The organism is Fibrobacter sp. UWR2 (genome assembly GCF_002210285.1).
Taxonomy (GTDB): domain Bacteria; phylum Fibrobacterota; class Fibrobacteria; order Fibrobacterales; family Fibrobacteraceae; genus Fibrobacter.
On the sequence record NZ_MWQE01000004.1, the window covers coordinates 55392 to 169579 of the forward strand.

The following is a 114188-nucleotide window of genomic DNA, read 5'->3' on the forward strand; positions in this document are numbered from 1 at the left end:
CGGTGCTTGCCGAAAAGCAGGCCTGCGCCGCCGTGGGGCAGATCGACCTCATGTACGCCTACCGTGAAATGTTCCGCTGGGTACAGCTTTCGGTTGGCCAGATTCTCCTTTCTGCCGATGACTTCCGCGACCGCACCCGCTACAAGAATTTGCAGAACACCATTAAGGCGATGCTCGCCCGTAAGATTGTTCCGATTATCAACGAGAACGACTCTCTCGCCGTCGCCGAAATCAAGGTGGGCGACAACGACAAGCTTTCGAGCGACGTGGCTCTGTTCCTCGATGCAGACTTGCTTCTGATTTTCACGGACGAAGACGGCCTCTTCGACGACAACCCGAAGAAGAACCCGAATGCCCGACTGTTGCGCTTTGTGCCCGAGATTACGCCTGCCGTTCTGGCCCTTGCCGGCAAGCCCGGCGAGACGGGTTCTGCCGTGAGTACCGGCGGTATGCGCAGCAAGCTTGAAGCCATCCGCAACGTGACGAGGAGCGGCTGCAACGCTTTCCTCGCGAGCGGCATGAAGGTGCTGCCGCACCAGGTGCTTTTCGAAAATGCGCAGGGAACGCTCTTTGTGGGCTCCAAGAAAAAGCTCAACAGCCGCCAGCGCTGGCTCAGCTTTATCACGACTCCGCGCGGGGCTGTGGTGGTAGACGAAGGTGGTGTGAAGGCGTTGCGCGAAAAGCACTCGAGCCTGTTGCCCGTGGGCGTGTGCGCTGTGAAGAAGCATTTCGACAAGGGCGACCTGATTGAGGTCCTGAGCCCGTCGGGTGATGCGGTCGCACGTGGTGTTGCTGGCTTCGACAGCGAGACCCTGAAACTCGTTCTCCGCAAGAAAACGGCTCAGGTCCACGAGATCTTGGGCAAAGATGTGCCTGACGAACTTGTTCACAAGAACGACCTGGTTGTTTTTTAACTTGTCTTTTATATATTTAAAACTATGAAGTTCATCCGATTTCCAAAGACTGTTATTGCGACAATCGTACTTGCCGCGTCGACCGTTTTTGCCGACCCGGTCGATGTCGAAACAATCGCGCGTGGCGGCTTCTGGATGCGTGACAACCATCTCCGCGATGTCGGGGAAATGCTCCTTTATTCGAATGGCTCGTTTATCGATGCTGGGCTCAATTACACTCCGTTTTCGACGCAGCTTCCGCTGAGGAGCGAGTTCGGTGAGCACGAAGGCTTTGTTGCTCGCCAGCACCTGTCCGTGATGGCCTCGTACCTGCTTGAGAACCAGAGCATTTTGACCGCTTTGCTGTGGTTTGAGCGTTCCGGCTGGGATGGGGAGGACTTCCTGTTTGTTCCGCATTACAATGATTTCGGCCTTATCCGCTCCGTGACAACCTGGGGCTTTGCGTATACGAGCCCGTCGTCGCTCTTCTCTGCTGCCGCAGGTATGCAGCACCAGAATGTGGAATATGTCGGCGATGTTTACCCTGCTGAAAACGACTCGCTGCTGTACGCCTGGGCAAACGTTCGTGTCGGATGGTTCAGTGCGCAGACGAGTTTCCACCGTACGCATCTGAATATGCTTCGCTTGTCTGTAGACCTCGAGGACCGAGCCGTGTTGGGCGGGGCATCTTCTGGAATCAAGACGTATCTGCCGAATTTCGACCTGACGATGTACAAGCGTAAGCTTGATGGTTTTGATGAAGACTTTATCCGCCTTACGTGGGAACAGAACCTGTTCGCCCAGAGGCTTTACGGCGAGTTGACGTTTGATTTCCCCGACGACGGCTTCCATTCCGCCGCGATCAAGTACTATCCCGATCCTTCGCGTTTTGTCGGAATTGAAGCGACCTGCGTTCGTCGCCGTGCCGTGGCCGATAATTGGGACGACCTGATGTTTGGCTGGGCTCTTGAACTACCCATTCTCCGTATCGGTTACAACTCCTCTTACGAGTACGACCACCTTTTCCATGCGAAGGGAACGTGGATCCTGGAGTTCCACTTCAACTTGGGTGCAATCGATAATATGTTGTTTGCAAAGGGCGGCCGTCAGGCGGCACCGCTGGAAACCCAGCAGGTCAAGAAGAAGAACACCCCGAACAAGTCTGCGGAAACGGTTCCCCTTACTGGCGATACCGGTGCTTCTGAAGCGCCGACGAAGACAATTACGGCGAAGGGAGTCCGCTACGAGAAGGCGGCCCCGGCAAATGACTCGCAGGGAGGCAACTAATGAAAAAGTCTGTTAGAAGTTTGCTTGTCCTAGCTATGATGTTTGCCTGCTGTACGGTGCTTTCGGGCTGCCTTAGCCACTGGTTTCTTGATTCCGAAACACGCCTGCAGGTCCAAAACGTGACCGACGACTGCTCCATCATTCGAATTTCTGTGTCGAGTGAGGATTCGACTAAGTTTGTTCCTTGGATTTCCGAGACGCTTCTGCCTGGCGAACGCAGCCATGTGGTGCGCGAGGACTGGGTCGGAGAATTCCTTTTCCGTGTGGACTATACCAATAGCACGGATGCTGAAGGCGACACCTTGAGTGAATACCGGACGATCGAGATTGAAGGCGGTAGCGTCTACCTGAAAATCGGTGGCGATGCGGATTCCCTTGAAATTGTCGTGAAGTAGCGAAATTTCGCTGATTTCTACAAATTTCGTTCTATCTTCTTGCTATCTTTTTTCTTACAGTGCAGATAACAAAGCTTAAGATTTTTGGGTTCAAGTCCTTCGCTCAGAGGACTGAAATCAACTTCCCCACGAAGGGGCTTACGGCCGTCGTGGGTCCGAACGGATGCGGTAAGTCGAATATTACAGATGCCATCCGCTGGGTGCTCGGCGAACAGAGGGCGGCGCTCCTCCGCATGAGCAAGATGCAGGACGTAATCTTTAGCGGTACCGAGGAACGTGCCGCGATGAGCCTTGCCGAAGTATCCATTGTCATCGACAACAGTGACGGTACGCTCTCTTCTGAATATTCCGAGGTCGTAGTGACCCGCCGTGTGCACCGCGACGGTTCGGGCGAATACCTTATCAACAACCAGGAATGCCGCCTGCGCGATGTGCATGCGCTCCTGTTTGACTCGGGTCTCGGCTCCAGTACATACTCGCAGATGAACGCCGACATGATCAAGGCGGTTCTCTCCGACAAGGCGGACGACCGCCGTGTGCTTTTCGAAGAGGCCGCCGGCGTGAGTAAGTACCGCCAGCAGAGGAAGGAGGCCGTTCGCCAGCTGGAACGTGTCCAGACGGACATGACCCGCGTGGAAGACAACCTGAGGGCGACCCGCCGCTCGGTGCGCCAGTACGAGACGCAGGCTGAGAAGGTCGAGGAATACAAGAAACTTACCAAGCGCCTGCGTGAACTGGACCTTTCGGTCAGCCTCGATAAGTACGAGGATTTCGTCGAGGGGCTGAATACGCTCGATACATCGTCTCGCCGTATGGAACACGAGGTCGAGTCGTCAAAGACTAAGGCGACCGAGCTCCAGACGAAGATCGAGGAGAAAAAACTCGATATTAGCGAAGACGAAAATGCCTACCGCGACCTGGAACGCGAGGTTCAGGCTGCGACCATCGAACTCAATAACCTGAACAACGACATCGTGCGCTTGCGCGATTCGATTTCTTCTATGGAATCTTCTAATGCGAAGGCAGAAGAGGAGATTACCCGTAGTGAACAGAAGGTTGACGAACTTACCCAGGAACAGGGCCGCCTTGAAGAAGAAAATGCGGTTCTTGGTAACGATAGCGAAGTCGACAAGATGAATGCTCTCCTGGAGCGCGAGCGCGAGACCCTGCAGGTCATGCGCGACAAGCTCGATGACTTGCGCCAGAGGTCTAGGGATCTTTCTAACGAGCGCGTTGCCGCTATCAACAAGCTTAATGGCCTCAAGGGGCGCTTCGAACGCATGGATGCGGAAGTCGACATGCTGCAGAAGAACCTCGAAGGTTGGGATGGGGAACTTGGTGCCCTACGTTCCCAGAAGGACGATGCCGAACGTGCGGTTGCAGATATCCAGCAGGGCATGGACAATGCGCGCAACGAAATTACGAATCTGCAAGAACAGAAGTCTGTGCGCGAAGAACGTGTCGAGTCCCTCGGGGCGGAACTGCGTGAACTGCAGGCCAAGGCTGCCGCCTTGAAGAGCGAGGAAGCTGGTCTCCAGGCGCGCATTGAAGTGTTACAGAGTGTCGCAAACGAAGGCTCCGATGCCAGCCGCTGGCTTGCCGAAAACAAGGCGGGCCTTACGCAGGGACTTCTTTCTGAACGTATTACAGCGACTCCAGAATATGCTGGCCTTGTGGAAAATGCCCTGGGCGACGTTCTTGAGGCGACGGTTGTCGAAAATGCAGACAACATTGCAGAAATTGTTTCTGCCCTTAAGTCCGAAAATGTGGGCCAGGCGCTGATGGCGCTCCTGTCGAAACCGCGCCCCGCATTTACGGGAACCATAGAGGGTGCGGGCGTTATCGGCCCCATGCAGAATTTTGTCCAAGCGGACGATGTGACGAAGGCTTGGCTCGGCGGGCTCCTTTCCCGCTACATTCTTGTCGAATCCCTCGATGCGGCACTGGAACTTTCCGCCCGTTATGGAAACGAGGACCTGTGTTTTGTTGCTCCCGAAGCGACGGTACGTACCGCGGGGCTCGTGTCTACGGGTAGCCCGACTTCCGGTACGCTCAGCCGTAAGAACGAAATTGCCGAAGCAGAATCTTCGCTTGCCGATGTGCAGGGGAAGATTTCCCAAGCGGAATCCGATATTGCGAGGATTCAGGACAACGTTGCCGAAGAAACCCAGATGCTTGAATCCCTTGTGGATGATATCCGCGAGAAGGAAAATTCGCTACATGGTGGGGATGCGGCAATCGCTATCCAGAAAAATACCATATCCTCTTGCGAAAGCCGTATTGTACAGCTTGAGGAACAGCGTGGCCGTGCACGTGCACGAATCGAAGAGGCCGAAGGCACCAAGAATGCCGATGCAGAACTTGCCGAGGCCGAGGTGGACGCGAATCGTGCTGAAGACGAATATAGCCGCGTGAACGATGAACTCGCCGAACAGGAAACGATGTTCCGTGAGAAGGACGAAGAAGTTCGCGATCTGGAACGCAGTGCCCTTGACAAGAGTGCAAAACTCACGCAGAATACGAACCGCCTCAAGAATATTGCCGATCAGATGGAATTCCTGGGGAATACGGTCAGGTCGTATCGAGAAGGAATCGAGAAGAATAACGAGAGTATAGAGAAACTCCGCATAGACGTGGAAGCCATTGCCGGCCAGGTGCAGGAAAAGGATTCTGCGCTTCGTGAACTGGAAAACAGGCGTGATTTGGCCCGCGAAAAGTATGAACTCGTGTCTGGCGACCTTGAAGAATGGCGTAGCGAGGTGAACCGCCTGCGCGACGACATGATTGACAAGATGAAAGACTTGAACGAGATTGTCCGCCGTCGTGAGGCTCTGCAGGCGAATGTGGACCGCCTCAAGGAACGTATGCTTGCCGATTGGGAAGTGAACCTCGAGGAACCCGGCGATATCGAACGTGTTGAATATACGCAGCCTGAAGCCGACCGTGAAATTCGCGAGATTCGAGGGAAGGTGAAGGAACTCGGCCCCATCAACGTGAACGTGATGGAAGACTACGAGGACGAGAAGAAGCGCCTGGAAGAAGTCGAAAAACAGTTCGACGACCTGGATCGTGCTCGCGCCTCGCTCGACCGCACCATCACCAAGCTTGACGATATCGCCCGTACGCGCTATCTTGAAACGTTCGAACGTATCCAGAAGAATTTCCAGTTCGTGTTCAGCAAGTTGTTCCTGAACGGCGAAACCAAGATGAGCCTCGTGGAGAAACTCGACGAGAATGGCAAGCCGATGGATATCCTCGACGCAGACATTGAAATCAACGTGCGCCCCACTGGCAAGAAGATGCGTGGCATCAAGGCGCTCTCCGGCGGTGAACACGCCTTGACTGCGACGGCACTCCTGTTCGCCATCTACATGGAAAAGCCGTCTCCGTACTGTGTGCTGGACGAAGTCGACGGCCCGCTTGACGATGCCAACGTGGGCCGCTTCATGGCGCTCCTCCGCGAGTTCAGCAAGCAGACCTTGTTCATTGTGGTGACGCATAACAAGCGTACCATGGCCGAGGCCGACATGCTCTACGGTGTGACGCAGGAAATCAAGGGTATTTCCCGTATTGCCAGCGTGCAGCTTGCCGACGCTACCAAGTTTGCGATTTAGTAAGCAACTATGCAGGCGACCTGTTCAAAATGTGGTAAGGAATTCAACGACAAGGTGGGTATGACCCCCTTGCAGAGCAACATGGCTATCCGCGTGCGCAACAGGGTTGGCAATATCTGCCCCGATTGCCGTGCCGAAGCCTGCAAGACGCGTCGCGGATGGTGGAAGATGTTCTTCTACGATTTGAAGATAAGTTTCATCTGCTTCTGGTTCCTGGTGCCCGTGGCGCTCTTCTTTGCTGCTTTTACGGTCTTTTTGGCGCTCTACGTACTCTAACGAATTGTTCGCTGTTGTCCATGGACAACATGTATATGCTTTTTTAGGCCGCGCTCGCCTTTTTTAGGCCGAAAAAGGGTAGTTTTAGAGTAAAGCGCATGGTGGCGCAAGGAGTATGCGGGATGTTTGAACTTCCTTCCAGAATTTTGGCTGTCTTGTGTGGGCTCACGATTTGTGCGTCTGCGGCAGTGGACCAGTGCAAGCCCATCGGCTGGGCGACCCGTTCGGGCCGTACGTCGACCCCCTTCGAGGTGACAGGAGGCGGCAACGCAACACCCATTACGGTAACGACTTTCGCCGACCTGCAGAAGTATGCGAAGGATTCCTCGCCGCGGGTCATCTACATTGACGGCACGCTCGGCAGCGGCTGGAGCGGCACGACCGGCGACCGCCTGAACATTACGGCCTCGAACAAGACGATTATCGGGCTCAGGCCGGGAACCGTTCTCAAGGCTCCCATCCATATCAGCAAGGCATCGAACATCATCGTCCGCAACATCGTCATCCAGGGTCCGGGCAGCAATGCCGACCAGGCGTGGGACAACCTCACCATCGAAAACGACGGTTCCAAGAACATCTGGATTGACCACTGCGAATTTTGGGACGGCCAGGACGGCAACGCCGACGTGGTGAAGGGTGCAGACAACGTAACGTTTACGTGGTGCATCTTCGGCTACAAGAAAAAGAGTACGCACAACCTCTCGAACCTCATCGGCAGTTCCGACAACGAGCCCGTGAGCGAGGGCAAGCTGAACGTGACCTACATGTTCAACTGGTGGAAGGCCGCGAACCAGCGTAAGCCCCGTTGCCGCTACGGCAACGTGCACGTGGTGAACAACCTCCTCACCGGCGATGCGAGCATCACGAGCGGGACCGACGTGCTGGGCGTTTCGGCGGGCCACATGTGCCGCGTGCGCACCGAACGGAACGTGTTCATCAACGAGGCGAACCCGATTTACACCGGCAATGCGAACGGCACGGGCGTGAACGAAACCATCGACAACATCTTTACGAACTGCTCGGGCAACACGAAGGGCACGGGAACCTCCTTTACGCCGCCCTATGATTACACTGGCTTTATGCTCAAGGCGAGCGATGTGGAAGCTGCCGTGAAGGCGAATGCGGGGGCCACTCTCGCTAGCCCCACGGAATGCGATGCGAACTATGTGGAACCGCCTCCTCCGACACCGGACAAGCAGTACCAGGCCGAAAATGGAACCATTACGAGTGGGGTTTCCGAAAGCAGCAACTCGGGATTCCACGGCGATGGCTATGTGAACTTTGACAAGGGCGGTAATGTGGTCGTGCCCGTGAAGGTCGACGTGGCGGGAGAATACAAGTTCGAAATCGACTTCGCGAACGGTTCTAGCGAGGACCGTAGTTTGGTGATTTCTTCTGCTATCGACACGGCGACGAGCGTGTTCGAGAAGACGGGCGCCTGGAGTACCTGGAAAACGCAGGAAGTCTCGCTCAAGCTTACGGCGGGCGAGAACAGCGTGAAGTTTGCGACGCTTGATGGCAAGGACGGCCCGAACATCGACCAGTTCGACGTGGCGCTCGTGAAGGAGATTACCGCGCCGGATACCTCGAAGAAGGATTCGACTGTTCGCGACACGAGTTCGGGCGATACCACGAAGCCGGATGCGATTCCGCTGCTTTCGGGCTTGTCGCTCCAGCAGGGTGCATACAGCGTGAGTGTCTATGCGACTGACGGCAGGTTTATCCGCAAGGTGGAAAATGTTCCGCAGGCGATGCTTCGCGACACGCGTGAACTATCCAGGGGCCTCTGTGCCGGAATTTACCTGGTGCAGGCCTCCGCGCCGGGAATCAGCAAGAAGTTCTTCATCGCGGTGAAGTAAGCTGAGAAAAAATCGGAAGGACCTGTGAAGCACAGTTTTTTTCTAAATTGAGGCCCGTATGTTGAAACATCTTGTTTGGTTAATCTTTTTTCCTGTAATTGCGGTTGTCTTTTTTGCCTGCGGTGATGAAAGCTCCAGTACGGGGCCCGCTGTGGATCCTTGCCCTGAAAATGCCGTTTGCGATACGACCTACGTAGACAAGGAGGCCTACAGTTTTGTCTATTACTCGGGCAAGGGTCGCAAGGATCTCGACACGGTTACGGCCACGAAGGACGAAATGGAATGCGAAATCGGTGAAGACGACTTTAAATGCGTTTGGACATGGGTCGTTAAGACTTGCCGCGTCGAGTATTCATATTCCGGGCAGGAACCTCTTGGCGAAGTAGAAACAGAGGTCGAGGAATCGGAAGATGGTGAACAGCATTTTATTCATCACTATCACTGGACCGAAGTTCGCCTGGATACGACCTATATCAATTACACGAAGAAGCGCCTGATAGACTATATCCCGCCCTACATCGAGACTCCGAAACTGGATGTCGATGAACTGCGGGCGGAATTCGATACGCTGGTGATAGACTTGGACACGCTATACGACGACGGAACGAGATATTATGGACATGTAGAATATAGTACCCCGTACACCTTTGACGATGTTTATGAGTTGCCGGATGGGATCGGGGCCTACACATCGGGATTCAGCACCGTTGTAGATTCTGCTACGGGTTTAATGTCTTTTGAGATGGAGCCGATTTCGTTTTCTTCCTGTTATCAAACGTACGTCACGAAATATCCGCTGAAACAAAGGAATCGGGACTTCGTCCTTTATGCGTTTCTGGACGAGCCGCTCGAACGCGATACGACCATCACCTGGATGGCGCATTATTCCGATATATACGGCGTCGAGGATTCTCTCGAGATAACGACGCTCTTCACGATGAAAGAAGGCCTGTAGCCAAAAAAGACGGACTAAAGTCCGCCATCACGAAAAAAAGTCACGCCCGGCAAATGCCGGGCGCTTCTCGTATACTGGATGTCGCGCAGTTTAATGCGCGCAGCTTAACACTACACTTTAGCAGCTTTCTTCAAAGCCTCGGCCTTGTCCGTCTTTTCCCAGGTAAAGCGCTTGCCGGTGCGGCCAAAGTGTCCGAGCGCGGCGGTCGCTACGTAGCCCGGCTTCCTCAGGTCGAGCATCTTCTCGATGCCGGCCGGGGAGAGGTCGAAGTTCTTCGCGACGATTTCTTCAATCTTGCGGTCGTCGATCTTGCCGGTACCGAAGGTGTTCACGAGCACGGAAACGGGTTTGCTGTAGCCGATGGCGTAGGCGAGCTGGACTTCGCAGCGGTAGGCGAGGCCTGCTGCCACGATGTTCTTGGCTACGTAGCGGGCAGCGTATGCTGCACTGCGGTCCACCTTGGAGGGGTCCTTGCCGCTGAACGCGCCACCGCCATGGCGACCCATGCCGCCGTAGGTGTCGACGATAATCTTGCGTCCGGTGAGGCCGCAGTCGCCGTGCGGGCCGCCGACAACGAACTTGCCGGTCGGGTTCACGAGGTAACGGGTCTTCTTGTCGAGGAGCTTGGCCGGGATGACCTTCTTGATGAGCTTCTCGATGATTTCCTTTTCGATCACGGAGTGCTTGAGTTCCTTGCCGTTCACGAATTCGTCGTGCTGGGTAGAAATCACGACGGTATCGACGCGCACGGGCTTGTCATTCTCGTCGTATTCGACTGTCACCTGGGACTTGGCATCCGGGCGGAGCCACTTGATCTTGCCCTGTTCGCGGAGTTCCTGGATCTTTTCCATGAGCTTGTGGGCGAGGCTAATCGGGAGAGGCATCAGTTCCGGGGTCTCGTTCACGGCGTAGCCGAACATCATGCCCTGGTCGCCGGCACCCTGCTTGTCGTCTTCCTTGCCTTCGGCAGCCTTGGCATCAACGCCCTGGGCAATGTCCGGGGACTGCTTGTCCATCGCGACGAGCACGGCGCAGCCCTTGTAGTCGAACTGCAGTTCCGGATTCACGTAACCGATATTCTTGATGGTGTTGCGGGCGACTTCCTGGAAGTCAACAACGGCCTTGGTAGTAATTTCGCCGGAAATAACGACGAGGCCCGTGTTCACGAGCGTTTCACAAGCGACGCGGCTCTTCGGGTCCTGGGCGAGGCAGGCGTCGAGGATGGAATCGGAAATCTGGTCGGCGACCTTGTCCGGATGTCCCTTGGACACGGATTCGGAAGTAAAAAGATAATGTGCCATTATGTGGCTCCTTGAGGTTTTCAATATTTCTATGCATAAATCTACAAAAACGCATATATTCTGTCTACTCCATTTGGATATTTTTGCGCAAAAAAATATGGTCCGATTGGAATAAAGGAATCTATATTTATAGCACTAAGTTGAGGTGTTTATGCGAGTTTTCGTTACAGGTGGTACGGGGTTTATAGGGCATTACGTGGTTAAGGCCCTCCTCGAAAAGGGGCACGAAGTGGTTGTCGCAACGCGGCATCCGAATAAGGTGCCCTCCCTTTGCGTTAATCCTAACGTCAGCTTTGTTCAGGCGTCTCTTACGGATTTTGAAAAAATGGAAGAGGGGCTCAAGGGCTGTGATGCCTGTATCCACATTGCGCTCGGCTGGGGCGAGACTCCGAGTTCCATGCTTATGAATGACACCCGTGCGACCGTCATGCTCCTTGAAATGGCGGCCCGCGCCGGTTGCAAGAAGTTTATCATGACGAGCAGCACTGCGGCCATGGGCCGTATGCGTCCGTCCATGCGCGAAGTCACGAGCAACCTCCCGATGGACCTTTATGGTGCCACGAAGGCTGCCGGAGAAGCTTTTGTCCTCGGATTCCGTCACGGTTACGGCAAGAACTTCCCCGAAGTGACGATGCAGAGGAATATTATCCGTCCGGGCTATACCTTCGGTAACCCGGCGTTCCCCGACGGTTGCTCTCAGCCGGATCGCCGGTTCTTCGAGATGGCTCAGGCCGTGAAAGAAGACCGCGATATCCAGATTATCAAGAACGATGGTACGCAGTTCATCCATGCGAGCCAGCAGGCCGAACTCTACATGAAGGTCCTTGAATCCGACAAGAACGAAGAAATCTTCCTCGGGCTCGGCTCCGTGTGGATTAGCTGGAAAGAGATTGCCCAGATGATGCTTGCACTGCGTCCTGAGTCCAAGTCGAAAATTGTAGAAACCGACCTCGGCTGGGGCGACGAACCGATGCTGTTTGACGTGCAGAAAATCAAGGACCAGTTCGGCCTTGTCTTCGATGCGCATGACTTCATGGCAGGCCACGTGAAGTGGACGTTCGACCAGGTGATTTAAGGAAAATCTTTACGGAATAGGGAAGGCGGCCTTGATGCCGCCTTTTTTATTCTAATCCCTGCTGCTGTTAGTTTGTGTGTAGTTAAACGGCGGCGCAGACAATCAGCGCGATGAGTCCCAGGAGCATCCCGATTTTCACGGCGGATTGAGCCTTCCTGTATTTTGCCTTGTGTGCCTGCACGAGCACGTAGGCGAATATCGGCGTGAGCGCTATGCCCGTGATAATCAGGAACAGCGGCGGGTAGTTGTGCCCGAACACCTTGTCCATGTAGAACACCGGGAGCGGGAGCGAAATCCAGGTGAAGAGGATGATGCCGCCGGCGAGCCTCCTTGCGGTCGCCGAGCCCGCGATAAGCGGGAACGTCATGATGCCCGCTTTGAGGTCTCCTGTCTCGTCTTCCAGGTCCTTGTAGATTTCGCGTGCGGTCGTGAGAAAAAATGCGAACGGGATTGCGGGGATAATCGCCCAGATGTGTTCTTGTGCGTAGTCGTTTCCTGGTAGGATGAGATTGGATAGAATGAGATAATCCATCAGGGCGTAGAACAGGGGAGTCGTGCAGAGGAAGGCTACCGTCATGTTCTTTAACAGGGGAATATGCTTGAGCCACTTGTTGTAGGCTATCAGGAGCACCCCGAGTAAAAAGAAGAAGCCGAGCGGAAGGTATTCAAACGGAGAGGATGTGTTAGAATCTCCGAGTCCGCAGAGGAGCATCAGCACGAATAGGGCAATCCAGGTTATGCGTGCGACCTTTACCGAAACTTTCCCAGTCACGAGCGGCCTTTCGGGGCGGTTCAACTTGTCGCTTTCCAGGTCCAGGATGTCGTTCTGGATGTTAGCAAACCCGATGGCGAATGCGAACCCGAACGCTTCCACCATAACGGAAGACCAACCGATCCAATCAAAGTCGGAATTGCAGTCGTCGGGCAAGAAAAGCGAATAGGGAAACCCGAGCAGCATATACCCGACCACGAGCGTGATTATCGCAATCACGATGTTCTTGGGTCGGGTCATCTTGAGGAGTTCGACAAGCATCGTGCTCCAAATATAAAAAAGGGAATAAAAAAAATCCGGCTTTGAACCGGATCTTTTAGTAGCGGGGGCAGGACTTGAACGCTGCGACCTTCGGGTTATGAGCCCGACGAGCTACCAACTGCTCCACCCCGCGTCGAGGTTGGCTCCATATATAGAAATTTGAGCCTAAATTGTCAAGGGTGAAAACGCAAATTATGCGAAATTACGCTGAAAACAGCGGTTTTGTGAAGGATGCTCGCCTTCGCGAGCATGACGAATGTGCGCGTTAAACGAACTTCTTCAGGATGTGCTTGCTTGCGACGAAGTAGTCCACGCCGCTAATGAGCGTGATGGCGGTGATGACTCCCATGACGATAGTCGGGAATATGTGCCAGATGTCGCCCAGACCGGGCACGAGTGCGCGCACGGGTTCAATCGCTCCGAGGAGGATGGCGACGATGCCGATTCCCTGGAGGGCTGTTTTCCACTTGCCGCTACGGCGTGCAGGCATGATGAGGCCTTCGCTAGCGGCGAGCGTACGGAGCGTCTCTACGCTGGATTCGCGGAAGTAGATGAGTGCCACCATCCACACAGGGGCATACCCCGTAGCGATGAAGCACATGAAAATAGTCATGTTCGAAATCTTGTCGCTGAATGGGTCGAGGTACTTGCCCAGTGTGCTCACTTCGCCCATTTTGCGGGCGAGTTTTCCGTCGAGGAAGTCAGTGAGCATGAACCCGAGTACCATGATGAGCGCAAGGCTCTTGAATACGATGCTGTTGTTGCTGTAGTCCAGGTCGTTATCGTAGAAGAATACCCAGAGGAAGAACGGAGTGAGAACGATGCGGCTCATGGTGAGCTGCGATGCGAGGGAAAGCGGCTTGCGATGCGCCGGATCGCGATAGTACCAGTAGGCATAGGCGGCGGTGGAAGCGAGGATAAGCAGGATGGAGGAAACCATCGAAATCTGCTGGTAGTCCTCGAGGTTTAGCAGGTACACGCCCATCGTGATGGTAATCGAGATGTTGGCTAGCTTGCTCCAACGCCTCTTGCGCGGTAGGGACTTGCCTTCGCGCAGCACCCCGAGCGAGAACAGCGTGTGTGCAATCAGTCGAGCAAGTAGGAATACGCAGCCTACGGCGAGCAATTTTTCTACTTGTTCGTTCTGCAGAAGGTCGCGCACAAAGATGCTCGTCATGACCACGAAGGATAGTGCACCGTCGATTACGTTCAGCCATAGCCTGTAATAGGGCTTCTCGATTTCTTGGCTACGGAGCTGGTAGAGGTTCACCCAGCCCATTATGAGGGCAATTGCCACGAACGCACAGGCGGTTTTTGCCATGCCGTTCCATATGAAGATTATAACGCATACGAAAACGAGTGCCCTGAGGACGCTCCAAACGCGCGATCTGAATCGGACATCGGATGTGTTTTCGGTCATTGGTTTTTCTCCAAAAGTTGTTTGGCGTGCTCGCGCACGGTTGCTGAATTGTCTCCCAGCATGCGGACCAGTTCCTCAATGCGTCCGTCGTTGTCAAGTTCCTTGACGGATGTGTAGGTACGATCGTCTACGACCTGCTTGCTTACAGAAAGCTGGTTCTTCGCCCGGCTGGCGACCTGGTGCAGGTGGGTGATGGTGAGCACCTGGTGGTGCTTGCCCAGGTTCTTGAGCGCTTCGCCGATACTGTTGCCGACCTCGCCGCTGATGCCGGAGTCGACTTCGTCGAAAATGAGGAGCGGTACCTTGTCGAGTTCTGCCATGACGCTCTTGATGGCAAGGAGCACGCGGGAAAGTTCACCGCCAGAAACCGCCTTCTGCAGGCTCTTGGCGCCTTCACCAGGGTTCGGCGCCAGCGTAAATTCAATCTTGTCGGCGCCGTTGGCAGAATAGTTCGCCTTCTCGACACTCGTCTTGAAGATGGCTTTAGGCATCCCGAGGGTGCGTAACATCCCTTGCACGGCGGTATCGAACCGGAGGGCAGCCTCGGTGCGCTTTTCGGTAAGGCGTTTTGCGGCAAGTTCCATTGCGGCCCTGTGCTTTTCCATCTGGCGGGAAAGTTCCTCGATGTCGGCATCGAGGTTTTCGAGGCTTTCGAGTTCCTGCTTGCGCTGTTCCGTAAGGGCTATTAGGCCCGCGACATCGGTACGGTACTTGCGCTTGAGTTTCTGGATGAGCGCGATGCGTGCGTTGGCGCGGTCGATTTCGGCGGGCGAGAGCGACTTCGCGGGCGAAAGCCGGAGCAAGTCCTTGCAGATGCTTTCGAACGGGTCGGAAACCTCGGCGAGCGCGTTCTGGGTTTCTTCGTAGTGCGGTATGCGCGAGGCGAGCGTGCGCACCTTGGCCTGCAGTAACTGCATCTGGTCCAGGAGCCCGTTGTCGCCACCGAGCAGGGCCTGAATTTCGTCCAGGCAGTGGCGTTCCGTTTCGCCCTTGCTTGCGATGTTCACCTTGTCTTCGAGTTCTTCTTCTTCGCCTTCGCGCAAGTTCGCCTTCGAAAGCTCGTCGAACTGGAACTTGAGAAAGTCCTTCTGGGCGGCAAGTTCTGTCGCCTTGTTCTTGGTTCCCTCTATCTTGTCGAGAATGCTGTTCCAGGCGTTCCACGATGCGGTATATTCAGCGAGAAGGCTTCCGTTGCCCGCATAGTCGTCGAGCATCTGGGCGTGCGTACGCGTGTCGCGGAGCAGAATCTGCTCGCTTTGGCCGTGCATCTGTATCAGGTGCTCGCCCAGGTTCTGCAAGTCGGCGAGGTTCACGACGTTTCCGCCCACGCGGGTGCGTCCCTTGCCGTTTTCGAGGATTTCGCGACGGATTACGAGCTCATCGTCGCTGTCGATGCCCATGTCTTCGAGAATCTGCTTGACCTTCGGCTCGTTGCTGATGTCGAAAATACCCTCGATGACGGCCTTTTCTTCGCCGGTGCGGACCATCGAAGCTTGCGCCTTGTCGCCGCATACCATGCGGAGCGCCTTGAGGAGTACGGACTTGCCGGCGCCGGTTTCACCGGTAATGGCGGTAAAGCCCTCGTGGAAAGGGACATCTGCGTGCGAAATGAGCGCGAACGAATCTATGGAAAGTTGCTTTAGCATGGTAAAAAAATTAGCAAATCCCGAGTGTCAAAAATAGACACTTCATTTTTCGAATTCAATCACGCTCCTGTAAATCGGACGGCCTTCTTTCCTGTACTTGCGTTCAAAACCGGTGGTAATGCCCTCGGTGGGCTCGGCCGTATTGCGGACGATAACCTTGCAGGTGGGGAATGCGTCGAAGGTCTCAAGCGCAATCTCGTTGTATTCCTTGTGGTCGGTACCCCAGTAGAATATGCGCTTGCCGGGCTTGAGGCAGCGGGCGACTTCGGTGAGGAAGTCGGGGCGCAGGAGCCTGTTCTTGTGGTGGCGTTCCTTGGGCCACGGGTCCGGGAAGTACATATGGAAGGCGTCGACGGTATTGCTCTTTACGCAGTCGCGCAAGAAGTAGAATACATCGCCACGGAGCATGGCCGCATTGCCCTGCTCGATTACGCCGCGCTTGGTCATGCGCTCGACGGCAAATGCTGCCCAGGTGTAGTCCCATTCGCTACCCATGATGAAGTAGTCGGGGTGCCTTTCGGCGTAATCCGTCATGAAGTTGCCCTTGCCGCTGCCGATTTCCACTTCGACGTGGCCGTTTTCATTCGGGAACATGTCCTTCCAGTTGAAATCGAGTGTGTGCGGCTTGCCGTCTGCTGTCTTGATGGGCTTGCGGTCGCCGTTGGTACGGAACACGTAGTGCCAGAGCCCCTTCTGGTCAGGGTCGGCCTTCAAATCGCGGTAGAATTCCGGAATGACGACTTCCTTAGGCTCTTTTTTTTCGTTATCGTCTAAAAGTTCTTTTTTTTCTTCTGCCATAAATTTTACATCTCACACTTCACATTCCACATCTTATATAAACGCCACTACCTTCTCTTTAAATTTTTCGGGGATGGCCTTCTTGAGGGATTCCTGGATGTACTTCTCGGAGTACTTCATCGAGAAGTGATTCAGAATAATCTGTTCGCACTTGACTTCGTCCCCAAGTTCGTTCAGGGCGTGGACGATGTGGTCTAAATGCGTGTGCCCCTTCTTGCGGCTCATGGGTTCGTCTTCGGGGGCGATGAACGTGCATTCGGTGACGAGCACCTTTGACTTGAAAATGGAGGCGTTCTCGAGAAGGCTCTCGCCGAGGCAGTCTCCCGTGAAACTCAGTAGCGGCTCGTATACTTCGCGTGTAATTTCTATGCCGTCCTGGCGCAACTTGATAATTTCGTCGGCACTCTTGCCGAGAAATTCGTCCTTCAGCTTCTTCTTGTGCAGCAGGAGGGTCGCGCCCAATGCAGGGATGGAATGCTTCACGCTGAAGGGCTCGAGTACGAGATCCTTGCGGTAGCTGAGTGTAATCCGTTCTCCTGCTTTCACGGGGACAATTTCGGGGTACTGGAACTTGGCTTCGCTCACGCCTTCAAAAAGCGCTTCGGCCTTTATCCAGTTCCGGGCGCCATCGCAGATGGCCTCGGGAATATAGTAGATGCTGTCGCGTTCCACTCCCATCATCTTGCGCAGGCTGTGGTGCCTCATGAGGCAACGGGCATGGTCGCCGTGCGCGTGTGTGAGGAAAACATGGTCGAGAGGTGTTGCCGAAAGCGGACATTCGCCCATGTCGACGCAAAAATTCAGTTCGGGGAACTGCATGTAGGTCGCAAGCCCCGAAATGGCAAAGCCCTGCACGCTGGAACAGGCCGCCTTGAGGTGGACCTGCTTGAGTGCGTTGTGGATGTACTTGCTTTCGGTTGTCACAATAATTACCGTGACAAAATCTAGAAAAAAAAGAAGCCGCGAACGGGGCGGCTTCTTGTGCAATATGTGTTTGTGCTAAAGGCCCTTGGAAGCCTTGTCTGCAGCGATGATGGCTTCAAAATCTTCGCAGTTCATGCGCTCGATGTTGTTACCCATTGCCCTGTTGCGGGTTCTTGCGTTACCCTTCGCTTCGGGAATGCGGAAGCAGAATTCGTACGTACCGCCGAGGTCGGTCGGAATGCCCATTTTGAAGATGCGGGTCCTTTCCTTGGATTCCTTGTTGTAGATTTCGTGGTAGTCGTAGTTGTTCTTGATTTTTTCGAGTCGCTTTTCCTGGTTGAACAGGATTTCGTTCACGATAGGCCCGTCCAGGTATAGCGGAAGGGAGTTCTGGAAGCGGAGCTCGAGCTTGTTGCCTGTCTTGACAATGGATGTCTCGCTCGGCTTGATAAGGTAGCGTTGTTGCGGAATGTTCTTGTACGCCTTGTTGTGGGCCTTGCGGACGCCGCACATTTCGCGCATGTCCGGATTCGCGACAAAGTCGATATCGCGGCAAATGGGGGGGAGGTTCGTGGGGACCTCGAGATCGTCACCATTGGAGGAACCAGCACAGCCGGCAAACAGGGTCAATGAGGCGAGAAGGGTGGTCAACTTGATGGCGAAAAGTTTCGATTTCATATCTCAAATATAAATTATCTGCCCTGAAAAACTTTTTTTTTCTTTTTTTTCTGAAAAAAAATTGCCGGAAGGGGATGTTTTGTGCGCGTAACAAGAATTCGTGAAAAGAAAAAGTTACATAAAAGTTTACGGGAGGGGTATGTGTTTTTACTTTTTTTGCGCCACGGGCTTTATCGGGCAAAATAAATACTAACTTTTGTTCGGGAATAGATTGGGTAAAACGGTATACGATGAATATATACAGTTGGAACGTGAATGGAATCCGTTCGGCTCTCAAGAAGGGGTTCGGGGAATGGTTCGAGTCGACAGCTCCCGATATCCTCTGCCTGCAGGAGGTTCGCGCCGAACAGGATCAGGCCGATGGTCTGCTTGTTCCGGATGGCTACTACACGTACTGGAATTCATGCAAGCGCAAGAAGGGCTACAGCGGCGTCGCCGTGTTTTCGCGTATTGAGCCCGATGCGGTAAACTATGGCTTCGATATCGAGGAGTTCGACGAAGAGGGCCGTGTACTGCAGCTCGTGTTCCCCGACTGGGTCCTGAACTCCATCTACTTCCCGAACGGCGGCTCCGGAGACGACCGCCTGGACTACAAGTTGCGCTTTTACGATGCCTTCCTCGAGAATTCCCAGCGCTGGATCCGCGATGGCAAGCACGTGCTTACCGTGGGCGACTACAATACCTGCCACAAGGAAATCGATATCGCCCGTCCCAAGGAAAATGAGAACGTGAGCGGATTCTTGCCTATTGAACGCGCCTGGATGGACAAGTATGTGGAAAGCGGCTTCGTGGATACGTTCCGCAAGCTTCATCCCGATACGAGAGATGTCTATTCGTGGTGGTCGAACCGATTTGGTGCGCGTGCACGTAACGTTGGCTGGCGTCTGGATTACGCCTTTGTCGACGAGGCTCTTTTCCCGAACGTGATTAATTCCGAGATACACACCTCCGTACCCGGGTCGGATCACTGTCCGATTAGCATTGAACTGGAGCCGCCGTTTGCGCCGCTCCCGATTGTAAACGACTAGGCGTTGCGACTAGAAGTTTAATGCGAGGCCGAATCCGCCCTGCGGAGTGGGGCCGAACTGGATGTTGAAACTGGTCGTTTCTTCGGAGATTTCGTCGTCAGATTCGCTTGCCGGTTCCGGTTGGGCTGCGTTCTTGCCGCTCTGGCTATTGTAGAGTTCGATGGCGCCGTCCTTCTTGGCATCGCCGACCTTTTCCATGATAATTGCTGCAACAATGGCGATTGCGCCACCGATAATGATCGGTCCTCTTCCGTTCCCGAAAGTCCCGTATTCCATGTCGGCCTGCGCGTCTACGAGACCGTAGCCGACACAGAAGCCGCCGGCAAAGGCGATTCCCCACGAAGTGTAGCGAAGGATATTGCCCGTATTCCACTTATCATTTGCTTCGGGAACGTAAACGAGCAGGTTTTCGACTTCGTCGACATTCGATTCCCTGCCATCGACTGTATAGGTATTGAAGAAAAATCCGCGTTCGAATGTGATGGTGTGCTTGGCGTTGCCATCTATTACGCCTGAATTGTGCTGTGCAAAAGCGGTGGCTGCAGAACAGAGCGCAAAGAACAGGATGAGCAGGTTTTTCATGATTTCCCCTTTTTTGTGTGCGTCAAATATAGCAAACAAACGAATTACCTTATGGTAATTTTTCTTTACATGAGGCCTGGTGGGATTCGGACTAGAACTGGAAGTAGATGAACGGGCAGCTGTCTGCGCTCATGAACTGGTAGATGACGAAGATGATGAATGCCGTAGAAAGCACCATCAGGGGTATGGGCTGCGAAGCGAACATGATGCGGTAACGGCTCTTCCATTTCTTGGGAATCCAGTGGATGAGCATGCCCGCGATAAACACAAGGATAATATTGATGTGTTCCCAGGCGATGGTTCCGAGGGTATCCCATTTCCAGGCGGTGCCCATCTGCTGGACCATGTTCTTCGCGGTGTTCCAGGCAACCTCGTTTGCCTCGGCGGGATCGAGGTTAGAGCCTGCACGGAAGAAGAGTCGTGTAAATGTGATGAACACGAAGGTGAGCGTAACGTTCCATGCTACGTAGAGCCAGTGGTAGGTCTTGTCGCTGAAGAGGCGGAAAATCATCACGGAGAAGATCCCTGTGAAGAGCACTCCGAACCATACGGCGGTAATCGCGCAGATGGCGATGTGATAGTTCTTGTAGACGATGGCGCTCACGGCAAACAGGATGAGTGCCGCGGAGGCGCGGAAGGTAATGCTTCTCTTGACCCAGATCTTGTTGAATACCTGGCCGAAACCGTTGAGACCGCCCCAGATAATGAAGTTCCAGCTGGCACCGTGCCACCAGCCGCCCACGATCTGTGTGGCCATGGCGTTCATGTTCGTGGAGATGAACTTGCGGGAATCCGGCTTGAAGTAGGCGTAGATGGAAATGTAGAGAAATAGCGCGATGAGGGCGATGGCGACCCATACGCTACCTGAAAGCATGATGGCGACAAGGCTCAAGAAGCCCATCCAGAAGAAGGTACCGATGGAAGCCCCGCGGTTACCGCCCAGCGGGATATACAGGTAGTCGCGCCACCAGCTAGAAAGCGAGATGTGCCAACGGCGCCAGAATTCCGTGGGGGAGAGCGCCTTGTAGGGGCTGTTGAAGTTCTGCGGCAGGCGGAAGCCCATGAGGAGGGCAACGCCGATGGCGATGTCGGTATAGCCCGAGAAGTCGGCGTACACCTGCAGGGAGTAGGCGAAAAGCGCGATGAGGTTCTCGAGACCCGTATAGAGTAGCGGCTGGTCGAACACGCGGTCCACGAAGTTGGTCGCGAGATAGTCGCTCAGGATAATCTTCTTGCCGAGCCCGTTCAGAATCCAGAACACGGCCATGCCGAAGGCGCGTCGGGGCAAAAAGTACGGCTTGTAGAGCTGCGGGACGAACTTGTCGGCACGCACGATGGGGCCTGCCACGAGTTGCGGGAAGAACGATAGGTAGAAACCGAAGTTCAGGATGTTCGTCACGGGCTTGATCTTGCCGCGATAGATGTCAATGCAGTAGCTCATCGCCTGGAACGTGAAGAACGAGATGCCCACCGGCAAAATGATGGTATCGACGAGCGAGTGCGTGTTGAATATCTTGTTGCTTGCGGCTGCGAAGAAGTTGTACACGTGCAGTTCGATGCCGGTAAAGTCGTAAAGAGCGTCGAGGAAGAAGTAGGAATACTTGTAGTAGCAGAGGACGAGCAGGTCGATGATGACGACAATAATCATCAGGAACTTTTTCTTCCATTTCACCTGGGCCTTTTCAATCCACTTGCCGATAAAGAAGTTCGCGATAACGCAGAAGATGAGGATGCACACATAGCTGCCGCTCGTCTTGTAGTAGAAGAAGAGGCTGGTCGCAAAGAGGAACGCGTTACGGAGCAGGAGTTTCCGGTGTACAAGCGAGAAGATGGCGAAGACGACCGCAAAGAAGCCCCAGAAGTAGAACTGCGTAAATAGGAGCGGGCTGTTCGGGTCGAATGCAAACGTGCGGGTGAGGTAAGGTATTAAGTAGTCAAGCATTTCTTTAAAAGGTTGTTACTATTTCTTTGGCTTTTCTTCCACCTTCTTTGGTGTCGGCTCGAGTGCGGGGAGGTTCGCGATGTGTTCCTGGTAGGCATCGATAAGCGCCTTGTAGAACATGTCGCCGAGCAGGTGGTAGCCCGCCATATTGAAATGAATCTTGTCTTTTTTCGCGAGGCTTGCCTTTTCCCACTTGGCCATGGATCCGAGGCCACCCATCAGGGAGAACTTGTCCCACACGCCGGCCTTGTGCTTTTCGGCAAGCGAGAAGAACGCCTTGCGGGCCTGTTCACCTACGGGGTGCTGCACGTAGCGGCGCTTGCGCACCTTGCGGTACATGTCGTTGTTGGTCTCGAATATGAACGCGACATTCGGGTTCACGCGCCTGATGCGCTCGATAAGGATGTCATAGTTGTTGCGGAAGGTCTTGTCGTCGAACTTCTCGACGTTCGCGTCATTGATGCCGATTGCAAATATTACGAGGTCGGGCTTGAGGAAGGCGAGTTCCTTTTCGAACAGCGGGCAGACCTCCTCGAAGTAGTGCGCGATGCGGGCTCCGTTGATGCCCACGTTCGTGTAGACGATTCCCGGGTAGTTCGATTCGGAGATGACACCTGTCATGGTGAAGCGCGGACGTACAATCGAGAGCGTTTCGGAAAGGGCTATCAGCGAATCGCATATCGCTTTCTGCAAGGTATCTGCAACGACGGTGGAGTCGTTCTTGCGGGTGGAGTCTTTTGCCGTAGTGTCGGCCCGCTGCTTTGTGGAATCGAGGAAAACCCTGCATGCGGCGAGCAGGTCGTTCTTGGGTTCTTCCTTCTCGAGGCAGGTCGTATCCATAATGTCGCAGTTGCCCTGGAACATGGAGTCTGCGGAGGCCTCCTGGTTGTCGGGTAGGGCGTTCTTCTTCGCGGTACTGTCTGCGGTAGAATCCGCATTCAGCGTGTCGAGGTTTGCACGGTAGATGGAATCCTGAACAAGCGAATCGATGAGGTACTTCGTTACCTTTGCCTGGAGGGCGGTATCGGCCCAGCGGAAGGCAAAGTGTAGAGTGTCTATCGGGCGGGGGCTCTTGAACACGTAGCTCTGCGTGGCGGTGTCGCGTACTCCCTTGATATCTACCGAATCGACTACGAGTACGGGAACGACGTTATTGCTGTCGCTGTACCCGAATAGGCGGAACTTGGTTTCGGCGTAGATCGGGGAAGAATTGTACTTGTCGAGCAGAAGCGTGAATTCGGCGCGCGGGTCACTGGTACTGACGGCGATGCCCAGAAGGCCGAGAGGTTTCTTGACTTCGCGGAGCACGTTCTTGCTCATGTCCCACACGCCCTTGTACTGCGAACCATAGCTGGAAGGCGTGTTGGTGCGGGCGGCGGAATACGGGAAAACGAATCCGCGGCCAGCGGAGGAACCCGGGTATTCTTTCACGAGGTGCTCGCGGATACGGCCCGAGACGACGTCTGCCTGGATGTGCGAACCGCCGATATGGACGATGTTGACCTTGCCCTTGTTCTCGAACACGAGCGAGTCCATCTTTTGGAAGAAGGGCTCAAATGCAGCCTTGCCGCTCGGGAACTGGATGAGGTTTAGCGTGGAATCGATGAAGTCGTATTTGGAAAAATCGATGATGTAGCTTGCGGGTGTCGTGACCGGGGGCGCAGCGAACAGTGCGGTGGCGAGTATGCCCGTGATGAGGCAAAGGGTGCGAGAAAATCTTGTCATTGCTCCGCCTCCGCCTGTGGTGCCTTCTCTGCGGGCTTTGCGAACTTCTGAATATCCTTCAGCTTCGCGTCGTCAATCTTGTGCTTGTCGCGGAACTTGAAGTAGTCGTAGTGCATGCGCAGCGCATTGCAGAAGAGTTCACCCATGTAGGCGGCACCCCTGCGGCTGAAGTGGATGTAGTCGGCACCGGCGAGCGGCGGGGACTGCTTGACCCATTTGCGCATGGAACCTTCGCCACCCATCACGCGGTACATGTCCCAGTAGGCGGCTCCGTTCTCGAGAGCGACTTCGCGCAGGAACTCGATCGTGGGCAACAGGCCGGGATAGCTCTTCATCTTGCCGTCCATCTGGCGTGCCATGTCGGCGGGGCCGATGAACAGGATGTCCGCGTCGGGGTTCGCTGCCTGGATGGTCTGGATCTGCTTCGCGATGAGGTTCTTGTTGTACTCGATGTTGCTCTTGTTGATTCCCGGAACCAGATTTCCGCCATATTCCATGATGATAAGGCGTGCGTTCATTGCCTTGAACGATTCGGCGAGGAGTTCCTTGTCCATGCGGCTGAAAACCGTGCCCGAACTGCCGCGCATGGCGACGTTGTCGACAGCGACGCCGTAGGGACCGTCGACTGAGACGGAGTAGATTTCGGCATTGCCGGAGAGGTATACCTTTGCGTTAGACGTGGTGTCGGGGAGTTTCCATGTGAACACGCGGAGCTTGTTGAACTTTTCGTCCGTAGGGGCAGGGGCGTCCACGAACTTCTTCTTGCGCTTTTCCTTGTCGGTGCCTTCGTTCTCGATGACGGTTGCTTCGTAGGCGAGCCTTACCTTCAGGTTGCCACGCTTGCTGGCGAGAACCCTGATAGTGCCGTAGCCGCCGACGCGTGTGAACTTGCCGTCCTTGTCTTCGCGCTTCTTGATGCCGATGACGGCGCTACCCTGCAGCTTGCTCACCTGTGCGAGAGGGCCGTAACGGTTGTGGTCGGCGCGGTCTTCTTCGGTACCGAACATGATGAAGCGGGTGAGGTCGCCGTTGTTCCACACGCTTGTCGTCTGCGACGGGATGTTCAGTACGGCGGGGAGCATGCCCGGACCGCCACCGCCGAATTCCTTCTGCAGGTCTTCGCGGATTGTGGAGGAAATGCGGTCTTCCTCGAGTTGCGAGTCACCGTAGTGCATGATATGCACGATGTTCGAATCGATCTTGGCGAGTTCCAGATGCAGGAACAGACGGTCAAACCATGTAGGGTCGTTGTTCGGCAGGTCGAACCTGTTGCGCCCGTTCTTGAAGAAGTCCTCATAGAAGTTCAGCGAGTCGGAGAACTCGGCGAATTCCTTCGCCTGCGTGGCCGCCATCATTTCCTCGATTGCCTTTTGCGGGTCGGTCTCGGCGTTGTCGTCTTCGGCGACGGCATTGGGGTCCTGTTTCTCGAAGATATCGGTGAGGGCCGGGAACCTGAATGTAGTGTCTGCAATGGTGATGCCGCTTGCCGGGTAGAGCCATGCCATGAGGCCGAGTACGACGAACAGGCTTAAAATGCTGAGGAATGATTTGAATGGGGTCATGTGCTTTTATTCGGCTTTTTGCGGAGTTGTGCGGAGGCGTTCAACGATGGCTTCGGGATTGCCCACGAGCATTTCGCCCACGCGCATGTCCTTGTACTCGAATTCGCCTGCAGCGGCCTTGGAACCGTCCACGTAGACGACAATCTTTGCGCCCTGGTAATTCGCCTGGTCGAGTTGCTTGCCCATCTTCATGGGGGCGAGCGGGTGCGAGACGGAGCAGTTGCCGTACTTCGCGTCGCGGAACATCTGGGCGGTCTCGAAGACCTTCTTCATGTCGTTCGTGAAACTTGCGATGTAGAAGTCTACGCTCTGCTTGGGGCTCGGCAGCAGGTTGTGCTCGGCGAGGAGGTCTGCGAGGACCACGTCGCCCATGCCGAATCCCACGCCCGGGATGCGTTCGCCGCCGAGCTTTTCGGTGAGGCTGTCGTAACGGCCACCGCCAGCGATGGCGCGCATGGACTTGCCCTTGTCAAAGACTTCGAAAACGATGCCCGTGTAGTAGGCGAGGCCGCGCACGATGGAGAGGTCGAGGTTCACGCATTCGCCGTAGCCTGCGGCGGTAAGGGTGGCGAACAGGTCTTCGATTTCAGCGAGTGCCGCGGTTGCGTTTTCGCTATGCACGGCGCTACGGACTTCTTCGATGCTCTTGCAACTCATGAAGTCGTCGAGTTTTTTCACCTGTTCTTCGGTGAGGCCGGCTTCGGCAAGCGCCTTCGCGAAGGCTTCGGGGCCGATTTTCAGGCGGCGGTCAAGTACCGGATACACAAGCGCCGGGTTCGGGGCGCCGATTTCTTCGAGGTAGGTGGCCAAAAGCTTGCGGCTCGAGACGCCAATCGCAAATTCGCCGTCCTTGAGGCCGAACTTGCGCAGCATCGTCGCGATGGAGGCGAGCAGGTCGGCTTCGGCGTAGATGCTCTCTGTGCCGATGATGTCCATGTTCAGCTGGAAGAACTCGCGCAGGCGGCCCTTCTGAGCCTTCTCGTAGCGGAAAAGGCGCGGCATGCTGAACCACTTGAAGGGCTTCTTGAGTTCGCGGGCCTTCTGGATCACGAGGCGGGCGAGCGTCGGGGTCATTTCGGGGCGGAGCGCAATTTCGCGGTCGCCCTTGTCCTTGAAGTTGTAGAGCTGGCTTACGATTTCTTCGCCGGACTTGCCGGTGTAAAGCTCCAGATGCTCAAACATCGGGCCTTCATACTCTTCGTAGGCAAAACTTTCGGCGACTTGACGCCAGGTATCGAAAATGTAGTTCTGGATGCGCTGCGCTTCCGGGTAAAAATCGCGCGTGCCCTTGGGCAGCTGAGGGATAGAAATGCTCATAGTGCCCGCAAATGTAGAAAATAATCCGTTTTTGGGCCGTAGCCTTGTGTGCGGAAGGCGCATATTATTGCGGTTTGGAATATGGAAAGAGTGGTCCTGGAGCAGTGAAAATAAGTACCTTCCACAAAAAAAGGAGGTCCCCATGAAACGCCTTGCCTTGACATTCATTGTAGCCCTGTTCATGGCTACAGCGTCCTATGCGGATGAATACGAAAAGACCTGTTCTGAAATTTTGAACAAAGTAAAGGGAGGAAGTACGGCTGTGGACTATGCCGCCCTGCGAGAGAACTGCGGACGGACTTCCTGGTATGTGCAGCGAAAGCAGACCAAAATAGATAAGATCCGCAGGGACATGTATGCTGCCGCCAATGCGGGCAAGCATGCGGAGGTCAAGAAATTGGCCCAGTCCATTCTGGACCTGAATTACCTCAACATGACTGCGCACAGGATGCTTTCATGGTCATTGGATGCTCTTGGCGATTCTGTCGGTTCAAAGCGTCACCTCGATATTGAACTCGGGCTCCTTCGCTCTATAGGGCAGAGCGGTTCCGGCAAGAACTGCAGGGAAGGAAAAATTGTCATCGATGTAGAGGAGGAATACTTCGTGATGCAGATAATGGGCTGGAAACTCAAGCGCCAGCAGACGGTGAGTGATGGCGATATTACCTGCGACCTTATGGAAGTCATCGATTCGGATGGCAATGAACGGAAAGAGTATTTCAACGTGAATATCGTCTTCGAAAACTACAGGCGGAGTTACAAGTAGTAGGGAAAAATCTATCTTTGGGGTCGATGGAAAAAGATTCCCTGAATGTCTTGATTCTGGCGGCGGGGCTCGGGACGCGACTGCGCCCGCTCACGAACGATGTGCCTAAGCCGCTTGTGCCCGTAGTAGATGCCTCGATTCTGGATTTGCAGGCCCGAAAGGCCCGTGCGATTGGCAATGTGCGCCTGCATGCGAATGCCCATTACCTGGCGGAACAGGTCGTTGCAGCGGGCGAGACTCTCGGATTCGAGAAGGTATGGGTGGAACAGCCCGAAATCCTGGGAACGGCGGGGCCGTTGCACCGCATTTATGCCGCAGGCTACCGCGGTGGCTTGCTGGTAATGAACGGCGATGCCTACTGCAGTTTTGACCTGAAGGCTTTTGTCCGCAATGCGCAGGAACTGGCCGCTCAGGCGAATGGCCCGCAGGTTTCGCTCCTTGCCGTAGATTTCCCGAAGGTCAACACTTTCCGGGTAGGTGCAAATGGCCGCTTGGCGGGCATTGCCGGGCGGTTCGGCGAGACTTCTGGAACCCCAGCGACGTTCTCCGGTGTGTCTTGGTACAGCGATGCAGCCCTCTCGCGCATCCGGGAAGGCGAATCCGATATACGCGAATTCTGGAAGCAGGAAATTGCCCGCGGCTGTGCCCCGCATGTCGACATGAGCCAGCTGAATGCCACCTGGATTGACATGGGCTCTCCCGAAGGCTTGATGCACGCGGTGGAGGCGCGCTTGAAAGAACTGGGCCGTGACCCGAACGAAGCCGTCGTTGTCCCCGGTGTGAAACTGCCCGCAGGCGTAACCGCGAAGCATTCTGTGATTTATTCCGGCGCAGAAATTCAGCCCGGCGAAACGATTGAAAATGAAATCCGTGGGAAAGGGTTTAACTGGAAAATTAATTAAGGTGTCATCCTGAGCGGAGGGCGCAGCCCGAAGTCGAAGGATCTGATAGATTGTAAGCATATGAGAAAATTCAGAGTTGTCCTAGTAGAACCGGAACATCCTCACAATGTGGGCTTTGTGGCCCGCGCCATGCACTGTTACGCCCTCGACGAACTGTATATCGTCTACCCGAAGCGCGACAAGGTGATTGAAAATTCCTACCACACGGCACCCAACAGCCACGAGGTCCTGGATAAGGCGACCATCGTGCATAAGTTCGAGGATGCCATCGGCGATTGTGCCTGCGCGGTCGCTTTCAGCCGCCGCATTTACGGTTCTGCCATCAAGCACACGATGATGCCCGGGCTTTCGGAACTCTTGCCCGAGAACGGCACGATTGCGCTCGTGTTCGGTCGCGAATCCTGCGGGCTCGAGACCGAAGAGGTGAACGCCTGCACGTACCAGTGTGAAATCCCGGTGCCGGGGCTCATGAGCCTCAACCTGGCGCAGGCGGTGACGGTCGGCCTGTATGAACTTTGCCGGAGTGGCGCGCTTGCGAACGGCGAAGGTCGTGCGAAGCGTGGCACGAAGGGCGCCTGCGAGACGGCTCCCGCGACTATCCAGCAGATTGACGGATTCAAGAAGTTTCTCGACCGCTACCTGACGGGCCAGTACCACGACCAGGCGTGGCGCGACAACTTCCTCAATACGCTCGTGCAGCGCCTGCACCCCACGCGCAACGAACTTTCGGCTCTCTTCGGGCTGTTGCGTAACCTTGCCGGCAAGCCTGCGCGCCTCGAACATGCCGCCGAGAAGGCGGAAAAGGCCGCTAAAGCTGCTGAAAAAACGGAAGAGGCTCGCGGGCAGTAACACCCCGCAATAAACAATCGGTTAGCAATAAGCAACCCGCAAAAACTATGGAAGTTGAATTCAACATCGCTGGGCGAATTTTGTCCAAAGACGGCACGCGCGCCATTTCGCTTGCCGAAATCCTCGCATCGCCCGTTGCTGCGGGAGCCGCGAATGTTGCCGCCGACCTTACCGAAGACATGCTTGCCGCCTACTGCAAGGCTGTCTCCGTGCAGAATTCCTGCAAGGTCTACTTGTGGAAAGACCGCGAGGAATACGGCAACGCCAACGTGTTCAACGGCGGTTCCGATTACGAAGTCGTGAACGAAATCTGCTTCTTGTGTATCTATGACTGCGGAAACGAAGTGGCCCGTGAAACCACGGACCACTGGAATGAAAAGATTGACGCTGTTATCTGATACGGCTATCTAGCCCAGTGCTTTAATTGCGAAAGGTGCGAGTCGAAGAACTTGCGCCTTTCTGCATCCGGCGTGTTTTCGGGGTTAGGCATGTGCGAAAGCAGAAAGTCCAGTAGGGTGTCCTTGCTTGTGTAGGTGAACTTGCCGTCTACGTAGCACCACTTGCAGTAATCCTCGTTGAAGTGTCCGTCGGTCTCGCGGCTGATCATCGCGTCGTCGCCGAGGGGCATGCCGCAGCACTGGCAAAAGAGCTGGCGCGGGGCCCCGAGCAGGGTGTTTATGGAAACATTGAATTCCTTCGACAAAATCTTGAGCATTTCGGTGTTCGGCTGCGTCTCGCCGGTTTCCCAGCGGCTTACGGCCTGGCGCGTCACGCCGATGCGTTCTGCCATCTGGTCTTGCGTGAGGTTGTTCTTTTCGCGGATGTTCTTGAGAATTTCGTAGGTCTGCATTTAAACTCCTTTTTTAGTACGGGCTAAATATACTTTTGAACCCCTTGTAAATCAAGAAACAGGCTGTTGCTATTTGTAAATTATATATTTGCATCATGACCACGAAGACAATCAAAATTCAGTACCTCGACGATTCCATCCCGAAACTCACCTACATTGGCGGCAAGTCCGACTGGATAGACCTCGCCGCGGCAGAGACCGTGACGCTCAAGGCGGGGGAGTTTAGGCTCATTCACCTGGGTGTGGCGATGAAGTTGCCCGAAGGCTACGAGGCGCATATCGCCCCGCGCAGTTCCACGTTCAAGAACTTCGGCATTCTGCAGGCGAACTCGGTGGGCGTGGTGGACTCGAGCTACTGCGGTGCGAACGACTGGTGGAGAATGCCCGTGTACGCCACCCGCGACGTGACCATCGAGAAGGGAAGCCGCATTGCGCAGTTCCGCATCATGGAAATCCAGCCGACGCTCACCTTTGAGGAAGGCCCGCTTGAAGGCGTCGACCGCGGCGGTTTCGGAAGCACCGGTGTGGTCTAGGGCTTGTTTCCGGCGTATCTTTTTTGTCATAAAATCGGGAACGCGTTGAGAACATAATCTTTTGTAAATTCTCAATTTACGTGTGTTTTTTGAGAAAAAACTGCTATATTTATTTTTGTAGGCGTGAGGACCTCGGGTCAAGCTCCTACGAAATTAGCCCCTGTCACCCCGGCAGGGGCTTTTTTTTACCCCTGTATACACAAAATCTTTTTTCCCGAGCCTTTTTTAGGTGCGGGGAGTCTATTTTTAGTTGCAGAAATGGTGGCGGGCTGAACCGCCGTCAAAAAAGCAAGGATGGAATATGATTGACGTTAAGGGCAAATGGACCCTGATTACCGGCGGCTGCCGTGGTGTTGGCCGTCTCACCGCTATCGAGATGGCCAAGCTTGGTGCAAACATCATCTTGCAGGGCCGCGACAAGGCGCATGCCGAACCCGTGATTGCCGAACTCAAGAAGTATGGCGTGGAAGTGCGTGCCGTGGGCTGCAACCTCGAAAGCGAAGCCGAAATCGATGCCGCCCTCGCTGAAATCGACAGTTGGGGCGTGCAGGTGGACCTCGTGTTCAACAACGCGGGCCTCATGAGCCATTACTTCACCGACTACCTGACCAACACGATGGACGATTTCCACCATGCGATGGCGGTGAACTTCTTTGCCCCTGTGAAGATTGCCTACCACTTCTTGCCGAGCATGATCGAGCGCGGTTTTGGCCGCATGCAGCTCACCACGAGCGGCATCGCGAACGAGCCGGAACTGATGGGTTATGCCTGCGCGAAGGCCGCCCTCACCAAGTTCGTGAAGGATTTCGCCTGCAAGCTGAACGGCACCGACGTGATGATGAACGTGATGGACCCGGGCTGGCTCCGCACCGATCTCGGTGGCCCGAATGCCCCGAACGCTCCCGAAACCGTTATTCCGGGTTCCATGGTCTCCGTGCTCTTGGACGACAAGAAGAGTGGCCGCTGGTTCAGCGCGCAGGAATTCACGGGTATGACCCTCGCCGACGCTGTCGAAAAGGGCAAGAAGGTCGAAGCGTAATACGGAAAAATCGCGCTATAATACCGAAATTCTCGGATCTTTGTAAAAAAAAGCCTGTCGGCATGGCCGATGGGCATTTTTATTTAAAATAAAACTAATTTATATAGAGTAAATTCTTACAAAGAAAGGAGAAATAATATGCGTTCATTCATTGCCGCATTAATGTTGCTCATGGCTGGGGCCTGGGCTGCCGGAAATGGTACCAGGTCGAACCCGCTTACCGTGGAATCTGCGGAGGATCTTGACGATCTGCGCCTGGCCGTGATTACCGGGACTGCATACAAGGGAGTGCCCGTTCCGGATATGGGTAAAGGCATGTTCTTCAAGCAGACCGCGGATATCGATCTCTCGACCAAGTACGGTCGCGAAAAAGGCAATTGGAAGGCTATTGGCCCGTTTGCCGGGAGCTATGATGGCGGTGGCTTCAAGATTTCGAACCTGTTTGTCGACGAAGATGTGAATGTGGCCATGGGTCCGGCTCTTTTTGGTCCCATCATGGCTGACTCCGATGATACGCTCTATTTCGAGAACATCGTTGTCGATAAGGCTTATCTTCATGTTTCAGAGACTACTGGTGCGATTATAACGCAGATTGTATCGGGCGTTGTTGTCGCACGCAACAATACGGTCGATTTGGAATACAAGTCTGGCGCGACTGCGGAGGGTTCGCAGGTTGGCGGCATCGTGGGCAATGTGGTTTCTGATTGGGCCGGCTTTTATAACAATACAGTAAAAGGCTCTTTCCACGTGGCTTCTGTCAACGCAATGTATGTAGGTGGCCTTGTCGGAATCTTGATTGCGGATGGAAACTTTACTGGCAACACGAATGAAGCCAAGATTATTGTCAGCGGTGATGTCAGTGTGACCGCAGGCGGCTTGGCTGGGCAGAATATTTCTTCGACCGTGATTAAGGATAATACGAACAAAGGCGACATTACGGTGGAGACCTCCAAGGGACTCTCCTTTATAGGGGGTCTTATTGGTGTCAGTACCGTATATGGTTACCGGAATACGTATGTCGGCAATGTCAATTACGGCAAGATTGAATTTACGGGCCGGGACGCCTCCTTGGGCGGACTCTTCGGGTTGATTCAGGGGGATTCTACTCTGGTCTTGGACAGCTGCATCAACCAGGCCAACATCAGTTATCATGGAGCCGGATCGCAGGAAGATGTTTATGTTGGCGGTGTTGTCGGTTTGTGGGAAACCACAGTGGGGAGTCGCCTGCAGAACTTCGGGAATATCCTTGTCGAGAATGCTGACAATCCCTATGTGGGAGGACTTGTCGGCTATGTGCGCGAAGGTACTAAATCCATCACCCTCAAGCAGTCGGTCAACAGTGGCGAAATCACAATCAAGAAGGAACCGGCCGTGGACGGCAAGATTGCGGGCCTGGTTGGCACCACGGACTCCCTGGAATTCGCTGAACTGGATAGTTGTACCAACATGGGCGATATCGAAATCATTGGAACTGCTGACCAGACTCTTGTCACGAGCGAATATGCCATAGTCTATTCGGGTGTACGCTTCCAGGCCAACGCCTGCAAGAACGAGGGCTCGGTTCTATTCCTGGATGGCACCATCGGTATTCCGACGCCTGTTGTCGCAAAATCTATGGAAATCCGCGTGGCGCAGGTGGGCGAGGGGCGTATCACCCTCGAAATCCCCGGAATGGAGTCCTTTGCTGCAGGTCGCGTGCGTGCGGGAGTGTTCTCGTACGACGGAAGGCGCCTGCCGGTGAACTTGGATGCGTCTGGCAACCTGCTGCACCTGGAAGGCCTGCCGTCGGCTGGACGCTTCCTGGTCCGGGTCTCGATGCCCAGCGGAAATCGCTCGATTCCTGTCACGTTGCATTAATTCCTTGCTATATTTCTAGGCATGAACAATTCTCAATCCCGCAGCAAGCTTCGTGACGAAGTGTATACCCAGATGATGTGCGCCCAGGCGCGCCTCAGTAAAGACCAGAATACCCAGATGGGGGCGGTGCTCGTGAGTGCCGAAGGCCGCGTCATCAGTACCGGCTATAACGGCGCCCCCGCAGGTTTTGACGACGAGACTGTGCCGTACACCCGCGAAAAGCAACTGCTGGCTTACGACCTGCTTGATGCCGATACGGGTGAACTCCTGAGCCATCACGAGTTCGAGGCGAACAAGTACCCCTTCATGGTGCATGCCGAAATCAATGCGCTGCACTATGCTCGCGGCAAGGTGCCTCCTGGTTCCAAGCTGTACGTGATTGGGTTCCCGTGCGAACGTTGTGCGCTTGACGTGAGCCTCTCCGGCGTTGCCGAGGTGTTCGTGACCAAGGACGATTACGACCCAAAGTCCACACTCAACAACAGCCGTGATACCGCCTACTACATGTTCGCGCAGGCCCATATCGTGGTGACCCTCTGTGGTAAGCGCATCCGCCCGGTAGTTTCCAAGCCCGCGGCGAAGTAGTGAAGTTTCGATTCAATTAAAAACGGTTCCCGTCTTGGATGACGGGAACCGTTCTTGATTATATGGCTACTTTTTTATTTGTACTTCTTGACCAATTCGTTTGCGTTTACCGGAATGACAAGGGGCTTGTTTTTCTTTATGGTGTATTCTCCGCCTGGTGCTGCGAGTATAATGTTTTTTGATGCATCCGTAATCTTTATGTTTTTTAATTTTAAATCGGGGACGTTTGTTCTAAAATCGCAAGATATTTCGAATTCTTTTAAATCTTCTACTTTTTTTGATCCATTTAGACTAACATCGAAGTCGTCGCCTTGATTACGTACAAAAATGTTGCCTTTATGGTCTAGTTTGTAAGAATTTCTATTTCCTTGTTTGTCTTTAATTGTAAGGAAAACGGGGCGACCATCGTTACCGTTGAGTGTGTGAACGTGTATTTTTAATTTCGAAACTGTTGGTGCAGGTGGAGGAGGTGGAGTGGGCCCAGTGGGATCAGTGGGACCAGTGGTTGTCGGTGGGGTGGTTCCTTTTTCTGTATATAATTCGGATGTGTATGGACCTGAATCGAGCCGTTCTGTTTGATAACCGTCAATATACACTTCTAGACCTTCTCCTTTATTTATGCGGTCCAGTATACTAGAATTTAGGGTGTATTTACATACCATATTGGATGATTCGACTAAATTCTTCAGTGTTGCTTTGTATTTCGTGAAAGAAGACTGTTTTGATGTCTTGATGTTGAAAACGAATTCATTTAATTTAGTCAGTTTATGTTGTGTTCCTGCATTTGTGAATGTAATGCAATCTTTTTTTCGTGATAAATCGTAAGGAGCAATCCTTGACATTGAAAGAATTTTTCCAAGTAAGTTCCGATCATTGTTTTTCTTTTGTAAAGCTTTTATACAATCGTCAATTCTTTTGGGCTTGTCGGTTCTTAACGCGTCCCAAAGTTGAATGTCTGTCAGTTTTAAATTTGCTCGGTTTTGAACAAATTTGTATTCAATCTATACAAATTTGTATGATACATATAAACGAATTAGTTTGTTTTACAAAAAGGGGGTTGATTTTTACAAAAAACTTTTTTATTTCTTTCAAAAGAAAATGGCTCCCGTTCTGCGGAACGGAAGCCCTTTGGAGTTTAATTCGTTGTCGGCTGTATTTGCCTAGAAGATGACCGAGATGGCAAAGAAGTGATAATGGTTCACTCCGCCGATTATCGAGTCGTAGTCCGTAAGTCCGAAGGTGGCTCTTGCGCCGATTTCAAAGGGGGGTATGATGAACCCGAAGCCCACGGGTGCACCGAGCGTAAAACTTGAGTAGGGTTGAAAGTTGTAACCCCACTGGATGCCTCCTTCCACATAAAAGAATGAGAGGGGAATGAACCTTGCGAGGATGTTGTTGCTTAGGTCGAAAAAAGATTTCTTGTATTCTGGATATCCCTTTGAATATCTGGATTCATATTCGCCATGAATCATGAAGAAACTGGTCTCGATTTCGATGGGAAAGGTCAGGTACTGGCTGCCGGTCCCGATGAACCGCTTCGCGATGAAATCAAATTCGGTATGGTTTTTGTCCTTCCAGTTTAGTTTTTTCGTGACGGGCCTGGTAAATGCGAGCGAGACACCCCATTTCTTGAAGACTCCATCCTCTGCGGTAGACTGCTCGCCTGTTTCAGGAGCGAACGGAGTCAATGCCGAATCCGTTTGGGCAGAATTTGTGTTGCTAGTGTATTCCGTGCTTTCGTTGTCGGTTGCGTGGGCATGGCCTGCCACGAAAGCGACAGAAATCGCGAGAGTCATTATCACTTTTTTCATATGGAATCCCCTAGTACCTTGTCAAAAATACAAAATAACAGGGGAGGACGGGTTTAAGAAAATGCTTTTTTATTTCTTTCAAAAGAAAAGGGCTTCCGTCCTGCTGGAAGGAAGCCTTTGGGGTATTAAAGTTATGCTTGTTTGTCTAGAAAACGACCGATAGGGACAATACTTGGAACCTGGTCACGCTGCCTACTGTAGCATTGCGGTCTGTCAGGCCGATGGTGACCCTTTCGCCGATTTCGATGGTGTCTGCGATCCTGAAGCCGAAGCCCATGGGAATTCCGAGCGTAAAGCAGCCCTTGGGCGAGAAGTTGATTCCCCACTCGATGCCTCCTTCCACATAGAAAAACGAGAGGGGGGCGAACCTTGCGAGGATGTTGTTGCTCAGTTCGAAAAACGACTCATAGTATTCGCGGTCGCGATAATCGTATCCATAATAGCTCGAATAGGAACGGTATTCGTACTCGCCGCCAATCCAGAAGAAACTGGCTTCGAGTTCTATGGGAATGGTCAGGTAGCGGTTTCCGGTCTCGATGAAGCGCTTCACGATGATGTCGAACTCGATGTTGTCATCTGAGGAACTGTACTGGTAGAAGTCGCCGTCCATCGAGATAGGTAACGAAAGTGCGAGCGTGATGCCCCATTTCTTGAGGGCGGAGCCCGCCGCGGTAGACTGCTCGGCAGTTTCGGACGTGTATGTTGTCGATGCAGAATCCTTCTTGACTGGGCTAGGGTTGCGTGTGTATCCCTTGTTCCCGTAGCCGCTTGCGTAATAGCCGACCTCGCCGCCGGCCAGGAGCGGCGCGACGGACAGGGCGATAAGCGCTAGAATCAGGCGAAATCGCATGGAACCGCCTTATTCGATGGAGGATTCGGGCTGGGCAGCTGAGAAAGCCGGATCCTGCGCTGTTTCGGTCGGAGTGCTGGCTCCGTTCTCGATAGGAACGTAGCGGACGCCGAGACCCACGTAGTCGCAGCCTAGCACGACTCTCTGCTGCTGGGTGCTATTGTCCGAGGTGTATTCGTACTTGTATGTTTCTTCGGAACGGATGTTCAGCACGTCGTGGATGTTCTTGTCCTTTTCGACAACGTACTTGACGAAATCCAGCGTAGAGCAGGGCTGGTTGGTCGAGTGGGTAATGGTCCGCACGATCTCGACCTTGAGGTTTCCGACAACGCGAGCCTCGTTGGCCATCTTGTCGGAGTAGCCCGAGACGACGGCCCTGTTCACGTTGCCTGTAGAGTGGGCGCAGCCTGCCACGAAAACGGCAGAAATCGCAAGAAGCAGAATCTTTTTCATGTGGTATCTCCAATAATGTAACCAAAATATAACATAATTGGGTGCGGATGCGAAGTGGTCATATGTTTGCACCTGCCAGAAGTGATGTGTGCTTCACAACAAAGGGTGCTGCTTTTTTGTGCATTATTTGTCCGGATGACATATTTTGTCGCCGGGAATATCTATATTAGTGCACATGGTAGCAGTAAACAAGTCTAAGAAAGAAATCAAGTATCTCTGCACGGATTGCGGCAACACGACGCCCAAGTGGGTCGGGAAGTGCCCGTTCTGCGGGGCATGGAACACCCTCAAGGAACATGCGGTAGAGCCTGTCAATACGGGCGCGGCGCGAGGCGGGCGCGGGCTTGGAGGTCCAGTCCACCAGGTGGTGCCTTTGCGCGATGTGGCCACGGAAGACACGCGGCGGCTGAGCACCGCCAATGCGGAATTTGACCGCGTCCTCGGTGGCGGGCTTGCACCAGGTTCCCTGGTGCTCATCGGTGGCGACCCTGGTATCGGCAAGTCAACCCTGGTGCTCACGACGCTCGCCACGATGACAGCCGCCGGCGTGAAGAGCCTTTACGTGAGCGGGGAAGAGAGCGCCTGCCAGGTGAAACTTAGGAGTGAACGCCTGAACGTCTCGGGTTCCGACATGCTGCTCCTTTGTGAAACGAGTCTCGAGAAGATTATCGAGCATGCGAAAGAGGTCAAGCCGCAGGTCATGGTCATCGATTCCATACAGACGGTTTACAAGGGCGACCTCTCGGGCACGCCGGGGAGCGCCTCCCAGCTCCGCGAATGTACGCTCGACCTCATGGTGTTCGCGAAAAATACGGGGTGTATCACCATCCTTATCGGGCACGTGACGAAGGATGGCCAGATTGCAGGCCCGCGAATCCTCGAGCACATGGTCGATACAGTCGTCTACTTCGAGGGCGACCGCAACCACCAGTACCGCCTGCTGCGCACCATCAAGAACCGCTTCGGTGCTACCGACGAGATTGGCGTGTTCGAGATGACGAGCCACGGGCTTGAGTCGGTGGCGAACCCGAGCCGCGTTTTCTTGCAGGAGAATACTCCGCCTACACCGGGAAGTGTCGTATGCTGTACGCTCGAGGGCTCGCGGGCGCTCCTCTTCGAGACGCAGGCGCTCGTGAACCAGACGGGTTTCGCCGTTCCCCAGCGAGTGGCCGCGGGCATCGACCCGAAAAGGCTCACCATCATTCTCGCCCTGCTCGAAAAGTTCGGCGGGGTGTCGATAGGTGCTTCCGACGTGTTCGCGAGTATCGCCGGCGGGATGAAGGTGACCGACGCCTCCTCGGACCTGGCGCTTGCTCTCGCGATTGCGAGCAACCATCTCGGAATCCCGCTTTCGCGGCAGACCATTGCCGTGGGTGAGCTCGGGCTTTCGGGCGAGGTTCGCAGTGTCGCGCTTCTGGACCAGCGGCTGAAGGAGGCGCGCCGCCTCGGCATGGTGGAGGCTGTCGTGCCGGCGAATGGCAAACTCCCCGAAGCCCTCGAGGGCATGAAGGTCGTGCGCGTGCATAGCCTCTCCGAGGCGATTTCCTGGCTTATGGACAAGAAGTAACCTTGCAAAAAGCAAAGAAGAAGCCCCGCAATAATGCGGGGCTTTAAAGTCTGTTAATGGTTCCGATTACTCGTCGTCTTCATCGACGTGTTTTTTCTTCTTTTTCTTTTTCTTCTTCGGCATGGCGTCGTCAGCCACAGAGGACTTCCTGTTGTTCCCCTGGACGACCACTTCGGCGGCCTTTTCGCCCGGCTTGGTGAAGCCGTACTGACGCGGGTCGAAGCCGGCAGGGAACTTGGTACGGCTGTCGTAGACAACCTTCTTGACTGTGCACTTCTCGATCTTGGCGTCGCTCAGGTCGGCACCGGAGAAGTCGACGTTCTGCATCTTGGTGTCGGCGTCGATCTTCACGTTCTTCATCTTTGCGTTGGTGAAGCGCACGTCGACGAGCTTGGCACCGGCGAAGCTTGCACCGTTGAGCTGGGCACCGATGAAGTCGGTCTTTTCGATGGTGGAGTTCGCGAGGTTGGCCTTGTCCATGTCTGCGCCGTCGAAGATGTTCTTCTTGACGTAGGCGCCGTCGAACACGGCCTTGGTAAGGTCGGTGCCGCGGAATTCACACTTGCTCACTTCGGTATCGAAGAAGGAAGCCTTGGAAAGCTTGGCCTTGTCGAAGTTGGACTTCTTGACGAGGCCCTTGTCGAATACCACGCCGGAGAGGTCCTGGCCCTGGAACTTCATGCTGCTCAGGGTGGACTGTGCGAACTTGGCCTTCTGGAGCTGGGTCTTGGAGAGGTCGACATCGTCGAACTCGGTCAGGGAAAGGTCGGCTTCCTGGAGGTTCACGTTCTGGAACTCGGCGCCGCTGAAGTTCGCCTGTGAAAGACCCGCCTTGGAGAAGTTCACGTTGATGAGGTCGACACCCTTGAAGTTTGCGGCGATGAGGTTACATGCCGTGAAGTCGGTCTTCACGATGGTTGCCTTCTTGAGGTTGACTTCGCCCATCAGGGAACGGGAGAAGTTCGCGTTCGTGAGGTTGGCCTTGGAGAGGTCGGCGCGGGTAAGGTCCACGTCCATGACGGAGGCCTGGGTAAAGTCGGTCTTGCTGAAGTCGGTTTCATCGGAAACCTTCATGGCGTCAAGACGGGCGTTCTTGAAGTTCACGTTGGGGAACTGGCTGCCAAGGAGCGTTGCACGGTAGAGGTTGCCTTCTTCCATGTCTGCGCCCTTGAAAGAGGAATTACGGATGTCGGCGCCGCTGATGATGACTTTCTTCAGGTCTGCATTCTTGAAGTTGGCTTCGCTAATCACGGCGTTCTGGAAGGACACTCCCTCGAGCTTTGCTTCCTGGAAATTCGGCTTTTCACCAGCGCTGCGCTGGAAGTCGGTAACTCCCTTCTTGGCCTTGGCGTTCGAGAAGTCAAATCCGTCGATACGCTTGTCGCGGAAGGACGTGTTGAGATCCTGACCCGAATAGTCTTGGGCAAAACCGCCAATTGTCAGCGCTCCGATAAGGAAAACACCGAACTTCGAAATCATCTTCATATTCATAGTAAACTGTTCCTTTTATGGAAAACCAATAACGTATAGCCTTAAAATAACTAAAAAAATGGAAAAACAATCACTTATTTGAAAAAACTCCATTATTTTTTGCGTAAAAAACTAATTTTGCGCTTACAATGTCCTTTTTTAAGTTTGAAACGTACGATTTGGTCGTCTGCGGGGCTGGCCCTGCAGGCCTTATGGCCGCCTGTACGTATGCCAAGCGGACGCAGGGGGCCGGACGGGTTCTGCTGCTCGATAAGAAGGCTCCCTGGAAGGAACCGATTTTCTGCGCCGAGGCGGTCTCGGCGAACCGGCTTGCCAAGTTGTGGCCTATCGACCGGTCCTGGGTGCGTGGTCGCATCTCCGGAATATACTTTACCTCGCCCGATCGCCACAGGGCGGAATTCTACAGCAAGGACTGCGGGCTTATCCTGGACCGTTCCGGATTCCACCACGCGCTTGCGGACGGCTGTGCCGAAGCGGGTGTGGAATGCCATTTCGACGCGCTCGTGAAGTCACTTGCACGCAATGATGACGGCACATGGAACGTTTGCGTGAAGGGCCCCGAATCCGTTACGGAAACTGTAAAGGCGAAGGCGGTTGTCGATGCGACTGGCCCGGGTGCGCGCCTTACCCATGGCATAGAATGCCTCGAGGGTATTGAGGCCGGCGATACCGATCTCGAGCCCGCTATTTTTGCGGTTGCAGAAGGTATCGAGCACAGTCCCGAACACATTGAACTCTTTTTCGGAAGCGAGTTCCCAGACGGTTACGGTTGGATTTTCCCGCGTGACGGCGTGGAGGTGAACATCGGTTTTGTGCTCGGCAAGAATGTAAAGTTGGGTGTTTCGCTGCGTGAAAAACTGAAGTCCTTTATTGCGGAACGCTACCCGAAGGCGAATGTCAAGGCCATCTATGGCGGCATGATTGCCTGTGGGCAATCGGAGCGGCCCATGGCCCGCTGCGGCCTTTTCAAGGCCGGCGATGCCGCCAGCTGCGTAAACCCCATCAGTCGTTCGGGCATCGTGGAATCGATGCTGTGTGGAAAGATTGTCGCGGAATCCACCGTGGAATGGCTTGCGGCATCTGCTCCCGAAGTGCGTGAGAAAATCGAGGCATCGGTTCTTGACCGCTGGATGGAAGCGCTTGGCAGGACGCACCTGCAGATTGCCCGCGCAAAACCTGGGTTCAATGCCATCAAGGATTCCCAGTTCGACCGTGCGGCAAAGAGCCTCTCTAAGCTGCCGCGCGAAAAGCAGACCTTGTTCCGCATATTCTTTACGGTGCTCTGCGCGAGCCCGTCGCTCATCTGGAAAATGCGTTCGTTCTTAAAGTAGGGAATTATGGCAGGCTTGATTACAGAAAGGACAGAAGAAGTTCGCGCGATGTTTGCGTCGTTTGCCGATCCCGATGACAAGTGGAAGTATTTGCTCGACCTCGCTCGTGCGCATAAGGGCATGGATGCTGGCCTCAAGGATGCAAAGTTCATTATCCAGGGCTGTGCGTCGACGATGTATCTTGTGCCCAAGTTTGCCGATGGCGTTCTGCATTTCGAGATGGACGTGGAAGGCGGAACCACGAACCCGCTTATCAGTCGCGGTCTCGGTGCGCTTGCCCTGAAGGTCTACAACGACTTGCCGCCCAGCGAAATCCTCTCGCTCGACCCGGTGTTTTTCCAGGATATCGGCCTGAATGTCGGACTTTCTCCGACGCGCTCGAACGGGTTCGCAAGTCTCGTGAAACAGATTTATCTATATGCCCGCGTCTACGACGCGATTTCAAAAAGGTAGGGAAATATGGTTAGCTTCTTGAATGGAAAGAGCCCCTTTGATGAGGCCGAAGAAAAACTCGAAGCGGGTGAGACTGTCAACGGTCGCCCGAAAATGCCGACCGGACCTATCATGGGTTGGCAGGACGGCGTGTTCCTCCTGGTGATTGTCGCCCTGATTGTGGGTGGCTACCAGTACTACCAGTATGCCAAGAAGAATAGCGCCGAGACGTTTGCGAGGTGCGATGCCCTCTATGCGGCCGCGGCAGAAGACCCGGCGAAGTACCCCGAGGTCGAAGCCTGCTACGACAGCACCTGGGACCTTGGGTTTGTGAGCGATTCCATGGAAGTGCTCCGCCAGAACCGTCAGGGTCAGATTGCCGACATGCGCAACGCCCAGAAGGATATCCTTGAAGATGCCAAGATTTCTCTGGAAGATGGCGATACGGCGAAGGCTGTGAAGGCTTTGAAGGATTATGCCGGTGCGATGTTGCTCCGCCCGTCCGATGCTGCGGAATGGAATAAAATCGTAGCGTTGCCCGTGGCCGAAAGCAAGCCCGAAACTCAGCCGGAAAGCCCGGCTAAGTAAAAAATATTCCTTTCTTGCAAAAAATAATTGTAAATTAAGTGCATGTCTAAATTGATTGCACTCGATGGAATGACGCCTCGCCTGGGAAGCCGCGCCTTTGTGGCTGACGGGGCTGTTCTTGTTGGCGACGTGGAAGTGGGGGATGACTCCTCCGTCTTCTACAATGCTGTCTTGCGAGGAGACCTTGCGCCAATCCGTATCGGGAAGCGTACGAACATCCAGGACAATGTCACGGTCCACGTGTCGACCGGAGTGCCGACTGTTATCGGGGACGAGGTGACTGTCGGGCATAACGCCGTGCTCCATGCCTGCACTATCGACGACAACGTGATGGTCGGTATGGGCGCTATCGTGATGGATGGCGCGCACATAAAGAAGAATTGTATCGTGGGGGCCGGCGCTATCGTTACGCAGGGGAAGGAATTCCCGGAGAATTCGCTGGTGCTCGGTGCGCCTGCGCATGTGGTGCGCGAACTCACGACCGAAGAAATCGAGGGCGTGCGCGGAGGCGTGGATCGCTATGTCGAAATCAAGGATAAACTCCTAGAGGCATAGCGCATGGCGTACAAGTTCTACTTCTTGATTAATCCGATTAGCGGGGGCGGACAGGGGAAGATTATCAAGGAATTCCTGCCCGAGATTATGGAATCCATGGATTTTTCCGCCGACGAATGGAAGGTGGAATTCACCCGCTACGAGGGCATGAGGGAGCAGATTCTTGAAGCCTTGTCGAGTACGGAGACTCTTATTGCGGTAGGCGGTGACGGAACCGTTTCTGCCGTACTCTCGACGATGCTTGCGTCAGGTTTTTCGAACAAGGTGAAAATCGGGCTTATCCCGCTTGGTACCGGAAACGACCTTGCCCGCGTGTTGAACCTCTACAAGCCTTTTGCCGACCAGGGCTTGCTTTTCCTGGTGCGTCGGCTATTGCGAGCCTCCGCCGAACCTTTCGATATCTGGAAGGTGAACGGCACGTATGCTCTCGCAAACTACTTTTCGGGCGGCATCGATGCCCGCATTGCACATGATTTTAACCAGGACCGCGCTACCGGAGTGATTTCCTCGAATTCGGTGATTGCGAACAAGCTGCATTATGTGCGCCGGTTCTTTGCCGACAGGAACTACCGGCTGGGAGCCTGTACGCTGTGCTACGTGGACAAGTTCGGTAAGACGCATACGAGCGACCTGACTGGGCATCGTACGGTAATCGTGGGGAACATCCCGAGTTTTGCGAGCGGTGCGAATCCGTTCTACAAGTCCGACATGGCTGATGGGTTCCTGGAGGTAGTCGACGTGCCTTCGATGCCGCTGTTTCTGCTTGCCATTGCCATTGGAAACCTGCCACTTGTGGGGTTTCTTTTCAAGAAGCATTTCCTCAAGTCGGTGAAGGTTCATTCGCTTTCGCTCACCGTACCGCAGGGTGAGTTCCTGCAACTTGATGGCGAGGACCTGAGCGGCAAGCTGGGCGATACGGTCACTATCGAGTTCGCAGCCCAGGTACAGATGCTGAAACTGGGGGATTGAGTGAAACCTGTTGCGCTTTCTGTCGTGTTGGACTGGCTGAAGTCCGAAAATTTCCTGTGTGACAACTCGAAGGACGCCCTGTCGCAGGTTGTATTGAAGGTCGCGCCGAGTACCGAGATAACAGGCTTTGCTTCCGTCGACCTGGCGGGGCCTGCCGATGCAAGTTTCTGGCTGGGAGACTCCGTAAAGAGTGAAACGAACTCGAACGGGTATTCTTCGGCGCTGCTCGGCAGTTTGCGCGCCGGACTGCTTTTTGTGCCGGCTGGGCTGTTGGCCCAAATGGCGTCGCCGGGTGCAGACTTTGCACCCTCTGTGGGCTGTGTCGTTCCTGTAGAATATCCGTACCATGCCATGGTGCGCTTTCTGGAAAGGTTCGCGGGTGAGCTTGCGGAAAATTGTGGCGATGCTCCGTTTGTTGCGGAATCCGCCCGCGTGCATGCGAGCGCCGTTGTCGAAGGTCGCGTGGGCGAAAATGCCGTCGTGGGTCCGGGCTGTGTGGTGATGCGCGGGGCGACGCTCGGCGCAAACTGTGTGCTCGAGGCGAACGTGACGGTTTACCCGAATGTTGTCGTGGGCGAGGGCTGCGTGTTTCAGGCGGGCGCGGTAATCGGTTCCCGCGGGTTCGGCTTTTATGAATACGAAGGCGTGCGCCGGCCTGTCCCGCACCTTGCGGGTGTGCGCATCGGGCGTGAATGCAGTTTCGGGGCCAACATGGTGGTCGCCGCCGGGTTCCTTTCGCCGACGACTATCGGCGACAAATGTCACTTCGATTCTTTCGTGCAGGTGGCGCATAACTGCCGTCTCGGGAACAATATCTATATGGCCTCGCAGTCGGGGCTCGCGGGCTCCGTGACGGTCGAAGACGACGTGGAACTTGCGGGCGGCGCGCAGGTGGCGGGCCACCTCACCCTCGGGAAGGGTTGCCGGATTGCCGCGAAGGCGGGCGTCACCAAGAGTATCCCTGCGGGGCGAGTCGTCTCCGGGTTCCCCGCTGAAGATATTGAAGTTTGGCGCCGGTCTATGGTGCGCCTCCGCCAGATGGGGAAGAAGTAGCGTGTCTGCAGTTAAAACCATCGAGTTCTCTTCGCCATCTCTCTCGTCCAGGGAGTCGACTGTCCGCGTGGACCTTCTCGAGAAGGACCCGAACAGGGTTCCGCGTGTCTGCTGGAACGTTGCGGGAGAGCGTTTCTATTCTACGGATGCCTTGCATTGTTACGCCGAATTGGAGTACAATGTGGCGCGTACCGCAATTTATTCGAAACCGGGCCTGGACCGCAGGCTTTCCCTCTGTTCTCCGGAACATCTGGCTCCCGTGTTTCTTGTGTGGCCTGAACTGCGGTTCGATGTGCATGCCACTGAAATCCCCATGATGGATGGGAGCGCGCTGCCCTTCTTCCATGCGTTGCGCCGCATCGCCGGTGTTCCGCAGGCAATCCGCTTCTACGACGCCCCCCTGGAGCATTCGTGGGAACTCCCGCGAGGCTACGTGAAGGTCTCGCCTTCGGATACATTCGAGGTGGAGTACGAGATTACCAGGCCTGACGGGTTCTCTTCGGCGGCAAGCCTTTCGGTGTATTCTGCCGAGGACCTCTACAGCGTGTTTTCGGCTCGGACGTTCATTTTCAAGGACGATTATGATGCGGCGCGCGCTGCTGGACTTCTGGGCGGGGTTGACGAGAGTTGCGGAATGCTGCTCGGAACCGAATCGCGGGTTGTTTACCGCATGGACGAGGAACCTGCCCGCCATAAAATTCTAGACTTGTTGGGCGATATCGCCTTCGCATGTCCTGCCTTGCCAAAGTTGCGCATTCAGGTGCTGAACGGCGGCCATACCATTCACCATAAAATCATGGAGAAACTCCTGCCTTATGTCTCTACTGGAAACCCTCAAGAAATCTGAAAAAGCTGGTGTCGTTTACGAAGCCGATGTGGTTCATGGCCTGCTCCCGCAGAAGGCCCCGTTTGCCTTTGTCGACGAGGTCCTGAGCCTCGAACTGGGCGACGGCAAGGATGTTCTCCCGTCCCTGGTGGGCCTCTACCATGTGACCGGTGAGGAAAAGTTCTTCCAGGGCCATTTTCCCGGCAATCCGGTGATGCCGGGTGTGCTTCAGGTGGAATCCATGGCCCAGGCGGCCACCCTCCTCACGATGATCGCCCGCGAGGCCGATGTGGTGGGCAAGCGCCCTGCCTTCATGGGGATCGAGAACTGCCGTTTCAGGAACCCCGTGCTCCCCGGCATGGACCTCCGCCTCGAGGTCAAGCTCCTCTCGGTGCGCCACGGTATCTTCAAGTATTCCGGCAAGGCCTTTTCTGGCGAAAAACTCATGTGCGAGGCCGACTTCGTGGCGGCGATGGTCTAGCAACGAATAAAAAATTTTACTATATTTAACGCCGGAAAAATTCAATACCTTAAAAGGAAGGTCTCATTATGGCAAGAAAGAAGATTGCACTCGTTGGTGCTGGTCAGATCGGTGGTACAATGGCTCTCGTGCTCGCCCAGAAGAATCTTGGCGACGTTGTCCTTATCGATATTCCGCAGACTCAGGGCATGCCGAAGGGCAAGGCTCTCGATATCATGGAAGGCCGCTCTGTCATCAACTCCTCCGTGGATCTTCAGGGTTCTACCGACTACTCTGCTATCAAGGGTGCCGATGTCGTGATCGTTACTGCCGGTTTCCCGCGTATGCCGGGCATGAGCCGTGACGACCTTCTGGACAAGAACTGCGGCGTTATCAAGACCGTTGCCGAAGCCATCAAGGAAAACGCTCCGGATGCTTTCGTCATCGTGATTACGAACCCGCTCGACGCCATGGTCTACAACATGCAGAAGCAGTCCGGTCTCCCGGCCAACAAGGTCATCGGCATGGCTGGCGTGCTTGACTCTGCCCGCCTCGCTTGCTTCGTTGCCGACGAACTCGGCGTTTCTGTCGAAGACGTGAAGGCCCTCGTGATGGGCGGCCACGGCGACACGATGGTTTCCATCATGGAATGTGTCACTGTCGGCGGCATCCCGGTTTCCCAGCTCATGAGCAAGGAAAAGTTTGCCGAACTCGCCAAGCGCACTGCTGGCGCTGGTGGCGAAATCGTGAACCTCCTCGGTCGCGGCTCCGCTTTCTACAGCCCGGCAACCTCTGCCGTGCACATGGCCGAAGCCTACCTCCTCGACAAGAAGAATGTGTTCTCCTGCGCTGCCATGCTGAACGGCGAATACGGCGTGAAGGGCCTCTACTGCGGCGTGCCGGTCGTGGTTGGCGCGAACGGTGTCGAGAAGATCATCGAAGTCACTATGAACGACGAAGAGAAGGCCGCCTTCGCGAAGTCCGTCGAGGCTTGCAAGAAGAACGCCGAATGGGTCGACGCTCATACGTAATAAAGAATGCCATCCCCGCCCCGCATCAACTCCGGCGGGGATCTTTCTAAAAAGTCCCTCGGTTAACGCCGGGGGCTTTTTTTTGTAACATAGCGCACATGGTGCGCTGTAGGCTGTGAGCGGAATCATAGCGGAACAGGGGTATTCGCTCTCCTGCGTTTTTTTACTTGGAAATAATGTTAGATTTTTAGCCGTGGACAGGATTAGAGAATATATCCCCAAAGATTCCCTGCTAGAGCAGTTTCTTCTTGTTGCTCTGCTCTTTCTTATCATTTGGCTTTTCAACAAGTCTTTCAAACTGTTCTTGAAACGTGCCGAAAGGCATGGCTTTGACCGCGCCGCGATTCCCTTGGTTTCTGACTTGGTCAAGTATACGACCTATGCGCTTGGGCTTTTGGTGGCGCTCAATATTTTGGGGGTGAATACCAACGGCCTCCTGGCGATGCTCGGTGCAGCGAGCCTTGCTGTGGGCCTTGCGCTTAAGGATACGCTTGCTAACATCGCGTCTGGTCTGTTGCTGCTGTTCTTGCGTCCGTTTGTTGCGGGAGACTACATCGAATGCGGTTCCATCAAGGGCAAGATTTGTGCCATCGGGCTTTTCAATACGACCCTCGAGACTTTCGAGGGCATTGCCGTGTCGGCCCCGAACAGGTCGCTCTGGGGCGCTCCTATCGTGAATTATGCCCGCAATCCCATACGCAGGCTGGATATTGAGATTGGGGTTTCTTACGACGCCTCGCTTGATGTGGTGTTCTGTGCCCTGCGCAGGATGGTTGAACAGGATACGAGTTTCCTGAAGGTTCCTCCTCCGAAATTCTTTGTAAGCAGTTATGCCGATAGTTCTATAAACGTCACGGTGTGGGTATGGGTGCGCACGTTCGAGTACTATGAACTCAAGCGAAAGTATTCCAGAATCATTAAGGATGTGCTTGACGAGCATAAGATCGAGATCCCGTTCCCGCAGCGAGTTGTCCACTTGGTGAAGGAGGGCGAGGAAGTGGCGACGTCGGGCGAACGCGTTCCTGATTTCGACGACCTTGTACAAGACGAAATTATCGTCGACGGGAAGCGTATTAGCGGCAAGTAAAGCGTAAATCCTTTTGTATCAATGCTTTTCTTGGCTTCTTTTTATCCTGAATGTGGACAATTTTATTAAATTAGTGTGTAAAACAATGCTTAAAAACGTGTTGTTTAGTTAAAAATGTTGACTTTTTATTTGTTTTGGTTTATATTTAGAGGGGGTGGAACAATAAAAGGGAGACTTTTATGATTGGCTGTATGGGATCACGCTTCGGCGTGCACACTATGTTCGGGTGCGTTGGCCTGGGGGTTGTGTTTGGAGCAACTGTTGTTTTCGCGGGGGATTGGTATGCGAAAGACAACTTGCAACCCGGTCACGACCCGAGCATGGTGCGGTTTGAGGACGGCTACGCCCTCATGAGCACGAACAATAATCTGCAACTGTGGACGTCTGAAGACGCCTACACGTGGAAGGACCATCGCTCTACCGTGAGTGGTGTTCCGCAGTGGGCGTACACCTATGCGCCCAAGACCGAGGGCATCTGGGCTCCGGATATTTTCTACATGAACGGCGAATACCGCGTGTACTACTGCGTGTCGGAATTCGGCAAGCGTAACTCGGCCATCGGCTACCAGGCGACGACTTCGATTATGCCGGGAACAACGGGCTACGGCTGGAAGGACCACGGTCATGTTTTCCATACCAAGGACGGAACAGACAAATACAATGCCATCGATGCCGACGTGGTGCGAGACACCGAAGGCGATTACTGGATGGCGTTCGGTTCGTTCGGGCTTGGCATTCAGTTGATCAAGCTTGATGCGACTTCGGGTTTTCAGGCGAACGACGACAAGACCGTCTATAACATCGCACGCCGTACGAGTACGGCAAGCGGGGGCGCCGAAGAAGGCCCGAGCCTCATCGAGCATAACGGTCAGTACTTCCTGTTCACCGCATGGGACAAGTGCTGCCAGCAGGGCGCAAACATCGAGCAGACCACGTACAAGACGGCTTACGGCCGCGCCGACAATGTGACGGGCCCCTACAAGGACCGTGCCGGTTACAATATGGCTACCGGCGGTGGCACGATTCTGTTGGAACGTTATGGTCGTTACGTGGGCCCGGGCGGCGGCGAGGCCTTCCAGGACTTGAATCGCGTGCGCTTTGTGCACCACTACTACGACTTGAACGGAGACAAGTACAATCACATTCATATACGTGATGTTGTCTTCACCGAGGATAACTGGGCTGAGATGGGACAGCCCTTCCTCGGGCGTTATCTGAGCGCTGAAGTGGAACACGGCGTGTTGACTCGCGCTGTTTCGGGCGACTTGGCCATTACCCGCAGCAATACGGCCTCTAATGGCGAATACCTGGCTTACGTGAATACGGAAGGTTCCAAGATTCACTTGCCCATGAACATTATGCAAGCGGGCGAGTACCTGCTGCGCTACCGCTACGCAAACGGCGGCGATGCGGCTGCGAACCACAAGGTGACTATCAACGGAAAGTCCCAGACGGTGGCGCTCCCGCCGACGGGTTCTTGGGGCACGTTCCCTGAAAAGTCCGTGGTGATGGTGCCTGCGACCCTTAAGCGTGGCGGCAACTTCATCGATATCGAACCGATGCCAAACGGCAATTTTGCGGAACTCGACCGCATTGATTTTTTGCGTGTAATAACCGATACGATTCCAGCAAACAGCTTTGACAACGGCATTCGTGTGCGCCTCACCGAGAAAGACAAATTGGGCATTAAGGATGGCGGTTATGCGATTTACGAGAATGTGGTGATGGACAAGCTTGATGATACTTTCCCGCGCCTTTGGGTGATGAATAAGGTTACCGGAAACATAGACATACGTGACGGGAGCAAGAATGGACCGGTAATCGCTTCTTGCGATTTGTCGAAGGCCTATGAATCGCGTGATGACAATTTTTTGGTTGACTGCGAGGGCTTTGAAAATAAAGGGGGGGTGAAGGATTTGTACCTGACTGCGTCGGGACTTTCGGACGAATTGATTATTGATCAGATTCAGTTTGAAGATGCTTATGTTTGCGGCGCATCATGTAGTGTTATTGGTTTTTCCAGCTCTAGTGGTTCCGCAATTACCTCCAGTAGCTCGGGCACGACTTCGATTGGTCCGCGCGTGAATCGTCAGGATTTGCAGCAGTCAGCTCGTAAGGGCTATCGCGACCTCAAGGGCCGTAGCTTCGACAAACAAATCCGTTACAGGGTGATGTTCTGATGAAACATTGCGTCCGAAACCTGGTGCTTGCAGGGGTGGCATCCGCTTCTTTTGCCTTCGCGGCGAATCCGCTCACGACGGATTTTTATTCGGCGGATGCGGCGGCGCTCGTGTATCACGATAGCCTGTTCATTTTCGCGGGGCACGACGAGCAGGGGCCGCAGGGCAATAACAACAAGGCGTTCGTGATGAACGACTGGCACGTGATGGTAACCGACGATATGGAGAACTATCACGATTACGGCGCGGTGCTGAGCGTCAAGACTTTCAAGTGGGCGAACGCGAGCGCGTTTGCGGGGCATTGCGAATACCGTAACGGCAAGTTCTACTGGTACGTGGCTGTGCACCATGCGACAATCAAGCAGGACGAGGGTTTTGCGATTGGCGTTGCGGTGGCGAATCATCCGTCGGGACCATGGACGGACGCGCTCGGGCATGCACTGGTAACCGACAACACGCAGAACGATGTGGCGCTGAATATCGACCCCGCGATTTTCTACGATGGCGATGACATCTGGATGTATTGGGGCTCGTGGAATGCGGGCCGCCGTGTGAAACTCAAGGAGAACATGATTGAGCTCGCGAGTACGCCCGAAGACATCAAGATCAAGGATTTTTTCGAAGCGCCCTGGATGCACAAGTACCGCGGCAATTACTACTTCAGTTACGCCTCGGGTTATCCTTCGACGACGAACTACTCGATGGCATCGAGCTTGAATGGTCCCTGGACGCAGAAGGGTGTCATCAACGACAAGCTTGACAATTCCGAGACGAACCACCAGGCTATTTTCAAGTATCTCGGGCACTGGTACTTTATGTATCATGGCGCGAACTCTCCGGGCGGCTGGACTTACCGCCGTTCCGTGAATATTGACTATCTGTATTACGACGAGAATGCGAACATCCAGAAAATTAAGCGCACCACGACGGGTGTAGACAAAGTAAATAATGCTCCGCTTGCCGAAGGGGGCTACCGCCTGATGGTTTCGCATAGCAATATGGCGCTTGAAGACGAAAACGGCATCGTGGTGCAGCGCCCGGCGGCTGATTCTGCCGATGCGCAACTCTGGGTGATTGCGAAGGGCGATTCCGCGCGCCATTACACGCTCAAGAACTTTGCGACCGGCCGCTACTACTGCCCGCCAAAGGCTTTGCTCGATACCGTCAAGACTTCCGAGACGGCTTGCAATATCCGCATCGAGAATGCGTCCGTGAACAAGGGCTACTACGTTTACGGCGATTATGACAGCGATTTTGTGGGCGACGTACTGAACATCTCGAAGGACGCGGGCATGCCCGTGATTACGTGGGTCCGCACCGGGACGGATAACCAGAAATTCCAATTCAAGGCCGCGAAGCTGCCGGAACCTGTCGTGGAATCCTCGAGTTCTTCGGAAATTGTTTCTAGTTCTTCAGAGATGTCGCCGGGCTCTATTTCTTCCGGCACGGACGCGATTGCTCCGCGCTCTGTCCGCCCCGACAATACGATGGTGCCTGCCCGCAAGGCCTACCGCGACCTCAAGGGCCGTCGCTACGATAAGCAGATCCGCTATCGGGTGATGTTCTAGGGTTGACGTAAAGTTCTTTTTGGACTAAAAGAAAGTATATTTAAATTGGCTGTGTGGAAAGCGAGGCGTTATGAAAAGAAACAACGTTGTTTTTGCACTTTCTGCACTGCTGGCGGGGCAGGCTTTTGCGGCCGATTGGTATGCGAAGGAAACCCGCTGGGCGGGGCATGACCCGGACATTATCCGTTACGAGGACGGCTATGCGCTTGCCACGACGGACAACCACATGCTCATGCAGTTTTCCGAGGACGCGCTGAACTGGAAGAACGGCGAGCCTGCTATGCCGGAATTTTCGAAGTGGCTTTACGACTACGCCCCGAACATGATCGACATCTGGGCGCCGGACATTCATTACATCGGCGGGGAATACCGCATGTACTATTGCGGTTCCGAGATGGGCATCCGTTCATCGGGCATGGGATTCATGTCGAGCAGGGAAATCGACCCGACCAAGCCCGGTTACGGCTGGACGGACCAGGGCGAAGTGATTCACACGGTCAAGAGCGACGCCTACAACGCGATTGACGCGGCGGTGCTGAAGGACCTGGATGGCAAGGTCTGGATGGCGTTCGGTTCGTGGGGCACGGGCATCCACATTCTGGAACTTAACGAAGAAACAGGCAAGGTGAAAGACGGTGCGAAGATGATCAACATCGCGAACCGCGGCGGTGCGGGAATCGAGGGCGCAAGCCTCATCGAGCACGACGGCTACTACTACCTGTTCACGGCGTGGGACAACTGCTGCAAGAAGGGTGCCGACCTCGAGAACAATTCCTACAAGACGACGGTGGGGCGCTCCAACCGCATTGACGGCGGGTATGTGGACCGCAGCGGCAAGGCTCTCCTGAATGGCGGCGGCACGATTCTGTTGAGCCGTTACGGGCGCTACTACGGGCCTGCGGGCGGCGAGGCGTTCCAGGACGTGAACCGCCAGCGCTTTGTGAACCATTACTACGACAAGAACGACGGCGGTAACTCTTACATACAAGTTCGCGACATCGTCTATACCGACGACGGTTGGCCGGAACTGGGGCAACCGTTCCTCGGGCGTTACCTGAGCGCAGAGGCGGAACATGGCGCCTTGACGCACGTGGATATTTCGAGCAGCTCCGATGCATCGAACGGGGAATTTTGCGCCTACATCAACTACGAAGACAGCAAGATTCGCCTGCCGATGATTATTCCGCAGGCGGGCGACTACCTGATCCGTTACCGCTACGACAACAACTGGACAGAAGACGGCGCGAACGGAAGTTCGCACTTCGTGAGCATTAACGGCAAGAACCAGGAAGTGGCGCTGCCGCTGACGGGCGCGTGGAGTGAATTCCCCGAGAAGTCGGTGGTGTACATCCCTGCAAAATTTAAGCGCGGTTCGAACTTCATCGAGATTACGAAGGGCAAGCATTATGCGGAACTAGACCGTCTCGACTTCTTGCGCATCATCCGCGATACGATTCCCGCGAATGGTTTTGATAATGGTATCCGCGTGCGTTTGACAGACGAAGATGAACTCGCCATCAAGGACGGCGGCTATGCAATTTTCGAGAACGTGATTACGGATTCCATCGTGGGCCCGGGCGTGCTTGTGCAGGTGAAGAACGGTGCCGGCGGTACTCTCTCGCTGCGCAAGGAAAGCAAGAAGGGCGACGTGATATCGAAATGCGAACTGCCTTCGGCGGGCGATGCCACCAAGTGGATTGACGTGCGCTGCACCAACCTGCCGGAACTCAAGGGCGTGCAGGACTTCTACCTGACAGCGGAAGGCCTCGGCGGCGAAACTCTTTTAGGCAATATCAAGTTCGACGAAGGCGTGAAAGATACGACGATTGCAATCCGTCGCATTGTTCCGCGCAATGATTTGCGGTTGCCTACCCAAAACAAAAAATACCGCGACCTCAAGGGCCGGCGGTATGAAAAACTTACCCGCTATAGGGTGCTGTTCTAGTTTTTGCTGATTGTCGCGATGACGTGTTCCGCGCCGAAGTTCGGGATTCCGATGGCGGTGAGGAACTTGCTCAGCGTGTGCTCGCTCTGGAAGTTGATGTTCTCTATCTTGAACCCTTCCTTTTTGCAGAGCGTGTAGAAGTCCTTCACCGTCAAAAGGCGGATGTTCGGCGTGTCGTACCATTCGTACGGCAGTTCCTTGGACTTGGGCATGCGACCGTGGAGCATGAGGCTTCCGCGGGTGGTCCAGTGCCCGAAATTCGGGAACGTGACGATTGCTTTTTTCGCAACGCGCAACAGTTCGTTCAGGAGCGCCACGGGGTCGCGGATTTCCTGGATGGTGCGGTTGATAATCGCGTAGTCGAAACTTCCGTCCTTCAGGTCCGAGATTCCCTTGTCGTCGAGGTCGCGCTGGATGACCTGCACGTCCTTCTCGATGCAGTCCAGAATGCCGGTGATGTTCTTCTCGATGCCGAATCCTGTCGCATTCTTCTTTTTGGAGAGGTAGTCGAGCAGGTCGCCACTACCGCAACCGAGGTCGAGCACGTGGCTGCCTTCTTTCACGAGTTTGCCGAGCAACTTGAAGTCGCTCTCCTCGTGGAACACGGGTACTGCCTGCGTGCCCTGCTGCGGGATAATCTTGGAATCGAGGAAACGCCCCACGGCCTTGCCGAGTTCGCCCACTTCGATGAGGAACCCGTCGTGCCCGAATTGCGTGTCGAGTTCGAGGCTCGTGACCGTCTTGCCCACGTTCAAGAGCGCGCTCGTGATGCGGCGGCTTTCGTGCGGCGGGAACAGCCAGTCGGTGGAGAGGTTCACGTTCAACACTTCGGCACCGATATCCTTGAAGGCATTCTCGATGCTGCCGTATTCCGTTTCCAAATCGAATGCGTCGGTCGCGTGCGCGATATGCAGGTAGCTGTTCGCGTCAAAGCGGTCAACGAACTTTTTGCCCTGGTAGCGCAGGTAACTTTCGATAGGCAGGTTCAGGTCGAACGGTGTAGAGTACGTGACGGCGTGGCTCTTGTTTTCTTGCGCCTGTGCGCGCTTGAACTTCTGTTCCATGCCGATGGCACTGAGGTAGGTGATGTGCGCGAGTTTGCGGGCGTTCGCTAGGCCTACATCGGGCTTCGCGACGCCTTCACCGTAGAAGTCGCCGTTGTTAAAATTCGGGTCTTGCGTAATGACGTCGCGTGCAACGACTTCGAATCCGAGCGCCTGGCTCGAGAAACGCGGCGAGCTCGCGATAATCACGATGCGCTTCACTTGTTTGGGGTAGTAGATGGCCCACTTCATGGCCTGGAAGCCACCCATGGAGCCGCCCAGGACGCAGTAGAATTCCTTGATGCCAAGGCCGTCGGCGAGTTCTTTTTGGGCGTGCACCATGTCGCCGATGGTGATGGTGGGGAAGGTGCTCCCGTAGGGCTTGCCCGTGCGCGGGTTGATGGTTGCAGGGCCTGTGGTACCCTTGCAGCCACCCAGGATGTTGCTGCAGACTACGAAGAAGCGGTCCGTGTCAATTGCCTTGCCGGGGCCGATGAGTTCGTCCCACCAGCCGGGCTTCTTGTCGCTTTCGGTGTACCAGCCGGCGGCATGCGCGTCGGCGGTGAGCGGCGAGCAGACCCACACCGCATTGTCGGCAGCCGCGTTCAGCTTGCCGTAAGTCTCGTAACGGATGGTAAGCGCGGGGAGCGTCTTACCGTTTTCCAGCACAAAACCGGCCTCGCCATAGTCCTTGACGAAGTCCTTCGGCTCAACGGGGCCGATACTGGATTTATGCGAATATTCACTCATATGCATAAATATAGTAAAAACTAATGGATGGCTGCTTATAGATTCCGGTTATAGTTACCTATGCGTTAAAGCTAGAAGTCGCTTGTGGGCGGTGTTCTAGGTGTCGAAAAATTGTATATTACACCTATAATATGCCGATTTTTGAAGAAAAAGCGCAAATAGTTCAGTTTCCCAAGTTCTTGGACGAACGCGGGAACTTGAGTGTCGTGGAATCGCAGAAGCAGGTGCCTTTCCGGTTCCGGCGCTGTTACTGGATTTACGACGTTCCCGGCGGCGAACTCCGCGGGAGCCACGCCTTCAAAAATCAGCACGAAGTGATAGTCGCCCTTTCCGGGAGCTTTGATGCCGTTATTCACGATGGCAAGGAAGAAAAGCGGTATTCGCTTTCCCGCTCCTATTACGGGCTCTATCTGCCGCCCATGCACTACCGCACGCTCGACAACTTTTCGACGAACTCCTTGGCGCTTGTGATTTCTTCGACGCCCTATGACGAAGACGACTACATCTGGGAGCGTGACGAGTTTTGCCGGCTGAAGCCCACGTGGAAACCGGCCCTGCAGGAAAACACAGCAGAGGCGAATTGCGCGCAGAAGCCGGACATCGCTGCAGTGAAGGCCGCGACTATAGACGATTGCAAACTTTTGACGCTTCCGCGGCACAGCGAACGTTCGGGCAGCCTGACCTCGCTTGAAAACTCGAAGGATATTCCCTTCGACGTGAAGCGCATCTTTTACCTGTACGATATTCCCGGCGGCGAGAACCGCGGTGGGCACGCCCACAAGGAATGCCACCAGATGCTCGTGGCGGCAAGCGGAGCCTTTGATGTGAAGGTTTCCGACGGCAAGAACGAAAAGATTTACAGGCTGGACCGTCCGTACTACGGCCTGCATGTACCGCCTGGAGTCTGGGCCGAAGAACTGAATTTTTCTTCGGGCTCCATCTGCCTGGTGTTGACATCGCACGAGTTTGATGAGAGTGACTACTGGCGTAGTTACGACAAGTATCTGGAGTTCAAGAAGGCTTAGATGGCGTGGCTTGAAATTACAGCGGACGAGTACGCTCGCCATTTTGCAAATCCTGCTGCCTGTTACATGAAGGCGGATTTCAATATGTTGAATGCGGAAAAGGTCGATGCGGTGCGCTTCTTCGCTTACGAAGACAATGGACTGCGCGTTGGCCTTGCCATGGGCGAGAAGGGTAGCGAGTGGCGTTCTCCCTATTCGGCGCCGTTTTGCGGTTTTGTCTGCCCCCAGATACAGACGATTGCGTGCCTGAATTCTGCCGTGCGCGAATTGAAGGATTTGTTGCTCTCGCAGAAGAAGTCTCTGAAAGTTACGCTTCCGCCGATTTTTTATGACCGGATGTTTTATTCCAAGGTCGTGTCGGCGCTGCTCCAGAACGGATTCAAACAATCGTATGCCAACTTGAATTACGCGTTTGATTTTACGGACTCGACTCCGTACGAAAAGCGCCTCCATTACATGGGTGCACGGAATTACAAGCAGTTTGCCCATAGCGAGTGTGCGTTTACGCGGGAAACTTCCGTAGAACAGCAGCGTTGCGTCTACGGCTTTATCCAGGAACATTACAAGGCGAAGGGCTATACGCTGTGGATGAAGTTCGAGGACTTGCAGAAAACAGCCGAAATCGTTCCCATTGATTTTTGCCTGTTGCGCGTGGATGGAACGCCTGTTGCGTCGACAATCATCTATAGGGTCAGCGAAAAGATTGCGCAGATGATTTACTGGGGGGCGGACCAGTCTGCTTTGGACAAGCGCCCCTTGAATGTGATTGCACGTGAAATGTTCCGGTATTACCAGGAACAGGGCTTTGACTACCTCGATCTCGGGCCGGCGGCATCGGACGGGATTGCGAGCGAGGGACTCTGTACGTTCAAGGAAAGCGTGGGCTGCTTCGCCGACTTGAAATATGCATTCGAATTTGATGGTGCGCGCGATGGCGCGGAAGGGATTGCCAATGGGTAAGATTGCTTTTCTCGATTTGAAGCAGGTAAACGCGCCCTATATGGATTCCCTGAAAAGTGCCGCCTCTGCTGTCGTAGAGTCCGGCTGGTACATCCGCGGGTCGTATGTCGAACGCTTCGAGAAGGAATTTGCCGCCTACTCTGGGTACGCCCACGGCGTGGGCGTCGGGAACGGTCTCGATGCGCTCACCCTCATGTTACGCGCTTCCATCGAACTCGGGCGCTTGGCTCCTGGCGATGAAATCCTTGTGCCGGCGAACACTTACATAGCGACGGTCCTTGCGGTCAATGCCGCGGGCCTCGTTCCCGTGCTGGTGGAGCCCGACGAAAAGACTTTCAATATCGACCCGACGAAGCTCGAGGCTGCCTGCTCGCCGAAAACGCGCGGGATACTTGCAGTGAACCTGTACGGGCGCCTTGCCGATATGCCTGCAATCTGGAAATTTGCCGAGGCCCGCGGGCTTCTCGTGTTCGAAGATGCCGCGCAGTCCCACGGCGCACGGTTTAATTCCAGCGCGCAGTCTAATGCCGGCGCGAAAAGTGCGGCAATTAAAAGTGCCGCGGTCGCCTACAGTTTCTACCCGACAAAAAACTTGGGCGCTCTGGGCGATGCCGGCATGGTCGTCACCGACGATGAAGAACTTGCCCGCGTAGTGCGCATGCTTGGTAACTACGGCTCCGAAAAGAAGTACGTGAACCGTTACCGCGGTGTCAATTCCCGCCTGGATGAGATTCAGGCCGCGTTCCTGCTGGCAAAGCTCCCGCATCTCGATGCCTGGAACGAACGCCGCCGTGAAATTGCTGCCCGCTACGTACGCGAGGTATGTAACCCGCTGTTGCGCCTGCCCGAAATACCTGCAGACCCGAAGGAGCACGTGTGGCACGTGTTTACCCTGCGCACACCCGACGGCAAGACCCGCGATGCGTTGCAAAAGTATCTTGAAGCCCGCGGTGTCGGGACGCTCATCTTTTACCCGATTCCTCCGCACAGGCAACAGGCCTACGCGGCCAGCCCCGAAGGGGATTGTGCGCTGCTGCCGGAGAATCCGAAGTTCCCGATTGCAGAATCGATGGCCGAAACCGTCATCAGTATCCCTGTCTCGCAGGTGCTTACCGACGATGAAGTTAGCGAAATTATTGGAGCGTTGAATGAGTTTGTTTGCTAGAATCATCCGCAAGTTGACGCGCAAGTCGAGCGTCCTCTTTTTCAGGAGCATCTCGACGGCAAAGCCCGAAGGCCAGTTCTGCGCTGTTGCTCCCATGCTCTGCGAAGGCAAGGGCAGTATCGTGGTGGGCGAGGGAACCTCGTTCGGCTATGTTGAAGATGCGGATTTCTGGACATCGTATGTTTTCTTGAACCCGCGCACTGCTGGTTCCAAAATATCCATCGGCAAGAACTGCCAGATTTGCAACCACTTTACGGCCATTTGCGAAGGCCCGGGCATAGAAATCGGTGACAACGTCCTTGTTGGGACATCTGTGAATGTCTACGACACCGATTTCCATGAGGTGGATCCGGAGCGCAGGCTTACAGGAACTCCGAAGACGGGGAAGGTCGTTATTGAAGATAACGTCTGGATTGGCGACCGCGTGACCATCCTCAAGGGTTCGAAAATCGGCAAGAATTCTGTTGTCGCCGCGGGTGCCGTCGTTGCCGGCGAGTTTCCGGCGAATGTTGTCATCGGCGGAGTGCCCGCACGTGTCATTCGTGAAATAAACGGCGGGAAATAGGCGGTGACGGTGGAACGTTCCTCGAAAATTTGGAAGCTGTTTTTCGGCTCGGGTTCGGTGACGCTTTTTAATACGCTCCGGGCCTTCGTCATCAATAAGTTGCTCGCCGTATTCCTGTCTCCGGCTGCGTTTGCGTGCGTGGGCCAGTTCATGAACTGGATGAGCATCGGGCAGGCGACTTCTAGCCTTGCAATGCAGAATGGCTGGGTGAGCCTTACCGCACAGAACAAGGGCGATATCAAGCAACTGCATGGCGTTTGGCGCGGCGGGTTCCGCCTTACGACATTTGCTACGGTATTTACCTGCGTTTTAGCGGCTATCTTCTGCTTTGCCGCCCCGCTCGAAAAAATGTTGCCGGGCGTGCATCCGCGTTTGGCGCAGGCGGCTATATTGTTTGCTTTGCCGGGAATTTTGGCGACGAACATGGTCGCCATCTGCTCTGCCGTAATGAACGGCCTTGGCCTTGTGAAGCGCTGGGCGCTTATCCAGATTGTCGCCTCGCTTTTCCAGATGCTTTGGGTGGCGGTTTTCCTGTATTCAGGGCGCCTTTCGGTGCTGAGCATCATTGCGACACAGTCTGTTGTGGCCGGTATTTTTGCGGCCCGCGTGGCGGCGCGTGCCGGGTTTAATATCAAGACCTTTAGGGAATCGGTGCTGGATATTCGCGGGCCGTGGATGTCGTATGCCGTGATGGGGCTCGTGCCGATGATTATCGCTCCGCTAGTCCTTATGTTCGTACGTTCGTTTGTGGGCGCAGAACTTGGCTGGAATGCCGCCGGTATCTGGCAGGGCGTCTACAAGATTTCGGACTTTTTTGCCTCCATTTTTTCGGCGGTTCTCGGCGTGCTTATTCTGCCGCGCATTAGCCGCGAAATGAGCAAGGTCGATTTCCGCAGGGAGTTCTACCCGATCTTCTTGCGCATGATGGGAGTGACGCTTGTATGTTGCGCTGCCATCTATTTTACGCGCAGTTTTGTGGTGTCCCTTTTGCTTTCGCAAAGCTATGCTGCCGCTGCCGACTACATGCCCATCCAGTTGCTTGGCGATTTATTGCGTTCCGGTGGTTGGTGTTTTGGCATGGTCCTTATCGCCCGCCGCGAAACCAAGCTGTTCCTCATTATCGAGGTCGGTGCGAACCTGCTGTTTGCCGGTGCGACAGTCGCGGGTGTCCACCTGTACGAGATGCATGGGCCCATGCTTGCCTATGCACTTGAAAATCTTGTGACGTTTGTTGCGCTCGCCATATCTGTCGGGAGGCTAAAATGGAATACTCCATAACGAACATGTTTGCCGAGAAGATGGACGAGAATGTCTACGTGAAGGCTTTTGTGCAGGGAGCAGAAACGGAACAGCGCGAAATGCCTCCGCTGGTATCGGTGCTGATGGCTAGCTACAACCATGAAAAGTATGTAGAAGCGTCGGTGCGTTCCGTGATGGCGCAGAAGGGCGTGGCCTTTGAGCTGATTGTCATTGATGACGGCAGTACGGATTCTTCGCCGGAGATTCTTGAACGCCTGCGCGATGAACTGCGCTTTACCTATGTCCATCGCCCGAATAAGGGGCTTGTCCCGACAATGAATGAACTTATCTCGATGGCACGGGGTAAGTATTTCTGTTCGTTCGCTTCCGACGACATGATGCCGGCGGGCAGGCTCCAGAAGCAGAGCGAATACCTGGAGGCGCACCCAGAAGACCCGCTTTGCTTTGGCCAGATTGTGCTGATGGACGGGGAAGGCCGGCATGGTGAGGAATTTGACCCGCGTTATACGCGCTCTGTACCGCGCGTGACCTTCGATGAGTTCTTCATGGGCAAAAAAGAAGTCCATGGCTGTTCCGAGATGATCCGCCTGGACTTTTTCCGCGAGCATGGCGGTTACGATTCCGAATTCCCGTTCGAAGATTTCCCGCAGTGGCTCAAGTTCTTCAAGATTTGCGGTTCCTTGCCGGTATTGCCGGTGAATTGCTGTTACTACCGCCAGCATGGCAACAACATGTCGCTCGACAACACGCTCATGTACGGAACCTTCTTGAAGGTGCTTGCGCGATACAGTGACCATCCGCGCTACAAGGAAGCGGTGAACATCTGGAAATCGCACTGGTTCTCGATGCTGGCCTACCGCGACAAGAAGGACGCGCTCCGCAAGCTTCCGCAACTGTGGTCTTTTTCGCTGCCGTTTTTAAAACGGTTTCCCAAACTGTTTATTCCGCGATTTTTGCTCAAGCGGTAAACGCCTGCGCCTTACCTAAAAATTTTCTTGATGGTGCCGCCGAGCCCGAGGGTCGTGAGGTTTGTCCATAGGGAAAGCGGTAACGCGAGCAGTTGTGCGATCGGGCGAGGGAACTTGCTGAACAGGTATTGCCTGCGGTTGATACCCTTGCGTACGGCTTCGGGGCGCCAATCACTGTGGAAATGGTGGATGCAGTAGGTTTCATCGGCCGTACTGATGCTCCCGTCGATAAAACTCTTGGGGGAGAACACCCATTCTGGCATGATGGTCACGCCGCTGAACTTGTCCACTGCTTGTGCTAGCACATAGGGGAGCACCATGTTGTCGACACGATCTTCCCTGTATTCGAAATGCTTGCCTAGATAGTAGCTTAGCGCTTCTTTGATAATTGCGTTTCCGGGTTCGCAGCCCATTACGGCGGCTTCGATTCGCTTGGAGCCATTCTCGTAACCGAATATGTAGGGGCGGTCGAGGAGGTCGTCAAAGGGTCTTAAGACTTCTACGTCGGCATCAAGATAGATTCCGCCTTCGTTATAGAGGGCGTAGAGGCGTACGGCATCGCTTGCGAAAGCCCAGTTCTTTTGCCCGAGGGCCTCGATAACCCAGGGAATTCCTGTTGCAGTTGCCTTTTGATAATCCCAGTGTACTATTTCGTAATCACCCAAGATTCTTTTCCAGGATTCCATGCACCGAGCCACTTTCTCCGAGTAGGGTGAATTAGAAAACCAGCAAAAATGAATCTTCTTAGGGATCATGCGAACCTCCGTAGAACACTATCTAAGTTTTTTTTGCCCAAAAAGGAGATTACGGCGGCAATTTTATTGCGAAGTCTATTTTGTGTGCTAAAAATCGCGCTTATACGGAACTTCTTGATGTTTTCCCACGATTTTGCACGATAATCCGCAAATTCTTCGGTGTCGGGGGTGCGCTTGAGGATGCTGCAACTCACGCTGAAAAGGTTGCTTTGGGCGGCGCATTCGAGTTTTTTTCCGCGCCCCCGGACAAACGAGCAGATGCTTTCGGCGATATCGAAGAGTTCCGCCTTCTTCAGGGTGTACGGGGTGGCGAGAATTCCCGAGGCGCGTTTGCGGTAAAGGTACAGCGGGCCTGGCGTGAAGGTGACGCTTGTGGAATCGAGGAACACCTGCGGAATGGTCGCCATGTCCTCGAAGAATTTTCCCGGCGGGAAGCGGCGTTTTTGCCAGAGCTTTGCGGAGTACAGTTTCCCCCAGGCGGAGTAGTCCGGGCTGTCGTTCTGGAACAGCGCGTTTGCAAGCGCATCTTCGGGAGTAAGAACGCGGGCTTTCGGGGGCGCGGCATTCTGGTTTTCGCTGTTTTTCCCCTCGGGCATATTGACTTCGGATGTTTCGCCGAACGAAACTTTCCCCCCGCAGGCGATGTCGGCGTGGGCCGCCTTTGCCGCATTCAGGAGCGTTTCGAAAAATGCCGGCGCAATCATGTCGTCACTGTCCACGAAGGTAAACCATTCCCCGCGGGCGATGTTGATGCCGGTGTTCCTTGCTTCGGAAAGTCCCTTGTTTTCTTGTTGCAATATGTGGAATCGCGAGTCGCGGCTGGCGTAGTCGCGGGCTATCTCTATGCTATTGTCGGTCGAACCGTCGTCTACGATGATGGCTTCGAAATCTCTAAAGGTCTGGTGTACGATACTGTCCAGGCATTGTGCAAGGAATTTCGCCGTATTGTATACGGGTATGACGACGCTTATTTCGGGCATGGCTTATTGCCTCGGTGCGTTTACCACCTCGATCCAGCCGGCCTGGACAAAAGCGCCCGCACGGACTAGGTCTGCCTGTTCTTTTTCGTAGGTCTTAAGGAGTTCGTTGTAGCTCTTCGAGTCACGCACCAGTTTCGCTTCGTGGTGGATCTTCTTGTAGAGCATGTCCTGCTTCCACTGCGCGATGTCGCTAAGCCCCTGGCAACTCTTGTCGAGCGCTTCAAGGTAGGCGGGTACTGCGTTCAAAAAGTTCTTTTCGAAATCTTTGGCCTTTTCCTTGGCGGTAATGACCAGATTTTGCTGCGAGATGATATTCTTGCGGATTTCGGCCATGAGGCGCACAATGCGCTCGAAGTCCACTTGGGGCCAGATGCGGTTGAACGGCCACATCTTTTTCCAGTGGAACTTGAATATGGATTCGTGCGCGGCGTTCTTCGCCCGCAGGAATTCCTTCAAATTCTCGAAAATAATTTGTGAAGGAAGTTTAGTTTCTACGTTATTTTCGCTCATATGGTGCTAATATACCAATTATCAAAAAAAAAATTGCTTGCTTTTTTCTAATTATTGTTTAAATTCTAATCAAAACCATTCTTTATGAAGGATTTTATATGAATATGAAAAAGTTCAAGATTCTAGCCATTGTCGATGCCGTGCTCATCGTTGCCTTGGTTGTGGCGATGTTCACGCTCAAGGGAAAGTACAATGACCAGGCCCAGGCATCGGTCAAGGACCAGATAGGTGCCTACAAGACCGCCGTCAACAGTGCTCTCCAGGAACAGTGGATTTCCATGGACCAGTACGGCATGGCATGGAAGCTCATCTATGCGCTCACGTCTGGCCCGAAAACCGAAGCTGCTTTCGATGCGAACGTGAAGAAGATTTTTGAAGACAACGAAGCCCGCTTCAAGCAGGTCTCCTACATGTATACGGCGGCGAGTATTCCGGCCCAGGTGCAGAATGATATCGCGGCTGTCGGCCTTGCCGACAAGTTCCTGCTGAAGGACGAAGGCGGGGTCAAGGAAGTCGCTTGCGGTAAGAACTGCGTGGCGAAGTTCACCTTCGTGAAGGGTAAGCTCAAGGAAAGCGACTACAAGGCCCTTCTTGAATATAAGTTTGCGGACAACTTCAAGGTCGAACCCCCGGCCCCGTACCATTTCGAATAAGGAGACAGAACAATGAATATCAAAACAATCTCTATTGTACTTTCAGTCCTCCTTGTCCTTGTCGCGGCAACGGTCCTTATGCAGAAGGGTAACTATGTTAGCCAGGCCACGGAACATTACGAGAAGACCACGGGCAGCACGTTCAAGGGTGCCACGAAGATTCTCGAATACGTGAACAATTCTGTCGATGTGAACAAACTCTTGTGGGCGATGGCTGTCGAGGCCAACCAGACGGTAAAGACTTCGCAGGACATGGCGAAGCTCGAGGCCAAGTACTTCCCGACCACGAAGGGTGCAAACAGCATCGCGAACAAGACCCGCCGTTTCGAGGCCACCAGCGCTTACTTCATCGTTTCGACTTTCGACAAGGTCGATACCGATAAGAAGACTGACCTCAAGACGCTTTCTGGCCTCAAGTCCATTGATGTGGGCGCTCTCATGGGTGAGGCCTCCGCTCCGGTCGAAGAACCTGAAGGCGAAGAAGAACTGGAAGAAGAGGAAGAATAATCCTCCTTTCGAGAGCCTATTTAAGGCCGGCGGCATCTGCTGCCGGCTATTTTGGTTTTAGCCGGTGGTGCGGCTTTTACCATTTTGCTATATTATAGCCGGAATTTTTAAAAAGGATAGATAATGTCTATTAAACTTGTTTCTCGTAGTTTACTTGCCGTGGCCATGGCTGCGGGTATTGCCTCCGCACAGCTTCTCAATAGCAAGAACATGGACGTAATCCGTGTCGAAAAGACGGGCTTTTCTGCCGGCCGTATCGACAGCTTGACCCAGGCGCTTGCCCTCCAGCAGTTCCAGGGCAAGAAGGTGAACGACGAAACCATGACCCAGGTCCGCTATGCGGTGATTGACAACCTCGTGGGCCAGGAACTCGTGAAACTCGAATGCAAGAAGCAGGGCATCAAGGTGCCTGCCGCACGTGTGGATAGCCTCGCTACGCTCTTCAAGAAGCAGTTCCCGAGCGAAGACGTGTTCCAGAAGCAGCTCAAGCAGAGCGGCCAGACGATGGCCCAGTTCCGCGAAAAGATTGAAGACCAGCTCAAGAGCGAAGAACTCCTGAAGAAGAAGGTCCCGTTCCCGCCGGACCCGACCGAAGAGAAGAAGAAGGCCTTCTGGGAATTGAACAAGGATAAGGCCGTCATTAACGACTCCATCAGCGGGGCCCGTATTTGGGTCTCGACGAAGGGCAAGAAGGCTCAGGAAATCAACGACACGAAGGATATGCTCAAGGGCCTTGCCGCCCAGGTGCGCACCAAGAAGGCTACGTTTGCCCAGCTCGCCGCTATTTACAGCGAAGACAAGGATGCCAAGAAGACGGGCGGCATGATGCCGAAGTTTACCGCCAAGAGCAAGGGTGATGCCTTTGTGAAGGCAGTGAACAAGATCAAGGTTGGCGAAATTACCGACGTCATCACCGACAAGGACGGCGTGTACATCTTTATGCTTGCCGAACGCAACGATGGCAAGTACGAAAGCTACAAGGTGCAGATTGAATACTACCTGCGACTCCAGGCCGAACAGGAACGCCAGATGAAGCTCAAGGCTTACCTCGACGAACTTGCCAAGGTCTACAAGGTCCAGTACCTCGACAAGAAGTACACTCCTCCGCAGGCTATCGGGGGCAAGTAATGGCCTTCCAGACTACTCACACCGGGCTTATCGAACTGCGCAGCCGTATCGACAAGCTCTGGGGGTATCTTTGACTTAGAGGCGAAGACCGAAGAACTTTACGTTCTTGAAAAGGATTCCGCCGACCCGAACCTGTGGAACGATCAAGAAAAAGCGCAGTCGATGATGAAAAAAATCGGCAACCTGCGCGGTATTCTTGATACGTGGAAAGAGGTTTCGCAGAACTGTGACGACCTCGCCGAACTCTACGAGATGAGCAAGGCCGAGGAATCCGCCGATTTGACCGCTACCATCGAATCTGATATTGCCGCCCTCAAGGCGCGTATCGAGGAAATGGAATTCAAGAAGATGCTCAATGGGCCTGACGATGCCTGCGCATGCCTCATGTCCATCCATCCGGGTGCAGGCGGTACCGAGTCGCAGGACTGGGCCCTGATGCTCTTCCGCATGTATACGCACTTCTTTGAACGCGAGAACATGGATTTCAAGGTGGTGGATTTCCAGGAAGCGGAAGACGCCGGCCTCAAGAGTGCTACCATCGAAGTGACCTGCGAGAATGCGTACGGCCTGCTCCGTTCGGAGATTGGCGTGCACCGTCTGGTGCGCATCAGCCCGTTCGACGCGAATGCCCGCCGCCACACGAGCTTTACCGCCGTGTACCTGTACCCTGAACACGACGATATCGAATTTGACCTCGACATGGCCGATGTGCGTGTGGACACCTACCGCAGTAGCGGTGCTGGCGGCCAGTACATCAACAAGACGGATTCCGCGGTGCGCATGACGCATTTGCCTACGGGTATCATGGCGAGCTGCCAGACGGAACGTAGCCAGATACAGAACCGCGAAACCTGTTACAAGATGCTCAAGACGATGGTCGCCGAGCACTACCGCCTGGAAGAAGAAGCCAAGCGCGATGCTCGCATGGCCGAGAAGAAGAAGGTTGAGTGGGGTAGCCAGATCCGCAGCTACGTGCTGCAGCCTTACCAGCTGGTGAAGGACCTGCGTACCGGCGTCGAAACTTCGGATACGGCGGGCGTGCTGGACGGAAAAATCAAGCCGTTCATCAACGCCTACTTGCTGAGCACCAGCGAAGAGCAGAAGTAAAGTGATTTGTCTGTCCGCGGAGGCGGACATCTGTGTAAAAGAAATGCCTCGGCGATGCCGAGGCTTTTTAAATGGTTGTCGCGAACTGTTGCGTTACTTGCGCCAGATGCCGATGAGGCTGCGGTTCTTGCGGAAGGCGAGCCAGAGCGTGGGCCAGATGAGGATGAGGTCGCGGATAAGGCTTGTCCAGGCTTCGGCCTTGTCCTGTGCGCCTTCGAGTTCGAAACACCCGCAGGTGATGCCGAGGTCGTTCCAGAGTGCCCATGCAAGCGCGATGATGAAGCTCACGAACATCCAGAAGATGGCGAATGCGGATTCCTTCACGAAAGGCGTGAAAATCATCGCAAGCCCGAACCAGAGTTCAAATTGCGGATAAACTAGCGCAAAGAAGTTGTTCACGAAATCTACGTGCAGTGCCGAGAAGAACTGGTACTGAGCCACAAGTGTTGCAAACTGGTGCGGATCCTGAATCTTGAATATGGAGGCGAAGATGAACATCCCGCCGATGCCGATGCGGCAGAGCATTTCAAGTGCGCGGACGGCGAAATCCTTCTGGAGCTTGTAGGCGGGGATAATGAGGAGCCCGCAGATGATGCAGGCCGCGACACCCACATGGATATTGTAACGGTATGCCTTGGGCCAGATGTCCAGAAGCCAGTCGTGGTCGGTAAATGTGAGGAAACTCTCGGGGAAACTGATTTCGGCAACGCCGAAGGCGACAAACAGGCTTGCGACAACGAGGAGGGCTGCCGAGAAGACGGTGCGCTTTGTATTCTTTGTAGAAACTTCGCTCATAGTGCCCCCTACAGGATGTCCGCCGGTTTTTCCATCACGTCTTGGGAGCCAATCCATTCTACGGATTTGCCTTCGCCGACGCGGATGTTGTTTACGATGGCGAGAATGATGCAAAAGAGGGCTATGCCGATAAGCACGAACCAGTTGAGCTTTTTCGCGTAGGACTTTGCGCCACTGAAGGCGAGTGCGAACGGAATGCTCACTGCCGAAACGCAGAGCAAGAAGACTGAGGCAAGGAATTCAAAAAATTTCATAATATTTGATAATATACAAAAAATTAGTTCCCGAAGGTCCATACGATGCCGTAGGCGAAGCGGAGGCCTTCGGGTGTGTATCCCGAAGCCGGCATGTAGATGCTGTGGTTGAAGTTCTCGATGCGGCTGTAAAGTTCGAAGGAAAGAATCTGCATGCGGGCCTCGAAATCAAGGGCGAGATACTTCTTCATGTATTCAAGCTCGGGCTGGCCTTCTGCGTTGATGGTGCAGTCGTAGCGGGGCCCGAACCACTGCCAGTCCACGCGGACGCTTACTCCAAGCCTATCCTGCACAAAGCGGTTTTGCCAGTGGATGCCGCCCTTGTAGTAGAGTTCCGGCGTGTCGATAATCTTTTCTTCGCGGCTAAGCACCTGCCCGCGTTCCAGGTAGAACTTCCAGTTCCCGAGCCTAAACCCGATTTTAAAGAGCCAGTCCCAGGTAGATGCTTCGTCCAGGTTTGTCCAGCGGAAGGCTTCGTTCACCGATTCCATGCCTTCGCCCAGCACCCAGCGCTGCTTTATCAGGTTTTCGGCGCTCTCGTGCCGGAGACTGAGCCCGTAGAAAACTTCTCGCGAATACCAGCCAATGTTCAGCGCCTGCCTGTTGCGCCTTTCGAAATCGAGGTCTTCGTTCGGGAAGGAGAGGCGCCCCGTTTCAATGAGCTTGAGTTCCTTTACGTCGGGGAACTTGTTGTCGTGGCGGAGCATCGCGTTGAGTTTTAGATGGAAGGGGAGATTGAACGTTGCATCGGCAGAATAGGCCGGTGCAAAATCCACGCGGTCCATGAGCGAACTGTTGCGCTGCATACCGGCCTGTATGCGGAAGAACGCAAACTTGAGCGTGTCCGAGATTTCACCGTAACCGATTTCGCGGTCCTGGTAGTAGGTCTTCGAGAGGTCGGTGCGTTCGTCGTCCGTGTTTACGAATTCGTACTGGAAATGGACTGCGGGGTTGAGGAGTGTCGCATAACGGACCGAGGCGTCTCCGAGTACCGTGTTGTAGGTATAGGCGTGAGAGGTGTCGTAGTAGAGGCTGTCTGTGCGCTGTATGCCGAGCGTATCTTTCCAGGTCTTGGTCCCGTACCCGATTTTTACAAGCGAGTCCTCTTCGATTTCGTGCGTGCCGTAATGGAAACTTGTAGCAACCGTGAGTTTCCTGATGGGGTAAAGTTCGATTCCGCCGCCGTAGGTGACGATTTTTTCGTCAATGGTGTAGGGCGGTTTCTGGAAGGTGCGCTTGGCGAGGTCCAGCGTGTCGAGTAATACCTTGTAGCTGGTGTTGTCGGCGTTTTCCAGCGAGAGGAAGTTCATCTTGAAAAAAGCCTTGCCGTACCCGAAACGCCACGTGAGGATGGGCTGGATGTGCATGGAGTTCACGGCGATGTTCCTGCCGGTGAACGGGATGCTCGAGGAGTCGCGCCCGAGAGCAAAGTACGGTGAACTTGTCACGTTCTGGTAGTCGTATTCCTTGGAATCCTTGTTCGAACGGCTCTGCACGCCGAAGTCGAGCATGACGGAGTCGGTGACGAGCCTCCGGAAATCCAAATGAAGCGCGTTGCCACCGAAGGCGCCGCGTTCCCAGGCGACGTCCGTGACGGGAGTATCGACGGGAATGCCGTGGCGTTCCTCGAAGAGGATTCCGTTTTCGCCGTTGAGCGAAAGCTGCGACGGGTCGAACCCGAGGCGCGTGGTGTAGATGCCCGAAAGCATGGCAGGGTAACGTCGGCTTGCGCTGGCGAGCCCCATTGTCGACGGGGTGAGTTCCGGATTCCCGAGGATAGATGTTCCGAGTGTCCATTCCGATTTCTGGCCCGAGACGTCGTAGAGCCTCTGCATGACTTCGGGGTGCACGAGCCCGAATCGTCCGGCATCGTTTTCGCGAACCTGCGGGTCGAGGCGGTCAGGGACGATCATGACGGAATCCTGCCGTGCCGGCTGCGTGTACTGCTGTGCGGGCATGACTTGCGCGAAGGCCGTTGATGCTAGGCCTGCGGCAACAATGAGGGCGGTAATGGCGTGGCTTATGCTCTTTACCATTCTAGAACCATTCGGCACGCGATTTCTCGCGGCATTCCTTGAGAGCCTGGACGACGGTGTAGGGCATCTTCATGCAGCCTGGCGGGTAGGCGCCGCTTTCGGTGTGAAAATCCGAACCGCCTGTGCCGACTAGCCCGTATTTTAAGGCCATTTCCTTGTACTTGCGGCCTACGGCTCCTTTTTGAGCGGGGCTGTAGACTTCCATGCCCTTGATTCCCCATTCCACCATGTTCTCGATGAATTCGTCGGAAAGGCCCGACTTGTAAGGGTGGGCGAGGACGGCGATTCCGCCCGCATTTTCGATGAGGCGGATGGTCTGCTGCGGGTTTAAGCCCTTCTTTTCGACGAAGGCGACACAGCCGTCGCCGAGGTACTTGGTAAATGCTTCGGCAAAGTTCCCGATGTATTCCTCGTCGACAAGCGACATGGCAATGTGCGGGCGCCCGATGACCTTGCCCTTGCAATAGGAGTGGACCTTTTCGTAGGATATGTCTATGCCGAGCGCATTGAGTTTCTTGATGATAGCCTTTACGCGAGCAATGCGCTGCTTCGCGAAGTCCTCAAGTTCCATGTTCAGGGCGAGGTTCGTCGGGTCGCAGAAGTAGCCGAGGATATGAATGTCCTTCCCCTGCCATACGGCCGAAATCTCGATGCCCGGGATGAGCTCGAGCCCGATTTCCTTGGCCTTGTCTTCGGCCAGCTTGTAGGAATCCAGGTTGTCGTGGTCCGTGATGGAAATGCAGCGCAGCCCCTTGCGTTTGCAAAGAGCAAGGAGTTCGTCTACGGAGAGCGTGCCGTCAGAAAGGCGGGTGTGCAGGTGCAAATCCGCGTATCCTCCGCTCTCGGTAATGATCGGCCCTCCGCGGTTCACTTGCTGACTCCGTAATACTGAGCCACGAGTTCCGCTTCGCTAAGGTGCTCGGGATGGAGGCTTAAGTTCAGGTACGGATAGAGATTTTCGGAATTGAACCCGATGCGCAGGCCCGCGCCGCTTTTTTTGGCAAGGTAGAGCCTGGGCAGGAAGGGCTGGCCGAGATAGATGCACACCGTGGGGGCGAACTCGATAACCTTCTGTTCGATTTCTTCAAAGACGCGTTCGCCATAACGGCATTCCGCATCGCTGAAATAGACGGCATGTGCACGTTTGGCAGAAATGAGTGCGTGGAGCGATTCGTGGGCGACGCAAAGAACGTTCGTGAACCAGGAACTGGGCATCTTGTGCAGGAACCCTGCGGAACTTTCCATGTCGCGCGGCAAGATGACGAGCGTTTTCGGATTGTTCCTGAGTGCTTCCGGAAAACTGAATGCCGCCGAATCTTCCCCCGCCATTTTCAAGAACCACTTGAACAGCGAGTCCTTACTTGAGAATCGTTTGAAGAAAAAACGGAACTGGTCTGCAAAATACGGCGACGGCTTCAAAATCACTCCAATGTTTGGAGTGAAATATATAAATTTGGGCATATGCCTAAGCAGAAATTTTATGCAATCAAGCGCCCCGAGGGGGGGCAAATCGTAGATTCCTGGGAAGTTTGCGAAACGTTGGTCCGTGGGGAGAAGGGCGTCAAGTATAAATCTTTTTCGAGCAGGGCCGAAGCCGAAGCCTGGTTGAGCGGAGAAGTTGCCGAGGAACCCAAGGGTGTCCGCGTGTATGTGGACGGTTCCTTTATGCCCGGTTGCGACAAGGCGGGCTGGGCATTTGTCGTCATCGAAGACGGCAAGGAAATCGCCCGCGGTTCGGGCTTTACCGCATTCGCTGCAGAGAGCAGGAACATTGACGGCGAATGCATGGCAAGTTACCAGGCAATGCGCTGGCTCGACCATAACGACAAGTATGCGACTATTTGCCATGACTACGAGGGCATTGCACGCTGGGCAAGGGGCGAATGGCAGGCCAAGAGCAATATTGCGCGGCAGTACGTGGCGGCGGTAAAGCCGCTCCTTTTCAGGGTGAAGTTCGAGAAGGTCGCCGCACATACCGGCGTCAAGTGGAACGAGATTGTAGATAAACTTGCAAAAGAGGCCGTAGAGAAGGCCAAGAAGGGTACAGAAGGGACAAACGCCTGATGGATCTTCAGGAATTCATACAGGATTGCCGGATTCCTTCGCTTTCGCACTTTGCGGATGCGGGGCGCGAAGCCATTCATGTGAATGGCGCTTCTGTGCCGCTAGCCTCCATGATGGTGGCTCAGCGATTTTTCGAGAAACCGGGCCCGGTTCTTGTTGTCGCGAAGGATTACAAGAGTGCCGAGGTCTGGATGGAGAACCTCCAGAGCCTCGTGGGCGAGGAGTTTGTTCGCTTTTTCCCGTCGATAGGGCTCAAGCCCTACGAGCAGAAAGTCCCCTTTGAGGGCGTGGTTGAAGAGCGTCTGAGGTTTTTCCGCGATGCAGGAAACTTGCAGAAGCCGATTGTGGCGGTGTGCCCGCTCGATGCCCTGCTTATGAAGTTGCCGAAGCCGGGCGGACTTGCGCAGAAACTGCGCGCGCTGAAGGTGGGTGACGTCGTGGAACCCTCGACACTGCGCCCGTGGTTCCTGGACCACGGATTTACGGAACAGCCGGTCGTGAGTTCGGTGGGCGAGTTCTCCATACGCGGGTGCATCGTGGACGTGAACTGTTTCCTGTATCCGCACCCGATACGTATCGAATTCTTTGGCGACGAGATTGAATCCATCCGCAGTTTCGATATCTTCACGCAGCGCTCCGTCGAGGCGATGGAACGCGTGACGCTTTACCCGATGGGGGAATGGACTCTCCCGGATACGGAACTCGCGAAATACAACGGCGAACTTGCAGGCATGTGGTGGAACCGTAGCCGTTACGAGAAACTGGATTCCTCCCTGCTCGATTACTTGCCGGATACAAGCCTCGTGTTCGAGGAACTCTCTTCGCTTGCCGAGACGGCTTCCCGCCTGAACCAGGCTTACGATAGTGCTTTTGAGGAATTGCGTGCCACGGCGGTGGACGTCATCCCGTCGGGCGATATCTGGTGGAAATTCGGCGAGATTTCAGCGACATTCCCGGGGCATGCCTCGATGGATATCACGCATGTGGAGGCCGATGCTTCCAACTGGTACAGCGTGCAGTCTCGCCCGCAGGATTTTGCCAGCGCGGGTACAGAAGAAGTCGCCAAGAAAATCGAGGACTTTTATGCCGGCGGTGGGCAGGTCTATGTGGTCGCGCCGACCCCGGGCGCATTGGCCCGCTTAAAACACGTCTTTACCGGACTGCCTGTTGAGGATTACTTTGTCGGAAACCTTACTGAAGGTTTTTGGCTCGATGACGACAAGGTCGCCTTCCTTACGGAAACGCGTATTTTTAACCGCCATGCGACAAAATCGCGCAAGCGCCAGATTGCAGGCTCGGTGACGACCGCCTTGATGGTGGAATCGCTCAACCGCGGCGACCTGGTGGCGCACGAGGACCACGGTGTGGGCCGTTACCTCGGGCTTGTGCGCGTGGAGGTGAACGGCGGCCTTGTGGACTGCGCCTTGCTGGAATACGACGGCGGTGACCGCCTCAAGTTCCCGGTATCGGACTTGCAGAAAATTGAGAGGCTCGAACCGCGCGAAGGCGAAGCGCCGAAACTCGACCGCCTTGGCAGCAAGACGTGGGAAAACCTCAAGAAGCGCGTCAAGCAGAAGGTGGTGCAGATTGCGCGCGACCTCGTGGAACTCTATGCGAAGCGTGAATTGGTAGACGGCTTTGCGTTCCCGCCCGATGGCAAGATGCAGAAGGAATTCGAGGATGCCTTCGAGTACGACCCGACACCCGACCAGGTGAAGGCTACCGCCGAAATCAAGCGGGACATGGAAAGCAGGAAGCCGATGGACCGCCTTGTCTGCGGCGATGTTGGCTTTGGCAAGACGGAAGTTGCCATGCGCGCCGCCTTCAAGTGCATTACCGCGAAAAAGCAGGTGGCGATACTCGTGCCGACGACAATCCTTGCGGCGCAGCATTACGAGAACTTCTGCGACCGCTTTGCTGCCTTCCCGGTGAATATCGCGCTTGTAAACCGCTACAAGACGGCGAAGGAAAAACGTGAGATTTTCAAGCGGGTTTCCGAAGGGAAGGTTGACATTGTCGTCGGTACGCATGCACTCCTGAGCGAGAAGAACCAGTTCAAGGACTTGGGCCTGCTCGTGATTGACGAAGAGCAGAAGTTTGGCGTGAAGCAGAAGGAAAAGTTGCGCGAGCTCCGCATGACGGTTGATACGCTCAGTATGAGCGCTACACCGATTCCGCGTTCGCTGCACCTGAGCATGACGGGCGTGCGCGATATTTCGCTTATCAATACGCCCCCGATGAACCGCCTGCCGGTAGAGACAAAACTCCTGAAGCGCGACGACGTGGTGTTGGCGGCTGCCATCCGCGACGAACTTGCGCGCGGCGGCCAGGTGTTCGTGGTGAACGACCGCGTGCAGAACATCAACATGCTGGCTGAAGATGTGGAATCGTGGGTGCCGGAAGCCCGCGTCGCGGTTGCCCACGGGCAGATGAATGACCGCGACCTGGAACGCGTGATGGAAAGTTTCCTCTCGAAGGAATTCGATATCCTGATAAGCACGAGCATTATTGAATCCGGCCTGGATGTTCCGAATGCGAATACGATTATCATCATGAACGCGCATCACTTTGGCATAAGCCAGCTTTACCAGATGCGCGGGCGCGTGGGCCGCAGCAGCGTGCTGGCGAAGGCCTTCCTCGTGATACCGGCGAATAGCGGCATATCGCAGGAATCCATGCGCAGGCTCAAGGCTCTCGAGCAGTTCAGCGACCTCGGCAGCGGTTACCAGTTGGCGATGCGCGACCTCGAGATTCGCGGGGCAGGCAACCTGCTCGGCGAAGAACAGCACGGCTTTATCGCCGAGGTCGGCTTCGAGACGTATGTGCGTCTCGTGCGCGAGGCGGTGGACGCCTTGCGCGGCGGCTCGAGGGAAAAGCCGATTCAGCCTCGAGTGGAAATCGGCGTGGATGCCTACCTGCCCGAAGACTACATCCAGGATGGCCTCACGCGCATCGGGATGTACCAGCGTATTGCCCGCATTTCCAGTTCCGAGGAAGTCGAGAATATTCGTCAGGAACTGGCAGACCGCTTCGGTGAGCTGCCGGTGGCTGCAAACATGCTCCTGCTGGTCACGGAAATCGCGCTTCACGCAGGGCGCCTCCGCATGCAGGGGATCCAGCAGCGCAAGGGAATCCTTGTGGCGACGTTTGTGGAATTCCCGCCCATCGAGACGCGCGTGCTCGGCGAAATTGCGGGCAAGAGCTCTTGCCCCATGCGTTATGTGGGCACGTCGCCTCTGCAGGCTGTTTTTGAACTGGGTGCAGCCCCCGCCGAGAAGATGGCCGAAAAGATTGCGGAACTCTTCCGCGGTTTCGAGGACATCACGCTTACGCCGCCGAAGGCCGAACCTTCGAACCCGCTCTTTCAGGACACGAATATCCTGAGCTAGGGCAGCATTTCGTCATTCTCGCGTAGGCGAGAATCTTGAAAAAGCAGCATCTCGTCATTCTCGCGTAGGCGAGAATCTTGTGAAAACGTCTCTGAGCGCACTTTCGAGCGCCTTTGCGACATCCTTGGGCGAGTCGGAGTCCTTTAACCCATGTGAAGCGACAAACGTTTCGTCTGCATCGGTCTCGAACCGCAAGCTTTCTGCCGGGATAAGCGCAAGGGCTTCCCGCGTCGCCTTCTTGCGGAATGAATCTGCGTGAATGGAGAATATTGCGCCCAGCGCCCGGCCCGCCTTCACGATGCCCGCGTCCCCGCCGAACCTGTGGAATACGGGGCGTGACCGTTTAATGCCTGCGGCGCATTTTTCTCCTGCAACGCATGAAAACCCGACTTCCCGCAAAATCTTGACCACGCGCCCATAGTCGCCCACGCAGTGGATTTGCAAATCGCGCCCGAGTTCGAGAGCCATTTTCGCCTGCATGCGGAAGACTTCTTCTTGGATGCCGCCTGGTTCGTAGCCTGCGTATCGCTTGTCGAGGCCCGCCTCGCCGACCTGGGCGTCTGGGAACTCTTTTAGCAGGCGGCGCATTTCCGGCCAGCATTCATCAGAAGAACTGTCCCGGAGTTTGCATGCAACATCTGCTGCGACCATCGGGTGCACCCCGAACGAGAATCCGCAACCATTTTGCCACCCTTCGGCAGAGGCCTTTTCCCATAGTTCCTTCACGGCTTTCCATTCCCACGGTTCGCACGCCACGGCCATGTACTTGTAGCCCCGTTCGTGGAGCTCCCTGGCCATTTCTAGGGAGCGGGGGAGCCTTGTAATGTGGATATGGTTGTCGAAATATTCCATTTTACCCGTAAAATATCTTTTTTTTACAAATTTTGCTTGTTTTTTCGGAATAAAAAGCCTAGTTTAAGGGGGCGCAGGTTTTTCGCCCTGCAAACGTTTAAAATAAAGGAGTCTATATGCGCGACTTGCTGGAAAAAGCCCTGAAGAAAGGCCTTTGTGTCACTTTTTCTAACGAGAATGGCTATGCGGTCATTCGTATTTCCAAGAATGGCGACGTGGTTGCTTCGTGCAGCCTTGGTTCTGCCAACTTCCGTGATTCCGTGGAAGACTCCCTACAGTCACTTCTCCTTGACCTCGAACGCAAGGGTGTCTAGCGGTATCTTGCAAGTTTAAACTCGCAAAAAAAGCCCCTTCAGGGGCTTTTTTCGTTGTCTCTCGGCCATTTAATTTGCGGTATTGGTTTCGGGCCGGTCTTGCTTTTGAAGGGCTTCCGGTGTGTCGGGAGACTCCTTTTTAACGGAAATTTTATTAGGCGTCGTCAGCAGTTTTGCCGCAAATTGCTTTACGTAGTTGATGGCGATGCGCGGTTCTTTTACGTAGCGCCCGCGGAGGTGGCTCTGTGTAAAGTAACCCACTTCTCGGCTGTCCAGGCAGAAAGCACCCTTCTCGCAGGCAAGGAAATAGCAGTCTTCGGGGACGATAAATTCGGTTATCTGCGAGGAGTCCTCCACGTTGAAGAACTCCCTTCGGATCTGTATGGGGGAGTCTCCCGGCTCGGAGTGGAACACCTGTTCCTCGAGCAAGAAACGGTCTTGCCAGGGAAGGAGATCGATTTCCTGGAGGCTAACCTGCCTGTTGCCGAGCTTTGTCGCACCGAGGGCTTCGACCCCGATTTCGCGTTCGCCCTGCCAGAGGGTCGTCTTTACGTAGAACTTCTTGCCTGCTTCGTGCATCAGGTTTACGAAGAAGTCCTGTTCGATGTCGTTCATGCGGGCAAGCTGGAGCGTGTCGCCCTTGCGGGGAATGTGGAGCTGGCGGCTCTGTATAAAGGCGCTCTCGTCTTTCCAGCGGAATTTGCCGTGCGGAGTCTTTACGCGTCCCCTGTCTGAAAAATCGAGTCGGTCTCCGGGCAGGCCGATTACCTTGCGTACGACACTTTCTCCGTTGCGCAGTGTTGCCCAGACAGTCTCGTTGTAGTGAATATTCTCGAGACATTGCGGAAGTTTGCACATCCACAGGTAATCACGGTCCTTGTGTCGCGGGTACATGGACGAATCATGAATCTGTACAGGCTCGAGCGCATAAAAGCGGACTGCGCATGCAAGGGCGAAACAGGCAAGGATGCCAAGAAAGAGTACGATAATACACGCCTTGGAATTTTTCCACTGCAGGGTCCGTACTTTTCTCTTCAGGTTCGCCATAAGAATGTTGCCTGCTTTGGAGACTAGTCCCCGCTGCTGGTGGAATCGTCGCTGAGCGAAAGCACGGCGAGGAACGCCTTCTGCGGCACTTCCACCGAGCCGATGCTCTTCATGCGCTTCTTGCCTTCCTTCTGCTTTTCGAGGAGCTTGCGCTTGCGGGTGATGTCGCCGCCGTAGCACTTGGCGAGCACGTCCTTGCGCACCGCCTTCACGGTAGAACGGCTGATAATCTTGCCGCCGATGGCACCCTGGATGGCCACGTCGAACTGCTGGCGCGGAATGAGGTCCTTGAGCTTCACGCAGATGGCGTTCGCGTAGGTGTGCGCCTTGTCGCGGTGGATAATCACGGAGAATGCGTCCACCGGGTCGCCGTTCAACAGGATGTCGAGCTTCACGAGGTTGTTCCTGCGGTATTCGCTCGGGGCGTAGTCGAGGCCCGCGTAACCGCGGCTCACGGACTTGAGGCGGTCGTAGAAGTCGAACATGATTTCGGCGAGCGGCAGGTCGTACTTGAGGATGACTTTCGCCTCGTCGATGTATTCCATCGTCTCGAACTCGCCACGCTTCTCGTCACAGAGTGTCATGAGGGCGCCCACGAATTCCTTGGGCGTAAAGATCTGCGCCTTCACGTAGGGCTCCTCGATGTGGTCGTAGCGGCTCGCGTCGGGGAGCTTGGAGGGGCTTTCGATTTTCACCATGGTGCCGTCGCTCATGTACACGTGGTATTCCACGTTCGGCACCGTCGTGATGATGTCGACGTTGAATTCGCGGTCGAGGCGTTCCTGCACGATTTCCATGTGCAACAGCCCGAGGAATCCGGTACGGAAGCCGAATCCGAGCGCTTCGGAGGTTTCCGGTTCCCAGCTGATGGCGGAATCGTTCAGGCGGAGTTTCTCGAGGGCTTCGCGCAGGTCCTTGTAGTCTTCCGGGTTGATGGGGTAGATGCCGGAATAGATCATCGGCAATATGTCCTTGTAGCCCGGGAGCGGCTCGGTGGCGGGGTTTGAAGCGTCGGTGAGCGTGTCGCCGATTTTCACGTCGCTAATCGTCTTCACGTTCGCGAGCACGTAGCCCACCATGCCTTCAGATAGTTCTTCGCGCGGGTCGCGACGCATGCTGAACGTGCCGACCTCGGTCACCATGTACTCGCCGCCGGTCTTCATCATGCGGATTTTCATGCCGGCCTTGAGCGTACCTTCTACAATGCGGATATAGTTGATGACGCCGCGGTAACTATCGTACACCGAGTCGAAAATGAGTGCTTTCAGGGGCTTTCCGCTATCACCCGTGGGGGCGGGGATTTCGTCGACAATCTTGTCGAGCACCTGTTCCACATTCAGGCCCGTCTTGGCCGAAATGCGAGGAATCTTTTCGGGGTCGTAGCCCAGCAGGTCGCCCACGAGTTCGGCGATATGGTCGGGCTGTGCGCCCGGCAAATCCACCTTGTTCAAAACCGGGATAATCGTGAGGTCGTTTTCGATGGCGAGGTAGAGGTTCGACAGCGTCTGCGCCTCGATGCCCTGGCTTGCGTCCACTACGAGGATGGCTCCTTCACAGGCGGCCAGGGAGCGGCTCACTTCGTACGTGAAGTCCACGTGCCCCGGCGTGTCGATCATGTTCAGGATGTATTCCTTGCCGTCTTTCTCGTAGACCATGCGGATGGCATGCGCCTTGATGGTGATGCCCCTCTCGCGTTCCAAGTCCATGTCGTCAAGCAACTGGTTCGTCATCTCGTTTTTCGCGACGGTCCTGGTCAGTTCGATCATGCGGTCGGCGAGGGTAGACTTGCCGTGGTCAATGTGGGCGATAATGCTGAAATTTCGAATATTGTCGTTTTGCGGCATAGAATCGTTGTTCGTTTGTTTTTTTACGAGTGCAAATATAGAAATCCTGCGCCATTTTTTTAATCGTGAGGGGACAAAGCCCGAAAAAATAACTATATTCTCTTGACATCCTAGGAAACTTTCACGATAACTATACTGGAAGTGCTAAAGTGCTAAAGAAAATTGCGTTCATACTGACTCTCGCTGGCATGCTCTGCCTGAGTTTCGCCGAGGGAGGGAAGGTCTTCAACAAGGATTACAAGGACATCAAGTCCATCGAGGCAACCATTACGACTCATGAGGGCGTCATCGTCGTTGAGCTCGATTTCAAGGCGGCCCCGAATACCGTCGCGAATTTCGTCGATCTTGCGAACAAGGGCTTCTACAACGGGCTCATGTTCCATCGCGTCATCAACGGGTTCATGATTCAGGGCGGTGACCCCGAAGGGGACGGCTCGGGCGGTCCGGGCTACACCATCGACGATGAACAGAACGACCTGAAGCACGAAACTGGCGTGATTTCCATGGCGAACCGCGGCCCCAATACCGGCGGATCGCAGTTCTTCATTACGCAGATGCCCCAGCCTCATCTGGATGGCAAGCACACTGTTTTTGGCAAGGTGACTAGCGGCCTTGATGTCGTATGCCGCATCGAACCTTACGATCCCATTTTAAACATAACCATCGTGGAAAAGAAGTAAGCTATGAGTTCCAAGAAAGCCTCCAGCGCAAAGAAACCCGCTGCAAAGTCCGCATCTAAGTCGGCTGCGAAAAAGCCGGCCGCAAAGTCTGCTCCGGCCAAGAAGCCTGCAGCCAAGGCCGCTGCCAAGCCTGCAGCCAAGGCTGTCAAGAAGCCGGCTGCGAAGCCTGCGGCAAAGGCTGCCAAGAAGCCTGCGGGCAAGCCCGCTCCGAAGGCCCCGGCCAAGAAGCCGGCCGCAAAGCCTGCGGTGAAGGCTTCCGCAAAGGTCGTTGCGAAGAAGCCCGAAAAGGCGAAGGCATCCAAGGTATCTACGAAGGCCGTAAAGCAGCCGTCGAAGGGTAAGGCACCGAAGGCGAAGGTCGAAAAAAAGAAGACCGCCCAGAAGGTTGTCGCTAAGCCGGTGGACAACAAGGCCAGGAACGCGAAGAATGCTGTAAAGGAACTTCCGAAGTCCAAGGTGAAGGCTAGTGCCAAGCCGGAACAGAAGGCCAAGGCTGAAACGAAGAAGCCTGTTGCGAAGCCCGAAGTAAAGGCTGAAACTCCGAAGCAGAAGGGCGGCAAGAAGCCTGCCGTGAAGCCGGAACCGGAGCAGCCGAAGGCCGACAACGCGAAGAAGCCGGTCAAGGCCAGCTCGAAGCCCGAGGTCGAAGTTGTTGAAGAGGATGTGAAGCCCGAACCGGCTCCGGCCCCTGCTAGCAACAAGAAGGTTATCGCCTATGCGGTTCTTCTTGAAGGCGGCAAGAAACTTTCAAAAACCATCATGTTCACGGAAGTTCCGGAAGATGCCGACCGCACCAACCAGAAGAAGGTGTCCTCTTCTGACGCGAAACTCGAACGCAAGCCCACGATGGCTATCCGCCATAAGCTTTCGCTTGCCGAAGAAACGCAGGAAGAACTGACGGAACGCATCCTGAAGGAACTCGAGGAACAGAATGCTGCGTTCACGCGCGAAGCCGCAACGCAGATGTGCACCCGCTGCAACCGCAATCTCGTTTCCCCGGAATTCTGGGTCGACAAGCATCTCGGTTATTGTGAGGAATGTGCTGCAATCCTCAAACTTGGCCAGTCGAAGGAAGCCCGCAAGGTGGAATATACTCTCGGTGCCATGGGCGGTGACTCGCTCGACGAGGCGGATGACGAGGATTTCGAAGGACCGGACGCCGCCGACCTGAAGGAAGCGGAAGAAGATTTCGCAGAACTCGACGACAACTAGCCTATGGTTCGCAAATTCGCGATTATTGCATGCATCCTGCCGATATTGGCAGGATGTTCTGCGTTGAAAAACGAAAACGCCCGCAAGCATATCCTGTGGAAGGTGTCTGATTCCAATTCGAGCGTCTACCTGCTTGGGAGTGTGCATTTTGCGGATTCCTCGTTCTATCCGCTTGATTCCGCAATAACGGTTGCATTTGAACATTCGGACGAATTGGGTGTCGAACTCGATATGGGCGATACCTCTGTAATCCAGAAAATCATTGAACTTTCTGCACAGCGCGGGTTGCTTCCGGAAGGCGAAAGCCTTGACAGGATTTTGCCTGCGGATGTGCAAAATTCACTCGATAGCCTCTGCATGGCGTGGTACATTCCGCTCGGGACGTTCAACCGCTACAAGCCCTGGGCTGCGGCTATGACTTTGAGTTCCGTTGCCATTGGACGCAAGGGGCTCAATCCGATATACGGAATAGATGTCTATTTTCTGCGTGCGGCAAGTGAAAGGGGAATGCCTATTCTTTCGCTTGAAACTGTCGAGGATCAGGTCAACGCCCTTACCGGAGAAGGAACTCTGGATTCGCTCAGCATTTACTATGTGAAGAGCACGCTGCGCGACATGCCGCTACTCGATTCTAGTATCACGATGATGGTGCGCGCTTGGAAAACCGGTGATGTCGCGATGTTCCGCGGTGCGATGGAACTAGAATCGCAGCCGGAAGATGCTATGGATTCACTCCTGTCGGAGGAACTCAACGAGCGTATTTATACTTCGCGCAACAGGAAAATGGCAAAAAAGGTCGAAGGCTTGTTAGCCTCCGACCGCAAGGTCTTTATCGTTGTAGGGGCTGCACATCTGGTGGGGAAGGACGAGAACGTCATCGACCTTCTCCGCGCCAAGGGCTTTACCGTCGAACAACAGTAAAACTGAGATTGTCATTCCGGGCTTGACCCGGAATCATCGATTACTTCTTGAAAGCCTTCAGGATTGCGGCGGCCTTCACGAACTGCTGCTTCACGGATTTGGGACCCGTACCGCCTTCGATGTTACGGCGGGAAACGCTGTATTCAAACGTGAGCGTCTTCTTCATCTGCTTTACGTTCGGGACGCCGGCGCTTGCCCAGGCCTCGTCGCTGAGGTCAGTGAATTCGAGGCCTTGGCGGGCGGCTTCGCCGACCAGGCTACCGACCACGTGGTGGGCATCGCGGAACGGCACGCCGGATTCGACCAGCAAGTCTGCGAGGTCAGTAGCCAGCAGCGCCGGCAGCATCTTCGCGTGCATCTTGTCGAAATTGAAACGTGCGCTTTCCAAGGCTTCCTTCATTACGCGGAGGATCACCTTCACGTTATGGACGGAGTCGAAAACCGGTTCCTTGTCTTCTTGCAAATCGCGGCTGTAGCTGAGCGGGGCTCCCTTCACCAGCGTGTAGAGGGCGCTGAAGTTACCGAGCATGCGGCCGGACTTTCCGCGGATAAGTTCCATGGAATCCGGGTTCTTCTTCTGCGGCATCATCGAGGAACCGCTGGAGAAGGCGTCGTGCAGGGTGAGGTAGCCGAATTCACTGGTGCTCCAGTTCACAAAGTCTTCGGCGTAGCGGCTCATGGTGTTCGCGATAATCGCGAGGTCGGCTTCGAATTCGAGCATCATGTCGCGGTGGCTCACTGCATCGATGCTGTTGGGGGAGACCCCGTTAAATCCGAGTTCCTTTGCGACGAGGGCACGGTGATAGGGGAATGCGGAACCGGCCATGGCGCCGCTACCGAGCGGGAGTTCGCTGTGCAGTTCCAGGAAGTTGTCGAGGCGCTTCACGTCGCGGCTCACGGCAAAGAACATGCTCATCAGGTAATGGCTAAAGTAGATGGGCTGAGCCTGCTGCAGGTGCGTGTAGCCCGGCATCATCTTGCCGAAGTACTTTTTCGCGAGGTCGAGGACCGTCTCCATCAGGCTCACTTCGAGAGCGCGGATTTCGGCGGCGCGGTGACGCATGTACAGCTTGAAGTCAGTGCAGACCTGGTCGTTACGGCTGCGGCCCGTGTGGATTTTTTTGCCGAGGGCGCCGATGCGTTCTGTGAGCACGCGTTCCACGGCCATGTGAATGTCTTCGTCAGATTCCTGCCACAGGTTCTTGCCCGCCTTGTAGTCCTTGAGGATGCTGGCCAAGCCATCGCAAATTTTCTTGTAGTCGGCCTTGCTGAGCACGCCCGATTCTACTAGGCCCTTGCCGTGGCCGATGCTGCCTTCGATGTCTTCTTCGATGAGTTCGGCGTCGAATTGCAGGCTGAAGCTCAGGTCCACCATGCTCTGTGCCATGCCGCTAGCAAAACGGCCGGTCCACATGTTGGTCTGGGTGCCTTTCTTTTCAGTTTTCTTTGCAGTAGTCTTAGCCATTTTCAAATCCTTTTTATTCCGGGGACAAATATAGAAATAGGTGAGACGCAGGCTAGTCCTTTTTTCCCTTCACCATCTGGAAAACTTTCTCGCCTTCGCGGCTCATGCCGTACCTGGTGCGCAGGATTTCTTCCTTGTATAGCGAATCGTGCAGCAGACGGTCTATCTCGAGTGAATCATTCTGGATGATTTTCTTGAGAGAGTCTACCTTGAATTCGTATTCCGCAATTTGCTGAGCGACTTTGCCCTGTTCGATGAGGTTTCCCTTGCTGAAGAAAAGCTGCAACAGGAGAATGCCGATAAAGAATATGAAGGCGATAACGGCAATGTAGATTCTCTTGTGCATTAGTTGACTCCGTCGAACTGGAAAACGAAATTATCGTCAGTGTGGGCGAGCCCCGCTATTTCCAGCTCTGTCAATATAGTTAAAAGTTGGCTTATGTTAAAGTCAAATTCTGACTGAAGTTCACAAATTGTTTTCCGGAAACCGTTCACATGCTTGAAAAGGTCTAGTGCGTCGTTTCCCAGATGCAGGCCGGCGAGCGATAGTCCTTGTAGGCTTAGTCCCTCGGTCTTGGGAAAACCGAGTACGGTGCGTAGGCTTTCGGGGATGAATACGGGTTTTGCGAGGCCTCCATTGAGTAGGGCGTTCGGCCCACTAGCGACCTCGTTGTCAAAATCGCCCGGGATGGCGTAGAGGGGTTTGCCTTCCTTGCGGGTGAATTCGCCGGTAAGGAGCGCTCCGCCTTTCGCCTTGCTCTGGACAATAAGGGTTGCCGCGCTCATGCCCGATATTATGCGGTTCCGTGCAGGAAAGTTGCTTTTGTATGCGGGTTCGTCCGGTTCGAATTCGCTAACGAGTGCGCCGCCCGTCGCAAGGATTCTTTTGGCGAGTTCCCCGCGGGTCCCTTCGATTCGGGTGCCTAGCCCCTGCGCGAGTACAGCGACAGTCGGGATGCCCGCATCGAGTGCCGCTTCGTGGCTAAAACTGTCGATGCCTTGCGCAAGGCCGGAGACGACGACGGCGCGGGTGCCCTGCAGGGAATCCACGAGCCTCTTGCAGAGCAGTTTTGCGTTAGCTCCAGGCCTGCGGGTGCCGACCATCGCGATGCCGATGGGTATATCGGTGCGGTCGTTCTCCTTAACAGTGGCTGGTGGCAGTTTCCCTATTGCATAGAGTTGCTTAGGTTTGTAGATAGAACTGCCAAGTAACAGCGGGTATTTTTCGGGCGGTACGAGGTATATTTCGTGCTTCATGGGCGTTCCTTTTTGGCGCAGTTTAAATTGTGCAGTAATCGCGCAATAAACTGCGTAAAAGAATTAAAGGAACATGCCGTGCGTTTTTTATAGGATTAACGCTAGCCGGCAATCGCCCGGGTCCGGAAAGTCCGGTACCTGAATTTAACTAGGCCCACGAACAATATAGCAATAATGTGTGGTGTGTAATGTGTGATGTGAAATGTAAAATTATAATTAGTCATCACACACTCCACATTTCACATTGCTTGGCATTTGATTATCTATCTTTTAGAGTATGAAATACACGTTTGACGATTTGGTGGATATTTTAAAGAGGCTCCGTGCCGAAGACGGCTGCCCGTGGGACCGCGCTCAGGATACGCATACGCTCTTGCCGTACTTAGTAGAAGAAAGTAGCGAGTTTATCGATGCCGCGCTCGACGGCGACAAGGCGCACATGTGCGAGGAACTGGGCGATGTCTTGTTGCAGGTGGTTTTCCACGCGCAGGTGTGCCGCGAGCAGGGCGATTTTACTATCGACGATGTGGTGCAGGGAATCTGCGAAAAGATGATCCGCAGGCATCCGCATGTTTTTGGCGACGCGCAGGTGGATACGGCCGGCGAAGTCAGCCGCCGCTGGGAAAAGATCAAGGCCCAGGAAACGATGCACTTGCATGATGCGGAAAAGTCTGTTATGGACAAAGTAAGCAAAAGTATGCCGACGCTCGCCCGTACGCAGGATATTATCCGCCGGGTGGCGAAGGTTGGCTTTGACTGGGGCGAGGCCGCTCCCGTGTTCGACAAGGCTCAGGAGGAATTCGCGGAATTCCGTGCCGAGATGGAGAAGGTCACGCCCGAAAATGCGAACACCGACCGCCTGGAAGATGAGTTCGGCGATATTATGTTCTGCCTCGTGAACGTGGCGCGCCACAGCGGGTTCAATGCCGATGTTGCACTCCGCCGTGCAAATGCGAAGTTCGAGAAGCGCTTCCGCGAGGTGGAGCGCCTGGCTGCCGCACAGGGCAAGCAGGTCAAGGATATCGGGCTAGATGGCCTGCAGAATCTGTGGAAACAGGCCAAAAACGCCACTAGATAAAAACCATTCCACTTTGGAATGTTCCTTACGGGAACGATTGCTTGTGAAAATTTTTGTTCACGATGTTTTCGTTCGTGGTATATTATGAGTGTGCTTCCAGTCAGTCCTGGTTCTGGAGAAGGGATGCCGGATCGAACCGCGGGGTAGGACTTATTGGGTGTACACTTTCTATTCCAAAAGCACTCGGCGCTTGCGCCGGGTGTTTTTGTTTTTACCGACAAACGAAAAAAGGCCCCGGCATTTGCCGGAGCCTTTTAACTTTGGTGCTTAAAAATTAACCGCGCTGGTTAACCTTGTCGCCGTACTTCTTGATGAGTTCTTCCTGGATGTTGCGCGGCACCGGAGAGTACTTGCAGAATTCCATGGTGAACTCGGCCTTGCCCTGAGTCATGGAGCGGAGGTCGGTAGCGTAACCGAACATTTCGGAAAGCGGGACTTCGGCGGTGATGGTCGTCGTGCCGAGTTCTTCGCTCGTACCGGTGATGGTACCGCGACGCTGGGAGACGTTACCCACAACGTTGCCCTGGAATTCGGTCGGGGTGGCGATTTCGACCTTCATGATCGGTTCAAGAATCTGGGCGCCAGCCTTGGCGAAAGCTTCGCGGAAGGCCATACGGGCACAAATCTGGAACGCCATGTCAGAGGAGTCCACCGGGTGGAACGCACCGTCCTGAACTTCCATTTCGATACCCACGACCGGGAAGCCGATGAGGGAACCGGCCTGCATGCAGCTCTGGAAGCCCTTGTCGCAAGACGGGATGTATTCCTTAGGAATGCGGCCGCCGACGACGGAGTTGATGAAGTTGTAGACCTTTTCGGAGTCGCCTTCGACAGGCATCGGGCGCATCACGCCGGACATCTTAGCGAACTGACCCGAACCACCGGTCTGCTTCTTGTGGGTGTATTCGAACTTGGCTTCGCGGGTAATGGTTTCGCGGTAGGCCACCTGCGGAGCACCGGTCTGCACGTCGACCTTGTATTCGCGGCGCATACGTTCGATGTACACGTCGAGGTGAAGTTCGCCCATGCCCTTGATGATGGTTTCGCCGGATTCCTTGTTGACTTCGACCTGGAAGGTCGGGTCTTCCTTGGTGAAGCGGTTGAGGGCCTTCGACATGTTGTCGAGGTCGTCGCGGTTCTTGGCTTCGATAACAAGTTCGATAACCGGGTTAGGAACGTGCATGGAAGTCATGTTGTAGTGGTTCTTGCCGTCGGTGAAGGTCGTACCGGAAGCACAGTCGATACCGAACAGTGCAACGATGTCGCCGGCGCCGGCTTCGGTGATGTCCACCATTTCGTCGGCGTGCATACGCACGAGACGGCCCACGGACACCTTCTTGCCGGTGGCCATGTTGGTGATCATGTCGCCCTTCTTGAGGGTGCCCTGGTACACGCGGACGTAGGTGAGCTGGCCGTAGCGGTCGTTCACGAGCTTGAACGCGTAGCAGACGAGCGGTTCGTTGTCGTCGCTCTTGAGGATGACTTCGGCTTCGTTGTTGTCGAGGTCGAGGGCCTTGTTTTCAACGTCGGTCGGGCAGGGGAGGTAGTCGATAACACCGTCGAGGAGCTTCTGCACGCCAATGTTCTTGTGGGCAGAACCCATGAACACCGGAGTGATTTCGAGGCGGATGGTGGCTTCGCGGATGGTCTTCTTGATGAGGGCCTTATCGATATCGTCCACACCGTACTGGCCTTCCATGGCCTTTTCCATGATTTCGTCGCTGTAGTCGGCGCAGCAGTCGATGAGCTGGGTGCGGTATTCGTTAGCCTGGTCGACGAGTTCGGCCGGGATTTCCTTTTCGATCATGTCGTCGCCGTTGGCGCCTTCGAAGTAGTAGGCCTTCATTTCGACGAGGTCGACCACGCCCTTCAGTTGGTCTTCGAGACCGATAGGAATCTGCATCACGCAGGGCTTGTGGTTGAGCTTTTCCTTGAGCATCACGGCCACGCGGAGCGGGTTTGCACCAGAGCGGTCGCACTTGTTGACGAACACGACGCGCGGCACATGGTAGCGCTTCATCTGGCGGTCAACAGTAATAGACTGGGACTGAACGCCTTCCACGCCGGTAAGAACGAGGATAGCACCGTCGAGCACGCGGAGAGAACGTTCCACTTCGATAGTGAAGTCCACGTGCCCCGGGGTATCGATGATGTTGATGGAGTCCTGTTCACCGCTCTTGGTGTGGGTCCAGTTTGCGAACGTAGCGGCGGACTGGATAGTGATGCCGCGTTCGCGTTCAAGTTCCATGGAGTCCATCGTGGCACCGACGCCGTCTTTACCACGAACTTCGTGGATAGCGTGGATACGCTTTGTGAAGTAGAGGATACGTTCGGTAAGGGTAGTCTTACCGGAGTCGATGTGGGCAGAAATACCAATATTTCTGTGCTTTTCAATGTTTTTCATATTTTAGTCCACTAATGGAGTTGATGTTTTTTGAAGTTTGCGCCCAAAGATAGAAAATTTTGGGGGGTATTCAAGGGGCAGGGGAGCCTATTTGGGGCTTTAAGGATGACGAAAATAGCGGACTAGGGGCTATAGTCCGCTTGTTTGGGGAAATGTGGGCTGTATTACTGGTTCTGCGTGCTGGTGTTACACGCTTCGTCGGTCTTGGGTTCGCTTTCTTCTTGCACTTCCTGGTCGACAAGGGCCTTGAAGTACGTAACGGCGGTCTTGCCGACCTCTTTGGTGTCGTAGTAGGCGTAGGCGCCGTTGCCGATGGCGCCGATGGCGGGTATGGCCCTGAGCAGGGACTTGCTCAGGAAAGTGGACGAAATCTTGATGCCGACCTTCTCGACGAGCTTCTTGAGGGCGGTTGTCGAGAGTTTCTGGACGACGATACGGCTCCCGGTACGGACGGCGAGGTCTCTCAGGAGCGATGCCGCGCTATGGCGGAATAGGCACCAGACCATGGCTTCGCGACTGAGCAGGGCGAGTTTGCCGTATGTGGCGGCGACATCGGCAACAAGCTGGGCCTGGATGCGCCAGATGGCGGCGATGTCGGGAATGGCGGTGAGGATACCCGTGAAGCCTGCCGGGATCGATAGCGTGGCGCTTACCGTGGCTGCCTTTAGCGAGGCCTGCTGGATGAGCAACTTGACCCTGTCCTCGGGGGTGTTCGTCGGGTTGTGGAGCGAGTCCGGAATCTCCGTGATGAGGTCGAAAATGATATTTACGGCCTTATCCTTCAGTTTGTCTATGGTTTCTTTCTTGCTTTCGGACATTAGAAGCTCCTTTTTCCATGAATATATAAAAAAGGGAGCGCCGGAGCGCACATTCTAGAAGAATATCTTCGCGATTCCGCCGGCAAGGCCTGCGAAAGTCTCGCCACTGTAGTCGGCGACGGGGAACCGGAGCTTGCGCCCGTCCATATAGAGCTTGAGCGCCTCGTTAATCCATGTCCTGTCGCAGGTGAGTTTCTCGAATACGAGTTCCGTACCCTTGTCGCCTTCCTCGAACCCGTAGTAACCTCTGAACAACGTTGTCTGCGTCTCTCCGCGGAGGATTATTTTCACGCTCGCAATCCTTACGTCGGAATCGATGGCAACATCCTGGATAGAGCCGAATCGCTGGACGATTTCGTTCTTGCGGATAAAGGACTCTACGGCCTTGTCCCTGATGTTGCCTAGTATGGACATGCGCTTCCGTTTACCGGGGTAGGGTCAGGATTTCGATGCCGTTCTTGGTCTTTACTACGGTGTGTTCCCACTGCGCGGAAAGGCTTCCGTCGCGTGTCACCGCCGTCCAGCCGTCGCTGAGCGTCTTGGTGCCCGGACGGCCCACGTTGATCATGGGCTCGACGGTGAAAACGTTACCGACTTCGATGAACGGACCGCGTTCGTTATTACGGAAATGGAGAACGGTCGGCTCCTCGTGGAATCCGCGCCCGATGCCGTGGCCGCAGTAGTCTTCCACCACACTGAACCCGTGCTCGTCGGCGATGTCCTGGATGGCGCAACCGATGTCGCACCAGCGGGCTCCCTGTTCACCTGCTGCACGGATACCCTCTTCCATGCAGAACTTGGCGGTGTCGACGAGTTCCTGTGCGATGTTGGATACCTTGCCTACGCAGAACATGGCGCTCGTGTCTCCGTGGTAGCCGGAGAGGATTGTCGTGATGTCGATGTTCACGATGTCGCCATCCTTCAGGATGGTCTGCGCGTTGGGGATGCCGTGGCACACGACCTCGTTGATGCTGATGCAGGCGTATCGCGGGTAGCCGTGGTAGCCCATGCAGGCAGAAATACCCTTGTGGGCTCGGGTGTAGTCGCCGATGAATTCGTCGATTTCGAGCGTAGAGACGCCCGGTTTGCACATTTCACCCGCACGGATGAGCGTTTCGGCGGCAAGCGCGCCGGCATCACGGATGAGTTCAATTTCTTTTGCGGATTTTACCTTGATTTTAGCCATTTTACTTACCTAAACCTATATCACTTCTTCCAGGCGTAACGGTCCACCAGGTATGCGAGCAGCATCTGGTCTTCGACGGGGCCGTTTGCAAGTTCTTTTACGAGCGGGAGCATGCGGCTGATTCGTTCGGTCGCCTTCTGTCCGCCGAAGTGGTTTCTTTCTTGTTCAAGTGTAACGCGGGTACGGTCGCTCACCTTCTTTGCAATCTCCTCGCCGGTGAGCGGTTCCATCTTGATGAAATTGATGCCGAAGTCTGCCGCAGTCTGGCGGATTTCGATTTCTTCGACCGGCGTGATGAGCGAAATGCAGAGCCCGCTACGGCCTGCACGGGCGGTGCGCCCGCTGCGGTGCACGTAGACTTCGTGGTCGGCCGGATGGTCGTACACGATAACGTGGGTCACGTGGTCCACGTCGATACCGCGGGCGGCAACATCGGTGCAGATGAGGATGCGGAGCTTCTTTTCGCGGAAGGCGTTTAAGGTCTTTTCGCGCATGGACTGCGCTACGTCTCCACTGAGGGCGCCGACCTTGAAGCCGTAGCCCGAAAGTACCTGTTCCAGGTAGCTTACGTCGCTCTTCTTGTTGCAGAAAATCATGCAACTATCGGGGTTATAGTATTCCAGCACCTTGATGGTCATGGAATCCTTTTCCATCACGTCGCAGGGGTACCAGCGGTGTTCCAGGTTGTTCGCGATGACCTTGTCGTAACTGAGCGAAAGGAATTCTGCACTCGGGCGCTGGAATTCGCGGGCGAGGCTCTTCACAGTCTGCGGGATGGTTGCGCTGAACATCGTGCACGAAATCATCTTGGGCAGGTACTTGCGGATGCGCTGCATGTCGGGGTAGAAGCCCATCGAGAGCATCTCGTCGGCTTCGTCGAGCACCAGGTCACGGATATCGAGGAAGTCGACGTTGCCGCGCTGTACATGGTCCATGAGGCGGCCCGGGGTAGCGACGATGATATGTACGCCGTTCTTGAGTGCCTTAAGCTGCGGCTCGTAGCTCACGCCGCCGAAGATGGCGACCGAGCGGATGCCTGTGCCCTTCGAGAGTTTCTCGATTTCGTCTTGCACCTGCATGCAGAGCTCGCGGGTCGGCACTAGGATAAGTGCCTGTGGGAAAATGTGGTCGCGAACGATAACCTGCAAGAGCGGGAGTACGTAGGCGCCGGTCTTGCCCGAGCCGGTCTTGGACTGCACCAGCATATCGCGGGCGGCGAGCATGTAGGGGATGGTCTTGCGCTGGACCGGCATCAGCTGGGTCCAGCCGTGTTCCGCGAGAACCTTCTTCTGTTCTTCGGGGAGCATGTCGAATGTGTAGTCGGGGAGCGGGTGCTCGGGTTCTATAATGTTGACAGGCGTCAGGAACGGATTTACTTCTTCTTTCTTCTCTTCAATATTGTTTTCACTCATAGTGCGAGCAAATTTAGCAAATTTACAGGCTCCAGTGGTATTCCAGGCCGACGCTGGCGAACCAGTCTATGGTAGAACCGCCGATAACCGAGGGGGCGGCGGCCGCATCGGGCGTCGGATCGACGTACATGTCGCGTCCGCGGCTCGAAATGCCTGTGCGTAGAGCGATGCCGTAGTGCTTGAAGAATACGAACTGGGCGCCTCCGCCGATTAGCCCGCCCTTGTAGGCCTCCTCGAACCGGATGCGGACATTGTATGCCTTTGAGGGCTTCTTGACATCGTCCTTGAGCGCGATGTCCTCGACGTAGAAACTGTACTGGAATCCTAGGAAGGCGAACAGGTCGATGTCTAGCCATTTCTTGATGGTGTAGGACCTTGCGAACATGGCGTTGAGCCCGACTTCGTGCTGGTAGAAGTTCCAGTGGTCTAGTTCCTCGTAGACGGTGTCGCGCTCGTCTGTCTTGACCTTGTGCTTGGCGAATCGATAGATGAGCTCTAGGCCGATAAATCCATACCAGATTCCGCCCACGTGCACGGAGAGCAACGGGTCGTCGTCTTCGATAAAGTTCCAGAGGCTCACGGAATCTTTGGTAATCCTGTAGTTCCTCACCTTGCTTTTCGTGTGGCTTTCGGTCCAGTCGTCGGGTGTAAGCGGGATATGCGCTTGCGAGTATCCGATGGAAACTCCGGCCCAGGCGCGGAACTTGGGTACTTCCTGGTAGAACTCGTCGGGCTCGTCGAGCAGCTTCTTGCGCTCCTCTTTCGAAAGCCTGCGTTTTGTCTTTCCGGAGAAGAATGTCTGGGCAATCTCGTCGCCGAGCGCAATCTTGTCGTTTGTCTTCAGGACGGAGCCTGCGACCTTCGGGTTCGTGGAGGTCTCGTCAAATATGGCTACGCTAACCTTGTTCCCGTTGTCGGCGAGGTAGAGCACGATGTTGTCCTCTATCTGCTGAACCTTTGCCATGAGAGCCGGGTGGCGAATGTGCAGGTATTCGTCGTTTAGCTTCGGGTCGATATTCTTTTGCAGCCATTTCGCATAGTGCAGGGCGATGCTGTCGCGTTCCCATTCACCGAAAATGCGGCACTTGGGTTCGCCTATTCCCGTGTTTGTCCTCTTGAGCGAAAGGCAGAGTTCCTTCGGGTCTATCGGGCTCTTGCCATCCGGCGTCCAGATGAGAATGTCGGGATTTTCCCAGAGCACGGGGTGCTTGTTGAAGTAGATATCGCCTGCAAGGGCTTGCGCAGCAAGCGAGAAAACCAGGAGTATCGCGAAGGAGATGCGTTTCATTTGCGGACTCCTTCGTACAGGTTGATGCGGATTCTCTTTGCCGCCTCGACAACGGCGGCTCGCAGGTCGTCTATGCTAATCTTTGTAATCGGGCGCTGGACTTCGTCGACGGCGCTGAACAGTGGGCGCTGATTCTCGTTGTCCCACAGCGTGTACGAAAGTACGATGCTCAGGTTGTTCGATGTCTTTTTCTCCGCGCTTTCCTGACGGATGAGCTCGTAGTCGTAGAACACTTCGCGGTTGATGTCGGTCCCGATGATGAATTCGTGCAGGATAAGGATGTAGGGGGGGATGTTCCCGCCGTCCGTGACGCTCACGCCTTGCTCGGGGAAATGCCCCTTGATGAACACGCGGTCGTCAATTTTTTGGCTTTCCTCGGGGAACCTGTTCACGACGGAATCGGGAATCTGCTTGAGAGTGGGGTAGGCGCGTTTCATCTCGTCGAGGAAAGCTTGCTCGCAGAATTTCGTTGCTTCGCCCTGCACCTTCAGCGGGTCGATATTGAGCTTTTTCGCAAACCACTTGGAACGGGTCAGGATGAAGGCATTCTCGGTTCCGGTAATGGAAAGCGTGCTGTAGGGGACTTGCCTGTAGAGCGGATGGCTTTTCGTCCAATGGTAAGATGGCCCGCACCCGGTAAGGATGCAGGCAATCGCGCAGACGATTGCAAACCGCTTAAACAACGCGTCCCCTTCTTTCGCCTAGGCTATTTTGCGCCCCATTTTTCGCGGTAGGCGTACACCTTTTCGAGGATTCCTTCGGGTGCATTGATTGCCTTGCGGTTATCTTCGCTCTCGAGGAACGCGATGATATCGTTGATATCGATGATGGAGTGAGCCTCAATGCCGTATTCGTCCTGCACGGTCTGCAGTGCGGACTTGCCGTTTTCGAGTTTTTCCTTGCGGTCGACCGAGATGAGCAATCCGATGACGTTGGCGTTTTCAATCTGCGAAAGCGCCTGCATGGTCTCGTTCACGCTCGTGCCTGCGGTAATCACGTCCTCGATGATGACGACATTCGTCTTTTCGGTATACTTGTAGCCGACGAGCGAACCGCCTTCACCGTGGTCCTTGACTTCCTTGCGGTTGTAGGTGAACGTGAGGTTCTGGGCGTACTGGTCGCTGAGCTTCATCGCGGTGGCGGCGCACAGCGGGATGCCCTTGTATGCCGGGCCGTAGAGGTTCTGGGCCTTGCCGTCGAAGTGTACCATGAACGTGCTTGCGTAGTATTCGGCAAGCTTGGAAAGGGTTGCACCCGTGCGGAACTCTCCGGTGTTGATGAAATACGGGGTCTCGCGGCCGCTCTTGGTCACGAAGTTACCGAACTTGAGGGTACCTGCCTCGACAAGGAAATGTACGAATGATTCTTTTGCGTTCATAATGGGAATACTTCTTAGGTTAACCTGCGGCTCCGGTCAAGAGCGCGAAGATGCTAGAGAATACGTTGAGGTTGTCGGTCAGGACCTCGATAGCGATAAGGATAGCGAGGACTACGACACACAGTCCGATGTAGATGTAGAAGGACTTCTTGAAGCCCTTGATCTTCAGCTTGAACACGAGCCAAATGACAAAGCTCAGGATGGCGCTGAAAATCCATGCGGCTGCACCGGGCAGCGGAACGAGCCTGCTCACGCCGAAGGTGAGTGCGATACCCGGCATAAAGAAGAAGCAGATGCAGAGTACGCACAGGAGTGCAAATCCGACATAGTGGGCGAAACCGCGTTCCTTCTGGATAATGACCTGCGGTTCCTCGGTTTCAGCAACCGGGGCCGGTTCCTGCGGAACTTCGCTCACGGGAGTTTCTGCAGGGGCGACCTGGGTGGTAGCATCGGCAGAAACGGGGGCTTCGGCGGCTTCCGGCTGTACTTCGTTGTTCAGATTTTCTTCGGACATGGTTAACTCCTATAAAATAAACGTTCTTCCGGCGTACACGAACACGCGGTGTTCGAGCCAGAGCTTGAGCGCCTGCGAAAGCGTGCGCTTTTCGATATCCTTTCCGAGTTCGACAAGTTCGTCGATGCTAGCCGTTTCGGGCACTCGCTGGATATCCTGGCAAATGATGGGCCCCTGGTCGAGGTCTTCGGTGGCAAAATGCGCCGTGGCACCGATAATCTTCACACCCTTGTGCCATGCCTGGTGGTAGGGCTTGGCGCCCTTGAATGCCGGCAGGAACCCGTGGTGGATGTTGATGATGCGGTACTTGAATTCCTCGGTGAAGGCTTCGCTCAAAATCTGCATGTAGCGGGCGAGGACGACCGTATCGGTACGGGTCTCGGCGATGATTTCGCGGAAACGGTTCTCGGGGATGCTCTTGTCCGGGTTGCTCGGCACGTAGTAGAACGGCACGCCGAAGGTGCCGCCCACGGGGCCCAAGTCGGGGTGGTTACCGACGATGCAGCTAAATTCGCAGGGAAGGTCCCCGTCGCGGTGCTTCAGGAGCAGGTCGTAGAGGCAGTGGTCCGTCTTGGATACAAAAATTGCGACACGCTCCGTCTTGGAGGTGTCGAAAAGTTTCCAGTTCAGTTGCAGGTGAGGCGCGAGTGTCTCGAGGTGCTTGTTGACTTCGGCGATGTCGCTTGCTTCAAGTTCAAAGACGGCGCGAAGGAAGAATGTCTCGATATCTTTCGCCGTATGCTGCTGCAGGTCGACAATGTTGGCGCCTGCCTTGGCGAGCACCTGTGTGGTGCCGGCGATAAGCCCTTTCTGGTCGGGACAGTGGATTTGCAAAATGTAACGTGTTGTTGCCATGCTTAAAATGTAGATAATTGCAGCCCGCGGCCCCTGCCGAATAATGAAAAAATGCTAACATTGTTCATGTTCTCAACAAAAAGGCAGGCAGAAAATGATCTGTTTCAGTAAGAAGGTTTTCGCGTGTGTAACCCTTATGGGTGTCGCCGCCTTTGCAGTCCCGCCCAAGACATGGGATGCAATCTATAAGGCAGAAGGTGAAGGCGATTACACGTCGGTGAAGGTTTCGGGCAACATCCGCATGGGCAAGTACACCAACTACAAGGAAGTACAGCCGGTTTCGTTCAAGGTGGACGATGGCCTGTTCTCCTTCTCGGCATCTGGGAACATGACCGTCCCCGCCGACAAGATTGAGAAGGGCAATTTCTACGGTCTGTGCAATTCCACAAAGGAAGCTTGGGTATCGTACTTCAACAAGCCCATGACGTTTGGCAAGGAAGAGAAAATCGTGAACATTGCGGGCGTCGACTTGGCCTGTGGTGACGATGTGTATGCGCTTTCTGACTTGAAAATCAAGTTTGCGAATCCGAAGGCCCAGGAATACTGGGTGGCGAATCTCGAAGGCCGCGAAAAGTACTTGCGCAAGCAGGTTGCCGAGTTGCGTACGGCCGAACAGCAGCACCATGCCGATATCCGCAGCATGTCGAGCTCGTTTACTGACCCGCGCGATGGCCAGGTTTACCGCACCATCAAGGTGGAAGGCCGCGAATGGTTCGCCCAGAACGTGAACTACGAAGTGCCGGGCCATTCCTGGTGCTACGAGGACAAGGAAAACTACTGCACTCGCAGCGGAAAGCTGTATGATTTGGAAGGTGCCCGTCAGGCCTGCCCTGCAGGCTGGCACTTGCCGCGCGACCGCGAATGGATGGACATGCTCGTCGGGCTTACCAAGTGCTACGAGGGCGTGGACAAGTGTGGTAAGTTTGCCGAGAAGATGAAGGCGACTACCGGCTGGCACGGCGGTGGTGGTACGGATGAATATGGATTCTCCGTTTATTCTTCGGGTTACCGCAAGGTGATTGGCAAGTCTACTGTTCGCTATGAGGAAATGGGTGAGTATGCTGGATTCTGGAGTGCACAGAACGGCCGTAACGAGACTATCTGGCTTTGGTCTATGGGCCGCATGAGCGACCAGATGGTTCGCCAGCTTGTGCCGAATAATGCGAAGAATAACGCATACTCTGTTCGCTGTATTAACGGAAACTAGGTGGTGGCAATGCTGAATCGTCCGCGTCGCTTGCGCCAGAACGAGGCTATCCGCAATATGGTGGCCGAGACCGCCGTGAACCCTGATGCACTTGTCTACCCGATGTTCGTGGTGGAAGGTTCGGGTATCAGGGAAGAGATTCCTTCGATGCCGGGCCAGTTCCGCTTCAGCATCGACGAGATTATCAAGGAAGTGGGGACATTCGAGGCGATTGGCCTCAAGAGCGTACTCCTGTTCGGGATTCCCGACTCGAAGGACGAGATGGCGACTTCTGCATACGATGACGACGGAATCGTGCAACGCGCCGTCCGTGCCATCAAGGCGAAGGCTCCTAGTTTGTATGTAGTTACGGATGTTTGCCTGTGTGAATACATGAGTCACGGGCATTGCGGGATCATCAAGAACGGTGACGTGGATAATGACTCTACGTTGGAACTCCTCGCGAAAACGGCGGTGTCGCATGCTCGCGCCGGTGCCGACATGGTGGCCCCCTCCGACATGATGGACGGGCGCGTGGCGGCTATCCGCAAGGCTCTTGACGAGAACGGGTTCCAGAACACTCCGATTATGGCCTACAGCGCGAAGTTTGCGAGTGCCTACTATGGCCCGTTCCGCGATGCGGCAGATTCTGCCCCGCACTTTGGCAACCGCAAGACATACCAGATGGACGTGCGCAATGCCCGCGAGGCACAGCACGAAGTGGACCTCGACATCGAAGAGGGCGCCGACATCGTGATGGTGAAACCGGGCCTTGCCTTCCTCGACATTTTGCGCCAGACGGCGGAAACGAGCCCCGTTCCCGTGGCCGTCTATAACGTGAGCGGTGAGTATTCCATGGTGAAGGCCGCTGCAAAGATGGGCTGGATTGACGAGGATGCCATCATTCGCGAAAACTTGCTCGCTTTCAGGCGTGCAGGTGCCGACATCATTATTACCTACCATGCCAAGGAAGCGCTGGAAAAGCATCTCTTTTAATAGAAAGCGGCGCTTAGGCTAGAAAAATGAAACACTCCCTTAGTGAAAAGCTTTTTGCCGAAGCCAAGAACCTGATGCCGGGCGGCGTGAATAGCCCTGTCCGCGCATATGGTAATGTCGGCACGACTCCTCCGTTTATCGCCCGCGCGAAGGGTAGTCACATCTATGATGTGGACGGTAACGACTATATCGACTACGTTGGCAGTTGGGGCCCGATGCTCCTGGGCCATGCGCACGATGCCGTTATCAATGCCGTTGCAGAAACGGCGAAGAATGGTTTAAGTTTTGGCGCTCCCTGCGGGCTCGAATCCGAACTTGCGAAACTCGTGATGGGCCTTGTGCCGAGTGTGGAGATGATCCGCATGGTGAACAGCGGGACCGAGGCGACGATGAGTGCCATCCGCGCGGCCCGCGGCTTTACCGGACGCGACAAGATTGTGAAGTTTGAAGGCTGCTATCATGGCCATAGCGATAGCCTGCTCATCAAAGCGGGTTCGGGCATGCTCACTACGGGCAAGCCGAGCAGCAAGGGAGTGCCCGCCGACCTCGCGAAGTATACGCTCACGCTCCAGTACAACGACGTGACGGGCGTTAAGGAGCTCTTCGACAAGATTGGCGACGAGATTGCGGGTGTCATCGTGGAACCGGTGGCCGGCAACATGGGCGTTGTACCTGCGAAACCTGAATTCTTGCAGACGCTTTCCGCGGAAACCACGAAGCATGGCGCGCTCCTGATTGTGGACGAGGTCATGACCGGTTTTCGCGTGGGTATCCACTGCGCGCAGGGGCTTTACGGCATCAAGCCCGACCTTACGACCTTCGGGAAGATTATCGGCGGCGGCATGCCCGTCGGTGCGTACGGCGGGCGTCTCGATGTTATGCAGCAGATTGCACCGCTCGGTGGTATTTACCAGGCGGGGACACTTTCCGGTAACCCGGTCGCGATGGCGGCGGGGTTAACGACGATGCGTGAACTTAATGCGCATCCCGAATACTACGTGCATGCGGAAGCGATGACCAAGCGTTTGCTTGAGGGCCTCAAGGATGCGGCCGCCTCTGCGGGCGTCGCCATTTCTGCGAACCAGGTGGGCTCCATGGGTTGCATCTTCTTTACCGAAGGCCCCGTGGAAAGCTTTGCCGACGTGCAGAAGTCCGACCTGGAACTGTTCCGTAAGTACTTCCTCGGGATGCTCGACGAAGGCATCTACCTGGCGCCGAGCCAGTTCGAGGCCATCTTCGTGAGCGCCGCGCATACAGAAAGCGACATCGACCGTACCGTCGATGCCGCCAGGAAAGTCTTCAAGACACTTTAACGACTTATCCTTCCTGCTCTGAATTGGTTTCAGGGCTGGTTGTTGCTTCGGCGCTTTCTGCGTTTTCCGCGTTCTGCGCTTCGGCGTCCTTGTCACGGATGGTGGCGCGGCGAATCTTTCCGCTGATGGTTTTCGGCAGTTCCGTCACGAAGTCGATGATGCGCGGGCTCTTGTAAGAGGCCGCGACCTTCTTGGTGAACAACTGGATTTCCTTCGCGAGGTCCTTCGACGCCTCGTAGCCCTTCTGGAGCACGATGGTCGCCTTCACGGCCTGGCCGCGGTCCTTGTCCTCCACGCCCGTTACCGCCACTTCGAGGACGGCGGGGTGCTTGTGGATGACTTCTTCCACTTCGAAGGGGCTGATGCGGTAGCCCGAACTCTTGATGAGGTCGTCGTTACGGCCCACGAACCAGTAATAACCGTCCTTGTCGCGGGTAGCGGTGTCGCCCGTGTGGTACACTCCGCCCTCGAACACGCGTTCGGTGCGTTCCTGGTCGCGGTAGTAGCCGCCGAACATGCCGAAGGGCTTGCCCTGGTCAATCTTGATGATGAGCTCGCCGACTTCGTCGTCGGCGCAGGGGTTGCCTTCGGCGTTCACGATTTCCATGCGGTATCCCGGGGAGGGCTTGCCCATGGAGCCCGGGCGCGGTTCGCTGAAACCGAAGTTGCCCGTGGTGAGTGTAAGTTCCGTCTGGCCGTAGCCTTCCTGCATGCGGATGCCCGTCTGTTCGTAGAACCTGTTGTAGATGTCGAGGTTCAGGGCTTCGCCTGCGGTAGTGCAGTACTTTAGGCTCGAAAGGTCGTACCTGCCGATGCCGTGCTGCAAAATGTAGCGGTAGACTGTCGGCGGGGCGCAGAATGTGGTCACCTTGTATTCGGACATCTTCTCGAGCAGCTTGCCCGGGATGAACACCTTCATGTCGTAGGTAAATACGGCGGAACCGGCAATCCACTGCCCGTAAATCTTGCCCCAGAGCGCCTTGGCCCAACCGGTCTCGGCGACGGTCAGGTGGCGGCCTCCGTCAACAACGTGCTGCCAATACTTGGCGGTCACGATGTGCCCCAGCGGGTAGGTGAAGGTATGTGCCACCATCTTCGGGTTTGAACTCGTACCGCTCGTGAAGTACACGATCATGATGTCGTCGTTGTGCGTGGCGGCATCGCCTTCGGGGCGCGGGAACTTGGCCGGGTAGATTTCGTAGTCGTCGTAGAAGCTCACCCAGTTCTGGCGGGCGGTCTGGCCTACGGTCACGAGTTTTTCTACGGAAGCGCACTTGGATTTCGCCTTGTCGACTTCTTTTTGCAGTGCGGGTTCGTCGTAGGTCACGACCATCTTCACGTCGGCGGCCTTGAATCGGTATTCCAGGTCTTCAGCGGCGAGCATGTTGGTCGCCGGGATGGCAATGGCGCCAATGCGGTGGAGCGCCAGCAAGAAGAACCAGAATTCGTAGCGGCGGCGGAGGATGAGCATCACGCGGTCGCCCTTCTGGATACCCTGTTCTACGAGGAAGTTTGCCGTACGCTGGGAGGCAAGCGAAAGGTCCTTGAATGTGAAAATATGGCTTTCGTCATCGTCGTCACACCACACGAGGGCTTCGCGCTTGGGTTCTGTTTTTGCGTATTCGTCAACGACGTCGTAGGCAAAGTTGAAGTTATCCGGGATGGTTATCTTGAAGTTCTTGTAGAGGTCTTCGTAAGATTCGTAATCCGTGCGGGATAGAAACTTGTTTAGCAACATGTGTCGATACCGTGGTTTCGGGTCTTAAAGATCCCGGTACATGATTTTCTCGCGCATTGTCGAGGTGTAACGAACCATATTTAGAATGCGTTTTTCACCGATGGTCCTGAAGTCCTTGTCATGGAACACCAGGCGGTGGACTCCTCCCGGCAGGAGCATCTTGAGGCAGGCGTATGTCTGCGTAAGCCCGAGGAGCGGGGTAGGGATGATGGAAAAACTGAGCGTGCCGGAACGGGTCTTCTTGATTTTCCCGTCTACCATCTGGTAAATGCCGTGGAAGTCTTCGTAGTAATCGAAGATATCGAGCGCGAGTTTCTTCAGGTATTTGTTCCCGAACCAAATGGGAGGGATGAATCCGGAGGCTTCGCCTGTCCCGTGCGCCTTCCAGAGGGCGAGGCTCCTCTTGAGGAGCGCCTGCGTGAAGCGTTCGTCGATGCCGGCGAATTCGGCCTCGTTGTTTGATATCCAGAGGGCGATTTTACCGGAAATACTGCGTTTGAGGGAAAGGTCTGCGCGGTGACGGGCTCCGTGCAGCATGATTTCGTAGCCCTCGTCCACGAACTTTTCGATTTCTTCGCGGAATTCTTCTGCTTCGGATTCGGGGGCCGCGCCGAAGGAGGGAATCACGGCGATGCTGATGGGCGAGCCTGCCGCATCGGCAATCTTGCGTATCTGTACGCTGGCCCTCTTGTAGTTCAGCACGCTAAAGCTGTGGTAGCACAGAATGAACTTCTTCTTTTTCTGCGAAGTGGCCTCGGCAGCCTGGATATCGGCGATGTCCTTGTTATGTTCCATAATGGCCTACCTGCGGATGTCGCGGTTAGAGGTGTAGTACTCTTCCTCGAGTTTCTGGGAGATGAAAAGATGGTAAAAGAAGAACAGGATTGCCGTGATTACGGAAACCTTGACCCACGATTTGAACAGCCAATCAGACATACGGAACTCCTTGGTTCGCTGCGGTACAACGCCCGCGCTCTACTCGAAAAATACAATAATTGCCCCAAAAAGGGCAAAGAATTTCGGTTAATCCTTGTATTTCTTAATGACAACCACGCCGTTGTGGCCGCCAAAACCTAGGGAGGCCGATACTGCCACGTCGATGTTGCCCTCGACGCCCTTGTGAGGTACGTAGTCGAGGTCACATTCCTCGTCTGGGTTGTCGAGGTTGATGGTGGCGGGGTAGAACGAGTCCTTGACGGCGAGCGTAGAGATAATGGCCTCGATGACGCCCGCGGCGCCGACGCAGTGGCCGGTCATGCTCTTGGTGCTCGATACCTTGATCTTGTAGGCGTGTTCACCGAGCGCGATCTTGAGCATCTGGGTCTCGGTGAGGTCGTTCAGATGGGTGGAAGTGCCGTGCGCATTGTAGTAGTTTACGTCGGTGGGGGCGATTTCGGCGTCCTTCATGGCGCGGACCATGGCCTTGGCGCAGGTTTCACCACCCGGGCGCGGGCTCGTGATGTGGTAGGCGTCGGCGGACGCGCCGTAACCGGCCAGTTCCGCATATATCTTGGCGCCGCGGGCCTTCGCGTGCTCGAGTTCCTCGAGAACCATCACCGCACCGCCTTCGCCCATGACAAAGCCGCTACGGTCTTTGTCGAACGGGCGCGACGCCTTCTCGGGGGCGTCGTTGAACTTGTCGGTGAGGGCGTGCATGCCTGCAAAGCTCTTGATGGAGTATTCGGTAATCCCGCTTTCGGAACCGCCGGCAAGGCACACGTCGAGCCTGCCCGAGCGGATTGAATCCAGGGCGACCCCGATGGCGTCGGTGCCGGAGGCACAGGCGGTGCAGACCGTGTGGGCGAGTCCCGTAATCCCGAGAGCGATGGAGACGTTTGCGCACGCCTCGTTCGGGATGAGTTCCGGCATCGCAAGTGGCGAAACCCTGCGCTTGCCGCCTTCGATATACTTGTTGTAGGTCTCGTCGAGTACGTCCATGCCCGAAAGGCCGTTGCCGGCCACGATGCCGGTTGTGTCTTCGGCGAGCTGTTCGCGGGTGAGACCCGCATCCTTGACGGCTTCGTTGGCAGCGGCAACCAGGAACTGCGTGAAGCGTGCCATGCGGCGTGCTTCCTTCGGGTCAATCCCGTGTTCCTCGGGCTTAAAGTCCTTGATTTCGGCGGCAATCTTCACCGGGCAGTTGCTGGCATCGAACTGCGTGATGGGCCCGATTCCGCATTTTCCGTCGCGGATGGAATTCCACATTTCGGGGATAGATTTCCCTACGGGGGTCACTGCACCCATGCCGGTGATAACAATTCTTCTTTTGGTCATTCTGGCCTCATTGTTTTTTGGCGCTAAAGATAGTTTTTTTGCCTGTTTTCTTCTGCAGATTTCTATCTTGTAGGGCGTTCTGAACGAGGTTTGTAATGATTGTATCTTGGATGACCACCAACAAGTGTAACCTGACCTGCAAGCACTGCTACCAGGACGCGGGCGAGAACAAGGCTGCCGAACTCACGACGCCGGAGTCCCTCAAGCTGATTGACGAAATCGCGAAGGCGGGGTTCAAGATCATGATTTTCAGTGGTGGCGAGCCGATGACCCGCCCGGACATCGTGGAACTGGTGGCACACGCCTCGAGCAAGGGACTCCGCCCGGTGTTCGGCACCAACGGCACGCTCATTACGCACGACTTGGCCTTTGAACTCAAGAAGGCGGGCGCCATGGCGATGGGCATCAGCATCGACAGCATCGATCCCAAGCGCCACAACGATTTCCGCGGGCTCCCGAACGCCTTCGAACTCACGATGATGGGCATCGAGAATTGCAAGGCGGCGGGCCTCCCGTTCCAGATCCACACGACCATCATGGACTGGAACCAGAACGAAATTTTAGATATCATGGACTGGGTCAAGGAAATCGGTGCGGTGAACCACCAGATTTTCTTCCTCATCCCTGTGGGTCGCGGAAAAGAAATTGAAGGTCACGCCCTGCGCGTCGCTGAATACGAGGGCCTGCTCCGCAAGATTATGGAAAAGAGCCGCACGCTCGGCATCCCCGTCAAGCCCACCTGCGCCCCGCAGTTCCTGCGCATCGCAGACCAATTGGATATCAAGACGCGCTACAGCCGCGGCTGCCTTGCGGGCATTGACTACTGCATCGTAAGTCCCATTGGCAAGGTGCGCCCCTGCGCCTACATGATGGAAGAGGCGGGCGACGTGCACGATACCCCGTTCGACGAAATCTGGGCCAATGCCGAAGTGTTCAAAAAACTCCGCACCAAGGCATACTCCGGTGCCTGCGGCAAGTGCAAGTTCAACGACCGCTGCGGCGGTTGCCGTGCCCGCGCCGCCTACTACCACGACGGCGACTACATGCAGGAAGATAGCTACTGCGCCTATGGGAGAGGAATTAAGTAGTGGCTCATTGGCCGGTAATCCTGATAATATTGATTTTCGTCGCTATACCTTCTTTGCTTAAGTCAAAGGAGTATATCGAAAGAGAAAATCTTAAATGGAAAGTTTGGCTAATTTCATTACCGGCATTCTGTGCTTTGTGGTTTATTGAATTTTTTTGTGGAGACGATTTTAGCAATTTTGATTTGAGTAGTATATCAGCGTGGCTAGGTTTAACTTTGGGAGTTTGGCTTTTGATGCTTCCAATTGTTTTTCTAGGAAGGTCTTTTGGAAAACATGTTCTGCCTTGGGAAAAATCCCCTGATGAAGTTGAAGATGATCTGAGTAACCTTTTTAATTCGGCTATGAATATCTGTAAAGAAAAACGTGAAGGGAAGAACACTTCAACAAAGGAAGCTGAATATAAAAGGCAAATGAAAGATTTTGAAGAGAATGGTTGATGATGGATAACACGAACGACGACGAAAAATACATGCGCATGGCGCTTCGCGAGGCGCAAAAGGCCTTCGAGGAGAAGGAAATCCCCATCGGCTGCGTTATCGTGAAGGATGGCGTAGTCATCGGTCGCGGCCACAACCAGATTGAAATGCTCAAGGACGCCACCGCCCATGCCGAAATCCTTTCTATCGGCACGGCTTCCGGCAAGCTCGAAAACTGGCGCCTGGAAGGTGTTACTTTATATGTAACACTTGAGCCGTGCCCGATGTGCGCTGGCGCCATCCTCAACAGTCGCATCTCGCGCGTGGTCTACGGTTCCCCGGACACCCGTTTTGGCGGTTGCGGGACGACCATCGATGTCATTTCGAACAACGCACTCAAGCGCGAGGTCGAGGTGGTGGGCGGAGTGCTCGCCGACGAGTGCCTTGGGCTCCTAAAGGCGTTCTTCCAGCGGATGCGTCTTGAAAAGGGCGACTCTGGGGCGAAATCCTAGTTTTTTGCCTTAAAAAGCCGTTTTTTCCTGCGCTTTTCCTTTCTTTTTACTTAAATTTCAAGTATGAGTTTTATCAAGTTTTGCGCAGCATCGGCTACGCTGATTTTCCTGTGTTCTTGCGATGGCAATGACGTTTCCCTGGCATTCAACACCCAGAGTGCCCCCGTTCAAAAGTATTTCCTGGAATCATCCATCGATGCCATGCTCCCGAGCGATTCCGGAGTCACCGTCCCCGAGGCGATGGAGACCCACCTCAAGGTGCAGGCGACACTTTCCGAACTGGTGGCCTACGACAATGGCTCCGGCCGTTTCGAGATGAAGATTGATTCGGTCGACTACAAGAGCGATAAACGCACGGTCGAGGATTACCTCTATATCGAGAAGTATCTCCTGACGCAGCACTTCCAGTACAAGATGGCTCCTGACGGCTCCGTGAGCGAACCTGCTGTGGAAGATGTCGCCCTGCAGCCGGGCTCCGAGGAACTCAACCTGCTCAAGTTGTTCATGAAGGTGCAACCGATTCTTCCGGGCAACCCGGTGAAGGTGGGCGAGACCTGGGAACGGTCGGTCGAGATTCCCGAGAGCAACAAGACGACTACGGTCTACAAGTCCTTCACCCTCGAGGAGGTCTACCTGCACGATGGTGTCCAGATGGCGAAAATCGGGATGAACGTCAAGTATCGCGAGGTGGCGGACACTACCGTGAACGTGCAGATGGAAAGCAAGGGCTTTGTTGTCGGTACGGGTTCTATCCTGTTCGATATGACACATGGCGTTATCTCGTCGGTGTCGCTTGACCTTTCGGGCCATGTCGACGTGAATGACCTTGTTGCGGGGGCCGTGATACCCGATATGCACGTGCTCCAGAAAATCAAGCTTCGGAGTGAGTTCTGATGTTCCCGCGCGGTTCTAGACAAGTATTCTGCTCGGCGCTGCTGCTTGCGGTTGTCTCCCTTGCGAGTGAGATGCCGTTCCCTCATCCTGAGAACGGAAACATCCGCCTTACGGAGAAGGATAGCCCCTACATCCTTGAACAGGGGGTCGTGGTTACCTCTACCGATACGCTTTATGTTGAACCGGGCGTTGTCGTGCACATGGGTGAATATGCGAAACTAACCCTCCGCGGGTCGGTCCATATCCTGGGTACGGAAGCCAAGCCTGTCGTGTTCCGCAGCGTCGATTCCAGCGGAAGCTGGAACGGAATTCATTTCGTGTCTACGAACCGTCCCTTCGAGGTAAAGAACTTTGTCGTCCAGAATGCGTTTCGCAATACGGTGTTCCGGTCCCGCGGAATTTTCGAGAATGTGAAGTTCGTGAACAACTACTACGGCCTCTGGGTCGACGATGTCCCCGAGGTATTCCTTGCACGCTGTGATTTCGTACGTAACCGCTTTGCGCTTTCCGTACGTGCGGGCAAGGTCATTTCTGCCGATTCCAAGATTACCGAGAATGTCTACGGGCTGTATCTTGAAGCGGGCGGCAACTATAATGGCGATCTCTCTGCCATCAAGGGAAACCTGGAGTCGGATGTCCGCAAGGAATCCGACGAACTGGCGGGTGCAGGCAAGCGCGTGAGCCGGAGTGTCTGGCAGCGCATAGAGACTGGATTCTAAGAGGTTCATGTGGAAGAAGCTTTCCGTCGGTCCATAAGAAAGATGACTGGTGCGAGCATTCGCCTGAATGCCTGCCCGAACAGGTCGTCCATGGTGGCGGATTTATCCCAATCCATGATGGTCACCTGGTCCATTGCTCTTTTTGAACATCTCGACGCATTGCTCAACAACCTCGATCCTTCAGTCGGAAATTCCGAACAGATTTCTTACAGCGAGACGGCATGGAAACTTGCCGACGCAAGTTTCCCGCAGATTATTGCCGATGCGAACAAGCTTTACGACGAGTTTCGCGCCAAGTGGATGCAGCGCTTTTCGACCGACGAGGTCTTGCGCCTGCTGCTTGAAGGCGGTGACTTTATCCATCACGATGAGGAGAAGGGCTGGGCCCTTACGGTCAAGAACAACAAGCAGGATATAAGCGCGTTCTATTCGGCGACAATCCATTTGCTGGTAAGCGATGCTGAACCGCTGTTTGTGCGCATGCATGGCCGCGTAATGCAGTTGCAAGAAAAACTCTGCAAGTACTGGCATGGCGAAAGTGCCGTCGATGCGGTCTCTAAACTTTTGCCCTGCCTGGAATCGTCGTTGCGTGAAAAGGAAAACGCAATGGTGGTTTCCTTGCGCAGTTCGTTGAATTCCCTTGCCAAGAAGCGCTTTGCCGCAGCGTTCAATACAAAGGCTCCGGCCCGCTATTACCGCACGGCGGCTTCGTGCGCCAGGAATGTTGGCCGTTTTTGGAACCCGCATTACGCCTATGAAAACGGATTCCTCGCTTTTACGGATGACTTCTGTGATTACGCTCGTGAATTGACGCTCCATGTGATTGAATGGTATCACAGTAAGTGGTCTGTTTTCCTCCGCGGGTTTTCCCGTGGACAGTTGAACTTGTTTGAAACAACGGCCTCTGCCGAGGCCTAACATTAAGGAAGAAAATGAAGAACGCATACAACCTGATTCTCGTTCTCTCTGTCGTCGGTCTTGCCGTGTTGGTGGCTGGCGCCTCCTACTTCGGTGCACCGCTTTTTGGCTGGGTCATCATGGTGGCGATTTTCGCTGTCTTCATTGTTGACCAGTTCAAGCTTCTTGCAAGCCTCAAGCGCATCGGCGAAGAAGAAAGCCTTATTGAATCGTGCGAGAGCCGCCACACGTTCTCGGTCTCAGGTGACGGAATTGTGGCGAAGCGCTTGAATCAGGCGCGCGAGATGCTTTCGCAGGGACTCAGGCTCGATTCCCCGATTGCATTTGAGGTCCTTTCGAACGGTTCTACTGTGGCTGTCCCCCGCAGTTCCGGCGGCACGGTGATCCTCCTTGGCCTTATGGGTACGTTCTTCGGTCTTATGTATTCCGTCGCCACGGCCGGTGTGGCTATCGACAATTCCTCGACGCAGGGTACGCTCGATACTATCCAGGTGCTGTTCGGCAACATGAAGGGTATTTTCGGTACGAGCCTTTGCGGCCTGTTCGCAGCCCTCGTGCTCAATGCTTCCCGTGGGATCTTCCTTGCACGCCGTGACGCCTTTATCGTGCGTCTCGATGCGCTTACCCTGAGCATGCAGGGCGAATCTGCTGGCGAGAACGAGAAGAGCAGGGACGATCTTGCTCGCCTGTTCGATTCCGTCGAGGAAAATCTCCGCAAGGTTACCGGTTCCGTGCAGGAATCGCTCAATGCGGTTGTCTCTGAACTTAATGCAAAACTTTTGAGCACTCTCGACAACATGAACGGTTCCCTCGGTAAACTTGGCGATAGTATCGGCGGTGGCATTTCGGATGCCTTCAACCCGGTGCGAAAGGAAATTACCTCGTTGGCCGATTCCGTGAGCGCAATTCCTGGCAAGCTTGATGAAAAACTGAACGGTATTTCTTCTACGTTGAAGGAAGGCCTTTCGGGTGTCGCCGCTGCGACAGAAAAGTCCATGGAGGGTGCGTCGAAGGATGTCGCCGTTGCCGTTTCCGAACAGGTGAAACAGTCCGGCGAACAGTGGAAGGCTTTCATGGACCGCCTGTCTGCCGAAACGAGCGCAAACGTGGAATCCCAGAAAGAGGGCCTCGAGACCCTCAAGACGGTGGCGCTCCAGGTGGCGGAGAAGGCTCAGGCGGGTTCTGCGGAACTTTCGCAGTCCGTTGCCGAAAAGCTCTCTACACTTTCTTCCGATATCCTCTCTGCATTCCAGAAACTTTCCGATACGTCTGCCGTGCTGCTCGAGGCCCAGAAGGCGCTTACCGAAAGCATCGACAACCGTGTCGTGAAGGAGAAGGAAGCGACGGACGCTCTCGGTGGCAACATCGTGCAGACCGCAGAACTCATGCGCGTGAACCAGAGCGAACTCAGCGCGAACCTCGAAATGCTCCGCAGCGCTCTCGAGACCATTCTCGAAAAACTCAGTGGCGATACTTCCGAGCACGAAGACGAAGAGAATTTTGTCGAACGCCTCAACCAGTCTCTCGAAGCGTTCCACGAACGCGCAAGCGAAGTGCTTATGGAAAATGCGGTCAAGACGCAGGAAATCCTTTTGGAAGTTCTCGAACAGACACAGCGTGCCGCGGCACAGCAGTCGTCTCCGAAGGCAGAGGGCTAGCCTATGCGTTTGCGTCGCGAAGAAGGCAGCAATCCCTGGATGGCGTATACCGACCTTGGCATAGCCCTGGTATCGCTGTTCATATTGGCGTTTGTCGCCATGGCAACACTTAAGGAGCAGAAGGCCGAAGACCTTACGCGTACCGAAGAAGAAGTGCTCAGCTGCCAGGAAGAAATGCGCAAGATTGCCGCCGAGCGCAATGCGCTTTTGGCGAAGAGCCTGCAGACTTCTATCGAGGCGGGCCTTATCGCGCTTGAAGACGGGAAAATTCAGATTCAGGCTTCGTTCCTGTTCCCGACCAATGGCGCGAATCTCACACAGGAAGGTATCGGCGTCATCAAGGGTATCAGCAAGGGCCTGCTCGATGCGCTCGATACTGGCGATGTAATTATGGTGAGCGGCTTTACCGACGACATCCCGTTCAGCGGCTCTACCACCTACACGAACTGGAACCTTTCTACCGAACGCGCCGTGAACGTGGTGAAGACGCTTATTAAGGAAGGGTTCCCTTCTGACCGCCTGTTTGCTGCGGGCTTCGGCGAATTCCAGCCCAAGTACCCCAACGACACCGAGGAACACCGCCGCCTCAATCGTCGCGTGGAAATCGGTGTGACACCGTTACGCCTGGGGAGTACCCGCTAATGCAGGAACGCATAGAATCCGTACGCCGCACGATAGATTCCATACGCAAGTCTGGAAGTCTTCCGCATTGGCGCATGGTCTATGCCGATATGCTTCTGGAACGAGCCGAAGACTATATCGCGATTGACAGGATTCCCGAAGCGGGAATGGTACTGGATAAGTTGACCCGGTGGACGGAAACCCACATGCCTCCCGCAGCCGCAGATACGGCAAGCGAGGCTGCCCCCATCGTGTTCTGGAATGCAGACCTGCTGAAAGGCATTGTCGAACAGGTCCGCAGCACGCTAGCCAGGAAGAAGATGCTTGTGCCTGCTACGGAACGGGATGCCATTTTGCGCCGTCTGGACTTGGTCGAAAAGTGGATCGAGGAATCGAATATCCTCGAGGCGCACCAGGAACTGCTTGCGCTTCGCAGTGCCCTCATTGCCCGCCTACGCCGCTCGTACAGGGCTCGTCTGGCTTCTAGCGACTACCGTTCGGGGACATTCGTACAGCCCGCGGGTACGCTTGTGGGCCCGTACAATGCCCGCCATACGCTCGAGGAAACTTTTCAGGTGGTGGGCGAACGAGACCCGATTTGGGTCGAAGATTTTCTTGATATCTATAACGATTTGTTCCGCATCGTCGAAAGACTTGCTCCACAAGAGAAAAAATAGTTGTATATTCATTAGGGAAAGGGGTACTTATGAAAAAAATTATGTTTTTCTATGTGTTGGCCGCACTCGCCTTGTCTCTTGTGGGCTGTGGTGATTCCGGTTTTGACACGGGCAAAGATTCTTCGTTGATAGTCCACATAGAGGACGGAGTATTCGTCGACCAGCGTGATGGCGAAAGGTATCGCGTAATCAAGGTCGGCAGTGATGTTTGGCTGGCCGAGAACTTGCGCTATAAGGATAGCACGGAATCGCCGAATCTGGAGGGCAATATGTGGTGCCCTGACGATGACCCCGCGAAATGCGCCAAGTTTGGCCCGCTCTATTCCTGGACTGCGGCAAGGAATGTTTCTTCGGACTATTCGCAAAGGACCTTGGGGCGTAACATATCCCAGTTGCGCGGAATCTGCCCGGAAGGATTTCGCCTGCCGACGAATAGCGATTGGGTGTATTTGGCGATGGTTGCGGATAAGTTCTCCGGGGAGTGGGCTGTTGCCGAAATCCTTAAGGCGCCGGAAGGCTGGGAAAGCTGGAGTTCTGACATCCTTATCTATGATTCCACCTGGTACAGTTTCGATGCGCTTCCTGCCGGAAGGCGTAACATGGAAGGCGGCTTCCTGGAAAGCGGGCTGTTCGCGTTCTTCTGGACTGCCGACGAGATAGACAACGCAACGGCTTCGGGCTGGACTCTCCGCGATGATAATGACTTGTTGGATTCGGGAAGGTATTACAAGGAACACGGAATGTCGATTCGCTGCCTCGTCGAAGATCCGGAATCGGTCGAATGGAAGGGTGAAACGAACAGAGGGGGATTCCAGTTCCATTATTCGACATTGGAATACGAAGGCCAGGAATACAAGGTTCTGGATTTCGGTGGCGTGACCTGGATGGCCGAAAACCTGAATGTTGAATCGGAAAATAGCCGCTGCTATGCAGATAAGGAAGAAAACTGCGAGAAGTACGGACGTCTCTATTCTAGGGAAGATGCCTCGAAGGTTTGCCCGGAAGGCTGGAGATTGCCTACTAATGCCGAATGGAACAATCTGTTCTATGCTGCCGGCTTGAGTGCGACAAGATTGATGTCCACGGAAGACTGGCACGGAGGAAACGGAACGGATGATATTGGCTTTACGGCTCTCCCGGCAGGCATATATGATAATGGCTCGTTCTCTGATTTGACAATCTCTACCTATTTCTGGGAAGCGGACAAGGGGAATGTTTGCTCGGCGGCACAAACCGGAGTGAGCATGAATTACTACAGTACGGGTCTTACATCAAATACGTTCTCTTCCAACACCTACGTATCTGTGCGTTGTGTCAAGTTGGGGTCGTGCAATGGACTATAGGATTCTGCTGCGCTTTGTCGGGAACAGTGCCGATCTAGATGCAATCTGGAACGAACTGATGGAACGCTTCCCGGAGGCCGACTTGCCGGGAGTGGATTCTGGTGACTGGTACGGTGTTGACGACGTGATGACCGACGAGTACGAGTGCCGTTTCGAGGAATTGCCCGAAGAAGAACTGATGGCCATGGATGGCTCGCTGCTTGTCGACGACGAGTTTCCTGAAGACTTTTTCGATGAACTGATGGAACGATTTGAACGTGTCTATGGCGTTTTCAAGTGGTCGTCGATGGAGGTTGGGATTGGTTGCGGCACGAGTGAGGGGTGGGGCGAGTTTATTGCGGACTATGCCGACGATTCCTCCGACGAGGCCTACGAAATATCCGAGGCCGTCCTTGGATTCTAGGAGATATTACCTCGAGCGAAAAGTCTCGAGGTAAATTTTTTTTATGCATGCCCTTAAAAAGGTGTATTGCATAAACGAGACAAATAATGTCATCCTTATGTGTGCCGGTGTTGAAGGATAGGCTTATGTATGGCAATGTGCTGAAGGCTTCGTACAAGGCCTCTAGAAAGGGGATAGTATAAATAACGTTTTTATGTAAGTTGTGCTAGTTTGTTCGGAATCTACATTTTGAGGACAATATTTTGTTCATAAAATAGGAGTAGATGATGAATAAAAAATTAGCCTTGTGTGTGGCGATGGGGTGTACAGCAGCCTTTGCCGCGACAAACTATGACCTTCTTGGCCGTAACGGGAGCAAGAAGAATTCCCCGATGGTCTACAGGAATGTGGACTATGGTGCAATGAAAAAGGATCGCCAGCACGATGCCGCCTCGTTGCGGGGTGACAGGTCCTTGAAGAAACTTTCGTCCGGCCTGAATGGCCTCGTTGCCCTAGAGGGTGCGTTTAGCACTAGGGGACTCGCATTTAGTAAGAACGGGAATCCTTATTCATTCTATTTGAAACGGTATTATCAAAACGGGTACGAAGGGTATGGCTATTACGAGTTGCTTAATGGTTCCAGCAATACGTATTTGAACGAATTGAATAACGTCTTTAAACCCGTTAACATTGTACAGAACTATACGCCTAATGGCCTGATTGTTAATAACAGTTCGCCCAATAATGGTCCCGCATCCAATGTGTATGGTTTTGATTTTACGGAACAGTACTATTATAACTTCAACAATTCCACTCCTTTCTCAGCCTTGGAATATAATGTTGCCAAAAAGGGGGATGTTGAATGGTGGCTGTATAACTCTGGCTATAGCCAGTGTCAGGAATGTGGAGATGTCGGCCTCTATATGGATGCGGATGCGTTCCCTGTAAGATTGAATCCATCAAAGGTCGTAAAGTATCTCGTTTACGATGAAAACGACCACATTTTCCCGAGTAAGGCAACCGAAATGCTTTCGGCCAGGACGTACAGCATACTTCAGGCTTCGACTACCGAAAATACCAGGGTCTTTGTCACTAATGCCTTGCCTCAAAATCCGGGCTCCAAGAC

Annotated in this window: 110 protein-coding genes and 1 tRNA gene (2 of these 111 cut by a window edge); 63 read left to right on the forward strand and 48 right to left on the reverse strand. The window is 54.7% G+C overall.

The genetic code is table 11. The features are described from left to right. The 7 genes from proB to B7994_RS07605 form a co-directional block, all read left to right on the forward strand. A protein-coding gene (proB, locus tag B7994_RS07575; RefSeq protein WP_088637871.1) for a glutamate 5-kinase crosses the window boundary here: on the forward strand, nucleotides 1–914 show its 3' portion. The gene continues 226 nt to the left of window position 1, outside the view; only the last 914 of its 1140 coding nucleotides appear in the window; its start codon lies off the left edge, out of view; it ends in the stop codon at nucleotides 912–914. 24 nt (nucleotides 915–938) lie between these two features. Continuing rightward, nucleotides 939–2180 (forward strand): hypothetical protein, encoded by a 1242-nt coding sequence (locus B7994_RS07580; protein WP_088637872.1) that lies wholly within the window; start codon nucleotides 939–941, stop codon nucleotides 2178–2180. Next, nucleotides 2180–2575: a hypothetical protein gene (locus B7994_RS07585; protein WP_144063798.1), complete on the forward strand. Its 396-nt coding sequence runs from the start codon at nucleotides 2180–2182 to the stop codon at nucleotides 2573–2575. The genes B7994_RS07580 and B7994_RS07585 overlap by 1 nt, the downstream gene beginning before the upstream one ends. 59 nt (nucleotides 2576–2634) lie before the next feature. Next, nucleotides 2635–6189, forward strand: coding sequence for a chromosome segregation protein SMC (gene smc / locus B7994_RS07590; protein ID WP_088637874.1), 3555 nt, complete (start codon nucleotides 2635–2637; stop codon nucleotides 6187–6189). A 9-nt stretch (nucleotides 6190–6198) separates the two neighbouring features. After that, on the forward strand, nucleotides 6199–6465 hold the full coding sequence (locus B7994_RS07595) for a hypothetical protein (protein ID WP_088637875.1): 267 nt from the start codon (nucleotides 6199–6201) through the stop codon (nucleotides 6463–6465). A 122-nt stretch (nucleotides 6466–6587) separates the two neighbouring features. Further along, nucleotides 6588–8324: a CBM35 domain-containing protein gene (locus B7994_RS07600; protein WP_088637876.1), complete on the forward strand. Its 1737-nt coding sequence runs from the start codon at nucleotides 6588–6590 to the stop codon at nucleotides 8322–8324. A gap of 151 nt (nucleotides 8325–8475) precedes the next feature. Then, nucleotides 8476–9279 (forward strand): hypothetical protein, encoded by an 804-nt coding sequence (locus B7994_RS07605; protein WP_088637877.1) that lies wholly within the window; start codon nucleotides 8476–8478, stop codon nucleotides 9277–9279. 110 nt (nucleotides 9280–9389) lie between these two features. On the opposite strand, the gene metK is transcribed toward B7994_RS07605, so the two are convergent. Beyond that, a complete protein-coding gene (gene metK / locus B7994_RS07610; protein WP_088637878.1) occupies nucleotides 9390–10580 on the reverse strand; it encodes a methionine adenosyltransferase in 1191 nt (396 codons plus the stop codon). A gap of 151 nt (nucleotides 10581–10731) precedes the next feature. On the opposite strand from metK, the gene B7994_RS07615 reads away from it, so the two are divergent. Next, complete coding sequence (locus tag B7994_RS07615) at nucleotides 10732–11655, forward strand: NAD(P)-dependent oxidoreductase (RefSeq protein WP_088637879.1); 924 nt, start codon at nucleotides 10732–10734, stop codon at nucleotides 11653–11655. Nucleotides 11656–11737: 82 nt separating this feature from the next. Here the strand turns inward: B7994_RS07615 and B7994_RS07620 are convergent, their stop codons facing one another. The 7 genes from B7994_RS07620 to B7994_RS07650 form a co-directional block, all read right to left on the reverse strand. Further along, nucleotides 11738–12688 carry a geranylgeranylglycerol-phosphate geranylgeranyltransferase gene (locus B7994_RS07620; RefSeq protein WP_088637880.1) on the reverse strand — a complete coding sequence of 317 codons (951 nt, stop codon included), beginning with the start codon at nucleotides 12686–12688 and terminating at the stop codon, nucleotides 11738–11740. A gap of 59 nt (nucleotides 12689–12747) precedes the next feature. After that, nucleotides 12748–12821 (reverse strand) — tRNA-Met (locus B7994_RS07625). Between the two features lie 132 nt (nucleotides 12822–12953). Beyond that, on the reverse strand, nucleotides 12954–14009 hold the full coding sequence (gene pgsA / locus B7994_RS07630; RefSeq protein WP_233143106.1) for a CDP-diacylglycerol--glycerol-3-phosphate 3-phosphatidyltransferase: 1056 nt from the start codon (nucleotides 14007–14009) through the stop codon (nucleotides 12954–12956). A gap of 95 nt (nucleotides 14010–14104) precedes the next feature. Further along, nucleotides 14105–15754 (reverse strand): DNA repair protein RecN, encoded by a 1650-nt coding sequence (gene recN, locus B7994_RS07635; protein WP_088637882.1) that lies wholly within the window; start codon nucleotides 15752–15754, stop codon nucleotides 14105–14107. Between the two features lie 42 nt (nucleotides 15755–15796). Continuing rightward, nucleotides 15797–16552 (reverse strand): tRNA (guanosine(46)-N(7))-methyltransferase TrmB, encoded by a 756-nt coding sequence (locus tag B7994_RS07640; protein WP_088637883.1) that lies wholly within the window; start codon nucleotides 16550–16552, stop codon nucleotides 15797–15799. A 33-nt stretch (nucleotides 16553–16585) separates the two neighbouring features. After that, a complete protein-coding gene (locus B7994_RS07645; protein ID WP_233143107.1) occupies nucleotides 16586–17476 on the reverse strand; it encodes an MBL fold metallo-hydrolase in 891 nt (296 codons plus the stop codon). Nucleotides 17477–17551: 75 nt separating this feature from the next. After that, nucleotides 17552–18154 (reverse strand): hypothetical protein, encoded by a 603-nt coding sequence (locus tag B7994_RS07650; RefSeq protein ID WP_088637884.1) that lies wholly within the window; start codon nucleotides 18152–18154, stop codon nucleotides 17552–17554. 230 nt (nucleotides 18155–18384) lie between these two features. Between B7994_RS07650 and B7994_RS07655 the strand changes: the two genes are divergently transcribed. Then, on the forward strand, nucleotides 18385–19182 hold the full coding sequence (locus tag B7994_RS07655) for an exodeoxyribonuclease III (RefSeq protein WP_088637885.1): 798 nt from the start codon (nucleotides 18385–18387) through the stop codon (nucleotides 19180–19182). 9 nt (nucleotides 19183–19191) lie between these two features. Here B7994_RS07655 and B7994_RS07660 read toward each other — a convergent pair whose 3' ends face one another. From B7994_RS07660 to hisS, 5 genes are all read right to left on the reverse strand, one after another. After that, nucleotides 19192–19764, reverse strand: coding sequence for a hypothetical protein (locus tag B7994_RS07660; protein WP_088637886.1), 573 nt, complete (start codon nucleotides 19762–19764; stop codon nucleotides 19192–19194). Nucleotides 19765–19855: 91 nt separating this feature from the next. After that, complete coding sequence (locus tag B7994_RS07665) at nucleotides 19856–21706, reverse strand: MBOAT family protein (RefSeq protein ID WP_088637887.1); 1851 nt, start codon at nucleotides 21704–21706, stop codon at nucleotides 19856–19858. 18 nt (nucleotides 21707–21724) lie between these two features. Beyond that, complete coding sequence (locus tag B7994_RS14255; protein WP_233143109.1) at nucleotides 21725–23431, reverse strand: GDSL-type esterase/lipase family protein; 1707 nt, start codon at nucleotides 23429–23431, stop codon at nucleotides 21725–21727. After that, complete coding sequence (locus B7994_RS07675; protein ID WP_088637888.1) at nucleotides 23428–24993, reverse strand: hypothetical protein; 1566 nt, start codon at nucleotides 24991–24993, stop codon at nucleotides 23428–23430. Before B7994_RS07675 ends, B7994_RS14255 begins: the two co-directional genes overlap by 4 nt. 6 nt (nucleotides 24994–24999) lie before the next feature. After that, nucleotides 25000–26310, reverse strand: a complete 1311-nt coding sequence (gene hisS / locus B7994_RS07680; RefSeq protein WP_088637889.1) for a histidine--tRNA ligase — start codon at nucleotides 26308–26310, stop codon at nucleotides 25000–25002. A 142-nt stretch (nucleotides 26311–26452) separates the two neighbouring features. Here hisS and B7994_RS07685 point away from each other — a divergent pair, with 142 nt between their 5' ends. From B7994_RS07685 to B7994_RS07700, 4 genes are read left to right on the forward strand one after another with little or no spacing between them, the layout of a single operon-like run. Further along, nucleotides 26453–27076: a DUF4919 domain-containing protein gene (locus B7994_RS07685; RefSeq protein WP_158213110.1), complete on the forward strand. Its 624-nt coding sequence runs from the start codon at nucleotides 26453–26455 to the stop codon at nucleotides 27074–27076. 26 nt (nucleotides 27077–27102) lie between these two features. Further along, complete coding sequence (locus tag B7994_RS07690) at nucleotides 27103–27978, forward strand: sugar phosphate nucleotidyltransferase (RefSeq protein ID WP_233143110.1); 876 nt, start codon at nucleotides 27103–27105, stop codon at nucleotides 27976–27978. Between the two features lie 60 nt (nucleotides 27979–28038). Beyond that, on the forward strand, nucleotides 28039–28827 hold the full coding sequence (locus B7994_RS07695; protein ID WP_088637891.1) for an RNA methyltransferase: 789 nt from the start codon (nucleotides 28039–28041) through the stop codon (nucleotides 28825–28827). Between the two features lie 47 nt (nucleotides 28828–28874). After that, complete coding sequence (locus B7994_RS07700; protein ID WP_088637892.1) at nucleotides 28875–29225, forward strand: hypothetical protein; 351 nt, start codon at nucleotides 28875–28877, stop codon at nucleotides 29223–29225. A gap of 5 nt (nucleotides 29226–29230) precedes the next feature. On the opposite strand, the gene B7994_RS07705 is transcribed toward B7994_RS07700, so the two are convergent. Further along, nucleotides 29231–29677: a zinc ribbon domain-containing protein gene (locus B7994_RS07705; protein ID WP_088637893.1), complete on the reverse strand. Its 447-nt coding sequence runs from the start codon at nucleotides 29675–29677 to the stop codon at nucleotides 29231–29233. A gap of 95 nt (nucleotides 29678–29772) precedes the next feature. On the opposite strand from B7994_RS07705, the gene B7994_RS07710 reads away from it, so the two are divergent. The 4 genes from B7994_RS07710 to B7994_RS07725 all read left to right on the forward strand — a co-directional run bounded on the left by B7994_RS07710 (nucleotide 29773) and on the right by B7994_RS07725 (nucleotide 33691). After that, nucleotides 29773–30210, forward strand: coding sequence for a dUTP diphosphatase (locus B7994_RS07710; RefSeq protein ID WP_088637894.1), 438 nt, complete (start codon nucleotides 29773–29775; stop codon nucleotides 30208–30210). A gap of 301 nt (nucleotides 30211–30511) precedes the next feature. After that, on the forward strand, nucleotides 30512–31249 hold the full coding sequence (locus B7994_RS07715; protein ID WP_088637895.1) for an SDR family oxidoreductase: 738 nt from the start codon (nucleotides 30512–30514) through the stop codon (nucleotides 31247–31249). A 138-nt stretch (nucleotides 31250–31387) separates the two neighbouring features. Further along, nucleotides 31388–33106 (forward strand): hypothetical protein, encoded by a 1719-nt coding sequence (locus B7994_RS07720; protein WP_144063799.1) that lies wholly within the window; start codon nucleotides 31388–31390, stop codon nucleotides 33104–33106. 21 nt (nucleotides 33107–33127) lie between these two features. After that, nucleotides 33128–33691, forward strand: coding sequence for a CMP deaminase (locus tag B7994_RS07725; RefSeq protein WP_088637897.1), 564 nt, complete (start codon nucleotides 33128–33130; stop codon nucleotides 33689–33691). A 74-nt stretch (nucleotides 33692–33765) separates the two neighbouring features. On the opposite strand, the gene B7994_RS07730 is transcribed toward B7994_RS07725, so the two are convergent. From B7994_RS07730 to B7994_RS07745, 4 genes are all read right to left on the reverse strand, one after another. Further along, the gene (locus B7994_RS07730; RefSeq protein ID WP_088637898.1) at nucleotides 33766–34533 is read right to left on the reverse strand and encodes a hypothetical protein; all 768 of its coding nucleotides are present in this window, start codon (nucleotides 34531–34533) and stop codon (nucleotides 33766–33768) included. A gap of 318 nt (nucleotides 34534–34851) precedes the next feature. Then, nucleotides 34852–35502 (reverse strand): hypothetical protein, encoded by a 651-nt coding sequence (locus B7994_RS07735; protein WP_144063800.1) that lies wholly within the window; start codon nucleotides 35500–35502, stop codon nucleotides 34852–34854. Between the two features lie 145 nt (nucleotides 35503–35647). Next, nucleotides 35648–36352 carry a hypothetical protein gene (locus B7994_RS07740; protein ID WP_088637900.1) on the reverse strand — a complete coding sequence of 235 codons (705 nt, stop codon included), beginning with the start codon at nucleotides 36350–36352 and terminating at the stop codon, nucleotides 35648–35650. A gap of 9 nt (nucleotides 36353–36361) precedes the next feature. Continuing rightward, the gene (locus tag B7994_RS07745; protein WP_088637901.1) at nucleotides 36362–36805 is read right to left on the reverse strand and encodes a hypothetical protein; all 444 of its coding nucleotides are present in this window, start codon (nucleotides 36803–36805) and stop codon (nucleotides 36362–36364) included. A gap of 175 nt (nucleotides 36806–36980) precedes the next feature. Here B7994_RS07745 and radA point away from each other — a divergent pair, with 175 nt between their 5' ends. Continuing rightward, on the forward strand, nucleotides 36981–38372 hold the full coding sequence (gene radA, locus B7994_RS07750; RefSeq protein WP_088637902.1) for a DNA repair protein RadA: 1392 nt from the start codon (nucleotides 36981–36983) through the stop codon (nucleotides 38370–38372). A 66-nt stretch (nucleotides 38373–38438) separates the two neighbouring features. Here radA and B7994_RS07755 read toward each other — a convergent pair whose 3' ends face one another. After that, nucleotides 38439–39863: a pentapeptide repeat-containing protein gene (locus B7994_RS07755; protein WP_088637903.1), complete on the reverse strand. Its 1425-nt coding sequence runs from the start codon at nucleotides 39861–39863 to the stop codon at nucleotides 38439–38441. Nucleotides 39864–39991: 128 nt separating this feature from the next. Here B7994_RS07755 and B7994_RS07760 point away from each other — a divergent pair, with 128 nt between their 5' ends. The 13 genes from B7994_RS07760 to B7994_RS07820 all read left to right on the forward strand — a co-directional run bounded on the left by B7994_RS07760 (nucleotide 39992) and on the right by B7994_RS07820 (nucleotide 53888). After that, nucleotides 39992–41194 (forward strand): NAD(P)/FAD-dependent oxidoreductase, encoded by a 1203-nt coding sequence (locus B7994_RS07760; RefSeq protein WP_088637904.1) that lies wholly within the window; start codon nucleotides 39992–39994, stop codon nucleotides 41192–41194. Between the two features lie 6 nt (nucleotides 41195–41200). Continuing rightward, nucleotides 41201–41647 carry a SufE family protein gene (locus B7994_RS07765; RefSeq protein WP_088637905.1) on the forward strand — a complete coding sequence of 149 codons (447 nt, stop codon included), beginning with the start codon at nucleotides 41201–41203 and terminating at the stop codon, nucleotides 41645–41647. A 6-nt stretch (nucleotides 41648–41653) separates the two neighbouring features. After that, a complete protein-coding gene (locus tag B7994_RS07770) occupies nucleotides 41654–42214 on the forward strand; it encodes a hypothetical protein (RefSeq protein WP_088637906.1) in 561 nt (186 codons plus the stop codon). Nucleotides 42215–42256: 42 nt separating this feature from the next. Continuing rightward, a complete protein-coding gene (locus B7994_RS07775) occupies nucleotides 42257–42769 on the forward strand; it encodes a gamma carbonic anhydrase family protein (protein ID WP_088637907.1) in 513 nt (170 codons plus the stop codon). A 3-nt stretch (nucleotides 42770–42772) separates the two neighbouring features. Beyond that, nucleotides 42773–43738, forward strand: coding sequence for a diacylglycerol kinase family protein (locus tag B7994_RS07780; protein ID WP_088637908.1), 966 nt, complete (start codon nucleotides 42773–42775; stop codon nucleotides 43736–43738). Next, nucleotides 43739–44791 carry a UDP-3-O-(3-hydroxymyristoyl)glucosamine N-acyltransferase gene (locus B7994_RS07785; protein ID WP_233143112.1) on the forward strand — a complete coding sequence of 351 codons (1053 nt, stop codon included), beginning with the start codon at nucleotides 43739–43741 and terminating at the stop codon, nucleotides 44789–44791. A gap of 1 nt (nucleotide 44792) precedes the next feature. Further along, the gene (locus B7994_RS07790; protein ID WP_088637909.1) at nucleotides 44793–45638 is read left to right on the forward strand and encodes a UDP-3-O-acyl-N-acetylglucosamine deacetylase; all 846 of its coding nucleotides are present in this window, start codon (nucleotides 44793–44795) and stop codon (nucleotides 45636–45638) included. Then, nucleotides 45607–46098: a 3-hydroxyacyl-ACP dehydratase FabZ gene (gene fabZ, locus B7994_RS07795; RefSeq protein ID WP_088637910.1), complete on the forward strand. Its 492-nt coding sequence runs from the start codon at nucleotides 45607–45609 to the stop codon at nucleotides 46096–46098. The genes B7994_RS07790 and fabZ overlap by 32 nt, the downstream gene beginning before the upstream one ends. Nucleotides 46099–46166: 68 nt before the next feature. Then, nucleotides 46167–47108, forward strand: a complete 942-nt coding sequence (mdh, locus tag B7994_RS07800; protein WP_088637911.1) for a malate dehydrogenase — start codon at nucleotides 46167–46169, stop codon at nucleotides 47106–47108. Nucleotides 47109–47301: 193 nt separating this feature from the next. Next, complete coding sequence (locus B7994_RS07805) at nucleotides 47302–48195, forward strand: mechanosensitive ion channel family protein (RefSeq protein ID WP_158213111.1); 894 nt, start codon at nucleotides 47302–47304, stop codon at nucleotides 48193–48195. Nucleotides 48196–48374: 179 nt separating this feature from the next. Further along, a complete protein-coding gene (locus B7994_RS07810) occupies nucleotides 48375–50375 on the forward strand; it encodes a family 43 glycosylhydrolase (protein ID WP_233143114.1) in 2001 nt (666 codons plus the stop codon). Next, entirely contained in the window at nucleotides 50375–51943 is a 1569-nt protein-coding gene (locus tag B7994_RS07815; protein ID WP_088637914.1) for a family 43 glycosylhydrolase, read from the forward strand. The genes B7994_RS07810 and B7994_RS07815 overlap by 1 nt, the downstream gene beginning before the upstream one ends. 70 nt (nucleotides 51944–52013) lie before the next feature. Beyond that, a complete protein-coding gene (locus B7994_RS07820) occupies nucleotides 52014–53888 on the forward strand; it encodes a family 43 glycosylhydrolase (protein WP_233143115.1) in 1875 nt (624 codons plus the stop codon). On the opposite strand, the gene B7994_RS07825 is transcribed toward B7994_RS07820, so the two are convergent. Beyond that, the gene (locus tag B7994_RS07825) at nucleotides 53885–55681 is read right to left on the reverse strand and encodes a homoserine O-acetyltransferase (RefSeq protein WP_233143116.1); all 1797 of its coding nucleotides are present in this window, start codon (nucleotides 55679–55681) and stop codon (nucleotides 53885–53887) included. The genes B7994_RS07820 and B7994_RS07825 overlap by 4 nt on opposite strands. Before the next feature lie 131 nt (nucleotides 55682–55812). Between B7994_RS07825 and B7994_RS07830 the strand changes: the two genes are divergently transcribed. Genes B7994_RS07830 through B7994_RS07855 form a run of 6 tightly spaced genes read left to right on the forward strand, consistent with a single transcriptional unit; the run spans nucleotide 55813 to nucleotide 61624 of the window. Further along, the gene (locus B7994_RS07830) at nucleotides 55813–56706 is read left to right on the forward strand and encodes a WxcM-like domain-containing protein (protein WP_088637916.1); all 894 of its coding nucleotides are present in this window, start codon (nucleotides 55813–55815) and stop codon (nucleotides 56704–56706) included. Next, complete coding sequence (locus B7994_RS07835; protein ID WP_088637917.1) at nucleotides 56707–57666, forward strand: GNAT family N-acetyltransferase; 960 nt, start codon at nucleotides 56707–56709, stop codon at nucleotides 57664–57666. Then, nucleotides 57659–58831 (forward strand): DegT/DnrJ/EryC1/StrS aminotransferase family protein, encoded by a 1173-nt coding sequence (locus B7994_RS07840; protein ID WP_088637918.1) that lies wholly within the window; start codon nucleotides 57659–57661, stop codon nucleotides 58829–58831. Before B7994_RS07835 ends, B7994_RS07840 begins: the two co-directional genes overlap by 8 nt. Then, complete coding sequence (locus B7994_RS07845) at nucleotides 58815–59396, forward strand: acyltransferase (RefSeq protein WP_088637919.1); 582 nt, start codon at nucleotides 58815–58817, stop codon at nucleotides 59394–59396. The genes B7994_RS07840 and B7994_RS07845 overlap by 17 nt, the downstream gene beginning before the upstream one ends. A gap of 9 nt (nucleotides 59397–59405) precedes the next feature. Further along, on the forward strand, nucleotides 59406–60674 hold the full coding sequence (locus tag B7994_RS07850) for an O-antigen translocase (protein WP_233143117.1): 1269 nt from the start codon (nucleotides 59406–59408) through the stop codon (nucleotides 60672–60674). After that, complete coding sequence (locus tag B7994_RS07855; RefSeq protein WP_233143119.1) at nucleotides 60659–61624, forward strand: glycosyltransferase; 966 nt, start codon at nucleotides 60659–60661, stop codon at nucleotides 61622–61624. The genes B7994_RS07850 and B7994_RS07855 overlap by 16 nt, the downstream gene beginning before the upstream one ends. 11 nt (nucleotides 61625–61635) lie before the next feature. Here the strand turns inward: B7994_RS07855 and B7994_RS07860 are convergent, their stop codons facing one another. From B7994_RS07860 to B7994_RS07870, 3 genes are read right to left on the reverse strand one after another with little or no spacing between them, the layout of a single operon-like run. After that, a complete protein-coding gene (locus B7994_RS07860) occupies nucleotides 61636–62379 on the reverse strand; it encodes a glycosyltransferase family 32 protein (protein WP_088637921.1) in 744 nt (247 codons plus the stop codon). Further along, the gene (locus tag B7994_RS07865; RefSeq protein WP_088637922.1) at nucleotides 62376–63359 is read right to left on the reverse strand and encodes a glycosyltransferase; all 984 of its coding nucleotides are present in this window, start codon (nucleotides 63357–63359) and stop codon (nucleotides 62376–62378) included. Before B7994_RS07865 ends, B7994_RS07860 begins: the two co-directional genes overlap by 4 nt. Nucleotides 63360–63362: 3 nt before the next feature. Beyond that, nucleotides 63363–63869 (reverse strand): hypothetical protein, encoded by a 507-nt coding sequence (locus B7994_RS07870; protein WP_144063801.1) that lies wholly within the window; start codon nucleotides 63867–63869, stop codon nucleotides 63363–63365. Between the two features lie 98 nt (nucleotides 63870–63967). Here B7994_RS07870 and B7994_RS07875 point away from each other — a divergent pair, with 98 nt between their 5' ends. The 4 genes from B7994_RS07875 (at nucleotide 63968) to prfB (ending at nucleotide 67264) form a co-directional block, all read left to right on the forward strand. After that, nucleotides 63968–64522 (forward strand): hypothetical protein, encoded by a 555-nt coding sequence (locus tag B7994_RS07875; RefSeq protein ID WP_088637924.1) that lies wholly within the window; start codon nucleotides 63968–63970, stop codon nucleotides 64520–64522. Between the two features lie 12 nt (nucleotides 64523–64534). Next, nucleotides 64535–65029 (forward strand): hypothetical protein, encoded by a 495-nt coding sequence (locus tag B7994_RS07880; protein ID WP_088637925.1) that lies wholly within the window; start codon nucleotides 64535–64537, stop codon nucleotides 65027–65029. 123 nt (nucleotides 65030–65152) lie between these two features. Then, a complete protein-coding gene (locus B7994_RS07885; RefSeq protein WP_088637926.1) occupies nucleotides 65153–66157 on the forward strand; it encodes a peptidylprolyl isomerase in 1005 nt (334 codons plus the stop codon). Next, nucleotides 66157–67264 (forward strand): peptide chain release factor 2 gene (gene prfB, locus B7994_RS07890; RefSeq protein WP_144063802.1). Its coding sequence is split into 2 segments (ribosomal slippage): nucleotides 66157–66228 and nucleotides 66230–67264, totalling 1107 coding nucleotides; the frame shifts between segments, so codons are not numbered across the junction. Before B7994_RS07885 ends, prfB begins: the two co-directional genes overlap by 1 nt. A gap of 93 nt (nucleotides 67265–67357) precedes the next feature. On the opposite strand, the gene B7994_RS07895 is transcribed toward prfB, so the two are convergent. Genes B7994_RS07895 through B7994_RS07915 form a run of 5 tightly spaced genes read right to left on the reverse strand, consistent with a single transcriptional unit; the run spans nucleotide 67358 to nucleotide 71768 of the window. Next, nucleotides 67358–68059 carry a MauE/DoxX family redox-associated membrane protein gene (locus B7994_RS07895; protein WP_088637928.1) on the reverse strand — a complete coding sequence of 234 codons (702 nt, stop codon included), beginning with the start codon at nucleotides 68057–68059 and terminating at the stop codon, nucleotides 67358–67360. An 8-nt stretch (nucleotides 68060–68067) separates the two neighbouring features. Beyond that, nucleotides 68068–68313, reverse strand: a complete 246-nt coding sequence (locus B7994_RS07900) for a hypothetical protein (protein ID WP_088637929.1) — start codon at nucleotides 68311–68313, stop codon at nucleotides 68068–68070. A 23-nt stretch (nucleotides 68314–68336) separates the two neighbouring features. Beyond that, nucleotides 68337–70349, reverse strand: coding sequence for a hypothetical protein (locus tag B7994_RS07905; RefSeq protein WP_088637930.1), 2013 nt, complete (start codon nucleotides 70347–70349; stop codon nucleotides 68337–68339). A 1-nt stretch (nucleotide 70350) separates the two neighbouring features. Then, a complete protein-coding gene (locus B7994_RS07910) occupies nucleotides 70351–71220 on the reverse strand; it encodes a PHP domain-containing protein (protein WP_088637931.1) in 870 nt (289 codons plus the stop codon). Then, a complete protein-coding gene (locus tag B7994_RS07915) occupies nucleotides 71217–71768 on the reverse strand; it encodes a hypothetical protein (RefSeq protein WP_144063803.1) in 552 nt (183 codons plus the stop codon). The genes B7994_RS07910 and B7994_RS07915 overlap by 4 nt, the downstream gene beginning before the upstream one ends. A gap of 42 nt (nucleotides 71769–71810) precedes the next feature. On the opposite strand from B7994_RS07915, the gene B7994_RS07920 reads away from it, so the two are divergent. Next, entirely contained in the window at nucleotides 71811–72413 is a 603-nt protein-coding gene (locus B7994_RS07920; RefSeq protein WP_088637933.1) for a viroplasmin family protein, read from the forward strand. Then, nucleotides 72413–75802 (forward strand): transcription-repair coupling factor, encoded by a 3390-nt coding sequence (gene mfd, locus B7994_RS07925; RefSeq protein WP_233143120.1) that lies wholly within the window; start codon nucleotides 72413–72415, stop codon nucleotides 75800–75802. The genes B7994_RS07920 and mfd overlap by 1 nt, the downstream gene beginning before the upstream one ends. Before the next feature lie 54 nt (nucleotides 75803–75856). Here mfd and B7994_RS07930 read toward each other — a convergent pair whose 3' ends face one another. Further along, entirely contained in the window at nucleotides 75857–76654 is a 798-nt protein-coding gene (locus tag B7994_RS07930; RefSeq protein WP_088637935.1) for a TatD family hydrolase, read from the reverse strand. A gap of 116 nt (nucleotides 76655–76770) precedes the next feature. On the opposite strand from B7994_RS07930, the gene B7994_RS07935 reads away from it, so the two are divergent. Further along, nucleotides 76771–76968 carry a hypothetical protein gene (locus tag B7994_RS07935; RefSeq protein WP_088637936.1) on the forward strand — a complete coding sequence of 66 codons (198 nt, stop codon included), beginning with the start codon at nucleotides 76771–76773 and terminating at the stop codon, nucleotides 76966–76968. 69 nt (nucleotides 76969–77037) lie between these two features. On the opposite strand, the gene B7994_RS07940 is transcribed toward B7994_RS07935, so the two are convergent. Both B7994_RS07940 and lepA read right to left on the reverse strand, forming a co-directional pair. Then, entirely contained in the window at nucleotides 77038–78015 is a 978-nt protein-coding gene (locus tag B7994_RS07940; protein ID WP_088637937.1) for a S26 family signal peptidase, read from the reverse strand. A 23-nt stretch (nucleotides 78016–78038) separates the two neighbouring features. Then, a complete protein-coding gene (gene lepA, locus B7994_RS07945) occupies nucleotides 78039–79859 on the reverse strand; it encodes a translation elongation factor 4 (RefSeq protein WP_088637938.1) in 1821 nt (606 codons plus the stop codon). A gap of 149 nt (nucleotides 79860–80008) precedes the next feature. Between lepA and B7994_RS07950 the strand changes: the two genes are divergently transcribed. The 3 genes from B7994_RS07950 (at nucleotide 80009) to B7994_RS07965 (ending at nucleotide 82672) form a co-directional block, all read left to right on the forward strand. Then, on the forward strand, nucleotides 80009–80539 hold the full coding sequence (locus B7994_RS07950) for a peptidylprolyl isomerase (RefSeq protein ID WP_233143122.1): 531 nt from the start codon (nucleotides 80009–80011) through the stop codon (nucleotides 80537–80539). Nucleotides 80540–80542: 3 nt separating this feature from the next. Continuing rightward, entirely contained in the window at nucleotides 80543–81751 is a 1209-nt protein-coding gene (locus B7994_RS07960; RefSeq protein ID WP_158213112.1) for a hypothetical protein, read from the forward strand. Between the two features lie 63 nt (nucleotides 81752–81814). Beyond that, a complete protein-coding gene (locus B7994_RS07965) occupies nucleotides 81815–82672 on the forward strand; it encodes a TraB/GumN family protein (RefSeq protein WP_158213113.1) in 858 nt (285 codons plus the stop codon). 40 nt (nucleotides 82673–82712) lie between these two features. On the opposite strand, the gene argH is transcribed toward B7994_RS07965, so the two are convergent. From argH to B7994_RS07980, 3 genes are read right to left on the reverse strand one after another with little or no spacing between them, the layout of a single operon-like run. Further along, on the reverse strand, nucleotides 82713–84137 hold the full coding sequence (argH, locus tag B7994_RS07970; protein ID WP_088637943.1) for an argininosuccinate lyase: 1425 nt from the start codon (nucleotides 84135–84137) through the stop codon (nucleotides 82713–82715). 52 nt (nucleotides 84138–84189) lie between these two features. Then, nucleotides 84190–84483, reverse strand: a complete 294-nt coding sequence (locus B7994_RS07975; protein ID WP_088637944.1) for a septum formation initiator family protein — start codon at nucleotides 84481–84483, stop codon at nucleotides 84190–84192. After that, the gene (locus B7994_RS07980; RefSeq protein WP_088637945.1) at nucleotides 84483–85394 is read right to left on the reverse strand and encodes a DNA-processing protein DprA; all 912 of its coding nucleotides are present in this window, start codon (nucleotides 85392–85394) and stop codon (nucleotides 84483–84485) included. Before B7994_RS07980 ends, B7994_RS07975 begins: the two co-directional genes overlap by 1 nt. 277 nt (nucleotides 85395–85671) lie before the next feature. Here B7994_RS07980 and mazG point away from each other — a divergent pair, with 277 nt between their 5' ends. Beyond that, nucleotides 85672–86472 carry a nucleoside triphosphate pyrophosphohydrolase gene (mazG, locus tag B7994_RS07985; protein ID WP_088637946.1) on the forward strand — a complete coding sequence of 267 codons (801 nt, stop codon included), beginning with the start codon at nucleotides 85672–85674 and terminating at the stop codon, nucleotides 86470–86472. Nucleotides 86473–86746: 274 nt separating this feature from the next. Here the strand turns inward: mazG and fusA are convergent, their stop codons facing one another. The 10 genes from fusA to purU all read right to left on the reverse strand — a co-directional run bounded on the left by fusA (nucleotide 86747) and on the right by purU (nucleotide 96327). After that, nucleotides 86747–88876, reverse strand: a complete 2130-nt coding sequence (gene fusA / locus B7994_RS07990; RefSeq protein WP_088637947.1) for an elongation factor G — start codon at nucleotides 88874–88876, stop codon at nucleotides 86747–86749. A 164-nt stretch (nucleotides 88877–89040) separates the two neighbouring features. Then, the gene (locus B7994_RS07995) at nucleotides 89041–89694 is read right to left on the reverse strand and encodes an EcsC family protein (RefSeq protein ID WP_088637948.1); all 654 of its coding nucleotides are present in this window, start codon (nucleotides 89692–89694) and stop codon (nucleotides 89041–89043) included. Nucleotides 89695–89748: 54 nt separating this feature from the next. Then, on the reverse strand, nucleotides 89749–90108 hold the full coding sequence (locus B7994_RS08000; protein WP_088637949.1) for a hypothetical protein: 360 nt from the start codon (nucleotides 90106–90108) through the stop codon (nucleotides 89749–89751). A 10-nt stretch (nucleotides 90109–90118) separates the two neighbouring features. Further along, nucleotides 90119–90880, reverse strand: coding sequence for a type I methionyl aminopeptidase (gene map, locus B7994_RS08005; protein ID WP_088637950.1), 762 nt, complete (start codon nucleotides 90878–90880; stop codon nucleotides 90119–90121). A 20-nt stretch (nucleotides 90881–90900) separates the two neighbouring features. Continuing rightward, nucleotides 90901–92292 (reverse strand): DEAD/DEAH box helicase, encoded by a 1392-nt coding sequence (locus B7994_RS08010; protein WP_088637951.1) that lies wholly within the window; start codon nucleotides 92290–92292, stop codon nucleotides 90901–90903. A gap of 22 nt (nucleotides 92293–92314) precedes the next feature. Then, the gene (locus tag B7994_RS08015) at nucleotides 92315–93580 is read right to left on the reverse strand and encodes a hypothetical protein (RefSeq protein ID WP_088637952.1); all 1266 of its coding nucleotides are present in this window, start codon (nucleotides 93578–93580) and stop codon (nucleotides 92315–92317) included. After that, nucleotides 93577–94263: a hypothetical protein gene (locus B7994_RS08020; protein WP_088637953.1), complete on the reverse strand. Its 687-nt coding sequence runs from the start codon at nucleotides 94261–94263 to the stop codon at nucleotides 93577–93579. The genes B7994_RS08015 and B7994_RS08020 overlap by 4 nt, the downstream gene beginning before the upstream one ends. Nucleotides 94264–94286: 23 nt before the next feature. Then, entirely contained in the window at nucleotides 94287–94958 is a 672-nt protein-coding gene (gene pyrE, locus B7994_RS08025; RefSeq protein WP_088637954.1) for an orotate phosphoribosyltransferase, read from the reverse strand. A 19-nt stretch (nucleotides 94959–94977) separates the two neighbouring features. Continuing rightward, nucleotides 94978–95472, reverse strand: coding sequence for a hypothetical protein (locus tag B7994_RS08030; protein ID WP_088637955.1), 495 nt, complete (start codon nucleotides 95470–95472; stop codon nucleotides 94978–94980). Nucleotides 95473–95481: 9 nt separating this feature from the next. Then, nucleotides 95482–96327 (reverse strand): formyltetrahydrofolate deformylase, encoded by an 846-nt coding sequence (gene purU / locus B7994_RS08035; RefSeq protein WP_088637956.1) that lies wholly within the window; start codon nucleotides 96325–96327, stop codon nucleotides 95482–95484. A gap of 94 nt (nucleotides 96328–96421) precedes the next feature. Between purU and B7994_RS08040 the strand changes: the two genes are divergently transcribed. From B7994_RS08040 to hemL, 3 genes are read left to right on the forward strand one after another with little or no spacing between them, the layout of a single operon-like run. After that, a complete protein-coding gene (locus B7994_RS08040; protein WP_088637957.1) occupies nucleotides 96422–97534 on the forward strand; it encodes a fibrobacter succinogenes major paralogous domain-containing protein in 1113 nt (370 codons plus the stop codon). 9 nt (nucleotides 97535–97543) lie between these two features. Continuing rightward, nucleotides 97544–98509, forward strand: coding sequence for a porphobilinogen synthase (gene hemB / locus B7994_RS08045; RefSeq protein ID WP_088637999.1), 966 nt, complete (start codon nucleotides 97544–97546; stop codon nucleotides 98507–98509). Nucleotides 98510–98535: 26 nt separating this feature from the next. After that, the gene (gene hemL, locus B7994_RS08050) at nucleotides 98536–99822 is read left to right on the forward strand and encodes a glutamate-1-semialdehyde 2,1-aminomutase (protein ID WP_088637958.1); all 1287 of its coding nucleotides are present in this window, start codon (nucleotides 98536–98538) and stop codon (nucleotides 99820–99822) included. 4 nt (nucleotides 99823–99826) lie between these two features. Here the strand turns inward: hemL and B7994_RS08055 are convergent, their stop codons facing one another. The 4 genes from B7994_RS08055 to fabF all read right to left on the reverse strand — a co-directional run bounded on the left by B7994_RS08055 (nucleotide 99827) and on the right by fabF (nucleotide 103834). Then, nucleotides 99827–101560 (reverse strand): AMP-binding protein, encoded by a 1734-nt coding sequence (locus B7994_RS08055; RefSeq protein WP_088637959.1) that lies wholly within the window; start codon nucleotides 101558–101560, stop codon nucleotides 99827–99829. A 24-nt stretch (nucleotides 101561–101584) separates the two neighbouring features. Beyond that, nucleotides 101585–102355: a polysaccharide deacetylase family protein gene (locus B7994_RS08060; RefSeq protein WP_088637960.1), complete on the reverse strand. Its 771-nt coding sequence runs from the start codon at nucleotides 102353–102355 to the stop codon at nucleotides 101585–101587. 6 nt (nucleotides 102356–102361) lie between these two features. Continuing rightward, nucleotides 102362–102496: a hypothetical protein gene (locus tag B7994_RS14350; protein WP_255396908.1), complete on the reverse strand. Its 135-nt coding sequence runs from the start codon at nucleotides 102494–102496 to the stop codon at nucleotides 102362–102364. An 87-nt stretch (nucleotides 102497–102583) separates the two neighbouring features. After that, a complete protein-coding gene (gene fabF, locus B7994_RS08065; RefSeq protein ID WP_088637961.1) occupies nucleotides 102584–103834 on the reverse strand; it encodes a beta-ketoacyl-ACP synthase II in 1251 nt (416 codons plus the stop codon). A 95-nt stretch (nucleotides 103835–103929) separates the two neighbouring features. Between fabF and nirJ2 the strand changes: the two genes are divergently transcribed. From nirJ2 to B7994_RS08125, 12 genes are all read left to right on the forward strand, one after another. Beyond that, the gene (gene nirJ2, locus B7994_RS08070) at nucleotides 103930–104922 is read left to right on the forward strand and encodes a putative heme d1 biosynthesis radical SAM protein NirJ2 (RefSeq protein ID WP_088637962.1); all 993 of its coding nucleotides are present in this window, start codon (nucleotides 103930–103932) and stop codon (nucleotides 104920–104922) included. Beyond that, nucleotides 104922–105359, forward strand: coding sequence for a hypothetical protein (locus B7994_RS08075; RefSeq protein WP_088637963.1), 438 nt, complete (start codon nucleotides 104922–104924; stop codon nucleotides 105357–105359). Before nirJ2 ends, B7994_RS08075 begins: the two co-directional genes overlap by 1 nt. After that, the gene (gene tadA, locus B7994_RS08080) at nucleotides 105359–105850 is read left to right on the forward strand and encodes a tRNA adenosine(34) deaminase TadA (RefSeq protein ID WP_088637964.1); all 492 of its coding nucleotides are present in this window, start codon (nucleotides 105359–105361) and stop codon (nucleotides 105848–105850) included. Before B7994_RS08075 ends, tadA begins: the two co-directional genes overlap by 1 nt. Before the next feature lie 63 nt (nucleotides 105851–105913). Beyond that, nucleotides 105914–106744: a hypothetical protein gene (locus B7994_RS08085; protein ID WP_088637965.1), complete on the forward strand. Its 831-nt coding sequence runs from the start codon at nucleotides 105914–105916 to the stop codon at nucleotides 106742–106744. After that, complete coding sequence (locus B7994_RS08090; RefSeq protein WP_088637966.1) at nucleotides 106744–107463, forward strand: hypothetical protein; 720 nt, start codon at nucleotides 106744–106746, stop codon at nucleotides 107461–107463. The genes B7994_RS08085 and B7994_RS08090 overlap by 1 nt, the downstream gene beginning before the upstream one ends. Nucleotides 107464–107472: 9 nt before the next feature. Continuing rightward, nucleotides 107473–108381 carry a hypothetical protein gene (locus B7994_RS08095; protein ID WP_088637967.1) on the forward strand — a complete coding sequence of 303 codons (909 nt, stop codon included), beginning with the start codon at nucleotides 107473–107475 and terminating at the stop codon, nucleotides 108379–108381. 14 nt (nucleotides 108382–108395) lie between these two features. Further along, complete coding sequence (locus B7994_RS08100) at nucleotides 108396–110039, forward strand: fimbrial protein (protein ID WP_088637968.1); 1644 nt, start codon at nucleotides 108396–108398, stop codon at nucleotides 110037–110039. Between the two features lie 3 nt (nucleotides 110040–110042). Next, the gene (locus tag B7994_RS08105) at nucleotides 110043–110681 is read left to right on the forward strand and encodes an OmpA family protein (RefSeq protein WP_088637969.1); all 639 of its coding nucleotides are present in this window, start codon (nucleotides 110043–110045) and stop codon (nucleotides 110679–110681) included. Further along, the gene (locus tag B7994_RS08110; protein WP_088637970.1) at nucleotides 110681–111337 is read left to right on the forward strand and encodes a hypothetical protein; all 657 of its coding nucleotides are present in this window, start codon (nucleotides 110681–110683) and stop codon (nucleotides 111335–111337) included. The genes B7994_RS08105 and B7994_RS08110 overlap by 1 nt, the downstream gene beginning before the upstream one ends. A gap of 29 nt (nucleotides 111338–111366) precedes the next feature. Beyond that, a complete protein-coding gene (locus B7994_RS08115) occupies nucleotides 111367–112680 on the forward strand; it encodes an FISUMP domain-containing protein (RefSeq protein ID WP_088637971.1) in 1314 nt (437 codons plus the stop codon). Continuing rightward, a complete protein-coding gene (locus B7994_RS08120) occupies nucleotides 112670–113083 on the forward strand; it encodes a hypothetical protein (protein WP_088637972.1) in 414 nt (137 codons plus the stop codon). The genes B7994_RS08115 and B7994_RS08120 overlap by 11 nt, the downstream gene beginning before the upstream one ends. Before the next feature lie 266 nt (nucleotides 113084–113349). After that, nucleotides 113350–114188, forward strand: the beginning of a protein-coding gene (locus tag B7994_RS08125; protein WP_144063805.1) for a S8 family serine peptidase. It continues 1054 nt past the right edge of the window; the window shows 839 of its 1893 coding nt (coding positions 1–839); the start codon lies at nucleotides 113350–113352; the stop codon falls past the right edge of the window.

Excerpts from the sequence above, each read along its gene's own strand:
- B7994_RS07580 (WP_088637872.1), top strand. The coding sequence starts at position 939 with ATGAAGTTCATCCGATTTCCAAAGACTGTTATTGCGACAATCGTACTT.
- B7994_RS07585 (WP_144063798.1), top strand. The coding sequence starts at position 2,180 with ATGAAAAAGTCTGTTAGAAGTTTGCTTGTCCTAGCTATGATGTTTGCC.
- B7994_RS07595 (WP_088637875.1), top strand. The coding sequence starts at position 6,199 with ATGCAGGCGACCTGTTCAAAATGTGGTAAGGAATTCAACGACAAGGTG.
- B7994_RS07600 (WP_088637876.1), top strand. The coding sequence starts at position 6,588 with ATGTTTGAACTTCCTTCCAGAATTTTGGCTGTCTTGTGTGGGCTCACG.
- metK (WP_088637878.1), bottom strand. The coding sequence starts at position 10,580 with ATGGCACATTATCTTTTTACTTCCGAATCCGTGTCCAAGGGACATCCG.
- B7994_RS07615 (WP_088637879.1), top strand. The coding sequence starts at position 10,732 with ATGCGAGTTTTCGTTACAGGTGGTACGGGGTTTATAGGGCATTACGTG.
- B7994_RS07620 (WP_088637880.1), bottom strand. The coding sequence starts at position 12,688 with ATGCTTGTCGAACTCCTCAAGATGACCCGACCCAAGAACATCGTGATT.
- pgsA (WP_233143106.1), bottom strand. The coding sequence starts at position 14,009 with ATGGCAAAAACCGCCTGTGCGTTCGTGGCAATTGCCCTCATAATGGGC.
- recN (WP_088637882.1), bottom strand. The coding sequence starts at position 15,754 with ATGCTAAAGCAACTTTCCATAGATTCGTTCGCGCTCATTTCGCACGCA.
- B7994_RS07640 (WP_088637883.1), bottom strand. The coding sequence starts at position 16,552 with ATGGCAGAAGAAAAAAAAGAACTTTTAGACGATAACGAAAAAAAAGAG.
- B7994_RS07650 (WP_088637884.1), bottom strand. The coding sequence starts at position 18,154 with ATGAAATCGAAACTTTTCGCCATCAAGTTGACCACCCTTCTCGCCTCA.
- B7994_RS07655 (WP_088637885.1), top strand. The coding sequence starts at position 18,385 with ATGAATATATACAGTTGGAACGTGAATGGAATCCGTTCGGCTCTCAAG.
- B7994_RS07660 (WP_088637886.1), bottom strand. The coding sequence starts at position 19,764 with ATGAAAAACCTGCTCATCCTGTTCTTTGCGCTCTGTTCTGCAGCCACC.
- B7994_RS07665 (WP_088637887.1), bottom strand. The coding sequence starts at position 21,706 with ATGCTTGACTACTTAATACCTTACCTCACCCGCACGTTTGCATTCGAC.
- B7994_RS14255 (WP_233143109.1), bottom strand. The coding sequence starts at position 23,431 with ATGACAAGATTTTCTCGCACCCTTTGCCTCATCACGGGCATACTCGCC.
- B7994_RS07675 (WP_088637888.1), bottom strand. The coding sequence starts at position 24,993 with ATGACCCCATTCAAATCATTCCTCAGCATTTTAAGCCTGTTCGTCGTA.
- hisS (WP_088637889.1), bottom strand. The coding sequence starts at position 26,310 with ATGAGCATTTCTATCCCTCAGCTGCCCAAGGGCACGCGCGATTTTTAC.
- B7994_RS07685 (WP_158213110.1), top strand. The coding sequence starts at position 26,453 with ATGAAACGCCTTGCCTTGACATTCATTGTAGCCCTGTTCATGGCTACA.
- B7994_RS07690 (WP_233143110.1), top strand. The coding sequence starts at position 27,103 with ATGGAAAAAGATTCCCTGAATGTCTTGATTCTGGCGGCGGGGCTCGGG.
- B7994_RS07695 (WP_088637891.1), top strand. The coding sequence starts at position 28,039 with ATGAGAAAATTCAGAGTTGTCCTAGTAGAACCGGAACATCCTCACAAT.
- B7994_RS07700 (WP_088637892.1), top strand. The coding sequence starts at position 28,875 with ATGGAAGTTGAATTCAACATCGCTGGGCGAATTTTGTCCAAAGACGGC.
- B7994_RS07705 (WP_088637893.1), bottom strand. The coding sequence starts at position 29,677 with ATGCAGACCTACGAAATTCTCAAGAACATCCGCGAAAAGAACAACCTC.
- B7994_RS07710 (WP_088637894.1), top strand. The coding sequence starts at position 29,773 with ATGACCACGAAGACAATCAAAATTCAGTACCTCGACGATTCCATCCCG.
- B7994_RS07715 (WP_088637895.1), top strand. The coding sequence starts at position 30,512 with ATGATTGACGTTAAGGGCAAATGGACCCTGATTACCGGCGGCTGCCGT.
- B7994_RS07720 (WP_144063799.1), top strand. The coding sequence starts at position 31,388 with ATGCGTTCATTCATTGCCGCATTAATGTTGCTCATGGCTGGGGCCTGG.
- B7994_RS07725 (WP_088637897.1), top strand. The coding sequence starts at position 33,128 with ATGAACAATTCTCAATCCCGCAGCAAGCTTCGTGACGAAGTGTATACC.
- B7994_RS07730 (WP_088637898.1), bottom strand. The coding sequence starts at position 34,533 with ATGTCAAGGATTGCTCCTTACGATTTATCACGAAAAAAAGATTGCATT.
- B7994_RS07735 (WP_144063800.1), bottom strand. The coding sequence starts at position 35,502 with ATGAAAAAAGTGATAATGACTCTCGCGATTTCTGTCGCTTTCGTGGCA.
- B7994_RS07740 (WP_088637900.1), bottom strand. The coding sequence starts at position 36,352 with ATGCGATTTCGCCTGATTCTAGCGCTTATCGCCCTGTCCGTCGCGCCG.
- B7994_RS07745 (WP_088637901.1), bottom strand. The coding sequence starts at position 36,805 with ATGAAAAAGATTCTGCTTCTTGCGATTTCTGCCGTTTTCGTGGCAGGC.
- radA (WP_088637902.1), top strand. The coding sequence starts at position 36,981 with ATGGTAGCAGTAAACAAGTCTAAGAAAGAAATCAAGTATCTCTGCACG.
- B7994_RS07755 (WP_088637903.1), bottom strand. The coding sequence starts at position 39,863 with ATGAATATGAAGATGATTTCGAAGTTCGGTGTTTTCCTTATCGGAGCG.
- B7994_RS07760 (WP_088637904.1), top strand. The coding sequence starts at position 39,992 with ATGTCCTTTTTTAAGTTTGAAACGTACGATTTGGTCGTCTGCGGGGCT.
- B7994_RS07765 (WP_088637905.1), top strand. The coding sequence starts at position 41,201 with ATGGCAGGCTTGATTACAGAAAGGACAGAAGAAGTTCGCGCGATGTTT.
- B7994_RS07770 (WP_088637906.1), top strand. The coding sequence starts at position 41,654 with ATGGTTAGCTTCTTGAATGGAAAGAGCCCCTTTGATGAGGCCGAAGAA.
- B7994_RS07775 (WP_088637907.1), top strand. The coding sequence starts at position 42,257 with ATGTCTAAATTGATTGCACTCGATGGAATGACGCCTCGCCTGGGAAGC.
- B7994_RS07780 (WP_088637908.1), top strand. The coding sequence starts at position 42,773 with ATGGCGTACAAGTTCTACTTCTTGATTAATCCGATTAGCGGGGGCGGA.
- fabZ (WP_088637910.1), top strand. The coding sequence starts at position 45,607 with ATGTCTCTACTGGAAACCCTCAAGAAATCTGAAAAAGCTGGTGTCGTT.
- mdh (WP_088637911.1), top strand. The coding sequence starts at position 46,167 with ATGGCAAGAAAGAAGATTGCACTCGTTGGTGCTGGTCAGATCGGTGGT.
- B7994_RS07810 (WP_233143114.1), top strand. The coding sequence starts at position 48,375 with ATGATTGGCTGTATGGGATCACGCTTCGGCGTGCACACTATGTTCGGG.
- B7994_RS07815 (WP_088637914.1), top strand. The coding sequence starts at position 50,375 with ATGAAACATTGCGTCCGAAACCTGGTGCTTGCAGGGGTGGCATCCGCT.
- B7994_RS07820 (WP_233143115.1), top strand. The coding sequence starts at position 52,014 with ATGAAAAGAAACAACGTTGTTTTTGCACTTTCTGCACTGCTGGCGGGG.
- B7994_RS07825 (WP_233143116.1), bottom strand. The coding sequence starts at position 55,681 with ATGAGTGAATATTCGCATAAATCCAGTATCGGCCCCGTTGAGCCGAAG.
- B7994_RS07830 (WP_088637916.1), top strand. The coding sequence starts at position 55,813 with ATGCCGATTTTTGAAGAAAAAGCGCAAATAGTTCAGTTTCCCAAGTTC.
- B7994_RS07835 (WP_088637917.1), top strand. The coding sequence starts at position 56,707 with ATGGCGTGGCTTGAAATTACAGCGGACGAGTACGCTCGCCATTTTGCA.
- B7994_RS07840 (WP_088637918.1), top strand. The coding sequence starts at position 57,659 with ATGGGTAAGATTGCTTTTCTCGATTTGAAGCAGGTAAACGCGCCCTAT.
- B7994_RS07845 (WP_088637919.1), top strand. The coding sequence starts at position 58,815 with ATGAGTTTGTTTGCTAGAATCATCCGCAAGTTGACGCGCAAGTCGAGC.
- B7994_RS07855 (WP_233143119.1), top strand. The coding sequence starts at position 60,659 with ATGGAATACTCCATAACGAACATGTTTGCCGAGAAGATGGACGAGAAT.
- B7994_RS07860 (WP_088637921.1), bottom strand. The coding sequence starts at position 62,379 with ATGATCCCTAAGAAGATTCATTTTTGCTGGTTTTCTAATTCACCCTAC.
- B7994_RS07865 (WP_088637922.1), bottom strand. The coding sequence starts at position 63,359 with ATGCCCGAAATAAGCGTCGTCATACCCGTATACAATACGGCGAAATTC.
- B7994_RS07870 (WP_144063801.1), bottom strand. The coding sequence starts at position 63,869 with ATGAGCGAAAATAACGTAGAAACTAAACTTCCTTCACAAATTATTTTC.
- B7994_RS07875 (WP_088637924.1), top strand. The coding sequence starts at position 63,968 with ATGAATATGAAAAAGTTCAAGATTCTAGCCATTGTCGATGCCGTGCTC.
- B7994_RS07880 (WP_088637925.1), top strand. The coding sequence starts at position 64,535 with ATGAATATCAAAACAATCTCTATTGTACTTTCAGTCCTCCTTGTCCTT.
- B7994_RS07885 (WP_088637926.1), top strand. The coding sequence starts at position 65,153 with ATGTCTATTAAACTTGTTTCTCGTAGTTTACTTGCCGTGGCCATGGCT.
- B7994_RS07895 (WP_088637928.1), bottom strand. The coding sequence starts at position 68,059 with ATGAGCGAAGTTTCTACAAAGAATACAAAGCGCACCGTCTTCTCGGCA.
- B7994_RS07900 (WP_088637929.1), bottom strand. The coding sequence starts at position 68,313 with ATGAAATTTTTTGAATTCCTTGCCTCAGTCTTCTTGCTCTGCGTTTCG.
- B7994_RS07905 (WP_088637930.1), bottom strand. The coding sequence starts at position 70,349 with ATGGTAAAGAGCATAAGCCACGCCATTACCGCCCTCATTGTTGCCGCA.
- B7994_RS07920 (WP_088637933.1), top strand. The coding sequence starts at position 71,811 with ATGCCTAAGCAGAAATTTTATGCAATCAAGCGCCCCGAGGGGGGGCAA.
- mfd (WP_233143120.1), top strand. The coding sequence starts at position 72,413 with ATGGATCTTCAGGAATTCATACAGGATTGCCGGATTCCTTCGCTTTCG.
- B7994_RS07930 (WP_088637935.1), bottom strand. The coding sequence starts at position 76,654 with ATGGAATATTTCGACAACCATATCCACATTACAAGGCTCCCCCGCTCC.
- B7994_RS07935 (WP_088637936.1), top strand. The coding sequence starts at position 76,771 with ATGCGCGACTTGCTGGAAAAAGCCCTGAAGAAAGGCCTTTGTGTCACT.
- B7994_RS07940 (WP_088637937.1), bottom strand. The coding sequence starts at position 78,015 with ATGGCGAACCTGAAGAGAAAAGTACGGACCCTGCAGTGGAAAAATTCC.
- lepA (WP_088637938.1), bottom strand. The coding sequence starts at position 79,859 with ATGCCGCAAAACGACAATATTCGAAATTTCAGCATTATCGCCCACATT.
- B7994_RS07960 (WP_158213112.1), top strand. The coding sequence starts at position 80,543 with ATGAGTTCCAAGAAAGCCTCCAGCGCAAAGAAACCCGCTGCAAAGTCC.
- argH (WP_088637943.1), bottom strand. The coding sequence starts at position 84,137 with ATGGCTAAGACTACTGCAAAGAAAACTGAAAAGAAAGGCACCCAGACC.
- B7994_RS07975 (WP_088637944.1), bottom strand. The coding sequence starts at position 84,483 with ATGCACAAGAGAATCTACATTGCCGTTATCGCCTTCATATTCTTTATC.
- B7994_RS07980 (WP_088637945.1), bottom strand. The coding sequence starts at position 85,394 with ATGAAGCACGAAATATACCTCGTACCGCCCGAAAAATACCCGCTGTTA.
- mazG (WP_088637946.1), top strand. The coding sequence starts at position 85,672 with ATGAAATACACGTTTGACGATTTGGTGGATATTTTAAAGAGGCTCCGT.
- fusA (WP_088637947.1), bottom strand. The coding sequence starts at position 88,876 with ATGAAAAACATTGAAAAGCACAGAAATATTGGTATTTCTGCCCACATC.
- B7994_RS07995 (WP_088637948.1), bottom strand. The coding sequence starts at position 89,694 with ATGTCCGAAAGCAAGAAAGAAACCATAGACAAACTGAAGGATAAGGCC.
- B7994_RS08000 (WP_088637949.1), bottom strand. The coding sequence starts at position 90,108 with ATGTCCATACTAGGCAACATCAGGGACAAGGCCGTAGAGTCCTTTATC.
- map (WP_088637950.1), bottom strand. The coding sequence starts at position 90,880 with ATGGCTAAAATCAAGGTAAAATCCGCAAAAGAAATTGAACTCATCCGT.
- B7994_RS08010 (WP_088637951.1), bottom strand. The coding sequence starts at position 92,292 with ATGAGTGAAAACAATATTGAAGAGAAGAAAGAAGAAGTAAATCCGTTC.
- B7994_RS08015 (WP_088637952.1), bottom strand. The coding sequence starts at position 93,580 with ATGAAACGCATCTCCTTCGCGATACTCCTGGTTTTCTCGCTTGCTGCG.
- pyrE (WP_088637954.1), bottom strand. The coding sequence starts at position 94,958 with ATGAACGCAAAAGAATCATTCGTACATTTCCTTGTCGAGGCAGGTACC.
- B7994_RS08030 (WP_088637955.1), bottom strand. The coding sequence starts at position 95,472 with ATGTCCGAAGAAAATCTGAACAACGAAGTACAGCCGGAAGCCGCCGAA.
- purU (WP_088637956.1), bottom strand. The coding sequence starts at position 96,327 with ATGGCAACAACACGTTACATTTTGCAAATCCACTGTCCCGACCAGAAA.
- B7994_RS08040 (WP_088637957.1), top strand. The coding sequence starts at position 96,422 with ATGATCTGTTTCAGTAAGAAGGTTTTCGCGTGTGTAACCCTTATGGGT.
- hemB (WP_088637999.1), top strand. The coding sequence starts at position 97,544 with ATGCTGAATCGTCCGCGTCGCTTGCGCCAGAACGAGGCTATCCGCAAT.
- hemL (WP_088637958.1), top strand. The coding sequence starts at position 98,536 with ATGAAACACTCCCTTAGTGAAAAGCTTTTTGCCGAAGCCAAGAACCTG.
- B7994_RS08055 (WP_088637959.1), bottom strand. The coding sequence starts at position 101,560 with ATGTTGCTAAACAAGTTTCTATCCCGCACGGATTACGAATCTTACGAA.
- B7994_RS08060 (WP_088637960.1), bottom strand. The coding sequence starts at position 102,355 with ATGGAACATAACAAGGACATCGCCGATATCCAGGCTGCCGAGGCCACT.
- B7994_RS14350 (WP_255396908.1), bottom strand. The coding sequence starts at position 102,496 with ATGTCTGATTGGCTGTTCAAATCGTGGGTCAAGGTTTCCGTAATCACG.
- fabF (WP_088637961.1), bottom strand. The coding sequence starts at position 103,834 with ATGACCAAAAGAAGAATTGTTATCACCGGCATGGGTGCAGTGACCCCC.
- nirJ2 (WP_088637962.1), top strand. The coding sequence starts at position 103,930 with ATGATTGTATCTTGGATGACCACCAACAAGTGTAACCTGACCTGCAAG.
- tadA (WP_088637964.1), top strand. The coding sequence starts at position 105,359 with ATGATGGATAACACGAACGACGACGAAAAATACATGCGCATGGCGCTT.
- B7994_RS08085 (WP_088637965.1), top strand. The coding sequence starts at position 105,914 with ATGAGTTTTATCAAGTTTTGCGCAGCATCGGCTACGCTGATTTTCCTG.
- B7994_RS08090 (WP_088637966.1), top strand. The coding sequence starts at position 106,744 with ATGTTCCCGCGCGGTTCTAGACAAGTATTCTGCTCGGCGCTGCTGCTT.
- B7994_RS08100 (WP_088637968.1), top strand. The coding sequence starts at position 108,396 with ATGAAGAACGCATACAACCTGATTCTCGTTCTCTCTGTCGTCGGTCTT.
- B7994_RS08105 (WP_088637969.1), top strand. The coding sequence starts at position 110,043 with ATGCGTTTGCGTCGCGAAGAAGGCAGCAATCCCTGGATGGCGTATACC.
- B7994_RS08110 (WP_088637970.1), top strand. The coding sequence starts at position 110,681 with ATGCAGGAACGCATAGAATCCGTACGCCGCACGATAGATTCCATACGC.
- B7994_RS08115 (WP_088637971.1), top strand. The coding sequence starts at position 111,367 with ATGAAAAAAATTATGTTTTTCTATGTGTTGGCCGCACTCGCCTTGTCT.
- B7994_RS08120 (WP_088637972.1), top strand. The coding sequence starts at position 112,670 with ATGGACTATAGGATTCTGCTGCGCTTTGTCGGGAACAGTGCCGATCTA.